Source organism: Marinimicrobium hydrolyticum, from assembly GCF_030848505.1.
Taxonomy (GTDB): domain Bacteria; phylum Pseudomonadota; class Gammaproteobacteria; order Pseudomonadales; family Cellvibrionaceae; genus JAVDDU01.
In genome coordinates this window covers 1-115,343 of the sequence record NZ_JAVDDU010000002.1, presented here as the reverse complement: position 1 = coordinate 115,343, position 115,343 = coordinate 1, and the positions used below count along the sequence as shown (strand labels likewise).

Here is a 115,343-nt window from a genome sequence, read left to right as displayed (position 1 = left end):
GTCCAAGCCAAAGATAAGGTTATCGATGGAAAGCCCGGACAGGTACTCGGCCGGCTCGTTCAGAGGCGGAAGCTCGGGCGCGGGCGATAACTGGCTGTTGGCTTTCGTTCTTGGCACGGGCGAATCCATCGGGCTGCTAGCGTTATAAGAATGAGCAATACGAATAGGCCGGCGGCCCTTAAGCCGATACGGCGCGTCATCTTCCAACTAATGGTACCGATGACAAAGCTTGGCGCGATTATATAGGCGCTTCCTACTCAGGTCGAGCTTCTGCCTAGTTTTCGGGCGGCTTGCTAGGAACGCTTGAACCTTAGTTGGCGCTGGATGGTGGCTATGTCCCGTCCAGTGCAGAAGGTATGGTGCAAGCCGGCACGAGGGTGTAACCGGTTTCAATCTCGGGAAGTATACGGATGGTGGGCGCCTGAATCAACCACCCTGGTGGGGCGAACCGACTGGGGTTAAGGGGCGCCGACCAACCGCCAGCCATGCTGGCATATCAATGAGCACTGGCCCAGCAAACTCGTCTTTCATCCGATTTTCTATACTGCGTGCCACAGGGGCAAAAGCCTCGGATCCCAGGTTGTTCTCCAGCAGTACCAGCGGCGCAAAGGAGCGGCGCATGCCCTGCCAAAGTGTCGTGCCTTGGTCCGCGGCCACGCGGTGAGTAAAAGGGTGCAGAACGACTTCGAAACCCGCTGCAGACAATTCCCGCTGGAATACATCTGGATTGGAAAGGGGAGGCCCTTCACCACCACCCAACGGGAGGTTTGGAAGCTCGTGGGCTAAAGTATCGAAGATAGCGCTGAAAAAAGGCTGCTCAAAGTTGGCTTGCCAGCTAGATACCACCGCGCGACCGCCTGGCTTGAGAGTTCGGAATAGTTCAGAAAAGCCTTTGGCCCGATCCGGGAAAAACATCAACCCGAACATGGAGAAAGCCGCATCAAACTGCTGATCAGGATAAGGAAGGGCCTGGCCATCGCCTTCGAGTACGTCGATGTTGCTTAGGTTTAGCGCTTTAGCCCGGGCGCGCAAATGGGTGAGCATTTCGGGGGAAAAGTCCAAAGCACAGATCTTCTCAGCCCGCTCCGCCGCTTGCAGGCTCAAGGAGCCGGGCCCGGCGGCGACGTCCAAAAGGTGATCTTTAGGCCGAATTTCCGCCAACTTCAGCGCTTCGGCGGAGTAAACCTCGAAAAACTCGGTATTAAACTCCACATAGCCCGGGGCTACCAGATCCCAGGCAAGAGGAGTTCCCAGGGGAGAGGGGGCGGTGGGTTCAGGCACGGCGGCAGTCCTTTTGGTGCAATGTCTCGGCGGGTTGGAGGGTAGGGCTTGCCGGGCAGGGCAACCGCAGGGGCGCCCTAGTCCTCTCCGTCGTCGTAAAAGTCCAAATCTTCCAGTTGCCCGAGTACGGCCGTGGCGATGTTGGCCAAATGCCCGCCAACGCGTTTGTAATGACGCGCCAGTAGAGAGTAGGCCACGGCTTCGTGAAACTCGATCTGGCCTTCGTCCCGAAACAGCTGCTCAATCATGTCGTCACACGTACGACGAATCTCAATAGCGTTTTCAATCGCTTTTTGAGCTTGGCTCTCGTCAGACTTGCGGGTGGCCTTGATAACCATGTTGAACATCTTGTTCATTTGCTCGGACATCCGGTCCAGAGGCTCATGGTACTTGGCTACGTGGAAGCCTTCGGTATAGAAGTGCCCCACTTCAAATACGTTTTTGCAGTAATCGCCAATGCGTTCGGCGTCCTTGGCGACGCTCATGAGCGCCAGGCAAATGGCGACATCATGGCCGGGGTTGACGGTCAGATAGCGCAACATCTTACGGCGGATAGAGCGCTCCAGCTCATTGATGGCCTGGTCTCGCTCATAAATAGATTCACGAATCTCTTCCGCCGACGCGGTACTGTGCAGAACCTCGTTGGCCCGCTCGAACATCCAGGCGCCGTGCTTAAGCATTTGGGTCAGGTCGGAAAACGCCTTGTCGATGGTGCTTTCCGAGGTCAGTGCGCTGTAAATCTGACGAAACATCTTGGTCCCTCCGGAGCGTCCTTAGCGGACGCCGATAATGAATTCGGTAATACCGATTCCGACCAGCGGAATGACTAAAAATATCATAATTAAAAACGCGAACGCGTAGCGGGGCTGTCGGCCGGCCAGGCGTCCATACCAATTGGCGGTCTTTAGCGGTAGGCGTCGCAAGGGATACCAGATCACGCTGCCTATTAGGTTAAACAATACGTGAAACAATGCCACGGTCATGGCAGCCGCAACCGGATTGGCAGAGGCCGCCAAAACGCTGGTAACGGTGGTGCCCAAGTTCGCCCCAACCATAAACGGAAATACCCGGCGCATGCGCACCACGCCTGCGCCGGCCAGTGGCACCATCAGGCTGGATGTAATGGTGCTGGATTGTACCAGTACCGTGGAAATCACCCCGACAGCGTAAGAGCGCAAGTCGGTACGGAAAAAGTAGGTTCTAAACAGCCCGTCCATGTGGCGCAGCAGCGCGCCGCGCAAGTTCTTGACCATAAAGACCAGTGCGACGAACATCAACAACAGCCCAAGTGCCGCCATAAACAGGCTTTGGGATAGGGTGGTGGGCATCATAACACTGCCCAGCCAATCGGCTCCCCTTACCATCGGTGCGGTAATCACTTTTATGGGGCTATCGGGCCGTGCGACTTCCTCTAATCCGACGGCATCCGCCAACCAGCCCGCCAGACGCGTAAATATGCCCCGCCCGCTTTCGTGCATGGCGCCGGTCAGCCATTCGAGCGGGAACAGAATCGCCACTGTAAATATGTTGAACAGGTCGTGCATCAGCGCTGCGGTAAAGGAGCGCCGGAAGTTGCGCTTAATCCGCAAGTTCGCCAGGGCCACAATAACACCGGTGACCGCGGTGCCAATATTGGCTCCCATTATGGCGAACACCGCCGTACCCAGCGTCATCTCCCCGGTTGCCACCAAAGTGACGATCAGCGCCGAGGTAAAAGATGAGCTTTGCACGATCATGGTCACCAGGACCGCGCCGAGCAGGGCTATAAAGGGGTTTTCGCCGTAGGCGAAGAGGCGGATCAGGGCGTCGCTTTCGCGGCCAAAACTACCCAGGCCAGCGCCCATGATATTCAGTGCAGAGAGAAACAGGTACAGACATAGCCCGGCATATATGCCACGCATCCAACCGGGAGTTTCCCGGGGGGCGGGATTGCGCATGAGCGCTTTAGGGGGCGTGGGCCTGGATTCTAATTGTGGCATAGGAAATACTTTTTCAGCCGAGCAAATAGTGTGTTAAGCAGCCTCACTGCACCGCTAAACGCGGGCAAGGTTAACGGTAGTCTTGGGGTTTTGCAATCACCAATAACAACAGCCGCTCAAGTCGCCTAAAATGCCTCGTAGCTGACGAAGCGTTCAGCTGGATTCCACCCATGGAGCTTTGTTTTAGCGCTGTGAGCGAGGCGGTTACTTCCGGACACCCCGTGGACCCTTCCAAGGGGCTTGACGTCGACTTCCTATCGGCGACAGCCCGGGAGCAACTACCCCGCTCTCCGCAGTACCATTCCGGAAACCTCGGACATGAGTCAATTCGGTCGTCGCAAGCCTAGAAACAGTGTCGGTTCTTGAGTGGGCAGACATAAAAAAAGCCGAGCGTTTGCTCGGCTTCCTAAATATGGGCCCAGGACCAGGCGCATGGAAGCGCCAGGATGCTCGGGAGCGCATGGATGCGCGGAGAGCTACCAGCGCACGGACGCGCCAGGATCCGCGAGAGCGCATGGATGCGCGAAGCGGTAGAGGACCTCGGTCCTCGAGTGGGCAGACATAAAAAAAGCCGAGCGTTTGCTCGGCTTCCTAAATATGGTGCCCAGGAGAGGACTTGAACCTCCACGGCCTTGCGGCCACTAGCACCTGAAGCTAGCGTGTCTACCAATTTCACCACCTGGGCAGGGGAGAAACTCGACAGTAAATGCCAAGGCCGCGCACTATAAATTCCGCGGCTAACCTTGTCAACGGCACAAATGTGCCTTTTTGGGGTTTTTTTGCCGCCTTTGCCTGCCTCGCATGGGCTTGTCAAGCCAATTGCCCTATAATCCGGGCTGATCAACGACGAAACCAAGAGAACTTACGCTGTTTGAAGGACAGGCAGCGACCTATTTCCCAGTGACAGGTGTCCAATTTTGAGTAAAAGCAAGCATGTAAAAAACGATCCCTTTGCCCAGCGCGAAGCGGAAAAGTACGACAACCCTATCCCCAGCCGGGAATTCCTTCTGGACCTGCTGGGCGACGCTGATGGGCCAGTTACCCACCCTGAGTTGTGCGAGCAACTCAAACTGAACGACGATGAAAGCATTGAAGCCTTGCGCCGCCGGCTCATCGCCATGGCCCGAGACGGGCAACTGATCAGCAACCGCCGTGGTGCTTTCGCACGGTTGGACAAAATCGATGTTATTCGTGGCCGTGTTCAAGGCCACCGTGATGGTTACGGATTCGTAATCCGCGCCGATGGCGGCGCCGACATCTATTTGCACAACCGGCAGATGCGCCGTGTATTTGATGGCGATGAAGTGCTGGTACGCCAAACCGGCGAAAACCACCGCGGCAAGGATGAAGGGGCCATTGTTGAGGTGCTGTCCCACAACACCAAACAATTGGCAGGGCGCTTCGTTACAGAAGAGGGTATACAGTTTGTCCGCCCGGAAAACGCCCGCATTACCCACGACATTATGATTCCGCCAGGTTCGGAAGGTGAGGCCAAAGCCGGCCAAATCGTCGTGGCGGAAATCGCTCAGCAGCCGGACAAAAATCGTATTCCCACCGGTCGTATCGTACAAGTTTTAGGCGATCACATGGCGCCGGGTATGGAAATCGACCTGGCCATTGAAGCTCACAGTATTCCTCATACTTGGCCCAGCGCTGTAACGGCCGAGGCAAGTCAACTTTCCGAAGAAGTCCGCGAAGCGGATATGGAAGGTCGTGTCGATCTGCGGGACATGCCTTTTCTCACCATCGATGGTGAAGACGCCCGAGACTTTGATGATGCTTTGTTGTGTGAGCGTCGCAAAGGCGGGGGCTGGCGCTTGTCCGTGGCCATTGCGGAAGTGTCTCACTACGTGCCCGTAGGTAGTGCGCTGGACGAGGAGGCGAAGCGACGCGGTACTTCTGTTTACTTCCCCGACTTTGTCGTACCTATGCTGCCGGAAGCGCTTTCCAACGGTCTTTGCTCGCTGAATCCAAATGTCGACCGCTTGTGTCTGGTGTGTGAGATGACCCTGAGCCCGGCAGGCAAAGTCACCAGCTACAAGTTTTTCGAGGCGGTGATTCACTCCCAGGCGCGACTGACTTACACCAAGGTGTGGGAAATTTTGCAGAACGATGGCGACAACTCCCACCCGCTGCGCCAAGAGTTTAAACACGTAGTGCCACAGCTGCACCAATTGCATGGGCTCTACAAAGTGTTGCGCAAAGCGCGTGAAGAGCGTGGCGCGATTGACTTTGAAACTACCGAAACGCGCATCGAGTTTAATGAAGAACGCAAAATTCAGCGCATTGTGCCGGTACACCGCAACGACGCTCACAAAATCGTTGAAGAGTGCATGCTATCCGCCAACGTCTGCGCGGCACGCTTTTTGGAAAAGCATCGCATTGAGAGCTTGTACCGGGTACACCGAGGTCCAGCGGAAGAAAAACTAGCAAACTTACGCGAGTTTCTGGGCGAGTTGGGTCTCGGACTCGGCGGTGGCGACGCGCCCACGTCAGCGGATTTTCAGGCGTTGATGCAAGCTATCCAAGGGCGCTCCGATAGCCACCTTATCCAAACCGTAATGCTGCGTAGCTTGCGCCAAGCCGTATACCAGGTGGAAAACGAAGGGCACTTTGGTTTGGGCTATGACGCCTATGCTCACTTTACTTCACCTATTCGTCGCTACCCCGATCTGTTGGTACACCGGGCATTGCGCTCGGTCATTCGCGGCGATCAGGCATCGTCTCATGTCGTGAAAGTCGATGGCGCCAAGCCATTACCGAAGCAAAAACTCTACCCTTACGGTACGGCGGATATGCTGGCCCTGGGCGAGCATTGCTCCTTGACCGAACGGCGCGCCGACGAAGCGACGCGCGATGTGACCAGTTGGCTCAAGTGTGAGTATCTACAGGATCATGTAGGCTCGGTATTTGAAGGCGTGGTCAGTGGCGTTACCGGCTTTGGTTTGTTCGTCGAGCTGAAAGACCTGTACGTGGATGGTCTGGTGCATATCACCGCGCTGCCAAAAGACTACTATCGCTTTGAGCCGGCTAAACACCGGCTAGTGGGCGAGCGCACCCGCAAAGTCTTTGGCTTGGGCGACGAGCTTAAAGTACGCGTGGTTAGCGTTGATTTGGATAGCCGAAAAATCGATTTCGAGATGGAAGAAGTCACTTCCACCCGACGCGGCAAAGGCAAGACCAACGCACGCTCGCCCAAGGCTGAGGGTGAGCGCAAGGCTTCAAGCCCGGCTGCTCAGGACAAGAAACGGTCGCGGGGCAAAACCGACGACCGCCGTAGCGACAAGCCGGGTCGCTCCGGTCGTCGAGGCACTGGAAGTGCTCGATCGACGGATGCAAGTAAAACAGGTAGAGGGTCACGGACTCATGGTAATCAGAGCAAGAAGAAGGCTCAGCAGCCGGCGCAAACTGCAGCAGTTCGACCGACTAAAGAGGCTGCGCCAGCTAAGAGCGAGTCTTTCCTGGCGGCGGCAGCGTCTGGCTTCAAAAAAGCGCTGGCTAAATTTAAGAAGAAGGGATAACCACTGGTTTGAAAACCTGGGTTTGGCCCGAAACGGTCCACCGCCTACGCCCGGCGGTGACTCTGAGGAATAAGCTGTGAGTGATTCGCAAACCGTATACGGTTTGCACGCGGTGCAGGCGCTGCTACAAAGCGCCCCGCAACGTGTGCGCCACCTTTATATACTGCAGGGGCGGAATGACCCGCGTCTGCAAAAAATTCTTTCGCTGGCCCAGGCGAACGATATTCAACTGCAACATAAGCCGCGTGCTCAGTTGGACACGATGGTGGACAATGAAAACCATCAGGGTGTCGTCGCGCAATGTCAGGCTGGCGAAAGCCATGATGAAGCGTTTTTGTTCAGCATGCTTGAAGAGTTGGACCGGCCGGCTTTACTGCTCGTGTTGGATGGCGTGACGGACCCACACAATCTGGGCGCTTGCCTACGCAGTGCTGAAGCGGCCGGCGTTAACGCCGTGATTGCACCCAAGGATAAATCCGCGAGTTTAACCTCTGTGGCCCGCAAGGTTGCTTGCGGCGCTGCCGAGGTTTTGCCTTTCGTACCCGTAACTAATTTGGCGCGCACTCTCAAAAAACTTCAGGACGCCGGGGTGTGGCTGGTAGGTGCAGCCGGCGAAGCGGAGCAAACGGTGTATCAAGCTGACTTAACCGGCTCCATTGCGTTGGTGATGGGCGCTGAAGGTCAGGGGTTGCGCCGCTTGACTCGGGAGACGTGCGACTATCTAGTTAAGATTCCCATGGCCGGTTCTGTGAGCAGCCTGAACGTTTCTGTTGCTACGGGTGTGTGTTTGTTTGAAGCGGTTCGTCAACGAGCAGCTAATACATAAGCTTGCGCTGATTCGGCGCATCCTTCATTCGTCATTCCCGCGAATGCGGGGATCCATTTTTTAATTGCAGCTCTGTTAAAGTGCTGCGAGTGAAGCAGGCACACCCGGACACGCTGTAAATACATCCTTGTAAGCTCGGATGCGGCATCCCTGCCGCATACGGTCCGGGAATGCCTGCCCCACTCTCCGCTGTGCCATACTGCAAGTTTCGGGAAATAAGGGAATTGGGCATTCGGAGCCAGGAGGTTCCGTAAAGCCCAGCGTCGAGTACCGCAGAACAACGCTATAAGCACCAGGTGGGGGTTGGGGAAGCTATTCCGGAACCCTCGCGTCATGGATGACGCGCGGGAGCCACAGGGAAGTGTTTACCGCGCTTCCGGAATAGCTTCCCCAGCCGCCACCCTCTCAGGTCATCACAATTCTATGCTGGAGAACTTCCGCCTAACCTATGCGGGTGTCCCAGAGGTAGATCGCCAAACCCAACCCCCGCTCTCGAATAGAATGCCTAAATCAGGCGAGCTTACTCAGGCTCAATGCTCGTCTTCCCCCAAATAAGACGTCAGTACGTTTTGCCACTGCGGATCTGCAATGGTTTCCAGTATCACCAAGTTGAGTGGCCGGCGCAGAGGGCTGCCTTCCGGTAACGCAATGGCATAATCCTGGCGTTCGAACGTGGTGGAAAGCACCCGTACACTGTCCGAGTACTCCTGGTACGCCAGATACTGCAAAATCGGTCGGTCGTACACTACAGCATCGAGTTCGTCATCAGCTAGCGCACCCATTGCTTCGGTTAAATCGTCTATCGACGTGAAAGGTATGCCCCGGTAGCGAAGCAGTTCCGCGCTGGATGAATCCCTTACTGTAGCCACGCGAGCGCGACCCAGATCCCCCAAGCCTCGAATGTCCGTTTCCAGTCGGCTAACGGTCAACGTGGTGGCGATGGTTGCGGTAAAACCGGAAATGAGAATAATCGCGGCGAACATCCATATCAAAGCGATCACACGCCCAAAGAATGTGATGGGGGCTTTGTCTCCATAGCCCACCGTCGTCATGGTGACAGCCGCCCACCAAAAACTGGCGCCTATGCCTTCAGCGGGCGAGCCACCAAACATGGCTTCGTTCTTGCGTCGTTCTGCCACCCAAAAGATAAAGCCGACCACAAACAAAAGCGCAGCCAGCGCACTGAGTGCCGCGAGAAACTCCCATGAAAAAAGCTGCCTCAACGTGCTCCACACCAGCCCGCTCTGGCGCTGAATGGCAATGGTCAGTCCAGTGGTATGGAAGGGGTGGGTGAAATCAATTATTTCTTCACGACTGGCGGTAACGGTCAGGGCCGCCACGGAGACATCAAGCGAGCCGTCTTGTAGTCCATCGATCAGCTCCGCCAGGCTGGCTTCACGAAACTCATAGTCGAGCTCCAGCTCCGTCGCGACCCGCTGCCACAGTTCAATGCTGATGCCGGAAAAATTTCCGTCCGCGTCTTTGATGACAAAGGGGGGCGCCTCCCTTGTGCCCACGACTAAGGGTGTCGGCTGCTGAGAGGCCGCTGGTTCCTGGGCGTACGTGGTATGGGTTAAGCACACCAGCAGGGCAAACAAAGTTGTGAAAAAGGTAGTCCGTAGCATGGGTCCTTTCCTAGCGAGACGTGGATAGTATGGCAAGAATATCCCCCCGGCCTGCACCTTAGCAAAACAATCGGAGTCGGGATTCTATAAAACTGAGTGCGGAGGTCCATTGGGCGAACTGTTGGGCCATTCATCCATGATCGACTCTGGGGAGATTGATGGGCATCCTGCAATTAATGTTATATTATAGTATATATAAAGCGGGAGGGCGGACTGCTCATCACCTATAGTAAGAAGATCAAGTCTACTTTGCGCACCGCTCAGTGATCCGAAAGTCACTGGAGGCGGGTGGCGTACTCTTCAAATTTGCAGTATTTTCAACTTTTCATTTTTGATGGGACACAGCGTCCCACCGCCCGCCCATAACTCCTAATAAACGAGGCTGTTTCATGAAGTTGACCAATCAGTATCCAAGTTTGCAAGACAAGGTGGTGCTGATTACGGGCGGTGCCTCGGGTATAGGTGCAAACCTGGTCGAGGCGTTCTGCTGTCAAATGGCTCGGGTGGCGTTCATTGATATTCGTCGCGCTGAGGCAGAGGCCCTGGTTGCCAGATTGGAACAGTTAGAGCATTGCTCCACACCACATTTTTACCATTGTGACTTGGTGAATGTGCCAGCGCTTCAGACCGCGATTGAGAGCGTGAGGCGGGATCTGGGCAATGTAACGGTGTTGATCAACAATGCCGCTGATGACACCCGTCACGACTTTCGGGAGGTGACGGTGGATTATTGGGATGATCGCATTGCGGTTAATCTGCGCCATCACTTTTTTGCGTCCCAGGCTGTGTATGGCCATATGTGTAAAGCGGGTGGTGGGGCCATTATAAATCTGGGCTCCATGAGCTGGTATGCGACTCAGGGAGGTATGCCGGGTTACACCAGCTCAAAAGCCGCTATTGAGGGGTTGACCCGCGGCCTAGCCCGGGACATGGGCCCGGACAACATTCGTGTGAATACCCTGGTGCCCGGCTGGGTAATGACCGAACGTCAGCGTCGCTTATGTGCCGCGCCGGAAGCCAGTCAAACGATTCTTGACAGTCAGTGTTTGAAGGCATCGGTAATGCCGCAAGACATCAGCGCTATGGCGTTGTTTCTGGCTTCAGACGATAGTCGTATGTGTACCGCGCAACATTACATTGTCGACGGTGGCTGGGTGTAGCTCGTCGGGTCCAACCCCGCTCCCGAGCGGCGTGAACCAGGCGTACCTCAACAACTCTTTTGTACCTATTTTTTACTCCAGCACCTAACCCCAGCACTGCCAGACCTTTCCGTAGTCACCATCACTGCACCCCGACGCCTGATCGTTAACCCTGGAGCCTTTTTGCTCGAAGGGCATTGACAGCCATTACGCCGGTTGCATATTATAATACAATATAATGATCGGGCAATTTGCCTTAAAGGTTGTGCGACAAGGGTGGTGATATGACGTTTTACGCACTGGGGCTGGACTATGGCTCCGACTCGGTTCGAGCGCTATTGGTGGATACCGCCAATGGTGAAGAGGTGGCCACCAAGGTTGTGCCATACAAACGTTGGAATCAGGGGTTGTACTCTGATCCTGCAAAGAGCCGCTTCCGCCAGCATCCTTTGGATTATCTGGAAGGCCTGGAGCAAGCCGTCCAAGGCCTCTGGGCCGGCGCACCGGAAGGCGCGGCGCAGCGGGTTGTGGGCATTAGTGTTGATACCACCGGCTCCACGCCTGTTCCTGTCAATAGCGACGGTGTAGCTCTGGCGCTCACGCCGGAATTTGCCGATAACCCCAACGCCATGTTTGTACTTTGGAAGGATCACACGGCCATTAAGGAAGCCCAGCAGATCACCGCTGCCGCTGCGGCGGCACCCGAAAATTACCTGAAGTACGAAGGGGGTATCTACTCATCGGAGTGGTTCTGGGCCAAAGCCTTGCATGTGCTTCGGGAAGATCCCGCAGTGCGCGATGCGGCTTACAGCTGGGTGGAGCACTGTGACTGGATGCCCGCTGTACTGACCGGCACCACACACCCCGACAAATTCCGGGCCGGCCGCTGTGCAGCGGGCCACAAAGTCATGTGGCATGCCAGTTGGGGCGGTTACCCCCCAAACACATTCTTTGCCGGTCTGGATCCGGTGCTGGACGGACTCCGCGACCGTTTGCCGGCCGAAACTTACACCTCGGCCGAAGTCGTCGGGCTTCTGAATTCCGATTGGGCCGATAAGCTGGGCCTACCCGTTGAAACGCCCGTAGGTTTCGGGGCCTTTGACGCGCACATGGGCGCGGTAGGTGCAAATGTGAAGCCCGGTGTGCTCACCAAGGTGATGGGTACTTCGACCTGCGACATTACCGTGGCTCAGTACGAAGACATTGGTGAAAAGTGTATCCGTGGTATCTGCGGCCAAGTGGATGGCTCGGTGATTCCGGGGCTGGTCGGGCTCGAAGCGGGCCAGTCTGCGTTTGGTGATCTCTATGCTTGGTTCCGTGATTTGCTCACCTGGCCGCTACACAGCTTGTTGCCGAAAAGCGACACGGTAAACGAATCGACGTACAAGGCGTTGCAGGAAGAGCTTGAAGACAAAATCCTCGCTGCGCTGGGGGAGGCTGCCAGTCGAATTCCTGTTGGGGAAACTGGCATCACCGCACTCGATTGGGTCAATGGTCGGCGCACGCCGGATGCCGATCAAACACTTTCCATGGCCATCAGCGGCTTGACCATGGGTAGCCAAGCCCCGCACATTTTTCGGGCTCTGGTCGAAGCAACCGCCTTTGGTGCCCGGGCCATTATCGAGCGCTTTAAAGAAGAGGGCGTTGCCATCGATTCAGTGGTGGTCATTGGCGGCATTTCCAAAAAATCCGATTTCGTGATGCAAACGTGTGCCGACGTTTGGAACTGCCCCATCGATGTTTTGGAGAGCGAGCAGAGCTGCGCGCTCGGGGCCGCCATTTTCGCCGCAACGGTTGCGGGCATTTACCCCAACGTGGAAGCGGCACAGAGGGCCATGGCGTCGCCCGTGTGCAAAACTTATCAGCCCAACCCTGAAGCGGCGGCTCAATACAACCAATTGTATAAGCAGTACCAGAATTTGGGTGCCTTTGTTGAAGGAGCCCTCACATGAGCTACCGCGAATTACAGGAACAGGTTTATGAAGCCAACATGGAGCTTCAGCGCCGCAACCTTGTGGTGTACACCTTTGGCAATGTTTCGCAAATTGACCGCGACCTTGGCGTGATTGCCATTAAACCCAGCGGCGTGTCCTACGAGGATATGAAGCCGGAAGATATGGTGGTTGTGGATCTGGAGAATGAGATCGTGGCGGGCACGTTGCGACCTTCCTCCGATACCCGAACCCACACCCACCTGTACCGGCACTTTGAAACCATTGGGGGCATCACCCACACCCATTCTACCTACGCCACCGCTTGGGCTCAGGCTCAGCAGAGTATCCCCTGCTTGGGTACGACCCACGCCGATTTTGCTTATGGCGGCATTCCCTGCACGGCGGTCATGAGCGATTCCCAAATTCAGCGCGACTACGAAGAGGAGACTGGCGTACAGATCACCGACTGCTACAAAGACCGCAGCCCGGATGAAGTGCCTATGGTTATTGTTGCCGGGCACGCGCCTTTTACCTGGGGCAAAGACGCCGCCAAGTCTGTTTACCACGCTGTGATTTTGGAAGAGATCGCCAAAATGGCCTACCTGAGCCGAACCTTGAACCAGGGCGTAGAGCCCTTGAAACAGGCCATTGTCGATAAGCATTACCTGCGTAAACACGGCAAAACCGCCTACTACGGACAAAACAACTAATTCACCTGAACATAGCTAGCGAGATACCCTCATGAAAATTTATGGTCAAAAAGAAGTTTGGCTGGTAACCGGTTCACAGCACCTGTACGGCCCTGGTGTACTCAAACAGGTGGCGGAAAACAGCCAGAAAATTGCGGCGAGCCTAACTGATTCGGATAACCTTTCTTGTACGATCGTTGCGCAAGATACGGTAAAAACCCCCGAAGAAATTCTGGCAGTTTGTTTGCGTGCCAACAGTGATGAGAATTGTGCGGGTTTAATCTTGTGGATGCACACCTTCTCACCCGCGAAGATGTGGATTGCCGGTCTCAAGGCGCTGAACAAGCCGTATATGCACCTGCACACCCAGTTTAAAGCTGAGCTGCCTTGGTCCGAAATAGACATGAATTACATGAACCTCAACCAGAGTGCTCATGGTGATCGCGAGTTTGGCTATATCGGTACCCGCATGGGGCAACAGCGCCGCGTGGTTGTGGGTCATTGGGAGACTGATCGGGTGCAGACCGAAATTGACGACTGGGTTCGCGTAGCGATGGGTTGGCAGGAGTCGCAGAACTTAAAAGTGGCCCGCTTTGCGGACAACATGCGTCAAGTTGCCGTAACGGAAGGGGACAAGGTCACCGCCCAGCTACAGTTCGGCTATGAAGTTCACGCCTTTGGATTGGGGGACCTGGCTGAGGCGGTCAACTCCATCAGTGATGATGACATTGACTCGCTCACCGATGAGTACACTAAGCTCTATACGGTATCAGAAGCGCTGCTGAAAGATTCCCACCAGATGGAAATGCTGAGAAACGAAGCCCGCCTGGAGCTGGGTATTCAGAAGTTCCTCGACGACGGCGGCTTCAAGGCTTTTACCAACTGCTTTGAAAACCTCACCGGCCTCACGGGCCTGCCCGGTCTGGCCACACAGCGGCTGATGGCGAAAGGCTATGGTTATGGCGCTGAGGGTGATTGGAAAACCGCCGCCATGACCCGCATCGTGAAAGTGATGAGCTTGGGTCGTGAGGGCGGTACGTCCTTTATGGAGGACTACACCTACAACTTCGGCGCGCGTGACCAAGTGCTCGGTGCTCACATGCTGGAGGTTTGCCCCAGTATCGCCGCTGAGGAAAAGCCCCGCTTGGAAGTGCACAAGCACACCATCGGCATCAAGAAAGACATCGCCCGCTTAATCTTCACCGGCAAGCCCGGCCCGGCCCTGAATATCTCCACCATCGACTTGGGGACTCGCTTCCGTATTCTGGTGAATGAAGTGGATACTGTGACACCACCAGAGCCACTGCCGCACCTGCCGGTCGGCACCGCATTGTGGGAACCCCGGCCCAGCCTAGCCGTCGCAGGCGCCGCCTGGATTCACGCTGGCGGCGCTCACCACAGCGTCTACACTCAAGCTATAAGCATAGAGCAAGTGATTGATTTCTGTGAAATGGCCGGCGTGGAAGCAACTATCATTGATGAGGACACCAAAGTGCGGAGCTTTAAGAATGAGCTGCGTCAAAATTCTGCGTATTATTTCTTAAAGCAAGGTGTTTAGCGTGAATACCCCGGTGAGCCCTGTCTCACCGGGGACGGGTCCAAGGGGAATTTTCGCTTGGCCCTCTTCCTTTTAACGCCCTTGGATCACCCTACCCCAAAATAAGATAAGGCTTCCCAAGATGACGTCCGAAAAAACGGTTCATAAGCTGTCCACTCTGGAAAAAGTCGGCTTCGGTGCTGGCGATATGTCGGTCAACGTAATGATCGCCGCCATGTTTTTCTTTATGCAGTACTTTTATACGGATATTTTTGGACTAAAGCCGGTTCATGTGGGGTTGCTGTTTCTGGCGGCGCGCTTCATTGATGCCTTCAGTGATCCATTGATGGGCCTTATTACGGACAAATACAAGTCGCGCTTTGGGCGCTTCCGTCAGTATTTCCTGTATCTCTCAATCCCCTACGGGTTTGCGATATTTTTGTTGTTCACGACACCGGATGTCAGCTACAACATGAAACTGGTATGGGCCTACGTGACCTACCTGTTTGCCACTTTGATGTTTACCGGTATTGCCATTCCGTACATCTCCTACATTGGGGTGCTCACTGCTGATCCTAAAGAGAGATTGTCCGCTAATGGCTACCGGATGTTCTTTGCCAAAATTGCCAACTGGATCATTATTTCTTCCGTGCCAACACTGGCCGTTATGTGGGGCGGTGGTGATTCAGCCAAAGGATACCAGTTGGCGATGGGACTGATGTCTTTTGTGGGTGTGTTGTTACTGCTGTTCTGCTTTTTCACGACCAAAGAGCGCGTGGAGCATGTGGTCGACAAAAAACCGCTTAAGGAGCAACTGGGACTGCTGTTAAAAAATGATCAGTGGCTGATTCTCGCCGCCTGCTGCGTGCTCGGCACACTGGGCTATGCGCTGCGCGGTGGCGTGGCTTTTTACTACGCCATTCATTACCTGGGCGGGACCGAAATCATGGCCGGCCAGTTTGTGAGCGCCGGTATTGCCGCCTCTATCGCCTCGATGGTTGCCTCCACCTGGATTACCAAGCGTTACTGCAAAGTGCAGTTATTCCGTTGGTCTCAGATCCTGGTGCTTTTGTTGAGCATTCTGATGTTCTTCGCCGTCTCCCCTGGGGATGTCTGGTTGGCGTTCGTACTTTACATTTTGTTGTGTTTTGTCGTGGATCTGCACGCGCCAGTCTTTTGGTCAGCCATTGCTGAAGTAGTGGATTACGGGGAGTTTAAAAACGGTAAGCGAGTATCCGGGCTGGCGTTTGGGGGAATCTCCTTTTGCCAGAAAGCGGGTATGGGGCTGGCGGGTTTTGTGACCGGCCTTCTGCTGACGTACTTTGGTTACCAAGCCGGTGAGGTCCAATCGGCGTTTACCGTGACGGGCATCGCGCTCATGTTGACGGTCTTCCCGGGCATCTTCCATGCGTTGATGGGCCTGGTGATGTTCAAATACAAAATCACCAACCGATACTATGTCGATATGCAGGTGAATGCGGGCAAGCAAGACATAACACCGCCAAAAACCGGTCTGTCTGAAGATTACGCAAACGAACAACCTTTGTAGGTACTAGGAGTGAAACAGTGACCTTGCTTAAGACTTTGATCGAACAACGTGCCGATCCTTTCATCCACAAACACAGCGATGGTTTTTACTACTTTACTGCCTCGGTGCCAGCCTATGATCGGCTCGAGCTACGCCGGGCGAAAACCATCGACGGATTGGCCTCAGCGGAGCCCGTTGCGGTGTGGCATAAGCCGGACACAGGTCCGCTCTGCGAGCTGATCTGGGCTCCCGAAATTCACTTTAATCAAGGCGCTTGGTACATCTATTTCGCAGCGGCGCCGTCTAGAGAAATTAAAGACGATCTGTTCCAGCACCGCATGTACTGCATCAGCACCCGGGCAGACAATCCGCTGGAAGGCAACTGGAGCGAACCCAAACAAATAGACACGGGCATCGACAGCTTTTGTCTGGATGCCACCACCTTCACCCACAAAGGCGTGCTCTACTACGTGTGGGCCCAGAAAGAACCCGGTATCGCTGGCAACTCAAATCTCTATATAGCCCCCATGGACACGCCGGACGCCATTGAGGGTAAACCGGTTCGGTTAAGTATTCCTGAGCTGGAATGGGAAACTCGTGGCTTTATGGTCAACGAAGGCCCCGCCGTGCTTATTCGCAATGGTCGCGTGCTGCTGACATATTCCGGCAGTGCCACCGATGAAAACTACTGCATGGGCCTGCTGTACGCTGACGAAAACGCCGACCTACTGGACCTGGCCAGTTGGACCAAAGTGCAGCAACCGGTATTCCAGAGCGATTTTGATAACCGTATCTACGGCCCTGGCCATAACAGCTTTACCATCGCCGAAGATGGTAAAACCGACATGCTGGTCTACCACGCCCGTACTTATACCGAAATCGAAGGTGATCCCTTATGGGATCCAAACCGCCATACGTTCGTTAAGCCCATCAAGTGGGATAACGAAGGGCTGCCTGTATTCGGCAAGCCATCGGTAAATGACTGAAGCAGCCAGACGCCTACAGAACAAAGAGACCTCAACAAATGAAGATCAGAACACGACTCGCCCTGATAAGTACCCTAATGTTTTCTTTATTCACTCTGTCGGCACAAGCCGAACAAGTCAGCATCCACGACCCCGTCATGGCTAAAGAAGACGGCACCTACTACCTGTTCAGTACCGGCCCTGGCATTACCATCTACAACTCCACCGACATGATCAACTGGAGACTGCAAGGCCGCGCCTTTGAAACTGAACCCGATTGGGCGCGCGACGTCGCCCCCGGCTTCAATGGTCATCTGTGGGCACCCGATATCATCTATAACGACGAACAAGAAAAATATTACCTCTATTACTCCGTCTCCGCCTTCGGCCAAAACACCTCGGGCATAGGCGTTACCACTTCCAAAACCCTGAACCCGGAGTCCGATGACTACGGTTGGGAAGACCAAGGCATCGTTGTGCAATCCATACCCAATCGCGATATGTGGAACGCGATTGATCCCCACGTCATCGTCGACGATGAAGGCACGGCCTGGATGAACTTCGGTTCCTTCTGGGGCGGCATGAAGATGTTCAAATTGAACGACACCTGGACCAAACCGGCAGAGCCCCAGGAATGGCACACCGTTGCAAAGCTCGACCGCTCGCTGTTGCTAGACGACGCCCTAGCCGGCCCAGGGGAAATCGAAGCGCCTTTTATCTTTAAAAAGGACGATTACTACTACTTATTTATTTCCCTCGGGAAATGTTGCCGGGGAGCGGAGAGCACCTACCACCTTGCTGTGGGACGTTCAGAGAATGTTACCGGCCCCTATTTGGATAAGGACGGTGTAGACATGAACCATGAAGGCGGCACCGTCATTCTGGAAGGCAACGAGGATTGGTATGGCGTGGGCCATAACAGTGCCTACACCTTCAACGGCACAGACTACCTGGTCTTCCACGCCTACGAGGCGGCCGATGACGGCCTGCAAAAACTCAAAATTGCGGAAATTACCTGGAAGGATGGCTGGCCCGTCATCGACGAAAGCGCGCTGGATACTTACCAAAGCCGGCTTATTGACTAGCGCAATGAATGCCGTAGGGCCGTCCACAACAGCCCGGAGTCTTCTTGCTTCCACTTATCGATGGATGCACAGGGCTTCCGGGCTGAGTTGTACACAAGTGGCCATAAATTAAGTGCGTTCCCAAATGGGTTAAAAGCCTCGGTTTTCCGACTAGTTCATGATCAACGAATCAAAAATATCGCCTCCAAAGTGCAAAATAACCTCTTATTTGTAATACAAAATAAAAAGTGTTTTGGTCCTTTTTGAGGCTAGTTGGCGACCGCTAACCTTGAGATGGGCGAAAATACACGTTGAAAAGCCGAGTTGCCCAAAAATCACGACCAAAACGCACGTGAATAAAATACTTGATGGTAATGTTATAATACAATAGTATTGTTTGGGTTCCAGGCGGAATAATAATGAAACCACCTCGTTCAGAAGGCGTTACCAAAAACAAAAACGCCACGAGGTGTATACGCAACCCTCAGGAGAGCTAGAGTTATGTTTAATCGTTCCCTCATAAGCAGCAGCATCGCTGTTGCCATCGCCCTCGCAGGACAACCCCTTATGGCCCAAACCCAAGATGCCGAAGCCGGCATGTTGGAAGAAGTGGTGGTTACCGGTCTTCGTGCCAGCGTTACCCGCGCAATTGACATTAAGCGTGATTCCTTATCGGTAGTTGACTCCATCGTGGCCGAGGATATCGGTAAGCTGCCTGATAATAACGTGGTCGAATCGCTCCAGCGCGTCGCGGGCGTGCAAGTGACCGACCGTGGCACGGGCGAAGTCAACGCGGTACATATTCGTGGTCTGCCCGATGTCAGTACCACCGTCAACGGCCGCACCATGTTTACCAGCACGGGCCGCGCCCTAGAATTGGCGGACATTCCGTCGACGCTGGTATCGCGGATAGATGTGAGCAAAAGCCGCTCGGCGGACCAGTATGAAAACGGTATCGCCGGTACCATCGATGTGCGGACATCCCGCCCATTTGATTTTGAAGGCTCGCGTGTGTCTCTGGCTGGCCGTGCCGTTCACCAAGAGCGCGCGGAAACCACCGATCCCGTTGTCAGCGGGCTGTTCAGCAACCGTTGGGAAACCAATGCCGGTGAATTCGGCGCTCTGGTTAACTTCTCCTATGCGAAAACCCGCTACCGCGATCAAACCATGAACGCTGGTGCAGCAATGCCGTTTGCGACTGAGGATCCCGCGGGCGGGTTTGCCCCAATGGAGCTTATTCGCTCTGAGAGAGGTTGGATGCCGGGTTTGGATCGGGGCCTGCCGACCGCACCGGGCTCGACGTTGAATATTGATGGTGAGGAGGTCCCTTACTACCTTGCTCGCGATGCCTTGATCATTAACGATTTCACAGGAGAACGTGAGCGTCCAGGGGCCAACCTGTCGTTACAGTTTGCACCCAACGATCGTTCTGAATACACGCTTGAAGCTTTCTACAACGGCTATCGCAACGAAAGTTTCAACAATATGTACTTCTCGTTTGTTGATTGGTGGGGAAGCCTCGGCGGCCTAGTGGCTGATCGTGACGAGTTTGACTCAATCTCCGACACCTTTAACTTGTATCCGGGCACCAATATTATCCGCGACCGAACCATTCGTGACGGCTTCAACTTTACAAGTGGCGACTACACGCGCTCCAGCACGGATAGCTATCTCTATGCTGTGGGCGGTAAATGGGAATTGACCGATAATCTGAGTATCGAGTCCGAGTTGGTTTACCAGGAAAGCGAATACGAGACTGAATTTTTCGCCATGCGTGGTACAGCTGTGCGTCCGGAAATTCGTTCGAACTTCGATGGTCGCCCGGGTATCGAGTTCTTCGAGTACGACGGTACGCCGAAAGATCTCACCGATCCCAGTGAGTATGGGATGGCGGAAATCTGGAACAACGCGGGTCAAGACTCGGGTGATGCCATTACCTTTACCGTAGATGGTGAGTACCGGACTGATTTCGATTTTCTGACGCGGATTGGTTTCGGTTTCCGGTGGGATGACCGGAACACCGCCACCAAGGTTCGTGAGCAGGCTTCCAATCAGAGCTGCGAAGCCGCTGTGACCCACCCAGATCGGCAGAATCCCCCAGATATAGCCCTCTGCGATTTTGCGTCCTATACCGATGGCTTGCATCACGTCAACAGCGACTTCATGAGAGGTCGTGCCACAGCGCCCCGCAGTTGGGTCGTCGCCAGTGGTCCATACCTGCGGGATAACCGCGATCACTTCATGAATTTGTACGGCATGCCTACCGATTTGGGAATGATTCCGAGCTTTGAAGTGGAAGAGCGCAACGCGGCACTTTACGCTACCGCCGATTTCGAAACTATGTTGGCAGGCCGTCTTCTGGATGGTCAGGTTGGCCTGCGCTATGTGGATGTCGAGACCGATAACACTTTCTATGATCAGGCGGGCAATCCTACCGTTGAATCCACTACTACCAACAGCGAGTTGTTGCCGAGTGCGATGCTGCGCTACGAGCTGAGCGATGAGTTGTTACTGCGTTTGGCTTACAGCGAAACCCTGCGTATGCCGGGCTTTAATGACTTGAACCCCAACATTACTTACAACGATGACTTAAGTAATGTTGGTTATGGTACGGCGAACAGTGGTAACGCGGATTTGCGTCCAACCACTTCGAAGAATTTGGATTTGTCACTTGAATGGTACTTTGGCGATGCCAGCTATACTTACCTGACTTTGTTTCAGCGTAAGGTTGATGGCTTGGTCATTCCGTTCCGTGAGCGGATTCGGCCGGATGCCTCTGAAATCCCGGATGGCTTCCTGGTGGACACCTTTATCTGGTCTCGTCCGGACAACGCCTCCGACGGCACCTTGCGGGGTGTCGAGCTGGGCTTCACCTATTTCCCGGAGAACCTGCCTGAGCAGCTGGACGGCCTGGGTGTGATCACCAGTGCGACCTTTTTGGATTCAGAGCAGACCATTCCGGTGTTTGATGAAACCGGCCAGCCCGATGGCGAAGAAACAATGCCTTTCTTTGGGGTTTCTGACTTCTCATACAGTGTAGCCCTGGCGTATGAGCGTCCGAGCTTCGACGTACGGATGTCCTATGTCTGGCGCGACACCGCACTCAATCGAAACGAGGCTGCGCTGTTTGCCAACCCATTGGGAATCTATCGTCAGCCGGAAGAGAGTCTGGACTTCCAGTTTAGCTATCGGGTCACCGACGAGTTGACGTTAACCTTTGACGCCACAAATCTGACAGAGCAGTTCACTCAGGAGCGCTACGGCGACAGCCCGTACTTCTCCCACGTCAACACTCTGTTTAGCCGAACCTTTGCGCTGGGAGCTCGTTTCTCCTTCTAGTCCAGTTCGCTGGACCCTTGATAGGGCAGCCTTCGGGCTGCCCTTTTTTATGTCGCCATTTTTTGCACGTTTGAATCTTCGCTTTCAGAGGGAGACTTGATGTAAAGTCCCTGTCATAGTTTTACTTAAAATTTTTATGTTGCTGTAGCGGGGGTCCCATGGACAAGTGGCTGTTATTCTTTGGATTGATAATTTTCAGTGTCAACGGCTTTGCCCGGGAAATAAACTGCGACAGCGACGGTGATTCACAAGCCTATAAAGATCTATTGGACGGGCTTGGCATCAACCCTTTATGCGCCCTTAGCACTGAATACGAAGCGGCCTTTCGAGTAGTCGTGGCCCCGCCAGCCGGGGATCCGACAGGGGTGACGGTCTATCAATCGCCTATCGGGGAGCTGAACGCTGTAACGCACTCCCAAAACGGAGAGCGTCAATCGTTATCCGAAGCTCAGTACATAGGCATACTCACCAGCTTCCAGTCCCTTTCGTTATTCGAGCTCAAATCCCATGAGGAGCTGATGGCGAAAGAGTGCGACCTGATGCCCGAGGGCTGCCCCATGGGCTTTGACGGAACCCGAATGTTTATTGAAGCCAGCTACGGTGCCAGCAAGCGTACCGTCGAGCGGTGGGGCAGCTTAGTGGACGAGGGTGCCTCCTATGTGGAGGTTGAATATCTAAACGCCCTCAACCAGCTTTACGGCCTCATGGACTGAGCAAGCTCTCTTGCTATGGGCGGGGCAAAACGCTTCAGGCGTAAGGCATTGCCCAGCACACACACGCTGGAAGCGGCCATCGCCGCTGCGGCGAACATCGGCGAGAGCAACAACCCGAGGGCGGGGTAGAGAACGCCGGCTGCCACGGGAATCAACAGGGTGTTATACCCAAAGGCCCAAAAGAGATTTTGTTTGATGTTGTTCATGGTGGCTCGCGATAAGGCTAGAGCCGTGGGCACATTGCGCAGATCGCCCGACATTAAAACGATCTCGGCGGCTTCAATGGCGATGTCCGTACCCGTGCCTATGGCGATACCAACGTCTGCCTGAGCCAGTGCCGGCGCATCGTTAATGCCATCGCCTACAAACGCCACCCGCTGCTTGATTTGAAGTTGTTGTATGGCCGATTTTTTGTCCCCAGGCTTTAACTCGGCCACCACGTCATCAATCCCAATTTGCTTGGCAATGGCTTCCGCGGTGTGCCGATTGTCTCCGGTGAGCATGACGACCCGTTTGCCCTCGGCGTGCAGCGCGGCCACAGCGGCCCGGCTGCCCGCCTTTAACGGGTCGGCGATGGCGAGAATGGCCACCAGTTGACCGTCAATCGCCGCATATAAAGGTGACTTTCCCTGATCGCCGAGCTCTTGGGCAATCTCCGCCAGCGGCTGAACATCAATTTTCAGTTTGGTCATATAGCGGTCCGCGCCCACGTGGACGCGTCTTCCATCCACTGTCGCCTCCAGCCCCCAGCCCGCTTCAATGGAGAAGGTTTCGGTCGTGGGAATATCCAGCCCCTGATCGCGGGCGGCCTTGAGAATGGCCGATGCAATGGGGTGCTCAGAATGTTGTTCTGCACCCGCCACCCAGGACAGAATTTGGTGTCGCTCGTAGGCCTCCGTGGGAATCAGATCCGTCAGTACTGGCCGACCTTCGGTCAGGGTGCCGGTTTTATCCAGGGCAACAACCGAGGCGTCTCGCAAGCTCTGCAGCGCCTCTCCCTGACGAAATAAAATGCCCAGCTCTGCCGCCCGGCCAGTGCCCACCATGATGGATGTGGGGGTGGCCAGACCCATGGCGCACGGGCAGGCGATGATCAGCACCGCTACGGCGTTCACCAGCGCCATCGTCAATGCGGGTTCGGGGCCAAATTGCCACCACACCCAGAGTGTCAGTGTGGCCACCAGTATGACCACAGGCACAAAAACCGTGGTGACTTTATTCACCAGCGCTTGAATGGGCAAGCGGGCGTTCTGAGCGTCTTCCACCATTTTGGTGATGCGCGCCAAGACGGTATCGGCCCCCACGTGCGTGACGCGAATTCTGAGCCGACCATTGGTGTTGATCGTCCCGCCTACCACTTCGGCGCCCGTCTCTTTTTGTAGGGGTATTGGCTCACCAGTGATCATGGATTCATCCACCCAGGAAGCGCCCTCAGTCACTACACCATCGAGTGGAATTTTCTCGCCAGGGCGCACTTCCAAATGGTCACCCGTGCGAATCTCTTCGATAGCCACATCCTGGATTTCACCGTCCCGAACCCGCCGCGCACTTTTTGCCTGCAAGTGCAGCAAGCGGCGAATGGCATCACTGGTGCGCCCCTTGGCGATCGCTTCCAAATAGCGACCCACTAGAATCAAAGTGATGATCACGGCAGAGGCTTCAAAATAAACGTGCACGGTACCTGGGGGCAGAACCTGAGGTAAGAACGTCGCCACCACCGAATAGCCCCAGGCGGCCGACGTGCCCAGCATTACTAACGAATTCATATCTGGGGCTCCGCGCAGCAGGGCGGGCAGTCCGTGTTGATAGAACCGCAAACCCGGCCCAAATTGCACCGCTGAGGCGAGCACAAATAACAGGAAGAACAGCTGTTGTTGTCCGAGGCTGGCCATCAACCAGTGGTGAAACGGCGGAATAAAATGACTGCCCATATCCAGAATGAACACCGGCAGCGTGAACGCCGCAGCCCACAACAGCGCCGTGCGTAAACGCCGAGCTTCGCGCTCTTGAGAGTCGTCTTCCTGTTTGGACGTGTGGCCGTCAATGTGGGCTTGGTATCCGGCTTTCGCAACGGCTTGCAGCAAAGCGGTCGGTAAGTCTGCACGCGCCGCGGTTACGCTTACGGTCGCTTTACCCGTTGCCAGATTGACGTTGGCGCTGGCCACCTCTGGTACGGCGGCGAGCGCTTTTTCTACGCGTCCGATGCAGGAAGCGCAGCTCATCCCCTCGATGGAAAGGGTGTGCACGTCGTTTTGTGGAACATGGTGGAGGGAAGTGGTCATGGCCGGCTCCTGCTGTTAGTGCTGTAACAACGGAGCCTAATCCTTCCCGTCAGAGGAAGGTCAACAAAAAAGCGGGCACCGGGCCCGCTTTTTCGGCACGGGGCAATCGGCCTTACACGATAAGCAGGGCACTTAGGAACACTGTGCTCAAGCCCAAGTAAACCGTCACGCCACTGATGTCGGTAATGGTAGTCAGCACGGGCCCGGTCATCATGGCCGGGTCATAACCCAGGCGCTTAATCAGGAAGGGGATGGTGCCACCCACGGCCCCGGCGATGACTACGTTGGCACTCAGCGCCAGGGAGGCAACCACTGCCAGGGTTAGGTTTTGCTGCATCACCATGACAATGACGCCAAAGAGCAGCCCCAGGGCCAGTCCGTTGACCATACCGATCATTAATTCTTTGCGCAGCGCCCGCCAGACGTCTCGCACTCGCGCCTCGCCCAGAGCCATGCTGCGAATAGACACCGACAGAGCTTGGATGCCCACATTGCCGCCCATATCGGTAATCATGGGCAGGAAGGCGGCCAGGATGGCGACTTGTTCAATGGTCGCTTCAAAACCGGTAATGACCCATACGGCACCCAGGTTCAGAAACACATTGGCGGCCATCCAGGGCAGGCGCATCCCCACGGCGCGTTTGGGGGAGGTAAAAAAGGATTCCTCGGTAGCACCACCGATGCCGAGAAAGCTGCCCGCCAATTCACTGGACAGCAAATCCATGGCGCGCTCAATACTGATAACACCCACCAACCGGTCATTGGCATCCACCACGGGCAGCATGCGCAGACCCCGGGTACGGATGCGTTTGGCCGCTTCCAGGGCTGAGTCGTCGTCCCGGACTGCAAAAATGTCGGGGATCATAACCCTGTCCACCGAGTCGCCAGGGTTGGCGAGCATTAACTCACGTAGGGAAATCACCCCTTTGAGGCGGGAGTGTTCATCCACCACATACACGTAGGCACTGCGATGGTGTTCCGGGGGCATGGCCTGGACGGCCGCCTGCGTGGCGCTGATCGTGGCGCCGGCGCGCACCGAAAGAAACAGCGGGCTCATTTCCGCGCCAGCGGTGTCGCTTTCGTAGGCCTCCAGGCGCTCGACCGAGCTGCGCATCTCTTGGGGCAGGCGCTCGAGAACGGCCGAGCGCAGTGATTCGGAAAGTGAAGGCAGTACATCGGCGATGCGCGCGGCGGGCAGGTGGCGGCTGAGTGTTGCGGCTTCTTCTGCGTCCAGAACCTTTAAAAATTGCGCCAGAATTTCCGATGGAAAATAAGCCACCAGATTGCCGCCTCGCACCCAACCGATCAGGCGCACAAACTCGGCCACATCTTCCGGGTGCATCTCCTTTAGCGTCTGGCTGATGCGCATGGGTGAAACGTTATCCTGCTCTCGGGCAGCTTCCTCCAGCGCTCCAGAAGTGAGCAGGTTGGCCAGGTGGGCTGCTCGGGCTTCTAGCGCTTCCGAGTCTAACAGCATAGGCAAATCGTCCTTAGCGGCGCCCGCACTCGCGAGCATTTTTTAATGGTTCTGATGTTAAGCGTTGCTTACCCAACTCTTTCGGTTACCTATAAAGGTAACTCGATGGCGCGGTTTATTCCAATAATGAATACGAATTGGGTGTGACTGGCAGGATAGGATGGCAAACGCGGCGATGGGGTTATACCATGCTTTCTTTTCTGGGCCCGACCCGCAAAGGGCCGTTCACTTTCGCTGATTATGGATACGGATGATGACAAACTCCTCAGTTTCGCAAGCTACGTTCGGCCACCTGCCCGATGGGCGAGAAGTGACGCAATTTACCCTTTGTAATGCGCATGGCATGGAGGTTCGGCTGATTAACTATGGCGGCATAGTGACACACCTGTGGGCGCCGGATCGTGACGGCAAGCTGGCCGATGTGGTGCTGGGTTATGACGACCTTGAGCCTTACCTGAAAGACTCCCCTTATTTCGGCGCGCTCATCGGGCGCGTGGGGAACCGCATTGCGGGAGGCCGCTTCGAGCTGGACGGCGAAAGCTTCAAGCTCGAGTGCAATGACGGCGCGAACCATTTGCACGGTGGCCTGGAAGGTTTCGATAAAAAATTATGGGACGCACGCTCTTTCAACGACGCGCGCGGTGTAGGTGTGGAATTAACCTTGATCAGTCCTGATGGTGATCAGGGTTATCCTGGTCGCCTAGACGTCCAAGTCACCTACACGCTTACCGAGAGTAACGAGCTGCTGACGGAATACCGCGCCGAAACCGATAAGGCCACGCCCGTCAATCTGACCCAGCACAGCTACTTCAATCTCGCGGGCACCGGCAATGTACTCGATCACCAGCTGGTTTTGAACGCCGAGCGCTACACCCCAGCCGGCGAGGGCCTGATTCCTTTGGGGCGAATCGAGCCAGTGGAGGATACACCCTTCGACTTCCGCAAAGCTCGCCCCATTGGTGAGCTTATTCACCAAGCGGATACCCAACTGCAACTGGCCAATGGTGGCTACGATCACAACTACGTGGTTGCCCGGGGCGAGGAAAAAGGCATGGTGCAAGCGGCTCGAGTTTGGGATCCCGAATCGGGACGGGTGCTGGAAGTGTTCACTGAAGAGCCCGGTTTTCAGTTCTACTCAGGCAATTTCCTCGACGGCAGCTTGGAAGGTAAGGGCCGCCGCTTTGAGCGCCACAGCGGTTTTTGCATAGAGCCTCAGCACTTTCCCGACGCGCCCAATCAGCCGGAGTTTCCCAGCACTACCCTGCGCCCGGGAGAAATCTACCGCACGCTCATGAGCTTCCGGTTTAGTGCCGAATAGGCCAGCACTAGCGCCCCGCCCATAAGGCACCTTTTGGGATCCGGGTTGCATTTAGCTTAATATGTACTATAATATCACTTATCAGCTTTGGTGGAGCGGGTGCTGCGTATTGGGACGCCCCCGCTTGCTCACTGCAAGGTTGAGCTTCAAGTGATGCTTCGACAGTTAAGCGAGTCTTGATGATATGCCGAGGTCTCTTTCGCCCTTTGCTCCCGGCAAAGGGCTTTTTTCTATTCAGCTCCAAAGCTAACCGCTAACACTTGGTTTCCCCTCATCTCTGCCCAAAATCGGCTGACTCTACCCCTATATGTGTCGTATAATACTATAAAGTGCTTATTGAGTTTTGTTGATGAAAGCGCTACCTTGAGCACTTAGTGGGCGCTCTACTCATACACGGAAAAAGACTATGGCCGTTTTGGAACGAAACTTTAATCTCTCCCAGCGCATGACCCAGGAGCTGGGAAAGGCGATTGTTTGCGGTGTATACCCCAGGGATGAAAGTCTGCCCAGTGAGGCGGAGTTGTGCGAACACTTTGGTGTCAGCCGCACCGCCGTGCGGGAAGCGGTGAAAATGCTGTCGGCCAAGGGGCTGATTTCCAGTCGTCCGCGCCAGGGTATTCGCATACAGCCCGAGCAGGAGTGGAACATTTTCGACTCCGACCTGCTGCGTTGGTCATTGGAGGGCAACCCGTCCCTGCGGGTATTGCGGGAATTTTTGCAGTTGCGAATTGCCATCGAGCCAGAGGCTGCTTCCCTGGCGGCGCGCTATGCCAGTGATGAGCGAATTCAGGCCATTGGCGATTCCCTGGAGCGAATGAAGCAGTCAGAGAACAAGCCGGAAGAGGCTCTGAAGAATGACATTGCGTTCCATGTCAGCATTCTATTTGCCAGCCAAAATCGCTTCTACATACGGCTGAGAGATTTTATTCAGGCCGCGCTCAATGTCAGCATCCGTCACACCAACGTCATTAAGGCCAATCACGAAGCGGTTATTGAAGATCACGCCAAGGTGTACAACGCCATCAAAAGCCGCAATCCAGAACGTGCTCGCACCGCCATGTTGTTGCTGATCGACGAGGCGCTCACCTTTATCGAGCAGGAGCTGGAGGCTGCCGGCGAGCTCTGAACCACCCTTGAAAGGCCTCAATCGGTTGCGCTCTTAAAATGTGCTAAGATGCGCACGTTTTGTACACCATGAGGCCTGGTTATGCATTGCCCCTTTTGCGGCGCTGATGATACTAAAGTCGTTGATTCCCGGCTGGTCGCCGAAGGTGACCAGGTGCGTCGTCGTCGCCAGTGCCTTTCCTGCCATGAACGCTTCACCACTTATGAAGTGGCTGAGCTGGTTATGCCTCGCATCATCAAGCAAGACGGCACCCGCGAGCCTTTCGACGAGCGCAAACTGCGCGCCGGGCTTTTGCGCGCGCTGGAAAAGCGGCCGGTAAGCATTGAAGATATCGAGTCCGCCATCAACCACATCAAACATTTTTTGCAGGCCACCGGCGAGCGTGAAATTAAAGCCTTTACGGTGGGTGAAAAGGTGATGGAGCAACTGCAAAAGCTCGACGAAGTGGCCTACGTGCGCTTTGCCTCAGTGTATCGCCGGTTTAAGGATCTGACCGAATTCCGCCGTGAGATTGATCGGCTGGAAAAACAGCCTGAGTCAGAGCAGGCCGAACCCAAGCAGTCCGAGCAGGACTGAAGCCATGACCAATCCCGTCAGTGACAGCGCCCACATGGCGCGCGCCCTGCGTCTCGCCGAGCGTGGCCTGTATACCACTATGCCTAACCCGCGCGTGGGTTGTGTATTGGTGGACGACGCTGAATGCGTAGCCGAAGGCTGGCACAGGCGCGCTGGCGAAGCCCATGCGGAAGCCGATGCGTTGGCCCGAGCGGGCGAGCGCGCTCGCGGTACTACCGCTTACGTCACGCTTGAGCCCTGCAGTCACACCGGCCGCACCGGTCCCTGCTGCGACGCTCTGATCGCCGCCGGCGTGAGTCGAGTGGTGTATGGCATGGAAGACCCGAACCCAAAAGTCGCCGGGCGTGGATTGGACAAACTGCGCGCCGCCGGTATTGAAGTCAGCGGGCCAGTGTTGGAAGACGAGGCGCGCGCGCTGAACCCCGGTTTTATCAAACGCATGGAACACGGGCGGCCATTGGTGCGCTGCAAGCTGGCCATGAGTTTGGACGGACGTACCGCCATGGCCAGCGGTGAAAGCAAGTGGGTAACCAGTCGCCGCGCGCGCGAGGATGTTCAGCGTTTGCGGGCGCGCAGCTGCGCCATTATCACCGGCATAGAAACCGTGCTACTGGATCGCGCTTCACTCACGGTGCGAGCCCAGGAGTTGCAACTGGAAAACGCCGAATTCATCGCTGAGCGTCAGCCCTTGCGGGTCATTTTGGATTCACGCTTGCGCCTGCCTTTGGATGCGCCATTGTTGGAGCAGGGCGGACCGATATTGCTGGTGCACGCGGGCGCGCCCGATCCGGGTGGCTGGCCGGCTCATGTGGAAACCCTGGCATTGCCCAGCGTGGATGAGCGCATTGACTTGAGTGCTCTGCTGGTGGAGCTGGCCCGACGTGAATGCAATGAAGTGCTGGTGGAAACAGGGGCCGTATTGGCGGGTGGCTTTTTGGCTCGCGGCCTGCTGGATGAACTGATTATCTACATGGCGCCAAAACTGCTGGGCAGCAGCGCCAGACCGCTGTTCAATTTGCCCCTGGAGAAAATGTCCGGGCACCTGCCGCTGAAGATTCAGGATATTCGCGCCTTGGGCCAAGACTGGCGCATTACCGCCAGCCCGGACCCGGAAGGTTAAGCCGCCGACAAAGAATCTCGGCGCGGTAAGGTGTTACACTTTGTCCCTATCTGTACGGTTCAAACCTTCGCTGTGCGCGGCACAGCGTCCACTTGACGAGAAAAATCCATGTTTACAGGCATTATTGAGGCCATGGGTAAGGTGTCTCAGGTGCAACCCCACAGCGGAGACTTGCGCCTGTGTATCGAAACCGGTGGCTTGGGTCTGGACGACGTTGCCCTTGGGGATTCCATCGCGACTAATGGCGTGTGCCTGACGGTAGTGGAACTGACCGGCCGCGGCTACTGGGCTGATGTATCCGGAGAAACCCTGATGCACACCACGGCCGGCCAATGGCAACCGGGGCACACCGTCAACCTGGAAAAAGCACTAACGCCGCAGACGCGTCTCGGCGGGCATATCGTCAGCGGCCACGTGGACGGTATTGGCGAAGTGGTTAAGCGCTGGGGCGATGCCCGCTCCGAGCGTTTTCGTTTGCGCGCCCCGGATGAGCTGGCCAAATACATCGCTCACAAAGGCTCCATCACCGTGGACGGCATTAGCCTGACCGTGAACAAAGTCGATGGCGCCGAATTTGAATTGAATATTGTGCCGCACACGCTAAAGTGCACCACCATGGACGGCTACAAAGCCGGTACCCAGGTTAACCTGGAGGTGGATCTTCTGGCACGCTACCTGGAAAGGTTGCTGCTCGGGGAGCGCGCCGCCGAACCCAGCGAAGATTCCGGCATCAGTCTGGACTTTCTCACCCGGCACGGATTCAATCGGGCTTAGCGTCAGCGCTACCACAACGTTCCCAACAGGACATTTATGGAACTGAATAGTATTGAAGAACTGATTGATGATCTCCGTCAGGGCAAGATGATCATCCTGATGGACGATGAAAACCGCGAGAATGAAGGCGACCTGATTATGGTGGCCGAACAGGTGCGGGCGGAAGACATTAATTTTATGTCCACCCACGCGCGCGGTTTGGTGTGCCTGACGTTAACGCCCGAGCGTTGCCAGCAGTTGGGCTTGCCCCTGATGGTCACCGACAATAAAGCGCGCTACTCCACCAACTTTACCGTGTCCATTGAAGCGGCTGAAGGTGTGACCACTGGTATCTCCGCCGCCGACCGAGCACGGACCGTGCGCGCGGCGGTAAACGCCGAAGCGGAGCCGGGCGATATTGTGCAGCCAGGTCATATTTTCCCCATTATGGCCCAGCCCGGCGGCGTGATGAGCCGCGCCGGTCACACCGAAGCCGGTTGCGATCTGGCCCGCTTGGCAGGTTTTGAGCCGGCCGCGGTTATCGTGGAGATAATGAACCCCGACGGTTCAATGGCACGGCGCGCGGACCTGGAGGCCTTTGCCCAGGAGCACGACCTGAAGATCGGCACCATCGCCGATTTGATTCACTACCGGGCTATCAAAGAAAAAACGGTCGAATGCATCAACCAGCGCCAAGTGGATACCCGCTACGGCGAATTTGAGTTACGCACCTACCGGGACAAAGCCCGTGGTGATTTGCACTTTGCCATGCTTAAGGGCCAAGTGGACCCTGAAGCGCCTTTTCTGGTGCGCGTGCATGTGATGGATATCGCTCGCGATTTGCTCAGCATCAAGCGGCCAGGCGAAGACCAACACCCGTCGTGGACCTATCAAGCGGCGCTGAAAAAAATCTCGGAGGAAGGCGCGGGCGTAGTGATGTTGATTTGCCACGACGAAAGCACCGAGGAAGTGGAGGAAAGCGTCGACTGGTTGCTCTCCGGTAAACAGCCCGTGCGCAGTCCCGATCTGGTCTACAAACAAGTGGGCACCGGCTCGCAGATACTTCGCGATCTGGAAGTGCGTAAAATGCGCCTGATGTCTGCACCCATGCGTTTTACCGCTCTGTCCGGGTTTGACCTGGAAATTGTCGAACACCTGACGCCGGGCGATGCTTAGCCCGGCCATTATTTTTACCCATTATTAAGTGGCAACAACGAGAAACTGCTATGAGCCAAATAAAAGTGATCGAAGGAGATTTTTCCGCAGCCAAAGGGCGCTACGCGCTGTTGGTCAGCCGTTGGAACAGCTTTGTGGTTGAGAGCCTGAAGGATGGCGCCCTGGACACGCTGCGTCGGCAGGGTATCAAAGATGATCAAATCACCATCTACTACGCGCCTGGCGCGTTCGAAATGCCGCTGGTCGCCCAGCGCATCGCGGCTAAAGGCGGCGTGGATGCCATTATCGCCTTGGGCGCGGTCATTCGTGGTGGCACTCCACACTTTGAATACGTGGCGGGCGAATGCACCAAGGGGTTGTCCCAGGTTTCCCTGAATGCCGGCATCCCCGTCGCTTTTGGTGTGCTTACTGTGGATTCCATTGAGCAGGCCATTGAGCGCGCCGGCACCAAAGCGGGCAACAAAGGCGCCGAAGCGGCCAGTACCGCCCTGGAAATGGTTTCACTGTTGGGTAAAGTGTAATGGCCGACGCACCTTCCCCATCTTTATCGCCAGCCGGCCGCCGCCGCGCGCGCCATTACGCTATGCAGGGTCTGTATCAGTGGCAAATGGCCGGTGCCAATCTCAATGCGATCGAAGCCGAGCTGCGCACCGACAACGACATGTCCAAAGTGGACGTGGAGTACTTTCACGAAGTGCTGCACGGCGTACCTCATTGCCTGTACGAAGTGGAAGAGGCCTTTCGGCCCCACTTGCAGGATCGCGGCCCCCATGAGCTGGACCCAGTGACGCAGGCGTTATTGCGGCTGGGCAGCTACGAGCTGAAATACCGCATCGACGTGCCTTACAAAGTGGTCATCAATGAAGCTGTGGCTCTGGCAAAAAAGTTTGGCGCCGCAGATAGCCATAAATTTGTTAATGGTGTTTTAGACCGAGTCGCCGAAACCGAGCGCGCTGTGGAAAAAAAAGCGCAAAAGTAAAACCCAATCCCACAGGACGTTATGGGCGAATTCGAACTTATCCGCCGATTTTTCCAGCAGGAGCAGGCCGAGCACCCGCCCGAAGGGGTATTCATGGGCGTGGGCGATGACGCCGCGCTCTTGGAAGTGCCTCCCTATCAACAACTGGCGGTCAGTGTTGATACCCTGGTCAGCGGGGTTCATTTTCCTGCCGATGCTGACGCCGAGGACATCGCCCAGCGGGCCTTGCGAGTCAATTTAAGTGATCTCGCCGCCATGGGTGCTCAGCCCCTGTGGTTCACCCTCGCGTTAACCTTGCCGAACGTGGACGAATCCTGGTTGCGGGATTTCAGTCGAGGCCTGTTCGCCGTTGCCAATCAATACGGCTGCGCGCTGGTGGGGGGAGATACCACGTCCGGCCCCTTGAGCATCACCGTCCAGGTGATGGGAGTAGTGGAGGCGGGCCACGCCTTACGCCGGGACGGCGCCAGTGTCGGTGACTATATTCTGGTCACTCACCACCTAGGTGATGGTGCAGCCGGTCTGGCTGCTGTAGAAGGGCGCCTGAAGCTGGATGCCGAGCAGGATGAATATCTGCGCCAGCGCTTTTATCGCCCCGAGCCGCGCGTGGCAGAAGCCCGGAAGATCCGTGACCTGGCCAGCGCAGCCCTGGATATTTCCGATGGCCTGGTGGCGGATCTGGGGCATATCTGTGCCGCCAGCGATCTAGGTGCGGAGGTGTATGTAGAAGACTTGCCACTGTCCCCGGTGCTGGCTGGCCTGGAAGATCGCGACCAAGCACTGAATTGGGCGCTTAGTGGTGGTGACGATTACGAACTCTGTTTTACCGTGCCCGAAGAGCATATGGCCGAAGTGGGCCTGCTGATCGCCCAAGGTGAGTTGCAGGCCACGGTGATTGGGCACATGGTGGCCGGTGCGAGCGTACAGTGTCTGCACCATGGCCAAACCTTCGAACTTGATCAACCGGGCTATAATCATTTCCATGACTAACCCTACCTTCAAAGAGCTTTTGCGCAACCCCAACCACCTGTTTGCCTTCGGGTTTGGCAGCGGCTTGGCCCCGAAAGCGCCGGGCACCTTCGGCACCTTGGCCGCCATACCCATTTTTTGGTTGATTCAGGACCTGGCGCTGCCCATTTATCTTTTGTGGCTGGTGGTGACCTTTGCCCTTGGCGTCTACTGGTGTGAGCGCAGCTCCAAAGCCTTGGGGGTGCATGATCACGGCGGCATCGTGTGGGACGAAATGGTGGGCTACTGGATCACCATGCTACTGGCCCCCGCTGGGTGGCTATGGATGCTGGTGGGCTTCGTGCTGTTCCGCTTCTTTGATATTGTCAAACCCTGGCCCATCGGTTGGTTGGATCGCCGCGTCGGTGGCGGTATGGGCATTATGATTGACGACGTGTTGGCGGGGGTCTACGCCTTGATTGTGTTGCAGCTTCTGGCGCTGTGGTGGTAACAAGCGCGCCGGGCCAGTGGAGGAAAGCAAATGATAAATCGATTGGCCCGTTCCCTGGCACTTGGCGCACTGTTGTTTCTCACTTACCCGGCGATCGCCGTGGACCTGGAAGTGCGTTTGCTGGCCCAGGGCAGCGCAATTCTAACCATTAACGGTAAACAGGTTCGACTAAAAGACGGCGAGCGCAGCCCTGAAGGCGTGAAGTTGGTGTCCTCCACCACTCAAGCGGCTATTGTCGAATACGAGGGCGCGCAACAGACACTAACACTGTCCCGACGCATCGCCTCGCGCTTTGTGGAAACCGAGCCGGTGCAGGTGCGTATTTCCCAAAGCCAGGGCGGACACTATGTGGCGGATGGCAGCATCAACGGCCACAACATCCGCATGATGGTGGATACCGGAGCCACCAGCGTGGCAATGAATCGTCGCACCGCGGAACGGCTTGGCATAAACTACCGCACCGGAGAGGTTATTCAGGTGAGCACCGCCAACGGTATTGCCGACGCTTATCGTATTACCTTGGACCGGGTTGCCGTGGGTAACCTGGAACAGCGATATGTGGAAGCGCTGGTCACCGACAGCGACTATCCGGATATTGTACTTCTGGGCAACAGCTACCTAGGTGCGGTGGAAATGCGCGTGGACCGGGGTGTGTTGCTGCTGGAGTCCAAGTATTAAGTGTTAAACGGGGCCATTCCCAAATTTGTGATTCGTAGCGCTGGCGAGGCTCGATTCCCGCATTCGCACTACCTTGGACCCCCTGCCTTCGCTGGAAATTACAGCGAGGATCGGAAAAGAATGTAATAGCCTAATGCTGCGGGGGCCGGGCGGGGTGAGTGTTCTGCAAGCCTCACAAGAGGGATCTTGTGGGGCAGTCCCCACGGATGGGTTTACGACGTTTGCTGAACACTCACCCCGCCCGGCCCGAGGGCTCGCTTAAGAAGCAGTTCATTAAATCTTTAAGTCCGAACAGCAATAGGTGTATACGGGGCTCAAAGAATATAAAGACCCGCACGTTGGGTTCTATTAAAGAGGTTATGCGTGGCCATTCGTTTTATCGAAGCATCCAAATTGCCCACACCGTGGGGCATGTTCAAAATGTACGGCTTTGCCGATGACGCGGCCGACAAGGAACATGTGGTGTTAACCATGGGCGACATCAGCGGCGATCAGCCGCTGCTGGCGCGCGTGCACTCCGAATGTCTGACCGGTGATGCCCTGTTCAGCCTGCGCTGCGATTGCGGGCCGCAACTACAAGCGGCCATGCACAAAATCGCCCTGGAAGGCCGGGGCGCCATTTTTTATCTGCGCCAGGAAGGCCGAGGCATAGGACTGCTCAACAAAATCCGCGCCTACCACTTGCAAGACTGCGGTGCCGACACCGTGGAAGCCAATGAGCGCTTGGGCTTTGGCGCAGACATGCGCGACTACAGCATCCTCAAACCGATGCTGGAACACCTGCAAGTAAAATCCCTGAAACTGATGACCAACAATCCGCGCAAAGTAAAAGCGCTGGAAGAAATGGGTGTAGTCGTGGCCGAGCGTATCTCCCATCAAACAGGTCGCAACCCCCACAACGCCCGCTACCTGGAAACCAAGCGCGGCAAACTGGGGCACTTGTTTGCCGAGCACGATGAGCCGGATAACGACTAACAGCCTGCTAAGTTCGTCGGCCTAAAACACCCACCTAATCGAAAACACAGAAAAACAAGGAATCGCAATGACCACCAGAATCGCCATTGCCGGAGCCTCTGGCCGTATGGGCAAGGCCCTCATTGAAATACTTGCCGCTCATTCTGATGCCCGCCTTACAGTCGCCGTGGGTAATCCCGGCAGCAGCCTCTTGGGTGCAGACGTGGGCGAGCTGGCCGGCGTCGGCAAACTGGGCGTTACACTCACAGCTGAACTGGCTGCGAACTCGAACGACTTCGACGTATTGATTGATTTCAGTACGCCCGCAGCGACACTGAAACACGCCGCTTTGTGCGCCGAAAAAGGCCTGGGATTGGTGGTGGGCACCACCGGTTTCAGCGCGGAAGAAAAAGCGGCTTTGGAAGGGCAGGGACAAAATACCCCCTTGTGCGTAGCCGCCAATTACAGCACCGGCGTCAACTTGTGTTTGAAACTGCTGGATACCGCCGCTCGGGTGATGGGCGATGACGCCGACATTGAAATTTACGAAGCGCACCACCGCCACAAAGTGGACGCACCGTCCGGCACGGCGCTGCGTATGGGTGAAGTTGTGGCCGCCGCTTTGGGCCGCGACCTGGCCAGTGAAGCCATTTACGGTCGTGAAGGTCAAACCGGTGCCCGCGAGCGCAGCAACATCGGTTTTGCAACCGTGCGCGGTGGCGACGTGGTAGGCGATCATACGGTGATGTTTTTGGCCGACGGCGAGCGCGTGGAAATTACTCACAAAGCGTCCAGTCGCCTGTCCTTTGCGCGCGGAGCTGTACGTGCCGCCCTCTGGCTTGCACGGCAAGAGCCCGGTCTCTACGATATGCAGGATGTACTGGATTTACGCTAGCCCGCGGCTGAAAGTCAGCGCGGCGTTGAAACTCATTTCACAAAAGAGCAGGCCACGAAAACAGGGTTTGGGCGGTCACTGGATTCCCACAGGGCCGGCAGCCGCCCAGTGGCTCGGGAGTGTTGAGTGAGCCGGACTGTTCGTATATTGACGGTGAATACCCACAAAGGTTTTACCCTGTTTAACCGCCGTTTTATTCTGCATGAATTGCGCGAAGCCGTGCGTGCGGTGTCGGCGGACGTGGTTTTTCTGCAGGAGGTTATGGGTGAACACAAAAGTTGGTCCTCCCGCCACAAAGGTTTGTGGCCCATTGAACCTCACTACGAATTTCTCGCCGACAGTATTTGGCAGGATTTTGCCTACGGGCGCAACGCCGTTTACCCCCAGGGTCATCACGGCAACGCCCTGCTGAGCAAATTCCCCATCGTCTCCTGGGACAACCACGATATCTCTTTGAATCGATTCGAGCAGCGCGGCTTACTGCATTGCAAACTGGATATGGTGGATGCGTCCATTCAGCTGCACGCCATCTGTGTGCACTTAAATCTGCGTGAAGGAGATCGGCAGCGGCAATTGTTAAAGTTGTGCGAATTGGTCAACAGCATTCCGGAATCGGAACCGGTGGTGGTGGCGGGAGACTTTAATGACTGGCGCTGCAAATCCCAGGCAGTGTTGTTGCGCCAAGCTGGGTTGCATGAAGTGTTCACGGATATTTACGGTCAACCACCCCGTTCCTTCCCCGCCGTATTGCCCATGCTGCGGCTGGATCGAATCTATGTGCGCTCGGCCCAGTTTCATACGCCGTTGGTGTTACCCAATAAGCCTTGGTCGCACTTATCCGATCACAAACCCTTAATGGCCGAAGTGGAATTTTAAGGGTTTTAACCGGCGGGGTTTTTCCCCAGCATTGCCCGGCCCATTTGCCGCCAACTGGGTTCCTGGCCATAGGTGCGCACACCCAAAGCGAACAATCGGCCGCCCGCGCGACGCGCCCAGTACAAAGTGGCCAACAGCAGAGCCAGAGACAGCAACCATTCACCCACGCCCACGTCGTCAACGGCCATGCGCACCGGCATCACGGCGAATGATGTAAAAGGAAACAGGCTGGAAAAAACCGTGAGTGTTGAGTCCGGGTGATCCCGCAAGGTGTAAGCGATAAAAATGGGGATGCTTGGCACCAGCATGACGACACTGCGGGACGAATGGTTGGGGTCGTCGATGGTGGCGGTGAAGGCACCCATCAGGGTGTTCACCAGCAAAATCCCCAACAGCATAAATAGCAGGGCGTTGAGCGTTTCCAGCAGTGGCAGCTCAGGGACAAAAACACCTGCCCCCGCGTACAAACTGAAACCGAGCCCACCCAAATACATAAGCATCAAAATGGTGGCCACGGTTTTTAGGCAGAACAGGGTGATACCCACAATCTTTCCGTCCAGCCAGCGCTGAGGCGTCATCAGCGTCAGCAGTTGCTCGGTGACGCGCTGCTGTTTCTCGGCCGTCACGGCGGAAAAGAAACACGCAAAACCAGAAAACAGGCTCACGCCTAGCAACAGCAGCACTAAAAACACCACCGCGCTGTTCTGCTCCCGCTCTTCAGGTGATGTGGGCGCCGGGGCAATGTTTTGTACTTGCCATTGGGGTGGATTGGTAACCCAATGCATGACCTCTGGTTCTAACTGCGCGTTCGCCAGTGTGTGTTGTTGCAGCCATCGGCGCAGCGTTTCACCCAACTCGTCCACCCAGGGTGCCGAGTTAACGGTGGTTAGTGACAGGGCATAATTCTCGTGTTGCACCACGCCGTGCCAGCCCTCGGCAATGCTCTGAGCGCCGATCAGACGGTTGGCTTCATCAGCGCTGATGCGCTCGAAATAAAAGCCCGGGGCTTGGGGCAGTTCCAGCTCCGTCACCACGGCAATTCTCTGCTCAGTGGCGAAATGGTTTACCAGCGCGGGCCAAAGTGCCACGCCCAACACAATGGTCAGCATTAAAAAGATGGTGATCAGTTCCTGCTTCCATTTGAAGAAGCGGGAAAACTCCCAGGCGGCAATGGTTAGGATTTGCTTCACTGGTCGGCCTCCACGGTGTCCGGTGATCTGCGCTTGCGGATGGACTGAAGGTAGAGTTGGTGCAGGCTGGTGGTTTGCCGGTCCAGCTTCAGTACGGGCACTTCCGCGCTCAGGCGTTGCAGTGCGGCGCTCAGTTGCGTGGCGTCGGACAGCACAAACTCCAGGCTAGAGGTGCCGTCGGGGTTGGTGTCCGGCGGGCTGATGGTCACCCCGGGCACACCGGTCAGTGCCGTGCGGGCTTGCTCGCCGTCCTCTCGGGCCAAAGTCACTTGGTAGGCGTGTTGCTCGCCCAGTTGGGCTTTCACATCGTGCAACCCGCCCTGAGCGATACATTCACCCAAATCCAGCAGCAGCATTTGATCCGCCACTCGTTCCACCAGCGCCATTTGGTGAGCGCTGAGTAGAATCAACCGGCCCTGGCTCTTAAGCTCCGCCAGTAGTGTCAGCACCTGTTCCTGGTTGACCGGGTCCAGGCCAGAGAAGGGTTCGTCCAGAATCACCACCTCCGGGTCGTGCAAAAGTGTGGCCATTAGCTGGACTTTTTGCTGATTGCCCTTGGAGAGGCGGCTCAAGGGTTCGTCAGCCCGATCCGTTAGTTCGAAATAATCCAGCCAATGCTCTATGCGCTCCTGGCGACTCGCTTTACTTATGCCCCGCAGGGCAGCGATGTAGTTCAGGTTCTTGCGCAGGGATTTTTCCAGGTACAGCCCCCGGTCTTCCGGTAGGTAACCCAGCAACTGTTCAGGCACGTGGCTGTACTCACGTTCGCCATCGGAGACGATCAGGCGGCCATCGTCCGGGGATGTCAGGCCAGTGAGAATACGAATCAGGGAAGACTTGCCCGCGCCATTGGGGCCGAGGAGCGCTAGAATTTGTCCCGATTGGGCCGACAAACTGACAGATTTTACCGCCGTGACGCTTCGGTAATGCTTGGTAATCCCTTCCGCCTGAATGATCATTACTGCCTGGCCCCTGAATTTGTCGTCGTTATTCATTCCCAGCGCCGTGGCCGGGGAGAGCAAGACTAGCCTATAGATCCTGATGGCACAATTCCCGGATCCGCACTCGAACGTCCGGTTATCGTGCGTTGGCCTGGAAGTGAGTTGCTGCCAATGACTGGTCAACGTAGGATAAGGCGGTTAAACGGGCAATATTCGTTGGACAGGGCGGCGGTGCTCGCGTAAAATTTGCCCTCAGAAAACGGTTTGCCAAAGCCGAGCCACTGGCCATAGGCCCAACGAAAGCGAGATGAGGCGGCAGTTTCATCTCGCTTTTTTACAGCCCGGGACCGGGTTTTTCACTCACGCAGCTCGCTGTTAATGATGTCGCCTCGCGCACCCCTGGTGGTGCGGCTGTCTCTCTGAGCCTGCGGAAAGTGACCAAGTCGGTCCTGTTGCTAAAGCTGTGACATGATTGAGGAGGTTGATTTGACTACTGGGGCCCACACACCCGCATTACTGGTACTGGAAGACGGCAGTATTTTTCGTGGCACCTCCATCGGTGCCCAGGGTCTGTCGGTGGGGGAGGTGGTGTTCAATACCTCCATGACCGGCTACCAGGAAATTCTCACCGACCCCTCCTACGCCCGCCAGATCGTTACCCTGACTTACCCCCACATCGGCAATACCGGCACCAATGACGAAGATGACGAATGCGGTCAAAGCTGGGCTGCTGGTCTGGTAATTCGCGATCTGCCGCTGGTGGCCAGCAACTTCCGCAATCAGCGTAACCTGTCCGAATATCTGGTGGCTCAGAACATTATTGGCATCGCCGACATCGACACCCGTCGGCTGACCCGCCTGCTGCGGGACAAAGGCGCCCAGAACGGCTGCATCATGGCTGGTGATCTGGACGAGGAAAAAGCCCTGGCGGCGGCCAAGGCCTTCCCCGGTCTCAAGGGAATGGACCTGGCGAAGGAAGTGTCTTGTAAAGAAAGCTACCGCTGGGAAGACAGCACCTGGCAATTGGGCAAAGGCCACCTCAAGCCACCCGCGAAGCAACCCTACAAAGTGGTTGCCTTCGATTACGGCGTGAAGCGCAACATTTTGCGCATGCTCACCGACCGGGGTTGCGACGTGACCGTGGTGCCTGCGGAGACACTGGCCAGCGACGTTATGGCCATGAAACCCGACGGTGTGTTCCTGGCCAACGGCCCGGGCGATCCGGAGCCCTGCACCTACGCCATCGAAGCCATTAAGTACATTCTGGAAACCGACACACCCATTTTCGGTATTTGCCTGGGGCACCAATTGCTGGCGTTAGCGTCCGGTGCGAAAACCGTAAAGATGAAGTTTGGCCACCACGGCGCCAATCACCCGGTACTGGATATGGAAACCGGCCGAGTCATGATCACCGCTCAGAATCACGGTTTTGCGGTGGACGAGACCACGCTGCCGGCCAACCTCAAGGCCACCCATAAATCTCTGTTTGACGGCTCTCTGCAAGGTTTGCATCGCACTGACAAGCCGGCCTTTTGCTTCCAGGGCCATCCGGAAGCCAGCCCCGGTCCGCACGATGCCGATGGGTTGTTCGACCACTTTATTGAATTGATGGAGAAAGCGAAACGGTGAATGGCATCCGCTGAGCACCGACCACCCCATTTAACCGATTTCGCAAAGTGAGAAGATCATGCCAAAACGTACCGACATCAACAGCGTTCTGATTCTTGGAGCCGGCCCCATTGTGATTGGCCAGGCCTGCGAATTTGACTACTCCGGCGCCCAGGCTTGTAAGGCGCTGCGGGAAGAGGGTTACCGGGTCATCCTGGTGAACTCCAACCCCGCCACCATCATGACCGACCCCGCCATGGCGGACGCCACCTACATCGAACCCATTGAATGGCAAACCGTGGCGCGCATCATTGAAAAAGAGCGCCCCGACGTGGTGCTGCCCACTATGGGCGGACAGACCGCGCTGAACTGTGCTCTGGCTCTGGCCAAGAACGGGGTGTTGGAAAAGTACAACGTAGAGCTGATCGGCGCCAACGAAGCCGCCATCAACATGGCGGAAGATCGCGATCAATTCGATAAAGCCATGAAACGCATTGGCCTGGAATGCGCCCGAGCGGAAATCGTGCATTCCATGGAAGAAGCCAAGGAAGTGCCCAAGAAGTTCGGCTTCCCCTGCATTATCCGCCCCTCTTTTACCATGGGTGGTTCCGGCGGCGGTATCGCTTACAACTGGGAAGAGTTTGAGGAGATCTGTACACGTGGTTTAGATCTTTCCCCCACTCACGAACTGTTGATTGACGAATCTCTGTTGGGTTGGAAAGAGTTCGAGATGGAAGTGGTGCGGGATAAAAACGATAACTGCATTATCGTGTGCGCCATTGAAAACTTCGACCCCATGGGTGTGCACACCGGTGACTCCATTACCGTGGCGCCGGCTCAGACGCTCACCGACAAGGAATACCAAATCATGCGCAACGCGTCTATTGCGGTGTTGCGTGAGATCGGTGTGGAAACTGGCGGTTCCAATGTTCAGTTTGCGGTGAACCCGGAAGACGGCCGCTTGGTGGTGATTGAAATGAACCCCCGTGTGTCTCGCTCCTCGGCGTTGGCTTCAAAAGCCACCGGTTTTCCCATTGCCAAAATTGCCGCCAAGTTGGCGATTGGCTACACCCTGGATGAACTGCAGAACGAAATCACTGGTGGCGCCACACCGGCTTCGTTCGAGCCCAGCATCGACTACGTGGTCACTAAAGTGCCCCGTTTTACTTTCGAAAAATTCGGCGAGGCGGATGCACGCCTGACCACGCAAATGAAATCCGTGGGCGAAGTCATGGCCATCGGCCGGACTTTCCAGGAATCACTGCAAAAAGCCTTGCGCGGTCTGGAAACGGGTTCAAGCGGCTTCGAGCCCAAAGTGAACTTGGCCGATGACGAAACACCGGCGCGTTTGCGTCGCGAATTGGCGACCCCCGGTGCCGAGCGCATTTGGTATGTGGGCGATGCTTTCCGCTCGGGCATGAGCCTGGAAGAAGTGCACGAAGCCAGCAAAATTGATCCCTGGTTCCTGGTGCAGATCGAAGAGCTGATTTCGATTGAAAAGTCGCTGGCTGGCAAGCAGCTCAGTGATCTGGATTACGACACCATGTGGCGGCTTAAGCGCAAAGGCTTCTCCGATCGCCGCCTGTCGAACTTGCTGGGTGGCACCGAAAAGGCCGTGCGCGATCATCGCCACACACTCAACATACGCCCCAGTTACAAGCGGGTGGATACCTGTGCGGCGGAATTCGCGACCTCCACGGCCTACATGTACTCCACCTATGAGGAAGAGTGCGAGGCTAACCCCAGTGAGCGGGATAAAATTCTGGTGATTGGCGGCGGCCCCAACCGTATCGGTCAGGGTATCGAGTTTGACTACTGCTGCGTGCATGCCGCTCTGGCCATGCGTGAGGACGGTTACGAAACCATTATGGTGAACTGTAACCCCGAGACCGTCTCCACCGATTACGACACGTCTGACCGTCTGTTTTTCGAGCCAGTGACTTTGGAAGATGTGCTGGAAATTGTGCACAAAGAAAACCCCAAAGGCGTTATCGTTCAGTTTGGCGGTCAAACACCCTTGAAGCTGGCCCGCGCTCTTGAAGCGGAAGGTGTACCCATTATTGGCACCTCCCCGGATGCCATTGACCGCGCCGAAGACCGGGAGCGCTTCCAGCAAATGATTCAAAAGTTGGGCTTGCGCCAGCCACCCAACGCCATCGTTCGCTCCTTGGAAGAAGCGTTGAAAGTCGCTGAGCAAGTGGGATACCCGCTGGTGGTTCGCCCCTCTTACGTTCTGGGCGGCCGGGCCATGGAAATTGTTTATAAAGAAGATGAGTTGCGCACTTATATGCGCACCGCCGTGGAAGTGTCTGAAGACGCTCCGGTTCTGTTGGATCACTTCCTCAGCGCCGCCATTGAGGTGGACGTTGATGCCGTTAGTGACGGCAAGCAAGTGGTTATCGGCGGTATTATGCAGCACATTGAACAGTGCGGCGTACACTCTGGCGACTCCGCCTGCTCACTGCCTCCATACTCCTTGCCCGCCAAGGTGCAGGATGAAATGCGCGAGCAAATTCGTGCCATGGCATTGGAGTTGGGAGTAGTGGGATTGATGAATACCCAGCTCGCTTACCAGGACGGACAAATCTACGTTATCGAGGTTAACCCTCGTGCGTCGCGTACCGTTCCTTTTGTATCCAAATGCGTGGGTGTTTCCCTGGCGAAAGTGGCCGCCCGTTGTCAGGCCGGCACCAGCCTGGCGGACCAGGGTTTCACTCAGGAAATCGTGCCCGATTACTACAGTGTTAAAGAAGCGGTCTTCCCCTTTAACAAATTCCCCGCGGTTGATCCCATCTTGGGGCCGGAAATGAAATCCACGGGCGAAGTGATGGGCATAGGCGATACGTTTGGCGAAGCTTACGCCAAGTCACAGTTGGGCGCCGGCAGCGAATTGCCTACCGGCGGCACCGTGTTTATTAGTGTGCGTGACATGGATAAACCCGGCGTTGTCGTTGTCGGTAAAGAGCTGAGCAGCCTGGGCTTTAAGCTGGTGGCCACTCGCGGTACCGCCGCCGTACTGAAAAAAGCGGGGCTCGAAGTCGCAGTCGTGAATAAAGTGCAGGAAGGTCGCCCGCATATCGTTGACATGATTAAGAACGATCAGATCGATTTGATTGTCAATACCACCGAAGGGCGGCAGGCAACGCGTGACTCAGCATCCATTCGGCGCAGCGCGGAAAATCACAACGTCTATTACACCACGACTCTCGCTGCCGGTGAGGCGGTGTGCATGGCGTTGCGTTTTGGAAAACAAACGGAAGTGCGGCGCTTGCAAGAGCTGCACGGGAGAATAGGCGCATGAGTAAATTCCCCATGACCGTAGAAGGCGCGGAAAGACTGCGCCTCGAACTGCAGGACTTAAAAAAAGTACAACGGCCGCGCATCGTGCAGGCCATTGCTGACGCCCGTGAACACGGTGATTTGAAAGAAAACGCCGAGTACCACGCCGCGCGCGAACAGCAGAGTTTCTGCGAAGGCCGGATTCAGGAAATTGAGGGCAAGCTGAGCAACGCCCAGGTTATCGATGTGAAAAGCATTGAGCCCACCGGTAAAGTGTTCTTCGGCACCACCGTGACCATCGTCAATACCGAAACAGACAAAGAAGTGCGCTACCAGATCGTGGGCGATGACGAGGCGGACGTTAAAGTCGGCAAGATTTCTGTTAGCTCACCCATTGCTCGGGCACTGGTAGGTAAAGAAGAGGGTGACGTAGTGGTGGTCAATACTCCTGGCGGTGAAGTGGAGTATGAAATTGAAAAGGTGGAGCATATCTGAAAAGGCTCTAGCGTCACCCCCACCGTCATCCCCGCGAAAGCGGGGATCCAGAGCCCCTGGAGAAGAGTGGCTAGCGCAATAAGTTGGACAACTTCGGATTGGGCTTTTTATTGGCCCGGTACAGCAGCGCAACCTTGCCTACCTGCTGAATGATCTCCACCCGTGGCAGGGCTTTCAGTAGCTCGACCACCTCATGGCGGTCTTCCCGCTCGGAAACCGCCAGTTTGACCTTAATCAGCTCGTGGTCGTCCAGGGCGCGGTTCAGTTCCGCGCGCACACCGTCGGTCAACCCACGGTCAGCAATGGTGACAATCGGGTTGAGCTTGTGGCCTAGGGCGCGAAAATGCTTTTTCCGCTCGGAACTCAGGGGCATGGTTTACCTCGAATCTGGGGCTGCAAAGGGCGGCATTGTAACCCATCTACCGACGCAATTTCGGATTTTTCATGGCCAGATCTAAAAGCAGTAACCGCTGGCTCGAAGAGCACTTCAGCGACGCCTACGTCAAACAGTCCCAGAAGGACGGTTACCGTTCACGAGCCAGCTACAAACTGTTGGAGCTCAATAAAAAGGACAAGCTAATACGCCCGGGCATGACCGTGGTCGACTTGGGTGCGGCGCCCGGCGGCTGGTCCCAGGTGGCGGCGCGGCTGGTGGGCGACAAAGGCGCGGTGCTCGCGTCGGACATTTTGCCCATGGACGGCCTGGCCGGAGTAGAGTTTATTCAGGGGGATTTTACCGAGTCGGAAGTGTTAGATCAGCTTTTGAGCGCCTTGGGTGAGCGGCGCGCAGATCTTGTAATCTCCGATATGGCCCCCAACATGAGTGGAGTGGACGCTGTTGATCAGCCTCAAGCCGTGTACCTGGTGGAGCTCGCCCTGGACATGGCTCGGGAGGTTTTGAAACCCGGAGGCGGTTTCGTTGCCAAAGTGTTCCATGGCGAAGGCTTCGACCCTCTGTTAAAGGATGTGCGAGGCGCCTTCTCCCAAGTGGCTGTGCGCAAGCCAGATGCCTCCCGAGCCCGTTCGCGGGAAGTTTATCTGGTAGCCAAAGGCTATAAGGGCGATAGAGGCTAATACTCGCCAAGCATGGTACTTTTGCATTTTAGGGCACTATACTGGCGCCTGAGCTAATCCGACGTGACACGAGGGTATACTTTTTGAACGACATGACCAAAAACCTCATTCTGTGGCTGATCATTGCCGCAGTGCTCTTCACCGTGTTCCAGGGCTTCCAGCAGCCTACACCCGGTGAAACCCTCAGCTATTCGGAATTTATCGAAGCGGTTCAGAATGAGCGTGTCCAGGAAGTTACCATTGAAGGCCTGGAGATCGAGGGCGTGTTGCGCGACGGCAGCTCGTTTACCACTGTTCGCCCCCAGGTCAATGACGACCGCCTGATGGCTGACCTGCTAAATCACCGGGTAGACGTGGTGGGCAAAATGCCCGAAACCGCTAGCCTGTGGCAGCAACTGCTGGTGGCCAGCTTCCCAATTCTGATCATCATCGCCGTACTGTTGTTCTTTATGCGCCAAATGCAAGGTGGCGGCATGGGCGGCAAAGGCGGCCCCATGAGCTTTGGCAAAAGCAAGGCGCGCCTGTTGGGTGAAGACCAAATCAAAACCACTTTCGCCGATGTAGCGGGCGTGGATGAAGCCAAAGAAGAAGTGCAGGAGCTGGTGGAATTCCTGCGCGACCCCACCAAATTCCAAAAACTGGGCGGCAATATCCCGCGCGGTGTCCTGATGGCGGGCGCACCCGGTACCGGTAAAACCCTGCTGGCCAAGGCCATTGCCGGTGAAGCCAAGGTACCGTTCTTCTCAATCTCCGGTTCCGACTTCGTGGAAATGTTTGTGGGTGTGGGCGCTTCCCGCGTCCGGGACATGTTCGATCAGGCCAAGAAACAGGCGCCGTGCATCATCTTTATTGATGAGATTGACGCCGTGGGTCGGCATCGTGGCGGCGGTCACGGTGGTGGTCACGACGAGCGCGAGCAGACTCTCAACCAGTTGCTGGTGGAGATGGATGGTTTTGAAGGTAGTGAAGGCGTTATCGTTATCGCCGCCACCAACCGCCCCGATGTACTGGATAAGGCGCTGCTCCGTCCGGGCCGCTTCGACCGCCAAGTAGTGGTCGGTCTTCCGGATATTCGTGGACGGGAACAGATCCTCAAAGTACACATGCGTAAAGTGCCCATCGACGAGCGCGTTGAGGCGATGGTTATTGCCCGCGGCACTCCGGGTTTCTCCGGTGCTGACCTGGCCAACTTGGTGAACGAGGCGGCGCTGTTTGCGGCCCGTGGCAACAAGCGTCTGGTTACCATGGAAGAGTTCGAGAAGGCTCGTGACAAAATTATGATGGGCGCCGAGCGCCGCTCCATGGTGATGAGTGAGAAGGAAAAGGAAAACACCGCCTACCACGAGGCTGGCCACGCCATCGTGGGCAAGATCGTGCCCGAGCACGACCCGATCCACAAAGTCACCATTATTCCCCGTGGTCGGGCCTTGGGCGTCACCCAATTTCTACCCGAGGGCGACAAGTACAGCATGAGCCGGCGCGCCATTGAGTCCAGCATTTGTACTCTGTTCGGCGGCCGCTTGGCTGAGGAAATGACTCTGGGAGCCGATGGCATTACCACCGGCGCCTCCAACGACATTGAGCGGGCCACCGAGCTGGCGCGTAACATGGTCACCAAGTGGGGCCTGTCGGAGAAGCTGGGTCCTCTGCACTATGGCGAGGACGAAACCGGCATGCCCGGCATGTCCGCCGCGAATTATTCCGGCGAAACGTCCAAGATGATTGACCAGGAAGTGCGCAGTATCATCGACAAGTGCTACCAGCGCGCCAAGCAGATATTGGAAGAAAACCGTGACATTCTGGAAGCCATGAAAGACGCGCTTATGGAGTACGAAACTATCGACTCCGAGCAAGTGGACGACCTGATGGCCCGGCGCAAAGTTCGCCCGCCCAAGGATTGGCACGACGATGATTTCAATAGCCACCTGAAGCCCAAAGGCGGTGAGGGCGAAGAGCCCAAACCTGCGGACGACAAAAAGTCCGGTCCCATAGGCGGCCCCGCCGAAGAGCGCTGACCCGAAGAGTGTTATATAATCCCCGGCCTCCGCCGGGGATGCCCCTTCAGAAACAACCGCAACACACGGATTCAGTATGCCACTGCAACTTGGCGACCCAGCGCTGGATTTATCTCGACCCCGTGTGATGGGGGTGCTCAACACCACGCCCGACTCCTTTTCTGATGGCGGCCAGTACTACCGCAGCGGCTCACTGTCCCTTGATCTTGTCTTGACCCGCGCCCGCAAAATGCTGAGCGAAGGGGCCGATATTATCGATGTGGGTGGTGAATCTACTCGCCCCGGCGCCACGCCAGTCAGTGAGGCGGAGGAGTTGGACCGAGTGGTGCCGGTGGTGGAGGTTCTGGCGCGTGAACTGGGAGCCCTAATCTCAGTCGATACCAGCACCCCAGCGGTTATGCGTGAGGCCGCTTCGGTAGGTGCGGGCATGCTCAATGACGTGCGCGCCCTGCAGCGGGATGGCGCCTTGAAGGCAGCCGCCGAGACGGGGCTACCCGTGTGCTTGATGCATATGCAGGGCCAGCCGGCGACCATGCAGATAAACCCGGAATACCAAGATCCGGTAGCCGAGGTCAGGCGCTTTTTGCAGGAACGCATGACCGCTTGTGAGCAAGCGGGTATTGCGCGGGAGCGGTTATTGCTGGATCCGGGGTTTGGATTTGGGAAAACCCTCGATCACAACTTGGAACTGTTGCGCCGGCTAGGCGAACTAACGGACCTGGGTTGCCCGTTATTAGTGGGCTTGTCGCGCAAGTCCATGTTGGCCAAACTACTGGATCGGGAGGTGTCCGAGCGCTTGCCCGGTAGCCTCGCTCTGGCCATGGCCGCCGCTGAGCGCGGCGCCAACATCATTCGAGTCCATGACGTGGCTGCCACGGTGGACGTTCTCAAGGTTCTGGCGGCAGTGACGTCCCCAGGCCTCGCCACATCTGAATAGTAGACTCTGGAGCAAGGATTATTATGGCGCGCAAATACTTTGGTACCGACGGTATTCGTGGGGAGGTCGGCGAAGGCCCAATCACACCGGATTTTATGCTCAAGCTGGGCTGGGCGGCAGGCCGAGTCCTGGTGGACCGCTTCTCCGGCCCCAACCTCATTCTGATTGGCAAAGACACCCGTATCTCCGGCTACATGTTTGAATCCGCGCTCCAGGCGGGCCTAATTAACGCTGGCGTGGACGTGGGCTTACTGGGCCCCATGCCCACTCCGGGTATTGCCTATCTCACGCGTACCTTCCAGGCTCAAGCAGGCATTGTTATTAGTGCGTCCCATAACAGCTATGTGGATAACGGCATTAAGTTTTTCAGCAGCAACGGCAGCAAGCTCCCCGATGACATTGAGGAGATGATTGAAGCGCAACTGGATCAACCCATGGTCACCGCCGAGCGCCTGGGTAAAGCCCGCCGCATCGACGACGCCGCCGGCCGCTACGTGGAGTTTTGCAAAGGCACCATGCCCTGGGGCTTTAGCCTCCAGGGTGTACAGATCGTTGTGGACTGCGCCAATGGTGCGACTTACCACATCGCCCCCAGCGTGTTCAGCGAGTTAGGGGCTAAAGTGATTCCTCTGGCCGCTGAGCCCAACGGCACCAATATTAACCGCAGTTGCGGCTCCACCAAGCCCGAAGCGCTTAAAGAGCGCGTGCAGGAATTGGGTGCTGACTTAGGTATAGCGTTTGATGGAGACGGTGACCGCTTGGTTATGGTGGATCATCGCGGTGAAATCGTCGATGGTGACGAGCTTCTTTACGTCATTGCCTCCTACCAGCAACAATACGGCGGAGGTTGTGACGGGGTGGTAGGCACCCTGATGAGCAATCTGGGGCTGGAGCTGGGGCTCAAAGACTTGGGCGTGCCCTTTGCTCGCGCTAACGTGGGCGATCGCTATGTGATCGAAACCATGCGCCAGAAGGGCTGGGCGTTGGGGGGCGAGTCCTCCGGCCATATCATTTGCAGCAACGTCACCACCACTGGGGACGGCATCGTTTCCGCCCTCCAGGTATTGATGGCATTGAGCACCTTCGGCGCCTCCCTGCACGACGTCAAAAAAGGTATGCGCAAAACGCCGCAGACCATGATCAACGTCCGTATGGGACGCAAAGTCGACTTTACCCAAGACGAGGCCATCCAGTCAGCCGTGGCCAGCGTGGAAGATCGGTTGGGGAATACTGGGCGAGTTCTTTTGCGCCCCTCCGGGACAGAACCGCTGGTTCGAGTCATGGTGGAAGGGCAGGACAAACAGCAGGTTAAGGAACTGGCCCAGGAGCTGGCTGCCGTAGTGGAAGCAGCCCTGAACTAGCGATTGGCGCTTAACCGTCAGTCCATTCGCAATCGGTACCAAAAACAACCAAAAAACGACAAAAGACGGGCGTTGATGCCGAAATAGGATTGTATGTTAATCCTATCTTCGCTAACATTGGCGCCCGCTTTAAGGGGGACCTTTGAGCAGAGCAGAGAACACGCGGCGCCGGCTGGTAGTAGGGAATTGGAAGATGTATGGCAGCCGGGCGTTCAACGCTGAGCTTCTGTCGGCCATCCAAGCCCGTTGGCAGGGGGTGCATCAGGCGGAAGTGGCTGTTTGCCCACCGTTCGCCTACCTTCAGCAAGCGGCTGAATTGCTCGCCAAGTCCAATATTGTGCTGGGCGCTCAGTCCCTTAGTGAATACGAAGAGGGAGCCTTCACCGGGGAAGTATCGGCCCGGATGTTGGCCGATTGGCAGTGCCGGTACGTGATCGTCGGGCACAACGAGCGGCGGCGTCTGCAAGGTGAGACGGATCAGCGAGTCGCCAAGAAGTTTATCGCCGCACGCGACGCCGACTTGATACCCGTGTTGTGTGTCGGAGAATCCGAACAAGATCGGGACTCGGGCAAGGCTTTGGATACCATTGGTCGGCAGCTCAGTACCGTAATTGACGCGGCGGGTCTGGAAAGTTTTCGGCGCGCTGTAGTGGCTTACGAGCCCGTATGGGCCGTGGGTACCGGTAAAACCGCTACCCCCGAGCAGGCCCAGGAAGTGCACAGTTTTATCCGCGCCCAACTCGGCGCACTGGGGCAGAGCACCCGGGTGTTGTACGGCGGCAGCGTCAAGCCCGACAACGCCGAACAGCTCTTTGCCAAGGCCGACATTGATGGCGCCCTTTTGGGTGGCGCATCTCTGAAAGCCGAAGATTTTATCGCCATATGCCAGGCGGCTGATTAACCGCCCGGTATTGAGAGTCGCTCACTAAGAGAGCAAAAACGCAATGGAAAATATCATTCTTCTGGTTCACGTACTGACCGCTCTGGCCATTATCGGCCTGATCCTGCTACAGCAGGGCAAGGGCGCAGTAGCCGGCGCCTCCTTCGGTGGCGGCGCCTCCCAGACCGTATTCGGCAGTCAGGGCAGTGGCGGCTTTTTTACCCGCGCTACCGCAGTCCTCGCGGTTCTCTTTTTCGCCACCAGCTTCGGCCTGGCCATTATCGCCAAGCAGGACGCGGGTATCGGTGATCGCGCCATACCGACAGGTTTTCACGCCACGGAAATCCCCATCACTGACGATGATGTTGAAGATACCGAAGTGCCCCAGGTAGATACCCCGGATGACGATGCTGCAGTACCGGAAGTTCCTGAAGTGCCTGAGGCATCCGACGTTCCCGAGGGGACTGACCAGTAAGTTAAGAAAGTTAAATAGAAGTAACCCCTGTTTAATGCCCAAGTGGTGGAATTGGTAGACACGCTATCTTGAGGGGGTAGTGGCGCAAGCCGTGCCGGTTCAAGTCCGGCCTTGGGCACCATTTGAAAAACCGATATGATCCAGTATCGTCCTAGAAGCCCCGTCATTCGGGGCTTTTTTGTATCTGTTAGTCTTGCAGCGTCCAGGCTAATCCGTTGTCATCCGCCAAAAATGACGGTATTGTTGACGGTATCACGGGTTCAATTTTGGCTGATACCGTCATGGCAGGACAAAAACTAACCGATGCGGCTGTTAAACAAGCCCAGCCCAAGGACAAAGCCTACAAGCTGCCCGATGGGGCGGGGCTTTATCTACTGGTGCAGATCAACGGCACCAAATGCTGGCGCTATGACTACCGCTTTGCTGGCAAGCGCAAGACTCTGGCCATTGGCACCTATCCCCTGATAGGACTAAAGGCCGCGCGGGCTGCTTTGGCTAAAGCTAAAAACCAACTTGCGGCCAACATTGACCCAGCTCAGGAAAAGCAGCGCCAGCGCCGGGAAGAGGTAATAGCCAAGGGCACCTTATTTTCTGCTATGGCTCTGGAATGGTGGGAGCACCAGAAGGGCACCTGGACGGAAGACCACGCCAAGCGCATCTGGACGCGCATTGAAAGCGACGCCTTGCCATTCCTGGGCCACCGCCCAATAGCCGAGATTCAGCCCCAAGACGTGATTGCCGTTGTTCGCAGAATCGAGCACCGGGACGCTCTGGATGTAGCCGCGCGAGTATTGCAGGACATACGCCGCATTTGCCGCTATGCCGTCCAGACGGGCCGACTTACTCACAACCCCGCCTCTGACCTTTCCGATGTGCTTAAAGGCCGAAAAACCAGCCACCGCGCCTCCCTGCCTCGGGAACAGTTGCCCGGCTTTTTAGGCGAGCTGGAGCAGTACGAAGGCCGGGGGCGACTGCTGACCAAGCTGGCTATCAAGCTGCTGGTGCTGACTTTTGTGCGCTCTGGTGAGTTGCGCGGGGCTACGTGGGAAGAGTTTGATCTACAGGAAAAGGTTTGGCGTATTCCTGCCAGCCGCATGAAGATGGGCACTGACCACATTGTGCCCTTGTCAGCACAGGCCGTGGAAGTTATCGAGCAGATCAAGCCGATAACTGGCCAATATGACCTAGTGTTCCCGTCTGAAAAAAACCGCCACGACTGCATGAGTGACAACACCATGCGCCGCGCCATTTTCAAAATGGGCTATGACGGCAACACCGAGGGCAAAAGCAAAGCAGTCCCCCACGGCTTCCGCGCCACTGCCTCTTCCATCCTGAACGAAACCGGCTTTAACCCCGATGCTATCGAGCGCCAGCTATCCCATATGGAGCGCAACGGGGTAAGGGCTGCTTATACCCACCATGCCCGCTATCTGGAAGAGCGAAGCAAGATGATGCAGTGGTGGGCAGACTATTTGGATACCCTTCGGGTTGGGGGTGAAAATGTGGTGCCCTTTAGTAAAGTGCGGAGGGCGTAATGGCACAGGATAAGAAGGGCGAGTACATAAAAACTGTTGGCTCCGGGATAACAGCCAGAGAATATAAGGTGAGCGAGGAAGATGGATCATTTCGTGAGGTTTACGATAGCGAGTGGCCGCAGCTCTTCATGTTCGACATTCCGCCAGGACTGGAGGGTGGGACGGCCAGGATATGGTCTGTACCGCACCCTGATGATATTTATCAGTTTTTATGGTCGGTTGTTGAAGAGGCAGGACTTCCCACTCATGAAGAACCAGTAATTTGGTTTGAAGATGGGAATTGGGAGGAGGTGCCTGAAGAAATACGAGACACTTGCCATGCAGCTCTAAGCTACAAGAGTACAGATCAGCAGTGGATTGAATGGGGGGCGTGGTGGGCTGCATATACGGAGAATGCTCAGGGAATTGACGGGGTAGGCGATATATTTTCCGCTGTTGGTAATCTCATACTTTGTGACTCTCCGGCGGGCTATGCACTCAGACTATTGGGAAAACTGCCTGGAGACGTAGAGCTTGATCGTATAATCAGCGGGCATTGGCGGATTGGGCCGGGAGATGACCTTTGGAGATTGTATTTGAAGGGCGTTGAGTTTGGAATGCTTTATTCCGAAGCTATAAACAAATTTAAGTGGGAGAGTCATTCGTTAACAGGAAAGAAGATTCGCGATAAAGGAAGAGAAGGGCATGAGCGTGCGCATGGAACACAAGAGGAAAAGGCGCGAAAGTGGGGCGCCTACCAACAAAAACTCAACGACATTCTGAGTAATAATCCTAGTTTGTCGTATGAACGCGCGGCATCTTTGACGGCCAAACACTTCAACGTAAGTACCAGAACAATTAAGCGACGTACAAAGAACCCCCAAAAATAAAGTAGGACAGTCCCTCTACTGTCCTAAAAGTAAACCGCAATAATCCTGCCAGCACTTAGTCAATCGAGGTAGGACTTTTATGTACCAACTCCCAGAAACCGGTTTTTGCCGTCTCAAGCAAATTATTGGCGACCCCAAAGCAAACCCACCAGTACCAGCCCTTATCCCTGTATCTAAATCCAGCTTCTGGCTGGGGGTGAAGGAAGGCCATTATCCACAACCTGTAAAACTAGGCGCGCGCTGTACCGCCTGGAGAGTTGAGGATATACGGGATTTTATCGAGCGAACAGGCAGGGAGGGCTAGGCAATGAATAAAAAAACAAGCCGCCTCCAGAAGAAAGCGGCCAGCAAATCGCACTTGAATAATACCAGCACCCGCGCCCAACGCAAGCGGTTACTTGATGCCCTGATAGACCTGGGGGCGGTCAATACGCTGTACGCACGGGATCGGCTTAATATCTTGATGCCAGCCGCCAGAATCAAGGAATTGAAGAACGCGGGCCACGACATATTCACAGATCGGATTACCATTACTGATAGAGACGGAAGGCCCCATAGCCGGGTTGCACGTTATGTGCTGATTAAGCTGGCGAGCAATGGGGGCTCTGCATGATGACCTATAACCTGGAGGTAGTTGAAACCCGGCGCTTTGCCGTTACCCTGGAGGCCGAGAGTCAAAAACACGCGCGGGAGCTTGTCCTGGAGGGCGATGCCGCCGGGGCAGTACGGTTTCTGGAGGTCGTCCGGCTGGAGGTTGCGCGAGTGTCCGAGGCTGAAACGACGCGAGGGGGCGACAATGGCTGACAAGCGCCAGCGTCTCAAAGGGCGAAGGGGCAAAGGTGGCTTTGTTGGTGTTCCGCACGTTGTCCTAGACTCCGAAGATTACCGGGAGCTGTCAGGGACAACGGCTAAAGTGTTGATGATGCTTTGCCGCCAGTACAACGGCCATAATAACGGGGATCTAAGCGCCCCGTTTAGCTTTGCCAAGCAATGGGGTATCAAGAGCCAGTCCACCCTTGCAAAAGCGCTCAGAGAGCTACAGGCGGCCGACTTGATCTTGCGATCGAGAGACCCGCGCCGAGATAGAGACAACCCCCACGGGCAATGCTCGCTGTATGCTGTGACCTGGGAAAATATCGACGAGTGCAATGGCAAGATGGATATTAGCCCGACCGTGACCGCTCCGCGAAAATTTGGGAATGCTGACAGGCTATGACTTTTCGATTTTTTCACCCCCAAAAATTGGAGCGATTCACTCCAGAATCTGTACTGACTCACTCCACAAAGTGGAGCGATGCCGCTTTAGTCACTCCATTTTCTGGAGCTGTTGGGCGGTTTTTCGGTTGGGTATCACTCCATTTTTTGGAGACCTTTATATATTACCAAGGGTATCTACTGTTTTACCGGCTCCAGTCACAAGCTAACCGCAAGAAACCAACGCCATGAAGCACCGGAAATCGAGAGCGTTAAACCATTCCATTGTCCAGCGAGTAACTGCCCTAATCGAAAGCACCCCTAGACCCTGGCAGATTCCAAGCTACAAAGCCGTTGTGGGGGTGCTGAATGCTGAGGGGTATGCAACTAGCCGGGGGAGCCCCTGGACGCCTCACCGGCTTTACAGGATGCTACAGCGCAATGGCTACTCAGGCTTGTATGGGATCAAAAACCGATGCGGGGCAGCCCATTCCCTGAAGGCTGAAAAAGGGCATTTCGAGAGTCCCTAAAAAGGGCGTTTTGCTACCAGTACGCGCGAGGTATTTCCCGACTATAAAAAGGGCATTCCCGACACTTGTACACGCGCGAATCTTGCCGTGATCTTGTCCCTATACGCTACATGCGCGTAGGTGGCTGTTAGTTGGTAAGAAATCCTAAGGCTATACGCGCGTGCGCCGCGCCTGAATGTCAACATTTGTTAACATCAAGCCAACTGAAAAACCGCTTTTGCTCAAATGCCCGGCCAAAAATTAGCCTGGCACAGTGGTCTGGTAGGAGGTACTTAAAGAGATTCTGCATGCCCCCCCATGGTGGCCTCAATAGGGGGTATCAGCAAAGATTGACGGTATCAGTGACGGTATTGAAAATGTTCTGTTTTATAAACCTTATATATATCAATTGGTTGGTGCGCCTATTCAAGTCCGGCCTTGGCACCATAAAGACGAAGGCTCTCCGCGATGCGGAGGGCCTTTTTTTATTCCTGCCCAAGCCGGACCAAGGTCCGGCGTTGACTCGCCCCATCCCTGGGGCTCGGCCCTTCGGGCCAGCATCCGCTGTCCTATTTCGCTCCCGGCGAAATGGTGGGCACCATGTTAAGGAAAGCCCTTCACGAAAGCGTAGGGCCTTTTCTTTATGTGTGCCAGTCCGGACCAGGGTCCGGCGTGCACTCGCCCCATCCCTGGGGCTCGGCCAGCGGCCAGCTGCGCTGTGCCAATTTGCTCCGGGCAAATTGGTGGGCACCATATCAAAGAAGGCTCTCCGCTTTGCGGAGGGCCTTTTTTTTATTCTTGCCCAGGCCGGACCGAGGTCCGGCGTTGACTCGGCGCTTCCATGCGCCTCGGTCCTTCGGACCAGCTTTGCTGTTCTAATTTGTTCCAGGCATATTAGCGGGCATCATCAATAGGTGGGCTCTCCGCGATGTGTAGGGGACCACTACTTCGAGGAATTTATGCTGGAGTGTTAAGCGAATCTATATCGTCGAGATGCAGTGTGCAGTGAGCCCTCGTGCCGGTATGTGCGGAATCAAACGAAACGTATTTCCCTGTTCTGTCCCAGCGCGGATGAAAGTCGCACCGGACCGTGTTTCGATATCTTAACGGTATCTTTAGGCTCAGTAGTAAATGCGATACTTGAGTAGTTAAATCAAAGCAATAGAGTTTTTGCATTCGATATCGGTCAGGATATGTGTCGGTTAGAATCATGGGTACATCATGACGTGCTTGTGGATGACCATCACTGGAAAACGCATTCTCTCCTATCTGTGAGACGTTACCCGATTCAGGATTAACGACAAAGTACCCTCGTTTTCCATTGAGGTTCTGTGCATACAGCACTACCTCATGTTGCGTAAGCCAGCTGGCATGTGAAATGTATTCACCAAGAGGCAAGATCGAAACGCTGTTGCTTTCAAAGCTGTACACGAGAGCTTGGGTTTTAACATCGTCCGAAGTATCAATCCACCTGTGAAACACCAAAGCCTTATCGCCTTTGGGCGAATATAAGCAGTGGGAGAAATAGTGGTACGCTCCGGTAGAGAACTCTCTTTTACTTATGCCAATTATATCTTCAAGGGTGAAGAGGACAGATGCTCGTCCAGTCTCACAATCTACAGACACTAACGAGTGTTCAAATGCGACACCGTCAATCATGAAGGAACCGCTCTTACGAAAGTATCCATAGCCTTTTAGTCCTTGGGAGAGCCGATCGAAGCTATAGCTGAGAAAACTGGAGCCATCTGGAGAAGTGGCGGCGACCGGGACGTCAAAGGTAGCTAATTTTTGGCTAGATGTGTCGAAAACGTGGGCACGATGTGCGCCATCAAGCCAGTCGTTAAAAATGACGACATCTTTGTTTCCGAGCCATTGAAGCATCGACCCTTGCTGCCAGTTCCAGAGTTTTGTCTCGGAAATCGGCCGATATTCGTTCCAATTATCACCGTAAAATATCCCGACTTCCATGCATCCTCCTTTCGGAGAATCGGGTGGGTGTTGTGTGCTAAAGCGATGTGTCAAAAGATATCGATTGTCTCTTGACCAGGGACAGGTCGTGTGGAATCCATAGAACGCCTTGGGTCTAAGCTGTATCAAATCTTCATTTATATTCTGTGCGGGTAAGGAAGATAGTGCGGCTTGGTAGAAAACCTTAAGGCTATTTCGAAAACGTGGTTGACCTTCCAGTGATTGATGTAACCTCCGTTCCAGTACGTTCATCAATAATCCTCCTTAAATGTTTTCAATCATATCCAGGATTTCTGTACTTTCGTTTGTGTACGTATATGTGCTGGCGGGCAACCTTATTATATTTCTGTACCATTTTTTGATGTCGCGATCAGTAATAGATTTAATTTGTTCTGACGCGATATCCTGTTGCTGAAGGTCTATTCCCACTCCTATGTCCAGTCCACTTACAGTTTCGCATTCATAGGTTCCTTGTTGAGCTATCAGTGGTCGGCCATAGCAACAGGCTTGATAGAATCTGCAAGTCCTAGACCACTTGTAACTGTCTTTTTGTTGATATCCAGCTACCCACACCATGCTTACGGCCCGGCACATATCAAAAACATCCTTGGGATTGTTATATGGACCCCCGTATTCAATCCACGGAACATCTTCAATATCTCGTTCAAAACTCGTGATCGAACGCTGTGCAACTCCCCTGACCTTTAGTAAGATACTACCCCTTGAAGACTTAACTAAATTCACCAAAAAGTTCCAGGTAACATTGCATCGTATGAGCCCAAAATAGCCGATAACCAGAGGTGATATTGGTGGATGACCGATATCATCCGTGCAAACATCTTGAGGCCATAGCTTATTTTCCAGCTTGTAACTTCGTTTTACCGAAGCATTGAGAAGCTTGTAATAGTAATTCTCCAGGTAAGATTCAGAAGTAACTATCAACAGATCAGTTCTATTGACCAGGTATTTTTCGAAAAGCCGAAAGAGTGATCCAATAACGTTTTTATTAAGCATCTGCTGTCGAATATCATGAATTTCATAGACAAGCTTTTTCCTTAATCCAATTGTTGCTATTAACATCAATGCTGCGGCATCAAACCCTGATGCGTATACGACATCTGACTTCTTGGCATGCTTCCTGAACGAGATTATGTTTTTAAACAGAAGGCAGGCCCTATTCATATAGTTTCCGGGTTCAATTTGTCCCAGAACAGTAACGTTGTCTGTCGCTCCGGAATGTTCTGAAGAAATTATTTCGAAGGTCTTCTGATCAAAGCCAATGGCATGAAAGTCACCTCCTTCCAGAATAAAGCTAGCCAAGCGCTTACGATGGATCGGGTAGTTTAGGGACGTGGTGACATACATCACTGAGGTTTTGGTGCGCATAGGGCAATCCCTTTGATTATGAATTATCAAATTCTAAAAGTCGATCTTGATATTTCAGGAGGATGTCTGCATTCCAATTGCTGTCTAGGACTAGTTCTTAATTACTATCTGCCTGCACCTCTATTGGTTTTAATGGTCTAAGGTAGATGGGAAAATCTCAATGTAACCTATAAAGTCGGTTTAATGCGAAGCATTTGCGTAGTCTATATGGTCATCGCTTGAGTAAATCGGCTAACATTTCATTGATCAAAATATTCTTCATAGAAGCAATGTAAATTATAGTTCTTCGTGTGTCTACCTTCGCTCGGAAAGGCTGGGATTTCGAGCATCTGAATGAAAAGTATGTGTATTTTATGCGTGCATAGCATATCGGTTTTGAGGTTAGTGGTAGAAGTCCGAAAACAGAAAAGTTGTGTCACTCTTCGCAAATATGAGGGCCGAAATTTTACCTCTGGATAAACCATTGATAATTCAGGGGCGGGAGTTGGGAATACAAAATACTTGATTGAGAAAAAATCTGCCCAAAAAGTGTTTTTGGTGTCAGTAAACTGTGGAGTTAGCGGTTGGCTAGAAAAAATTGATCGCAATGGCTTTCTGTAAAACTAAGTGGATCTGAGACGGTTTATTACCAGCGGTGCTTGCCCCACCTCTCCGGGTTCGCCCAAAAGCGTGGGTTGTTCCAGGTTCGTTTGTGGTTATAGCTTTCTATGTTGTAGGTGTACAACAAAAACTTGCGATCGGTTTGCTGCAGAACTGCTTCGCGGCGAAAACCGAGAGCGATAAAGTCGGTGAGCGTCCAGGCACTGTTTTCTGGTAGCACTACGGCTATCTGGCGAGTGCCGTAGTTGCGTAGTTGGCCGAGCAGGCGTTGACCTTGGGTGACACTGAGGTGCTCCAGAGTATCGGTAATGAGCGCCAAGTCTTGGGGGTGGGTCAGGGTTAACTCATTCTTGGCTTCAGTTGGAGTTAGCGTGGTGATGACGCATTGGTGTTGCTCGCTCCAGCGCTCGGCCACAGTATGGCCGAGGCGACCGAAACTAAGTAGTGTCACCGGTGCGCAGTTTTCTGTAATGGCGGCTAGAGCTTGATAGGGTTCATTCATAAGCGGCCACTTGGAATTGCTGGCTTCGAGCCAGAGAGATCGCCGGTCGGCCAGGAGGCGGCGCGGCGAATAAAGGTTACGTGAATCGATCTACCCTTGCTTAAAGTAGATACATCCTGATGGGCATCCACAGCCCCATAAGAATCATAATCAAGTTTTCGGTCAACGATACGAAGCCGAGTGGCACTTTGGAATCGCCACCAGCGCAGGCACATTTGAGTTCGCGCTTGTCGATATAAACCGCTTTGAACACTGATGCTGCCCCGATGGTGCCGATAAAAAGTGCCATGGGTGCTGCCAGCCAAATCAGTACGCCGGCCAGCATTAGGATACCCGCCAGTGTTTCGGCGAATGGGTAGACGTAACTATAGCGTACCTGCTTCTGTGCCAGCAGGTCGTAATTTAGAAACATGGTGCTGAAGCTTTCCAGGTCCTTCAGTTTCTGCAAGCCTAGCAGGCACATGGAAATGGCAACAAACCACTCCAGCGTGCGTATTGACCAAAGCGTCTCCAGCGCCACCCAACCTACAGCCAGGGCCATCAGAAATGCGGTAGAGAAAATGGCAATGATTGGCTGATAACTGACTTCTTTTTCCCCCGGTACATCCAGCCCGAAGTACTTCCGCAAATCCTCATACCCACCGATGCGTTCGCCGTCGATAAAAGCTTGCGGCGTAGTATCAACTTGGTGTTCGTGTTTAAACGCGTCGGCTTGTTCACGCGTCTTCAGGTGGTGATCTTCGATCTCGAAGCCTTGTCGCTCTAATAAATCCTTACTCTTGAGGCCAAAAGGGCAGATATGCTCATCAGTCACCATCCGATAGAGCTCAGCGGTTTTCGCGTGTTGTCGATTATCGCTATGCGCCATTTCAAGTTCTCCTGTGCCAGATGTCTCACGAGAGCCTTAGGCTATCCTACGTTGTGTTTCCACGTATGAAAACACTGTGCGCGCTGGAAAGCTGCGTATTGAACGATGATGCTTTGGGCGTGTTGTCTGGGTTTGACGGCAGGAAGTGAATTGGAGGTGGCGGCCAATAGTGCATTAGGTGGGAAAGTGAGAGGAAAAGCCCTCGCCTTAAGCGGCGAGAGCTTTCTGCGATTTACATATCACCAAAACCGAGGATGCCTTCGCAGTGCATCCACATGGTGTATGAGCCACCGCCGCATTCACCGTCCCAGGCGCTGGTGTTATAGCTCTGGTCGGCGCCGTAGCGTGTGTCGCCATTGATGATTACGTATTCAACACGGGCTTCGTAGCCTTGGCCCTGATCGTTGATCAGTTCTACATTTACATCCCCTGAAGCGTTAGTGCTGACGGAGTAGTCTTGCCAGTTCGTGGAGAGGCTCAGGGTTTCAACGGTGCTGCCACCCACGTTGACTCGCAACTGCTCGCTACCAGAGGTGCCGACCGCGCGCACTACTAAAGTGTTGGAGCCGCCAGCGCTTCCACCGCCGTTGCTGCTGCCACCACCGCCACTGCTGGAGCCTGCATCCCAAACAGTTACGTTGCTGCTGCCGCTACTTTCATAGCCTTCAGTCGCCATAACCTGGTAGTTGTGAGCGCCCAGTTGCCAGCCTTGGTTAGCCCAGGCGTTGACGTGATTTTGGAAGGTGATGGTGTTGTTTTGTCCCTGAGGGCGCTGTGAGGTACGCACACTCCAGTATTGATAAAACGTGGTGTTGCCTTCAATGGAGGGCTGGTTAACACGCTGAGTACGGTACAAATCGTAGGTGCCGCCATCACTTTGAACGGTACCCACAGAAGTGCCACCCGGTGGACGCCAGCTTCCCCAGCTATCGACCACATAGTACTCAATCAGCGGATTGGTGCTCCACCCGTACAGAGCCAGGTATGAGTTGCCTGAGGGCGAGTAGTCACCAGCATTATAGCCAATCACTCGGTTGCTGGTGCCGGTGCTCCAGCCCTTGCCGCCAACAAAGTTGCCGGTGTTGGACCAGGTATAGCTATAGTTGCCACCGTCCCCTAGCGTCATACAAGCCGTGCCGCCACCATCGGTCCAGTGGGTGAAGTAGTAGCCTCCGTGGGTTCCGGTTTGGTTGGAACAGTGTTGCTGTGCGCTGACAGCGGTGGATAACAACAGGCCGGCTAATGCCACGAGTAGTGACCAAGCCTTTGGTAAGGTTGATTTGTTTTTCATTTTTTTCTCCGGTTATACAGGCTAAGCGCCTGTCGGATAAGAGTTGTGGTTTACTCGGAGAGCAAACCTCTCGTACACCGTTGCCCGGCCAACCGCGTAATAGCCGGGCAGGAGAACCCTAGAGGGGTAACATCTTATTGTCAATGTGATCATAAGGATATAGTCAAAAGAAATATAAGGTTGCGCTTATCATATAGCGTTGACTTGTTAAACGCGGAATTACGTCAGGTTTTAGTGAGGGGCCGAATCAGTCGAAGGGGCAAGTCGTTACTCAAAAGTACCCGCACTCTGACTCGAGTGTTTCTTGCGGTAAGCCAAAGGAGTGACCCCCAGCATCCGTTTGAAGTGACGAATAAAACTGCTGTGGTCGTAAAAGCCGCAATCCAGGGCGAGCTCGGAAATGGGAAGGAGGGAGTTACGAAGATGTTCGCAGGCAATCAGAATACGCAGGCGAGTGATGTACTCCCGGGGGCTGGCCCGAAAGGTCTCCACAAATCGGCGTTCCAACTGACGCTGGGAAAAACCGAATCGTTCAGCGATCTCAGGGATGCTCAAACGCTCGGCGTAGTGGGCGCGGATGTATTCCACTACCTGAAAGACTGGCCGTTGAGGGTGGTCGTGCATGCGCTCATAGCTTTGCACAATGCCGCACAGCCCTACGACTTCACCTTGGAGGTTGAACAAGGGCACTTTGTGAGTGACGCACCACTCTGGAAGCCCTTCACGGGTGGGAAACAGCTCGATCAAATCCCGCAGCGGTTCGCCGGTGTGAAAAACGGTGGCGTCGTCACTGCGAAATTTCTCCACCATGTAAAGTGGAAAGAGAGAGTCATCCCGGCGGCCATATAGTTCTTTTGGGGAGGGGCAGCTACAGCGTTCCGCAAACGCCTGATTGCCGGTGATGATGCGCCCCTGGCGGTCTTTGACGAAATAAAGCACATTGGGCATATACTCGAAGAGCAGGCCCGCGGATTGCTTAGGGTCGAGTTGATCAAGCCAGGTGTTCAGGGTGGTCATGTCGAAATAATACAATTTTTATGCGACAAGGTACAAGCGCCACTTGCCCAAGGCGGATAGTATGAGGCGACTATAAGAACTGTTCCTGGGAGACTATCGATGCAATTTGGTGCGAGTACCTGGCTGTGGACATCCCCGTTCACCAGTGATCAAGTTAAGCTACTGCAAACTATCGCCGATCTGGGCTTCGATTTCGTGGAGCTGCCGGTCGAAGACCCCGAGCACATTGTGGTGGACAAGCTGAAGCCCGTCCTGCGGGACCTGGGGCTAGAGGCCGTAGTCTGTACCGCGGTAGTGGGTGAGCGCGATTTGAGCGCCGAAGACCCGAAAATTCGGCAAATCGCCCTCAATTATTTCGAATCCTGCCTGAAGTTGGCCGAAGGCCTGGGGTCAGGCTGCCTGGTCGGCCCTCTCTACGCCCCTGTGGCCAAGCCCAGACTTTCCACTGAAGCACTGCGTCGCGCCGAGTGGGAGCGATCGGTGGCTAGCCTGGCTCAGCTCTCGCAGACGGCGGGGGAACGGGGCGTTCGGCTGGGGCTGGAGCCGCTGAACCGCTTTGAAACCGATATGGTCTGCACCGTAGAGGATGCCAAACGTATGCTGGCGGACGTCAACAGTCCCCACCTGGGCATCGCCGTGGACAGCTTTCATATGAATATCGAGGAGACCGACCTTTGCGAAGCGATCAAGCAAGCCGGTGATCAGCTGGTGCACGTGCAGGTATCCGACAGCCACCGCGGCGTTCCGGGCGACGGCAATAGCGACTGGGCTGGTCTGCGCAAGGGCCTGCAAGCGATAGGCTACGACGGCAAATTGTCGATCGAGAGTTTTTCGCCAGATGCCTCCAGCTTGGCCGAAGCGGTGTGTATTTGGCGCCGTTTTGCACCTAATCAAGATGAATTTGCCCGTCGGGGGCTGGAATTTTTGCGCCACTGGTGGGGATAACCGGCGCACATGCGAGTGCGTGTGCGTCTGGAAGCTATTTAAACTAAATGATTTAAGCGATTAAAAAGGGGAGCGAAATTATGAAGACATTAAAGGTTGGACTGGTTGGACTGGGTTTTGGCGCGGAATTTATCCCTATTTATAAGGCGCACCCGAACGCGGAAGTGGTCGCCCTGTGCCAGCGCAACGAAGAAAGTTTGAACGAGCTGGCGGATAAGTTTGGTCTCAAAGGCGGGCGTTATACCTCGTATGAAGACATGCTGGCCGACCCCAACGTGGATGCCGTGCACATCAATACCCCCATTGGCGACCACGCCAAGCACAGCATCATGGCTCTGGAAGCCGGCAAGCACGTGGCCTGCACCGTGCCCATGGCTACCACCGTGGAAGATTGTGAGCGCATTGTTAATGCCGCCAAAAAAAGCGGCAAGGTCTATATGATGATGGAAACCGTCGTCTACAGCCGTGAATACCTGTTCGTTAAAGAGATGTATGAGCGCGGTGACCTGGGCCGGATTCAATTCCTCCAGGCCAGTCACCAGCAGGATATGGACGGTTGGCCCAGTTACTGGGAAGGCATGCCGCCCATGCACTACGCCACTCACTGCGTCGGCCCCGTACTGGGCCTGCAGCGCAAGCTGGCCAGTCAGGTGCAGTGCATCGGCTCGGGCAAGATTCGCGACGAGTTTGCCGGAATTTACGGTTCCCCCTTTGCCATCGAATCCTGCCACATTCAAATGCAGGACTCCGACGTGGGCGCGCGCATTTATCGCTCCCTATACGACACCGCCCGTCAGTACCGCGAGAGCTTTGATGTGTACGGCTCTGAGAAATCTTACGAGTGGCCGCTGGTCGAAGGCGAGGACCCAGTGATACACACCCGCGGCAAGCCCGAGCCGGAAGTGCCCGAGCATGTGAAAGTGCCGGATTACGCTCATCTGCTGCCGGAAGAAATCCGCTCCTTTACCGGTCAAGGCGTGTACGATGAGGAGCATGAGCACCTGAGCTTCACCCAGGGTGGCGGCCACGGCGGCTCGCATCCACATCTGGTGCACAACTTCATTCGCGCGGTGTTGGAAAACTATAACGCTTACCCGAATGTAGTGGAGTCCGCCAATATCACCTGTGTGGGTATTCTCGCGCACGAGTCGGCTATGGCCGGTGGTGAGCTGAAAGCCATGCCGGCGTTTACATTAGAGCAATGATCATTCATTCTCATGGGCAAAACTTAGAATAGCGAAATAATTATGAACACACTCAAAATAAAATGGACCGCCTGGCGGTCACGGCTCGGTACTTTGGTATTGGCCGCGTTACTGTTGCCGGTTATCGGCTGCTCTAGCGCGGAAGATGAAACCACACTGACGGCCGCAAGTGGCGCGGACAAGGACGGCGTCATCAACATGCTGTTCATTGGCCACGGTCACCGCCAGGGCGAGGGTGGGTACCACCTGTCCTATGCGAACGCCCCGCTCTTTAACCAGGCTCTTGGCGCCGAAAAGATCTTTCTGGAATACGTGGAAGATCTGGACAAGCTCACCGACGAGGGTTTGGCTAACTACGATGCCGTCATGATGTACGCCAATTACAACGAGCTGGGCGAGGGCGAACGCGTCCTGGAACGCTACGTTGAGAACGGCGGCGCCTTCCTGCCAATCCACAGTGCCAGTGCCTGTTTTGGCTGCACTGAGCGATACACCAAACTGGTGGGTGCGCGCTTCGTCAGTCACGGTGAAGGGGTGTTCAACGCCAGAGTTGCACCAGGTCAGGAATCTCACCCCATCATGGATGGCTTTGAGATGTTTGAAACCTGGGATGAAACCTATGTGCATGCCGACCATAACGAGGAAGGCCGCACTGTGCTTATGTACCGCGAAGATGAGCCCTGGACCTGGGTGCGCGAGCAAGGCCAGGGCCGGGTTTTTTACACCGCCTACGGGCACGACCACAGAACCTGGGAACAGCCCCAGTTTCACGACCTGCTGATTCGCGGCATTCTCTGGTCCGTGGGTGACGATAAGCGCAAGGCCAACCGGGCGCTGGTGAAAACCTTGCCCGAAGGTGTCTATCGTGAATCCGCCACCATCCCCAACTATCGTCGGGTTGAGCCAGAGCCGAAGTTTCAGGAAGCCTTTAGCGTTGAAGATTCCATGGCGCTAACCATGGTGCAGGACGGCTTCGAGTTGCAGTTGTTTGTCAGTGAGCCGGACATCGTCAACCCAGTGGCTTTTACCTGGGACGAGAAAGGTCGCTTATTCGTAGTGGAATCCGTGGACTACCCCCACGATCTGGTGGAAGACGGCGAGGGCAATGACCGTATCACCATGTGTGAAGACACCAATCGCGACGGCCGCGCCGATCGCTGTGAAGTGTTTGCTGATGGGCTGAGTATTCCCACCGGCATCATGCGCCTGAACGGCGGGTTTGTGGTGGCGCAAGCGCCGGACTTCCTGTTCCTGAAAGACACCACTGGCGATGGCAAAGCCGACGTGCGTGAAGTACTTAATACCGGTTGGGGGACGTTCGACACTCATGCCGGCCCTTCCAACTTGTTGTATGGTCACGACAACCGCCTTTGGGGTGTGGTGGGCTACTCGGCCACGCCGGAAACCGAGCACGGTGAGTCCTTCCAGAACGGCCCTTATCGCATGAACCTGGATGGCAGCAACATTGAGCCCGTGGGTCAGTTCAACAACAATACCTGGGGTCTGGCGTTCAGTGAGGACTTCGAAGTATTTGGCTCCACCGCCAACAATGCCCCAATCTTCCATGTGCCCCTGTGGCGCAACTACGTTTATGGACGCCACGAGGAAGTGCCGCCGCGTATGTCGGCCCAAATTGAAGATTTCCCGCATATCTTCCCGGCTACCTACAACTACCTGCAAGTGGATGCCCACGGCCGCTACACCGCCGGTTCCGGGTTGGATATCTACACCGCGCGGACCTTCCCGGAAGCTTACTGGAACCGCGGTGCGTTTATGGGTGAGCCCACAGCGCACCTAATGGGTCAATTTTTTATCGACGCATTGGATAACAGCGTTGGCTATGTAGCCAAAAACCGCGGCTCAATTCTAACCAGCACCGACGAATGGCTATCGCCCGTGCATATGGAAGTCGGTCCTGACGGACACGTTTGGATCGCCGATTGGTACAACTTTATTATCCAGCACAATCCTATTCCCACTGAGGAGTCTGCTGGCTTTAACGCGGATGCCGGTCACGGCAATGCGCACGTAAACCCTCTGCGTGATCGCCAACATGGGCGAATCTACCGGCTGGTTGCCAAAAATGCGCCCGAGTACCAACCCTTGGATCTGAGTAATGCCGAAACATCGGAATTGGTCGAAACCCTGTCCAATGACAACATGTTCTGGCGTCTAACCGCTCAGCGTTTGCTGGTCACCGAGGAGCGCGCTGATGCGATTCCGGCCCTGCAAGCTATCCTGACTGGCAGCCCACAAAGCGATGCGTTGGGTCTGGACGTGGCCTCGATTCATGCCATCTGGACGCTGCAAGGTTTGGGTGTGTTCACCGCGACATCCGATGAAGCGGCTAAAGTGGTACGCAGTGCCTTAAATCATCCGTCTGGCGCTACCCGCAAAAACGCGGTACAGGCGCTGGTGGAAAACGCCACGCCCGTCGACTTGGCCTTGGCGGCGCAGTCCCTGGAAGATGAAGACCCGCGCGCGCGGCTATGGGCATTGTTGGCCCTGGCTGAGCAAGAGCCATCGGCCAAAGCGGGGGAGCAGCTTATGCGCCTGCGCACCCAACTGCCCATAGACGAGTGGACGGCCCAGGCTTTTGCGCTCGCGGCGCTGAGCCATGATAAGTTCTATTGGCAGGTGCTGAATGACGCGGATTTCACCGTGGACGGCAGTTTCCAGGAGAACTACGAAACTTTGGAGCAAACACCAGAGTACTCCCTGGCTATGCGTTTTCTCGCCGCTGACGCGAAAGATTTAACGCAGACTCTGCAGGGCTGGCGCGGGCTTCCAATGGAGCGGCTGGCGTTGATGAGTGCAGCGGTATTGGATGTATGGCGTGATCGTGGCCAAGAGCCGAGTGCATCGGAGTTGACCGCCTTCCAGGCCGTCATCAACGAACTGGATGGTGATGCGCAAATGCCGATCAAGCTGCGCTCTTCGGGTCTGGAACTTAGCTTTGACCGTGTTGAAGAAGAAGCTTACGCCGAATACCACGCCAAGCATGTATTCGAGCCCCATGTTTGGGGGTGGGGTGTAGCCGTTCCCGATGGCCAGACCATTTACCGGCAAAGCTGCGCGGGCTGTCACGGCGGCGACGCCGGGGGCGACCGTGGTCAAGCAGCGCCGCCACTGGCAGGCATGGAAAACTGGTACGTGCAGACGCAATTACAGAAGTTCTATGCCGGTGTGCGTGGTACCCACTTCCGCGATCCGGATGGCATTTCCATGCGCGCGGCCCTGGATTTCCTGGACGTCAATCCTGAGCCGAACCGTCCCATTTCGCACTTGGGTCATTACCTGGTCACCCTGGACCCGATCGAGCAGCCCGCCACTGTGGAAGGCAATGCCGAGCTGGGTGCGCAGCACTACGCCACCTGTGCCTCTTGCCACGGTGCCCAGGGGCAAGGTAACCGGGAGTTGGAAGCGCCGGGTCTCGCCGGTCAGGCGGACTGGTACTTGTTGACGCAACTAAGGAACTATCGCTCCGGTGCTCGCGGCTCGGATCCTCGAGATCCGCGCGGCCAGGAAATGGCGATCTTTGCCAATATGCTGCCGGACGATCAAGCACTGCGCGATGTAGTGGCCTACATTCGAACCCTGGAGGGCGAGCAGTAAATCCTCAGTAAAATAAGGCAGGGTCGGCGTGGCGTCGACCCTGTCTTTTTCTTCCCCCCCTCGTTTATTCCCTTCGCTAGATCACATAATTTAAAGGTAACCCCTATGAACGTATGGCGAGCAATACTGTTTGTTGCTGGTTGGTTGCTTGTGCTTGCGAGTCCGCCAGCGTTGGCCGAGCACTCAATTGTGCACCACAAGGATATTGTGTGGGCAAGCCCCAAAGACTTGGACCTCACATTGGATATCGCGGTGCCAGAGTCGGATGTTAAGAGCAAACCCGTACTGGTGATCATTCATGGCGGTGGTTGGTTGCTCAACGACAATTCCATTATGTCGGATCTGGCTAATAGCATAGCCAAACGCACAGATATCATAACGGTGAATGTTAACTACCGTTCCTTGGGCGATCTTGATAACACAACCACCCTCAACGAAATGGTTGAAGATGTGATGGGGGCGATGCTGTGGGTAAAGCAGCATATTCATCGCTACGGGGGAGACGCTGATAAAATTGCTATAACCGGGGACAGTGCTGGCGGGCACCTTGCCGCCATGGTCGCCCTTGCGGGGCGCAACTTGAACAGCAAAGGCTTTGAGAAGGGGGCGCTAGGTTTTAAGCCCACTTACTTGCCCGAAGGGCTAAGCGCCGAACAAGTCGCCAAGGAAGATCGTATGCGCGTGCAGGCGGTGATACTAAGCTACGCGGCATTTAACTTCCATGACGCAGCCAAGGGTGGTTTTGAACAGCAGAGTAACCCATTTTGGGGGTGGGCAGGTGTTGAAGCGCGCGGTGTGTTCGGCGATAAAGTGAATGTCGAAGATCACCCTGAATACTATCAAGCTGTATCACCTGATCAGTATCTGGTGAGTTCTGAAACCTACGCTCTGCCGCCGCAATTTGTATTGGTTGGATCGCTGGATCGTTTGACTACGCCGGAAAGCGCAAAAGACTACGTTGAGCAGCTCAAAAAGCTGGGCCAACCCGTGCAGTTTACCATTTACGATGGCAAGGACCACGGCTTTCTCGATAGCGGCTGTAATGAACACAACAACGGCTGCTTTGACGAACTTTCGGAGCCAACGGTGAGTGATATGGTTGAATTCTTAAACCAAGTGTTTGAGCTTTAAAGCAAGAGACGAGAGTCCCCAAGGCTAAACTCTGGCCTTGGGTAGGCTCAGCCTGACTTACCCCATTTCTCGATCCACACTCAAAGGTCCCCATGCCTGACATACGGGCATGACTTCTAGTGCGTTGATATTGATATGCGGCGGGACGCTAGTAACCCAGAACACGATCTCGGCAATGTCCTTGGCGGTAAGGGGTTGGGTGCCTTTGTACACACCAGTGGCCTGTTCCCGATCGTTCTTAAAGCGCACCTGAGAAAACTCCGTTTCCGCCAGGCCGGGGTCTATGTTGCTGACGCGGATGTGTTTGCCCAGTAAGTCGGCACGGAGCTGACGGGAGAAGGTTTGCACAAAGGATTTTGTGGCGCCGTAAACGTTGCCACCGGGATAAGGCCAGCTACCGGCGGTAGAGCCTATGTTGACGATGTGGCCGGAATCTTTGGCCACCATGCCCGGCAGTATTTGGTGGGTGACGCGCAGCAGGCCCAGGATGTTGGTATTCACCATGGTTTCCCAGTCTTCCAAGCTGGCACTGTGGGCCGGGTCGAGACCTAGTGCCAGGCCTGCGTTATTGATCAGAATATCGATATTTTTAAACGCGCTCGGCAAGCGATTCAGTACATCGCTTACCGCCGATGAATCAGTAACATCCAGGCGATCAATGTGAACCTGACAGCGATCCTGCAATGTGTGCTGCAGAGTCTCCAAACGATCCAGGCGGCGCGCGAGTAGAATGAGATTGTGTCCTGCCTCGGCAAATTTCTCCGCGCAGGCGGCGCCGAACCCAGATGAGGCGCCAGTAATGAGAACCGTTTTGGCCATGATGCGCGTCCGTTGCTATCTAAAAAATATTAATTTTCTTTGCCTTCGAAGTCTTCGTCTGCGCCGTCTTCACTATCGTCGCTCTCGCCCTTCGGTGGGCGCTTAAGCTGACCGCTAATCAACAGCATAATGCCCAGAATGGCCAAAGGCATGAGCGTCGAAATGCTCAGAGATTCTTCCGCCTGGAGCACATTTCTGGCGCCATACACCGCGGTACAGTACACGGCCCACTTACTGGTCAGACCGAGGATGGCGGCGAGGATAAACGTCGGCAACGGCAAGCGCAAAAAACCGCTGGTGAAATTCACCAGCACGTGCGGAAAACCCGGCAATACCCGCAGGGAGGTTTGGGTAAACAAATCACTGCGCTCCGTGAGCAGTTTGGTAATGCGCTTGCTCAGACGGGATTTGGGCGCGGCGTAACTTAGTCTCGAGCTCAGTTGGTAACCACCAATAGCACCCGCCAAGCTGCCGGTCAGCAGCAGTAGTGTGGCTACCAATGGTGGGTGAAACGGTGCAATCAACCAAAAGCAAATACTGCCCGGCAAGCCCACCGTCATCATGGCGGCCATAACAACCAAGATTAAGGCAATGGCAAATGGGTTGTGAGCCACCTCCGCTCCCCAAGTAATAATGGTGCTGAAGGGCAGTGGAATGAACATGAAGGCGATAAATAACACCGCCAGCGTGACCAAAATAATAATGGTCTTGCGCTGACTGCCTCTTGGGGCTGTGGTGTCAGCTTGGGATTCTGGGGTACGGGTCATAGGTCTGTAGCTAGTTAGTGGCTGTGGGCACATTGTACCAGTCGGCGCCGAGATTTCAGAAACTGCCCGACTATTCGCTGCTAAGCGCTCCAGGCAGGGCTCGAGTGAACTCGCGAATGCGCTCGGCGTTTGTGCCGATATCGCTGCCACCGACACGAGATTTGCTGCGCATGTCCAGGCGCGTACCCTCGTCTACCTGTATGAGTCGAATGACCACATCGTCCTTGAAACCGAACCAGCGCGTGGTGTCCGTAGCTTCGATGCGGGCCCTATTGTCATCAAGCACGCTGGCCACCAGGTCCCAACCTAGCTGTTCCACCAATTGCTCAGCGGCTTCGTGGACCCGTTCAAGGGGATACTTCAAAATGAGGGGGGCCAAATCAGGGTAGGCCTCACGCTGCTGTTCGGCAGTTTCTTCGCCGGGGTATTCGGGGGGATTGGGGGCATCCTGACGCAGGGGAAGGGTCTCGACAAATTCCGGCGGATTTTCCAAGTCCGTGGAAATGTCGTGAATGGGCGGGACGGAGCGGGCCGCCTGCAACTGACTGAGCGGTATATAGGCGGCGACAAGCCCGGCCAAGGCTGAAAACGCCAGCACCGAGCCAAAGCGCCCGCCGGGGCGGCGCCACAGGCTGTAGCCGATAATAAGCACCACGCTGGCGACGCCAATAAAAAAGGCCCAGCGCATCATGCCAAAGGCCATTCCCAGGCCCAACCACTCCAGTCGGTACAGGGGGCCTGCCAGGGCCAGGAGCAGTAGCGCCACAAAACCGCTGGCGGCGATAAGGGTACTCAATAATTTGTTCATGACGCGTCCTTGATGCATGGGGCAGAGACGGACCGAAGGCGTTTCGCTATTGGGGTTTGTCCGCAAACGTCATAGACTAGCGCTTTTATCCCCGAGAGCAAAGGTCCCTTTTCATGCAAGCCAAGCAAGACATCGCGCAGGTGCAGTTTGAGCGCCACAAAGATTTTGCCGTGAGGGTGGAGCAGTTCGGTAACGAGAGTCAGACGGTGGTTGTGATTGACAACTTTCTGGCCGATGCTGAGCAGCTGGTGGATTACATTGCCGAGCGGCCGGATTTTGGTGAGCAGGACAGCCTGTACCCGGGGGTCCGCGCGGCCGCGCCCAAATCTTATCTTATGGCGCTGTATACCTATTTGCCGCCGATTCTGGAGCGTGTGTTTGGCGTAGATTCTCAAGCGATCACGGGTGTGGAGTCAGCGTATTCGCTGGTGACTACGCCGCCGGATCAACTGCGCATTCCGCAGCGAATTCCTCATTTTGATTCCACCGTGCCCACCGAGTTTGCCATGATCCATTTTCTGTGTGGCGCGGAGCATGGTGGTACCTCCGTGTACCGCCATCGGGACACCGGCTTTGAGCACGTGGACGACGCGCGCTACCCTGCGTATATGGCCAGTCTGGAAGCGGCCATTCGCGAGGGGCGGGAGCCCCCCCCGGCTTACATTAATGGCGATACCGAGTTGTTTGAGCGCACAGGATCCTTTGATGCCGCGTTCAATCGCCTGCTGTTGTACCGTTGCCCGATTTTGCATTCGGGCAATATCGCCGAAGACTTTAACTTCGATCCCAATCCGCGTACCGGGCGCTTATCCCTAAACACCTTTTTGCTGAACGGGTAACCTACTGTTAGCCGGTTTTTGGCGGCCGGTTCAAGGCCGGCTCTTCCAGCAAGGCATCGTCCAACTCGTTGGCGCGCCGGGCTGCGGGCCGTGATTCCACTCGCTGCACATAGTCCTTAAATACCGGCCGTTCTTCCAGATTCTTCTGCATCATTTCCCAACCGATATAACTGCCCGCCAACAGGTCGGCAGTAGTAAAGGTGTCGCCACACAAATAAGGGCTTTGTTTCAGAGCGGATTCCAACGTGTTCACGGTATCGGCGTGATAACCGCAACCCACAGCGGTGACGTTGTCTGCGTCAATGCGCCAGTCGTACGCCTTGGCTGTAGTGGCCATTTCCAACGGACCCGCGACAAAAAACAGCCATCGGTAATAGGAACCGCGTTCGGGACTGCCGGGAGCGGGCGCCAAACCTTTCTCGGGGAATTGATCCGCCAAATAAGCGCAAATGGCGGCCACCTCGGTTACGATCAAATTGCCATGGGTGAGGGCGGGTACCTTACCCATTGGGTTTATGGCCAAGTATTCCGGCGCTTTCATGGCGGCCCACTCTTTCACCTCCACGGTGTAAGGCACACCGACTTCTTCGAGCATCCAGCGCGCAATACGGCCACGGGAGTAAGGGTGGGTGTAAAGGGTAATGTCAGACATGGTTCTCTCCTTAGTGCTATTGAAGTGTGCAGATTGCGAGTAAAGAGTAATGGCGATATAGGCTATATCCCGTCCTATATATTCGGCATACTGCAAATTCTTTTTCGCACCCAGGAGAGGCGGCCATGTCAGCTCCCACTACCCGCGTACTGGCGGCACTTGAGTTACTGCAGAATCATCGTTTGATGGGCGGTGCCGAGCTGGCCGAGCGATTGGGTGTGGATAGGCGCACGGTACGCCGTTACATCGCCATGTTGGAGGAGTTGGGCGTGCCCGTGACCACCGAACAAGGCCGCTATGGTGGTTACCGGTTGGTGCCGGGCTATAAGTTGCCGCCCATGATGTTTACCGACGAAGAGGCTCAGGCCATTGTTCTGGGTCTGCTGGCCGCGCGGGAGTTAGGTGTGGCTCAGGCTACGCCGGCTATCGATAGCGTTGAGGCAAAGCTCGAAAGGGTCATGCCGGAAAATCTTAAACGCCGCGCCCAAAGTCTGCGTGACACCACCAAGTTTATGCTGCCTCGCACCGATGCGCCTCAAGACGATCGCGCCCTGGTTACCCTTACTCGTGCCATAGAGGCGGAACAAACGGTGGGCTTCGTGTATCAGCCCCCAGAGCAAAAAGCGATTGAGCGGCACGTGGATCCATACGGACTAACGTTCTGGAACGGACGCTGGTATCTGAGCGGTTTTTGCCACCTGCGCCAAGCCATGCGCTCTTTCCGCCTGGATCGCATCGACAAAGTCCTGCCACGACCATCGCGCTTCCAACGCCCGCCTGAGTTCAACCCCGCTGAACACCTGATGCAAAGCCTCAATTCGTTTCCGCGGAATCATTTGGTGTCGATACTGCTGCATACAGACGTGACGACCGCTACCGAGGCGTTCAGCTTTTGCTCGGACGTAAGCGGACTTTTTCAGCAGCGACCGGAAGGATTATTTCTGGAAACACACACCGACAGCATTGATTGGTTCGGCGCTTGGCTGGCGCGCTTACCTTTTCCATTTACCGTGGTGGGACCGCCAGAGCTAAAACAGGTTGTGCGGGACTATGCGCAGAGACTGGCACAAGCGTGCGATTAGAACGCGGCGAAAGCGTTTAATGAAGGAGTATGCGGTGCGCCTGGGTGTGCAGACGCTCTTCCAGCGCCAGGGGAATAACTTTATAGAAACAGGGGCAGGCGTCCTGGGCGCGGGGTTGGTTCACCGCCAAGGATAGGCTGTATTCTTCACCCAGATGATAATGATGAAATTGCCATTGCTGACTGTCATCGTCCAGTTCCGGTGCCATGGTGGCGATGATCCAGCCGTTGTTATCAATGTGAAAGCGAATTTTTTCCAAACCGGTAACGATGCCCGTACCCCGGGCTTTTAAGTAGGCTTCTTTCAACGTCCAGAACCGAAAAAACAACTCCAGTCTCGCCGCCTCGCTTGGGCAAGCTTCCAGTTCCTCAACTTCGTCCGGATGAAAGTAACGCTGGGCCAGTTCCAGGTGCGCGGGGCGGGTGGTCTTATGTTGTACGTCCACGCCTAAGGGCGTCTCCACAGTTACGGCAATGGCCAGCCAATCGCCGCTGTGGCTCAGGTTGAAAGACAAAGGCATGGGTGCCGGTTGTACTAACTGAGGTTTGCCGTCTTCGTTGCGCTCGAACCGCCAGCTTTTTGGGGGAATGCTGTCCGAGTATTGGGACAGGCAAACGCGCACCGCCGCGCGGGTAATTAACTGCGTGCGCTGAACCTTGGGGTTTTTGTAGTTTTCCAGCCGCGCGAGCTCGTCCTCGCTCAGCAACTTGCGATAGTCTTCCAGCCGTGCATCCGGCACGGTACGCAAGTCAACCAGCCAGATGTGGGCAATGTTTTGCGGTAGCAACATCATGATTGCAATACTCGGTTAAAAAATCCGTATTCTATGGTCCGTACCCTAATCCAGCTGGTAGCGTCCTTCAACCCGGTAAATGGGGCCGGCCGAATGGGTTTCGCTGCTAAAGAGGCAGAAGTCAGCGGGATAAAAAGAACGCTCGGCGCGCACGCGCTGGTGCATAAACCGTTCCCGCTCCGCGGTTGTGGCGCTGCCACGGCTCCGTGCCAGGGTAATGTGCGGAACAAAAGACCTATCATCGGATTGAAGCCCGGCATTTTGCAACGCTGTTCGCAAAGTATGGTGCAGACTTAGTAACTCTGGCGTGGGTTCTATGCCCACCCAGTAGGAGAGGCGCCGACCGGCGCCAAAGTAGCCGGGCTTGGTGAGCGTTATCTTGGGTGCAAAGTGGTTGACGCTCGAGAGTGCTTGGCGGGCAGTGTACAGCTCCGCCTGACCAATAAACACTAACGTCAAATGCCATTGATCCGGCGTGCTTAAGCGACTTGAGGAAGGCGCACACTGTTGCAGGCGCATTAACTCCTCTCTGATAAGTGGGGGTATCTCCAGCCCTACGAAAAGTCGTTCCATAACACTCCGTTATCAGTCAGAACCCAGTGCGCAAACTGAGCCGAACGTTCGGCCTAATATGCCTGCTGAAGGGGTTCTGTTGCAATCGGATAGGAAGACAAAAAAGGCCGCGATACTATTGGGGGGGCGTATCGCGGCCTGGAAAAGGCAGTAGAGCTGTCGCACTCTGCCCAGGCTAAGTGTGATTCGACGCCGTTGCGCGGTAAAAAGCTGCTTTGGTTGCACACTCGGATCGTCGCTCGTCAAAAGGAAGACGCCTCAAAAACGAGTAATTGACATTATAGTCCCAAATTTAATTAATTAAAAGAGTGTGTATATTTTGCACAAGAAATTGACGGTATACTCAACACCATGACGGATACGACTCAAACTGTTTTTACGAGAGCCCTTTATAGAACTCTCAGGCCTATGGTGCGCCTTCTTTTGCGCCACGGAGTGTCGTATCGATTTTTTGCGGATATCGCGCGTCATGTATACGTGGACGTGGCGCGTTCGGATTTTTCTCTACCGGGTCGCAAGCAGAGTTTGTCGCGCATGGCCGTGCTCACCGGCATCAACCGCAAAGACATCGCCAAATTGCAGGATCGGCCGCACCCGCTCTCCGGTGCCGCGCCGGAGAAGCCCACGCCTGCCGCTCGGGTCATTACCGGTTGGATTAACGATGTGCGTTTTCACAGCGCCGATGGCAGCCCGGCCTCCTTGCCGGTGGAAGCGGCCGACGGCGCGCCGAGCTTCAGCGAACTGGTGCGCCAATACAGTCGGGACGTACCTGTGCGCGCCTTGCTGGATGAGCTGGAACGTGTCGCAGCGGTGAATAAGGATGGCGACCAAGTAACCTTGGCGGCGCGAGGTTATATCCCCGTGGAGGATATGCAGGAAAATATTCGCATTTTCGGAACGGCGGCCGCAGATTTGATGGCGACTATGGATCATAATATTGCTAAAGAGCAGCCCGGCCCTTTTATTCAGCGTACGGTCGCTTATCGCAACATTCCCCCCGAGCTACTGGACACCATTCGCAGGCGCAGCGCCGCCGAAGGACAGGAATTTCTACTGAAAGTGAACGAGTGGTTGGCGGAATGCGAGGCACCGGAAACGGATTCCGCCGCAGGCTATCGGGCGGGCATCGGGCTTTACTATTTTGAACATGCGGACGATACGCACGAGGTTCAGTCATGAGTTTATTCGCGCCCAGAAATTCTTTGCCGCTTATGTTGGCGCTGGCAATGGCGCTGAGCGGTTGCTTGACGGAAAGCGATACCTATGTGGCGGGAATCGAAGGCACAGGTGCGCCCGCCACCAGTGAAAACACCCAGGGAACGGTCACTGCTTACGGTAGTGTGATTGTGAATGGGCAGCGCGTAGAGATCGGTGGCGCGGCGATTCAGGTTAATGACGAGTCGGCGACGGAGGATGCCATTAAACTGGGCATGAATGTATACATTGAGGCGGAGCGGGATAGACGTGGTTCAGTCAACGTGCTCAACGTCCGCTATAACCGGAATTTGCAGGGTCCGGTCAGCGAGGTCATTCATGTCGGCAGTACCCATAAAGAATTGAAGGTCCTCGGGCAAACCTTAATCGTGCACGATGACACGCACTTTGCGGGGATTGCTTTCGAAGAATTGGATAAGGGCGTGACTCTGGACGTCAGTGGCTTCGTTGACGCCGAAGGCCGCGTTACGGCCACCAGGGTGGCCCAGGCCGCGACGAATGCCATGGGTGAAGTCAATGCGGACGTGCAGGGGCTTAACGCCAGCGCCGCGACTTTCCAGCTGGGTAGCCTGAGTGTGGACTACGCGCAGGCTGTCTTCGTTGGTGTGAGCGCGGATACCTTGGCTGAGGGTCAAAGGGTGTCGGTGCGCGGTGCCAAGAATGGGGATTCGTTCGTGGCCGAGCGCGTCACCCTCCGTGATCAGGATGCCGCATCCATGCCCGATGGTACACGCGTTTCTCTGGAAGGAGTGGTTCGGGGTTATCAATCCGCCGCCAACTTCCGCTTGAACGGTGTGTCCGTGAATGCAGAGGACGCCAGCATCTCCGGCGGCGAGCTAGATCAATTGGCGAATGGCATCCGGGTTATGGTCAAGGGTCGGATTGAAGGCAGTGAGCTGAAGGCTGAAGAATTGCGATTGGTGTTGCCCGGTGTTGAGCGGGTGGTCGGCACGGTGGAAGATATCAATCCCGCCACGGGTGAAGTTGTGGTCATGGGGCTTACCTACGTAGCAACTTCCTTAACGGCTTTTGAGGATCGAACGCCCTCTCCCAATCGTTTGATTGGCATGACCGAAATCCGCGTCGGCGACCAAGTGGAATTGTTCGCGCGAGACTTGGGCGAGCAGGTTTTGGCCACACGCATCAAACGTATTGATGGTGATTCCGGCGTCGTCACTCTTCGTGGTCCAGTAACGGAGATCAACCAGGCGGATAATCAAATTATGGTGAAAAACGTGTGGGTGAACCTGGGTGAAGATCTTGGGGCTGAAATGATTCCGAACCTGAGTTTGGGAGATATGGTCACGGTAGAGGGCACCTTGACGGGCTCCCGTGAGATCAGTGCCGAGGTCCTGAATATCTTGGATGTTCCCGGTTTGTCTGGATGTTTCCCGCCGGGACTGGGCTGTGCGCCACCGAGGGAACTGACCTCCAGCCGTCTTGAGTGGGATGGTATGGAGCCGCCCACCTTCCGCTTCTAAAACCTTTTACACCCATAAAAAAAGCCGCGATGAAATCACCGCGGCTTTTTTTATGGCTTACCGGCGGAGCCGGTGCGTTGTGTTTTACTCTTCAGAAGACTCGTCACCTTCTTCGGTTTCTTCGTCTTCTTCAGTCTCCTCACTTTCTACCGTAAAGTTCAGTTCCGTTTCTGCGCCCGCTTCTACCGAAGCGTTGGCGGTGCCTACGAAGGTTAAGTCATCTTCCGCTTCCGGGTCGTCCAGACGGGCGTCACAGGTGTAGGACAGGGTGTAATCGCCTTCAGCCAAAAAGCCTACTTCGTACCGATACTCGTTCCCGTCATGATTAACCAGCGCGGTTATCAACGGATCATTGTCCGAGCCGCTGACATCACTGACGCTCGCATCGGCGCCGCTGAATACGTACACCGCGCCGGATTCGTTGGCGGGATCTTCACACCGGGCGGTGATTAATTCGGCGTCTACGGAGCCGGCAATGCTGCCGGATACCGTGTTATCAACCAAGCGTAACGCGGGTTTGAGCATGGCACCGCTAAGCCCCGGCGGCAGGACGATGGACTTGCGCAAGTCAAAATCGATGGTGAAATCCGCACTAGCGCCCGCATTGACGGCGAACCCGCTGACTAGCTTCAGACCGCTTTGGCTGCCACTGGGTACTCGAAGCTCCAACTGGTTACCCGTTTCCAACTCAATATAGGAATCCAAAACGCCGTCGTGCTCGGCATTCACGTGCAGCCGAATCCAGTTGTACTGGCCAGCGGGGACCTCTTCATTGGTCAGAAGGCTTTCGGAGGCCGAGCCCTGAAGGGCCAGCAGGTCAATGCTTTTGGGCTCATCAAACTCAAAAACAATGGCCTCGCCGTCCGCGGGCTTGATGGACACCCCGGTAAACTCCACCACGACGTGGGTGGCTGAATCGATGGGGGCATCGGTGACGGCCAGACTGAAATGGCCGGTTTCGCCGCTGGCGTTTCCGCTGGTAGAGCCACCACAGGCGACTAGGGTTCCGATGGAGGCCGCCAGTAACAATTTGGTGGTGTGTTTAGGAATAATTTTCATAATGCCGTACCTCTGTATTGATGATTCGTCGACCGTGAGTGTGTCGCCTGCACCGGACGTGGAAGACCGTTTTTCACTTGTATTTGACACTATAGTCCCAAATTAACCCTTGTAAAGCAAAAACGGGGTAAGGGATTGTTTAATGGCACGCTGTGACTCAAGTGAGCCACAGCGTGCAGTCAGCGATTATTGCAAGCCGATATTCAGTTCCAGCTCAATGTGTGCCTCCAGGCTCACGTTGGCGCTGTGTTCGAAGACGATGCCATCGTTACCGTACTCCGGGTCATCCAGGTCTGCCTGGCAGGTGAGGGCCAGGGTGTAGTCACCGGGTGCCAGGAAGCCCACCTCGTACTCAAAACCGCCATTGGCGGTGGCCTGTACCAGGGCAGACGTCAGGGGCTCGTTGTCGCTACCCAGTTCATCGGGTTGGGCGTCACTGCCCTCGAACACGTACACGGCGGCGTGGGTGCTGCAATGAGCGCCCGTGATTCGGCTCTCTTCCACTTCGCCGCGAATGTGTGTGGCGGAGGCTTTATCTACAATTCGCAACGCGGGGCGCAGGATGGCGGAGTGCATGCTGTGGTGATAATGCACGGATTTGCGCAGATCAAAGTCCACCACAAATTCATGACTCTCCCCGGCTTCCACGTGGAAGGGACCGTGCAGTTTCAACCCCGAAGCCCCGCCGCTGGGGATAAAGAGCTCAGCCTGAGTGCCGTCTTCATACTCAATGTAGGAGGTCAGTTCACCGTTGGCTTCGGCGGTGATCATCAACTGAATGTACTCATAAACGCCAGCGGCGAGGGTTTCGTGAGTAAAGAGCGATGCGCTGTTTTGACCCTGCAACGTCAGCAGATCCAAGCTTACAGGTTCATCAAACTCGATGATTTTGCGGCCAGAGTCGGAGCTACTGCCGACCACCACGCCGTCAAATTGAACAACCACCTTGTTGGCGCTGTCGACCGGCGCGTCGGTGATGTCCATGCTCATGGTGCCGCTGGAAGCTTCACTCTCGCTGGTGAAATTAAGCTCAGTCTCAGCATCGGCTTGTACAGAAACGTTGGTTTCGCCCACAAAGGTCAGGCTGTCGGCGTGTTCCGGGTCGTCCTTGTACGCGTCACAAGTGTACGCCAGGGTGTACTCGCCCTCAGCCAGAAAACCCACTTCGTAGCGGTACTCGCCGTCTTCATAATTTACCAGGGCTGTAGTGAGGGGGTCAGAGTCGCTACCGCGTACGTCGGATACACTGGCATCGGCTCCGCTAAACACATAGACCGCGCCGGCCTGATTGGCTGGATCTTCACAGTAAGCCGTGAGTAGCTCGCTCTCCACCTCGCCAGTCACAGTCCCGGACGTCGTGTTGTCTATCAACCGTAAGGCGGGTCTGAATAGCGCACCGTCCAAAATGTTAGTGGGGGGCAGGATTATGGACTTACGCAAGTCCACATCAACCGTGAAGTCGGCGTGGCCCCCAGCGTTGACGGTAAAGCCACTGACCAGTCTCAACCCACTCTGGGCCCCGCTGGGAATGCTCAGTTCCAAAACATTCCCGGTTTTAAGCTCCACGTAGGAATCCAAAACGCCGTCGTTTTCAGCGTTTACGTGCAGCTCAATCCACTCATAGTCCCCGGCGGGCACTTCCGCATTGGCCACCAGGTTCTGCGACGCCGAACCCTGCAGGGCGAGTAAATCAATGCTCATGGCCTGATCAAACTCGAACGTCACGACATCGCCGGCAGCAGGCTTAATGGATACGCCGGAAAACTCCACCACTACTTGGCTGGCGAGATCCACGGCGGCGTCGGTCACGTCAAGAGTAAAACTCCCTGTGTCGTTGCTGCTGTCTGTGTCGCTTCCCCGGTTCTCTTCGGCGGGATCGCTGCCACCACAGGCCACCAACGCTGCGCAGAATGCCGCCAGGACTAGTTGGGTCAGATACTTTCGGTATGTGGTCATGATTCACCTCACTGTGTTGCGTGTGTCTAAAGGCGCTGATTACGCCTACCTGAGCAAAGAGAATTCGAGTTAATCTCCTTTTTTGACACTATAGTCCCAAATATGGAGCGCAAAGAGTGAGGTGGTTCACATTTACAAAAGCCAATTTGACACTATAATCCCAATATGAGCGATGAAACCCAAAAAGCCCTCTTTCGGGCCCTATACAAAGTGCTGAGGCCGATGGTGCGCCTGTTGATGCGCCACGGCGTGTCCTACCGGCTGTTCGCGGACATTGCCCGGCATGCCTATGTGGACGTGGCGCGAGAGGACTTTTCACTGCCGGGGCGTAAACAGAGCCTTTCGCGCATGGCCGTGCTGACTGGGATCAATCGCAAAGATATCGCCAAGCTGTTGGAGCGCCCCCACCCGCTATCGGACGGGGCAAGCGAGCGACCGACAGCGGCAGCCCGGGTGATTACCGGCTGGTTGAATGATGTGCGCTTTCACAATGCACAAGGTGAGCCAGCGGAGCTGATCATTGATGATCAGGGCAATGGGGCGAGCTTTGGGCAACTGGTACGCGACTACAGCACCGACGTGCCTGTGCGCGCACTGCTGGATGAACTGGAGCGCATCCAGGCGGTAAGCAAGTCTGGCGATCGCGTCGCCTTAAAAGCACGCGGCTACATTCCCATGGAGGACATGCAAGAGAACGTGCGAATTTTTGGTACAGCAGCCGAGGATCTGCTGAGCACCATGGACCACAACATCTCCAAATCGGCACCCGGCCCCTTCATTCAACGCACAGTGTCTTACAGCCATATTCCCGTTGAATTGCTGGACCGTATTCGTCAGCGCAGCGCAGAAGAAGGGCAAACGTTTTTGTTAAAGGTCAACGATTGGTTGGCCGAGTACGACCGTGAATCCATGCCCGAACGCGAGGGCGCTGGTAAGGCTCGCGCCGGGATCGGCCTCTACTACTTTCAATATCCGGACACGGATGACTCTCAAGAGGACAACTCATGAAACTGATCAACTGCTGGCGCAAGGTTTGCGTCCTGACAATGGGTCTGACGCTCATTGGCTGCCTGGCGAATGAGGACGATCAGACGGCCGGCATCGAAGGCACGGGCAGCCCGGTAGCCTCGCGCGGAAGTGTCACGTCCTACGGCAGCATCTTGGTCAATGGTGAGCGCATTGATATCAGTAGCGCGCAGATCCACGCCAACGGCGAAACCGTCGTGGAAGAGGCTATCGAGCTGGGCATGGTGGTGCAGGTGGAAGCGGAGCGCGATGAACACGGCACAGTAGTGGCTCAGCGAGTGCTCTACAGCCGTGCGTTGCTGGGTACGGTGTCGGAAGTCGTGGATACTACGGCGACCCGCAAAGTATTGGCCGTCATGGGGCAAACTTTGGTCGTTCACGATGACACTCATTTCGCAGGCCTGACCTTCGAAGAGCTGGGTGAAGGAATCAGACTTGATGTCAGCGGTTTTGTGGACTCGGAAGGCCGTTTGGTCGCATCGCGCGTAGCGGCCGCCGCCGAAAACGCTGACGACGAAGTGAGTGGCGAAATTCAAAACCTGAACCGCGATAGCACACACTTCCAGTTGCGAGACGTGCAGGTTCAATACTCTGATGCCGTTTTTGAAGACGGCAGTTTGGACGACTTAAGTAATGGAGCAGTGGTACGCGTTCAGGGCGAAAGGAGTGGAGACGTTCTAAGCGCGATGCGGGTGCGCTTTGTCGCTGCCGAGTCAGCTCTGGAGGAAGGCACATGGATCTCCCTCGAGGGTATGGCGAAGAACGTGCAAGCGACCGGGCAGTTTGAACTGGACGGGCAAACCGTCGATGCCTCGGAGGCCGAACTCTCCGGCGGTACGGCGGAGCAACTGACCTCCGGTGTTCGGGTGGCCGTGTCTGGCGCTCTGGAAAATGGAATGCTCCAGGCTCAGCAAGTGCGCTTGCTGCTGCCGGGCCTATACCGAGCTCGTGCGTTGGTGGATGACGTGGACCCACAATCCAATACGGTGGTGATTATGGGCACCACTTACACCAGTACCGGACTTACCGCGTTTGAGGACTTAGGGCCGAACCCCAACCGCCTGATCAATATGAACGAACTGCGAGTGGGCGATTACGTGGAGGTGTTCGCCCGCTACGCCGGTGATCAACTGATCATCACTCGCGTCAAACGTTTGGATGCTGAGACTGGCGTGAATCTGCGAGGACCTGTGAGCCAAATCGACTTGGCTCAGAATCAGATCGTGGTTATGGGCGTGTCTGTGGATTTGCAGGGTGCGGTAGGGGCGGCGCTCATTGGTCAACTGACTGAAGGTGACATCGTTAAAGTGGCAGGCAGCGCCTCTGGCCAACGCCGTATTACCGCCAACCACCTTAACCTGCCCAACATACCCGACCTACCGGACTTGGGGGAGTGCCCCATTCTTGTCCCCGAATGTGAGGAGCTTCTTGATGCGGGGCGGCCTGGCGGGGTTGGGCACGGTGCCACGACTCGCCACTAAGACCCGGAACGAAGCAAAGCAATAAGCCCCGGAGCTGGCCACACCAACACGGGGCGAATCCGCTACAGCGGTCCTACTTCTCTTAGGTATCCGACTCGTCTTTCACCAGTCGGGACAAACGCTCCAGCTCGTCCGCCAGCGTATTGTTCGGCATATCCGCACCCGCTCGCCCATACCAATAACGGGCGTTTCCTATATCGCCTTCTTCACGGTGCAGGTACCCATGAATCAGACAGGACAGTTCATCGGAATGATCCTGCACCAATTCGTGCGCCCCGTCCCAATCGCCGCTACGGGCGAAATCCAGTGCTTGTATGTGTTTGTTGACCATAGATCCTCATTACGAAGTAAAAGGGAAATTTTAACAGAGAGGGAAATTTTAACAGAGAGTGACGTGGCCCGGCCCTGAGGGCTTGGAACCGATGGGTGTTTTCCAACTCCACTTTTACATGACACACTGGCTATGAATCCTAGCTTGGCCAGCAATCAACGCCAACAGTTCAAACGAGATCATTCCATGATTCCACTTTCCATTCTTGAGCTCGGCCGCGTGCGGGAAGGGGCGGACCGCCGCACAGCTCTGAATGAAGCCCGAACCTTGGCGCAACTTGCTGAGCGGTTGGGCTACCGTCGTGTGTGGGTGGCTGAGCACCATAATTTACCGGGCGTCACCACGGCGGCTACCGCTGTTGTTATCGCCCATATCGCGGCTGGCACCGAGCGTATCCGCGTAGGCGCTGGTGGAATTATGCTGCCAAACCATGCGCCCTATGTCATTGCAGAGCAGTTCGGCACCTTGGAGACACTCTTCCCCGGGCGTATTGATCTGGGGCTTGGCCGCGCACCGGGAACCGACCCTATAACGTTGCGAGCCTTGCGCCGGGATCCTGCTAATGCGGACAAGTTTCCTCAAGATGTACAGGAGTTACAGGCATACCTAGCACCCAAGAGCGCTAGCCAGCGTATAGAAGCCGTACCCGGCTCGGGCACTGAGGTGCCTCTTTGGATACTGGGCTCCAGCCTGTTTGGCGCACAACTGGCGGCAAACTTGGGGTTGCCGTATGGCTTTGCCTCCCATTTCGCCCCGCAAGCGCTTTACGATGCGCTTGAAATCTATCGAACAACGTTCCAGCCTTCGGTGCAGCAGGAAAGGCCTTATGCGTTAGTGGGGGTCAATGTAATTGCCGCCGAAACGGACGAAGAAGCGCACTATCTGGCAACCTCCCAGCAAATGTCCTTTGCCGATATCTTTCGCGGCGCGCGCGGCCTGATGCAGCCGCCTATTGACGATATCGAGTCCTATTGGACGCCCATGGAAAAGCTTCAAGCCGAGCAAATGTTGCGCTGCAGTGTCATCGGCAGCCGCGACACTGTGCGCAATGGATTGCACGAGCTCATCGAGCAAACGGGAGCCGATGAGTTAATGATCGTGTCCGACGTATTTGACCCCGCAAAACGGCTGCGCTCGGTGGAAATCATCGCCCAGGCCATGGCTGGAGACGGCTGAACCTGGACGTTCGCCATCGCTGCGGCGCCAACTTATGGTGTCAAAAACAGAGTGTTCATGACGCCATAGTCTTGATGTAGCGCACAGCAATGTCGTCTGCGTCGGTGGAATAGGCCCAATCAAGCTCCTTAAAGACCTCCAGTGTCCAGTCCATCTCGTAGGAGTACTTCTTTGGGATGGTGGCGGCAATGGCCTCCTTATTGGTGGAGGTTAGGGTAATGTGCTGGCTGATCAATCTATGCAAAAACCGGTCATTCGACGAAGTGGCCTCAATGTAGACTTGATCATGCCGCCAATAGCAATATTGTCGGCCACGCTTAGTGGCCCCGCCCAGACATCCGCAAGTGCACCATCCGCCGACTTGTCAACGCTGCAGCTGAGTCTAAAGCACACACTAAAGGAATGGTTAGCCTGGAGGAATCTGTGCTGCCGGGGACAAATTGATACGCGACCCGGGAGAGCCGAGCCACGGCTCGTCAAGCGCAGCTCGAAGCCAATTAGTGAGATTCAAAAGGGATCGGCAAAAAGCGCGCGATAAAATCAGCAAACGCGGGTGCCCAAGGCGAGCTGCGGCTTAAGTCAGTGCCATTCGAAACAGGCCCGACTACGCGATTCGCCGATAGTCGCTCGGGCTAAGGCCGGTGACGCGGGCAAACTCCCGGTGGAAGTGGGACTTGGTGCTAAATCCGGCTTCCACATAGACATCGGTCACAGCCATGCTTGGGCTTTCTTTGAGCAGGCTTTGCGCCCGCGCGACCCGCAAGTCATTGAGGTGGCGGGAAAAGTTAGCGCCGTAACAGCTGTTAATGGCCTGCGACAACAAACGCGAGGGCACTCCCAGCATGCGTGCGGCCCGGGCCAGGGTGACACTGTGCTCGCTAAGGTAAAGCTCGCGCTCTGAAATTAAATGCAGCCAGCGTTCAAAAACCGCTTTCAGCTCCGTCTCTGGCGCTTTAGGCTTTGCGGGCCAGGGCTTTAGCTGGTGCATCCACTCAAGCAACGGGGCGCGGGAAAGCACCAACAAGAGGGCAATGCAGTTGAATATGAAAAATAGCGTGACGCCAATCTTCAGTGACAGAGCGTCCCGCAGCGGTGTGCCAAGCGCCAGTTCGGCCGTTACGCCTATCTCAATGAATAAGTTGATTAGCATCATGGAGGCCAGCACCCGGAGCCAGCCTCGGGCGCTGTCAAAGTTGTGGATCCCGGTAAGTTTGGGTTCACTCCCCGTCAAAAGATGCCGCACCAAGGCCAACCAATACCCAGCAAAGCTGGCGATGATCAGCAAGTCCATTATGCGCCATAAACCGCTGGCAAGCGCCACAACCATGCAGGCAGGAGGCAATAGGTGTGGCCAATGGCGACCGTTTCGAAGAGCCACTGGATCAAGCACGCTCATATAGTAGGCGTACCAGGCAGGGCCAAGTGCCATGGCGCCGACTGCCCGAATGGTTCCCGCTTCCGGCCAAACGCTGGAAAGCAGCAGCGTGGCCAGCAGGCTCTGGAATCCATAAAGGAAATAGTTTGCGGCCAAAACCCGGGCACAGAGCGGGCTTTCAGCGCGAGTGGTTAGAAAACTTACGGCTACGAGCAGGCATAGCACGGTGCTCAGTCCGTAGATGGTAGCCAGCAATTTCATGTCCTCAATCGCGTTTTAGGACGCATCATACATCGATACGGGCCAGGATTGCGGGAACCAGATTATCTAAAAGGAGCTCGTACCGTGAAACTGCTACCCCTCTGCCTAATGAGTGTTTTCATATTGCTGCCATCCTGGAGCGCAGCAAATGTTTTAATCAAAGAAGTGCGCGTCGTATCGCCGGGAAAACCTGTCAGTGACGCGGTAGACGTCCTTATCGAGGGCGAAACCATCCGCGCCATCGGCGATCTTACGGCCCGCGGTGATCAGGTGCGAGTTGACCAAGTGATCGAAGGGAAGGGGCGCTTCCTGACGCCCGGGCTGATCGACAGTCACGTACACCTGCAAGGCGTGCCCGGGGAGTCACCGGCGATGCCGCAAGCAGTACGGGAAGAAGCGCTTAGCCAAATTCCTAGCAGCTACCTCTACTTTGGGTTCACCACGGTCCTAGATCTATTCAGCGGGGATTCGCTAATTGATGACTGGAACAAACAACCTTTAGCGCCCACGGCGTATCATTGCGCTGGCGCGCCGGTTCCAGGGGGCTATCCTCTGGCATGGATACCCCCGGAAGATCAACTACACACTCCCGCTGCCCACTATTATCTCTACGATCCGAATCAGCCGGAGCTGATGAAGGCCACCCCAGGTAGCGACGATCACAGACCACGGCCGTTGGTTGAGCGAATCGTGCGCACCGATGCCCGCTGCATCAAGATCTTTTACGAGACCGGTTTTGGTCGTCTCAAAAACCTACCGGTGCCGTCGCGAGATACTGTCCGTCAACTCGTGACGGCCGCCCATGCTCACCAGTTGCCCGTCTATCTCCACGGCAACAGCGAAGACGCCTACAAATTTGCCCTGCAAACCGGGATCGACATGGTAGTACACGGTCTTTGGCACGGCGAGCCGGACCAGGCCGCTCTTCTTGCCGAACAAGTCGCTGGCGCGAACCTTAAGGTGCAGCCCACCATGCAAGTCATTCGAGGCGAGCGGGACTTATTCGATCCAACGTTCTTCGAAAAACCTGAATTGGCCCAAGCCATGCCTCCCGCATTGATAGGCTGGTATCGCTCGAACGCAGGGCAGTGGTTCGCAAAAGAGGTGTCTCAGGGGCTGCCAGCGAAGGACGGGCACCATAGTCACGGCGCCGTTGAGGCCGCCTTCGCCAGGCCGTTTGAAGTGCTGGATCGGTTTACGGCTGAGCTCTTTAGGAAGGGCGGTGAAGTGGTATTCGGCTCGGACACCCCCAGTGGTCCCATTTATACGCAATTCCCCGGCCTAAACGGCTGGCGGGAGATGCAACTTTGGGTCGAAGCGGGAGCAACATCGGAGCAGCTGTTCAACGCACTGACCATCGGCAATGCGCGAGTGCTGAGGCTGGAAGAGGTTTTGGGGACCGTTGACGTCGGCAAACGTGCCGACTTGCTCCTGCTCGAGCGCAACCCCCGGGAAAGCGCATCAAACTGGGATTCCATTGAGTGGGTGATCGTGAAAGGTCGGCCGGTAAAGCGGGAGAGTCTTTCTGCGAAGCGGCTTGTCGACTAAAGCCACCGCCTGACTCTACAGCGCTAGTTTCGATAACTTGTGCCAAACTCGCGTTGCATTACGCGGTGTATCACCTGCCGGTTTTCAGGATGTATTACCCGACTACGTGTGATTACTGCTCGCCTCGCAGTGGCCAAAGTTGGTGTACCAATACACCTTAGTTTGGCCTAAACGGCCAATGTATAGTGTCACGAACACGCTGGCATGAAGACTTTTGATAATGGTGGGCCCGGACAGACTTGAACTGTCGACCTGCCGATTATGAGTCGGATGCTCTAACCAACTGAGCTACGGGCCCGCAGTGGCGGTGAACGCCAAATGGGAGAGAATTCTGCCAGACACTGGTCCGACGGAACGCAGGGCATTATAAAGATACGTCTCCACGATGGCTAGTGCGTCGAGTGGTCTAGAGTCAGCGTTCAGTCTGTGCTACAAATAGCAGAGCGAGTGGAAACCGGCGTTGTTTGCGCTGGTCCAACCTGTGCCGCACGAATTAAGGAGCGAGTCCGCCTGCTATTGTAGGTGTCATCCGTGTTTCGAACTAATAAGGGTGTAAGTATGGAAAATGAAGACCGGCAAGCCCCCAAACGCTCTCGGCCTCCCGTGGCCACCATTATCACTGTTGCGATTGTGGCGATTCTGTTAATAGGATTGGTCGTGTTTTTAGTCGGGCGCGGCGAAGTTCCTGAACCCGCGCCCTCGCCAGATCCTGCGTATCCTACCGTTCCCGACGAGCCTCCACCCACCCCTGAGCCTGAACCAGAGCCTGAACCGGCGCCCGAGCCAGCGCCTGAACCGGAGGAGCCTTTGCCGCCTCTGGATCAGAGTGATGATGCCGTGCGAGACAGTGCCAGCGAGATTGTGGACGACGAGGAGTTGGTTGGCTTACTGGTGGAGGATGAGATCATCCGCAAGTTCGTTCGCGCGGTGAACTCTGTGGACGAGGGTCGAATCGTGCACGAATACCGGCCCGTGGTTTCCCCGCGTCCGCCTTTGGCCGTTGAACGCGTAGGTGAAGCCACTACGGAAGCTGAGCAGCAATATCGACTGACGCGAGAAAACTACCGCCGTTACGACCCCTATGTGGCTCTGTTGACCAGTGCCGATCCGGCCACTTTGGCCCGTTGGTATCAGCGCTTTTTACCGCTAATGGAAACCGCCTATGCCGAGCATGGGGCGGAGAAAGCAAACTTTCACGAAGTGGTTCTGAACGCCATAGATGATGTCCTCGAAGCGCCAGATGCCAATCCTAATGCGATTTTGATTAGGCCGAAAGTTTTCTACGAATTCCGCGACGAAGACATGGAGGCTATGCCGGATTCCCATAAGCTTATGCAACGTATAGGTCCAGAGCACAGCCAGCGCGTTAAAGAAGTATTAGAAGGGTTGCGCGGAGAATTGCAGCGTATAACCCCTTAAACGTTTTAAGTATTTAGGAGATGTAAAAGCGGCCCACGCGGCCGCTTTTTTGTGTCTGGTCAGTCTTGATTGGAGCGTATTCAGCTTTCCACTTAAGGGCGTCAGCTAAGGGTGCGACGGGTGATTTTGGATAGCTTATTGATTGTCAATTAAACGTACCAACAGCGACTGTCCCGTCGATTGTTTTTGTTGTCTTGGTTCAGCCTTTCGGTCAGTACCTTTGCGGAAAGGGGGGGGGAAGTCTAAATGAGGGTTTTGCGAGGCACCCAAAATGGAGGGGGAGGCGGCTCTTAGCCAACGCTAGGGCCGCCCCTCTGTAGGACAGGTTACGCTTCTTCGGTAGTTTCGTCACCGGTAGTTTCTTCTTCACCCCCTTCTTCGCCGTCACCATTAAACAGCGAACTGCCGGAGCCGAAGTGGAACAAGGTTTCCTGACCGGCGGTTACTTCAGCGTTACCAACACCGTAAAAATCCAGCTCATCAGCGGCTTCTGGATCGTCGTTTACAGCATCGCAGGTGTAAGCAACCGTGTACTCACCTGCAGGCAGAAAGCCGGCTTCATAGTAGTAAACGTCGTCCTCGAAAACCACAAGGGCCGTGGTGAGCGGATCGGTATCTTCGTTGCGAACATCCATCGGCGTCACATCGGCTCCTTCGTAAATGTACACCGCCCCCAGGCTGACATCTGGGTTTTCGCACACAGTACTGATTAGAAGATCGTCAACGGTACAAGCGATACTGCCTGCTTGCTGTGTGTGCACCAAGCGTAGGCTGGGCCGCAGGAGGGCGTCAGTTTCTCCTTCTGGAAGTATCAGTGACCGGCGCAAGTCCAAATCGACGGTGAAGTCCGTGTGCTCATCGGCAACCACAGTAAACGCTTGCGTAATGTTTAGCTGGTTTTCTTCCTCCAGGCCGAGTTCGAGCTGAGTACCGTCATTCATCTCAACGTAGGAGTCCAGCACGCCATCGTGACTGGCGTTTACATGGATGTGTATGGATTCATAGTCGCCGGGGGGCACGTTCTCTTCGTTGAGCAAGTGTTCGGATTGGGTGCCCTGCAAAGCCAAAAGGTCGATGGTTCGGTTTTCTTCGAACATGAACTCTACCGGATCACCTTCGGCCGGATGCAGAGTGACACCGCTAAAAGCGACATATACGTGAGAGGCGTGGTCGATAGGCGCATCGGTGATGGCCAGGCTAAAGGTACCGCTCGGCTGGGCATCGTCACCGTTGCCGTCATCATCCCCATTGCTATCGTCGTTGCCGTTGTCACCCGTATCACCGGTATCACCAGTGTCGTCGGTATCACCGGTATCGCCATTGTTGTCGCCGGTATTGTCGACGCCGGGATTGGTGCCGCCAGTGAAGGGTGTACCGTTGCTGCTTCCACCACAAGCAGCTAGGCTCACCACGGAGAAGGTAAAGAACAATTGAAACAGAAGTCTTTTTAGAGAACGCATATGACACCTCGCTGAGTCCGTTTAGCTCCGCCCTCCAGGCGGTGCACTGTATCCATAGTCGGGTCTATACATGGCTGCATCATGCAGGCCCTAAGGTTTCAGACCGACGGGCTTTTTGAATGGTTCCGCCGCGCGAATTTAATAGGCGAGATTGCGACACGAGGTGAAGCGTAGAATGAATTGCAGGCAAGCAAGCGGAGTAAAGCGTCTTAAACGGAAGAATAAAATGCGGGCTTAAGTCATTTATTGAGGGGGTTGGGCCACCAAATTACGAAGAGGGCGCCTCCAGGAGCGGAATTTTCCACATGCGCTTCGCCTTTGTGCCACAGGGCAACTTGGCGAACAATGGCCAAGCCAAGACCAAAGCCTGCGGTGTGTTTTTCCGGTTCCTGACGCAGGCGCACAAATGATTCGAAAACTCGGTCCCGCTCTGTCTCTGGTACCCCTGGGCCGTCGTCCTCCACTTCGATCCGAAATTGCTCAGCGTCGCTGAACAGGCGAATGTGAACACAACCGCGGCTGTAGTGCAGGGCGTTCTGAACTAGGTTCAGAAAGGCGCGTTCCATAAGCGGCCAATCGCATACGAAGTCCTGTTGCAGATTCGCTTGAATATCAATGTGCATTGAATTCCCATCCAGATGGGCGGTAAGGCGGCGAACGATCTCTTCCGCCAAGCTGGGCATGTCTCCCGCCTTGTAATTCAATTCCGGACGTTGCTGTTCAAAGCGTGCGTAATTTAGCAGCTGATTAATAAGCTGATCCATTTCAGCTACGTCATTGCGCATGCCTTCCAGCTTGCTGTGAATATCATCCGGGTTGCGGGATTCGCCGGCCATTTCCAGCGCGAATTTCATGCGCGCAAGGGGTGTTCGCAATTCGTGAGAAACCGCGTGGGTCATTTCCTTTTGTGTTTGCAGCAGCTCGCGAATTCGTGTGGTCATTCGGTTGAATGCTTTGGCCAGGCTGTGAGCGGTTGAGCTGTGGGGTACGGTCACAGCAGGGTAGTTTTGGTCGGTGCCGAGGTTTTGAGCGTGCCTCTCCAGTTTGTCTAAGTCTCGGGTGAGTGGCCAAAGCCAGAAGAAAACGGCAATGGCCAGCGCCGTGTAAAACAGGGCGGCCAAAAAAGTTTCCAGCCAGCGACCCTCGGGCTCGCCCTCCTCGGCTACGAGTACCCAGGGTTGGCCGGAAAGTTTCTGGTACAGGTACCGCTTGCCCTCGCGGCTCTCAAAGCTGACATTCTCACCGGCGTGAAGCCGCTCCAAAACGGTGGAGCCCGTGAGGTTGTCCAAGGGTAAGAGGCGCAACTCAGCCAAGCCGGCCGCGTTGATGTTGTTGACGAACACTTGAGTTTGTTCAAGCTCGCGCTCTTGCGCGGCCAACTGCATGAGCTCCAACAACGGTTGGCCGGGAAGGGACGCTTGTTGTGCCGGTTTATACGCATTCCAGAGCTGGTCCAATCCCCAGCCCATACCCAGAATCGAGAGCACCAACAGCAGATAGAGGGAAAGAAAGGCGCGTTTCAAAAGTCGCCCCAGGCATCGGCGATGAACAGGTAACCTCTGCCCCACACGGTTTTAATTCGTTGCGGGTTGTCGGTGTTGTCGCCAAGTTTTTTTCTCAGCTGGGACACGCGCACGTCAATGGTGCGATCCAGTCCGTCATAGGGGCGACCGTGTAGCTCTTGAAACAGTACGTCGCGCTTGACCACTTCGCCCGCGCGTTGGGCGAGTAGCCACAGAAGATCAAATTCATGGCTGGAAAGGTTGATGGGTGTTTCGCCTAGATGCACGCTGCGGGACGCATCGTCGATGCGCAGTCGACCAAACTCCAGTGTCTGGCGCGGTTGTGCCGTGCGCGGTTCGACCCGGCGCAGCAAGGCACGGATACGTGCCAGCAAGATCCTGGGCTCAACCGGTTTGATGACATAGTCATCAGCACCGAACTCCAACCCGAGAATCTGATCCGCGTCCTCGTTGCGCGCCGTGAGCATTAAAATGGGGCCTTTGAACTCAGGACGCAACTCTTGGCAAAGTGTTAGGCCGTCTTTCCCAGGCAGCATAATGTCCAGAATGAGCATATCGGGTTTCTGGTTGCGTACCTGCTCGGCTACCCGGTTGCCGTTATCCTCAACGTCTACCTGAAAGTCATTGGCTTCCAGGTAAGACTTCACCAATTTGGCTAGGCGGCTGTCATCTTCGGCAAGTAGTATCTGGGGCATAGGGGCTCGGCGTATGTGTTAGAAAAAGTTCCAGGGCTTGCGGCGTCGTTGTCGGTATTCGGTTTGTTCCCGTATCACGTCAAAAATTTCGCTCGCCAGCAGTTGGTTGTTGGATTCCTGGCGCAATTGAAACACCAAGCTGTCACGAGTATCGGCCTGGTATTGGTAAACACCTGAGTCTTTTTCACGCCAACAGGCCAGGGGCGGGATCTCCGTATCCACAAACAGGCACAAGTGCATGGGTTGGCCGGATTGCCAGTGGATGTTGATCTGTTCCCGACATAGGGTTTCGTTTTCGGCGAGTGCGCATACCTGGGGTTTAACCGCCAGCACGGGGTTCTCGGCCAGCGTCGGAGGGACAAAAGCGGCCAAGCTTAGCAGGGCACAGGCTCCGGCTAACGAGGGTAAACTTATTATTATTGGATTGCGGCCCAGCTCAAAAATGGTAAACGCCCCCGATAAATACTTGCACCACCTCACTGTCCTCGATTAAAGGGCTATTGCGCACGGAACGACTCAGATAATCGTACTGAAGGCTGCCCTGCCAACGCCAATGCCGATTCACGGCTTTGCCCCAGCTTAGGCGCACAAAGGGTGTTACGCCACTGTTAGGCTCATAGGCCGGCAACCGTTCGGTTGCTTCGTCAGCCCTGACGCCATAATAGTATTCCAACAGGTCAGCGCTTTTCCAGCTAAAGCCGCCAGCAACACCAAAGCGATGCTCGCCATAGTATTGGCTGCTACTCAGGGCGAAGCGAAGCTCTTCGCCCCGGTGTACACCGGTCACATCGGTAAGTAACTGCAACTGCCAATCCACGGGTCCTAGGGCCGCTGAGGCCTCTAGCCCGGCCATACCCGCGACGCGCCTGCGGCGTGTCCGCTCTGGGTCGAGGGGTTCCTCGACTAAGGGGGTAGGGGTCTCTGAGCTGCGTTCGTCCTGGTCCGCTACAGGCATGGGGCCAAAGTACTCTTGGGGGCCGGGAGATGCGGGCGCCGCTAAACTGTTTCGGCCACTCAGGCCACCATCCATGACAAAGTTTCGCCACCCGCGCCGGAAAAAGTACAACCCATCTCCACCTGGAGTCACCAAAACGTTGAGCATGAGGTTGGGTTGATCTACCAGAGTGTAGCCAATGTCCAGGTTCTCGATGAAAAAGCGCTGTCCGTAGTAGCTGATCTGTGGAATCAATACCAGGGGAATATCATCGCCATTATGTAGGGGGTTGCTTCGCACTCCCAGGCCGATGCCCAGGCTCAATTCCCATTCTCCTACCGCCGCACAGTGACTCTGTCCGTGGCCACAGGGCTCGGCGCTTGCGCCAGCCGTGTAGAAGCTCAGGGCCATGGTTAGGATAAGAATTCGAAAGGCACTCATGATGTAGTCACTGCGTTGCGGGTATTTTCCCGATTGTGCCGGGTATTTCTTATTAATGCTGCCCACCAATTGTGAGAATCTGTAAAAAGTTGTAACGGCTCCGGGAGCCAGCCCCGCTTGCCTTAGTTTGGTTGCCGTTACAGAAACTTACATTCTTTCGCATTTCCGCTACAGAACCACCCGGTGGGGAAGCTTAGACTGACACTTTGAGTCTGAAGCCCTGACTGGTGTTCTACAGGGCAGTCACTTAAGCAAATAAAAAGGATGGAGTCCATGTTTCCACGTACGGGTTATGCGATTTTTGGGGCCTTGGCGGCTGTGCTGGTTGGTTGTGGCTCGGGCTCAGAGAGGGGCGCTGAGGTGGATTACAGCCACCTTGAACAAGCGTCTCCAGTGGCCGAGCCCCTCAGCAATCAGCATGATCTGGATTCGTTCGCAAATTACCTGAAAAACGGTCTGCGCTTGCAGGTAGCCGGGGGGCAATCGCGCCCGAGCGCTGACGTGGCAATGATGGCTGAGGCCGCGTCTGATACAACCAGTCGAGCCAGCGGTAATTTTTCCGATACCAATGTACATGTGCAGGGGGTGGACGAGGCGGATCTGGTTAAGTATGACGGCGAATACCTCTATGTGCTCGGTACCCCCAGGGCTGGCTATAATCACCAAACCCAACCTCAAACGGATGTGGCATCGACGTCAACATTCGCGCCCAGCTATGGTTCGTTAGCACAGAGCATCCGGATTCTACGTACTAACCCTGAACAGGCGCAGGCGACGGCCGTGGCCGAAATTCCCGCGCCTGAGGACGACGACAACCAGTGGCGTTCTCAGCTCTATCTCCATGAAACTGAACAAGGTAAAACCCAGAGTTTGATCGCCATCAGCGAGATCTATGAGCCAGTGGTCTGGCTTGAGCAGTCCGATGAAGATGTGACTCTGGCCCGCCCCATGTTGTATCAGCCCGCAAGAACTACCGCCCGCTTGGATGTGTTTGACGTCGCGACGCCCGAAGATCCCCGTGTATCCTGGACTCTGGATATTGATGGACACCTGATCAATAGCCGAAAAGTGGGCTCTATCCTGTACCTGGTTACCCGCCACCGTCCTCAGGTGGAAGGTATGATACACAACCCTTCAGACTCCGCGGCACGCCAGAGCAATGAGCAGCGGATTGCTCAGGCGCCAATCAGTGAGCTCTTGCCCTCATTTCAGATCGATGCGGGCGAGCCCAGCGCTCTGGTGCGCGAGAACGACTGCTTTTTGCCCAAGTCTCTTAAGCCAAACCAGGGTTATGCGGAAATTGTCACCATCAGCGCCTTCGATATGGATACTCGGGCGCTGGTCTCTTCTGTTTGCCTGAACACCCAGGTCAGTGGCCTTTATGCGTCGCCGACCAGCCTGTATTTGGGGGCTACTGTCGGCGATTGGGAGCAGCGGGAAACCGGCGTACATAAATTCCAGCTCGATGAAGGCCAAATTGCCTACCGCGGCACCGGTAAGGTTAGGGGTTCCCTCAATTGGGCCGCGCCCTCGTTCAGCATGGATGAGCAGGATGGTTATTTGCGCATCGTGACCACCGACCGCTCTCGGGGGTGGAACGATCCGCATCACGAATTGAATGTGCTTCGTTCCCAGGAGGGCAGCGATGTACTGGAGGTGGTGGTCACTCTGCCCAACGCAGAGGAGCCCGCCGCCATTGGCAAGCCGGGGGAGGATATTTACGCGGTGCGCTTTTTGGGTGACCGGGGCTACATTGTGACCTTCGAGCGCATCGACCCTCTCTATGTGCTGGATTTGAGTGACCATCACAGCCCGAGCATTGCCGGCGAGCTGGAAGTGCCCGGCTTCGCCACCTATCTGCATCCTGTTGGCGACGGTTATCTAGCTTCTGTGGGGCAAGACGCGGACGAGAATGGCATGCCTACAGAAGTGAAAATCGAGTTGTTCGACGTGCGCGATATCAGTAACCCCCAAAGTGTAGGACGGCACTTGGTGGGCGGTCGAGGCAGCTGGAGCCAGGCCCTGAATGACTTGCAGTCTTTCAATTTTCTGCAAGTGGGGGACGATCAGTTCCGCTTTACCGTTCCGGTGAGTAACTGGAGTTTCGATATCTGGCGGGAGAATCGCCTGTATCTTTACGAAATCAATGGTGTGCGCGGAGAAGCGGAGCTGCAAATGGTGGGATCCCTGCTGGCGGAAGGGGGCGATCACTGGCGTGGCTCGGCGCGCGCGCGGCTGCACGATGACACCCTGTTCTATATCCACGACGGCAAAGTGTGGTCCAGCTTTTGGGAGAGTCCCGAACTGGTGAACGGGCCATTTTGACCTCTCACTAATCTTGGACTATTGATCTCGTAACTGTTGATATCGAACACCGGAGTTGTGCCATGTATACCCTAATGATCGCCATGAATATCTGTTCAGATGGCAAGCCCGTGTCGTCGTCAATTTTGGCCGATTTGCAACATCGTTACCTGCGGGACCCCGCCAATCCGCTGAGTCAATTGCAGTACCACCGGGCACTGTGGCGCTTGCGGGACTACGACCGTTATCAGTACATCTTGAGGCGGCGTTGTTTCGCGCTTCCGGAGCCAGATCTGAAGGTGCGCGTCGAGGCGGGGCAGGTGCAGGCCGTATTCTGTTTGCCCGAGGGGAGTGAGCTGTCGCCACAGCCCTCGGAAGCGCTGTGTATCGAGGAGCATTTTGAGCAGATTGCCCGGGCCTTGCGGACTGATCCAGCGTCAGTACGGGTGGAATACGACTCGGTCAGTGGCTATCCCCTGAGTATCGCCGTAGTGGCCGAGGAATCGAGCCTGGAATTGGCCTACCTCACCGCCTGATCTTGCTGCCCACTTTTTGACCAATCCACCTGCGCAGCGGCAACTTCCATGCCCAAATTCGGTCAAATGCGCTAGAGCCTGTGTAAGGGCCCCCACTTTGGGGTTCGTGCATCGCTCTTACCGAAGCGGGTAGGTGTTGCACCCATCGTGGGTTGCCCCGCTCCGGTGGAGGCATGTCCCATGAAAATCTGTGTGTGGGTGGTGACGGTACTATTACTTTCCGCCTGTAGTCGCTTCGAACCTCATCCCGACTGGGTTCAAGCCCCTTCTCAGGAGGCGCTGGCAGCGACTCTCTCCGGCGAAGCCTTGCTCGGACGGCCCGTCCAGGTAGATGAACTGCCGGAGGTGGATCTGTTTGAGCTGACTCCCGCGATGAAAGCCATGGCCGAAGAGTTGGCCTCCATCCATCACTCCCCCCACGCCCGCGCCCAAGCTCTGCATCGGGCGCTGTTGGGTTCCCCTATGCAGGGTGGGATGGGTATTCAGTACAGCGCATACGTGACCGGTACCGCCGCCGAAGCCTTCATGGATCGCGAAGTCAATTGCCTGAGTTTTACCGCACTGTATGTGGCCATGGCTCGCCACATGGGGCTCAATGCCCGGGTCAATGACGTGAAGTTGCCTCCCAACTGGGATTTGCGCGATGACGGTTCTGTGACCGTCTTCCGGCATGTGAATGCCAAGGTCATGGTGCGGGGTCGGGATACGCTGGTGGTGGATCTTGAAATGGGTCAGTACAGCCCGGCCTACCAACAAGAGCTGATTTCCGACCAGAGGGCGGAAGCCCAGTTCTACAACAACCGCGCCATGGAGCTGCTCAGCGCCGGCGAGTTGGAGCCGAGCTTTTTGCACTTGCGTAAGGCGGTACAACTGGACCCGGCGGCCAGCTACGCCTGGAACAACCTGGGCAACCTCTACCACCGCCAGCAGCTATACCCAGAGGCGGAAGCGGCGTTCCTGGAGGGCTTGAGGCTTGAGCCCGATAATTTAAGCCTGATCAGCAACTTGAACCACTTGTACCAACGTATGGGGGAGGTGGCCAAGGCAGACTACTTTGAACAGCGGGCGCGGGAATACCGGGAGGGCAATCCCTATTACCTTTACGCGCTGGCGCGAGAGGCCCTGGAGAAGGGGGACGCGAATGGTGCCTACGAATTCATTCAGCGATCACTGAAAAAAGAGGGTGAGGAACCGCGCTTTTACCGCCTTGCGGAACGGATCTATCAGTCCCAGGGGCACGGAGATAAGGCCGCCGCGATGGCTGAGAGAGCCAGAGCGTCGGAGCAGCAGATGTTTCTCTAGATTAGTAAGACTTTTTAAAGAGGCTCGGCTGAACATCCGGGTAAATCCTCGATGGCCGCGCAGGCGACACGAGTGGCGATACCCACATCAGTTACGTAGTACAGGGAGGCAAAACCAAATTGGTTCCGGCCTAGGTTGTGAAACACCATGCCCAGCGCAATATCACCCGCGCTGAAGCGCTCGTGATGGCGAGCGAAATAGCTGGCGGCCGCTTCCGTAGTAGGATCATTCATCAGTCCCGCGACTCGGCCTACACCACCGTGATAGGCCTGAATCAACAGTAGGGCATAAAGTTCGTTGGCCTTGTCCGTGGGTAGGTGACCGAAACGGGCCTTAAAAGCAGGCTCAAGGTTGCGGTGGTTCTGTTCCAACAAGCGCAAAGAACAATCGATCTGGGCCATACGGTGAAAGTGAAACCGTTCGTCCAGCTCGCAGTCGTTTAAAGCTGACACAGACAACTGAAGCACACCTCGGGCATCCGCTGCTGAGTGGGCTTGTTTACGGCCACCGCTTTCTATCAGGATTTTCCCCGCCAGCGTGCTTAAAACTTCTTCCGGTAGGCTGACGCGGTTTTGTGTTACGCGATCCTGATAGACTTGCACTATCGCTTCGTGCAGAGATACCTGATCCTGCTCACTGCCAATGCGCATGCCGTCCCACGTTCCCCATAAACGCGCTGACTCATCGGTACCTTTGTAGCGGGCCAGGGATTGATCCAGGCGAGCCTCCGGCTGATTGCAGCTGAGTGCGAAAGGATAACCGATGCGACCCTGGGCGCCGGGGGCCCAGCCATCCACTCGACCGGCTTTGGCGAGTGCGGCACGTTCCCGATTCAACCGCTCCTGAGTCGCTTCAATGTTCTCGCCATCGTCGATGTAGCCGAGAAACGTCGCGCGATTATCAAACAGAATGTGGCGCTCCTTGCGGGCGCAATAGGACTCGCCAGTCAGCACCCAGCGACGCAGCGTGACCAAGTTGTTGAAGACCCCTTGGCTAATCCAATACGGGCTGGCTCGTACCACCTGCTGCCAACTTTCCAATGCCTCGTGTCGTGCCTGGTCTTCCTCAGGCGCGTTTTGGGCGAAAGCAGAGCTGGCCATGGCGAAAAGTAGTGCGAATAGCCTGAATTTACCCATGATTAACCTCGACTTGTTACCGGCTTTAACCATGATACGTGGGCAAGGCTGAAATGTGCAGAGTGTAAATCGTGCCCAAAAAAAAGCCGCCATCCGGGGATGGCGGCCTCATTACCCTGAGAGTTAGTCAGTGGTATTTACTGAACGTTCAGTTCCGCGCGGCGGTTCTGAGCCCAAGCGGACTCATTACTACCCATGGCAACTGGACGCTCTTCACCGTAGCTAACCACTTCGATTCTGTTGGCGCTAACGCCTTGCAGTACGAGGAAATCGCGAACGGCTTTGGCCCGACGCTCGCCCAGACCCATGTTGTACTCACGGCTGCCGCGCTCATCGGTGTGGCCTTCAATGCGTACACGTTGGCCGCTGTCTTTCAGGCGCTCGGCGTGGGCGGTCAAGGCTGCACGAGCTGCAGGTTTGAGGGTAGAGCGGTCAAAGTCGAAGTAGAACACGGTATCGATTTGAGTGGTGGTCTCCGGAGCAGGTTGAGTTTCCTCCTCGGTTTCAGCCATTTCGGGCGCGGGCTCTTGCTCTTCAGTGGTGGCAGTGGCGCAGCCAGCCAGCAAACCGATGGTTGCAAGGGCGAGCAGGAACGCTTTAAAAGTGTTGATCATTGTTTTCTCCAAAAAAATAAAAGTGTAACCAGTACAAAAGCCGCTTGCGTTATATAGCTGCAAGTTTGCTATTAAGGGAGACCCGGCTAACCCCAATAGCCTCCTTGCAGGCATTTAAGCGCTGTTGTCGTCATTTGGCAAGTCCCGCACATAAAAAGTGTGCTTTATTCCAAGTTTTCTGCTGTTTCCAGTCTAACAGCCACGGATTTGAAGGCGGGAGTCTGACTTCTAGGGTCTCTGGCCGTGCCGATGAGCACGTTAGCTTCCGGGTAATAAGCCAGCAGATTGCCTTTGGGAAGATTGAAGGGTTGAGCTTTAAGGTTCCGCATTTCCCCGACGGGTGAGCGCACGGTAACCTCATCGCCAGCCGAAAGCTGTAGCTCATTCATATCCTCTGGACTCATGAGTAGGGTCCAGCGGCTGGTGGTGCCTCGGTAGCTGTCTTTTTCTTCGTAGATGATGGAGTTGAATTGACCTTCGCTCCGAATGCTAGCCAAAGTAAATGGGTACTCCCGCGTGGCTGGGAGAGGTGACAGGGGCGTTAGCTGAAAAGCCGCTTTACCATCTGGAGTTTTAAAGTCGGGCTTGTGCAGTAGGCGCCCATCAATGGTGAACTCTTCTTTGTTAGCTCCAATTCCAGCGAGTTTAGTCATCCCGGGCACTGTATCAGCTATGAGTGTACGGATGCGCTCGTGGTGCTTTAACTCGCCGAAGTCCAAGGGCGCGTCGGGCAACAACCGCTGCCCCAACTCACACAGCACTTGAACTTCAGGCCGCACATTGCTCAGCCGTTTGATGCCGCCGTCGCTGAGTCGGATATAGTTGAACATGGATTCTTGGGTGGTAGCTTGCCACTCTTCGTCCCGAGCGCTGACCGGGAGTATTAACGCTTCACTGTTCTCCATGCCTTGAAAATGGCCACGGTTTAACGTGGTGGTTAGGTAGAGCTTGAAACCAATACGATCCATGGCCGCCCGTGCCCATTCGGCGTTGGGAGTAGCGGCATAAAGATTTCCACCCAACAACAGGGCGCTATCCATTTCGCCTCGGTGTGCTGCTTCCAGGCAAGCAAGAGTATCCAGGCCTTTTGCCTTTGGTAACTGAATGCCCAGCTGATTCTGCAGCTGCCGCAATGTGTCCTCGGCCAGCTCCGGTTTCACGCCGATAGTACCGATCCCCTGCACATTACTGTGGCCTCTCAGCGGCAAAAGGCCCGCGCCGGGTTTACCCAGCATGCCTCGCACTAACGCCAGGTTCGCGATGGCTTCCACGTTGCTCACGCCATTTAGGTGATGGGTGATGCCCATACCCCAGGCGAACACGGCGTGTTTGGCACGGGCGTAGCACTCGGCCAGGTGTTCAATTTTTTCCTGCTCAATACCCGATCCGGCAACGATCTGTTCCCATGAAGTGCTTTCCACTTCCGCTTTGAAAGCCTCGAAGCCGGTGGTGTACTGGTCAATAAAGGACTTATCGGTGTGGCCGCGTTCGAGCAGTACTTTGGACACGCCCTTAAACAGAGCCAGGTCGCCGTTGATGCGCGGCTGTACATATTCCGAGGCGATGTATGTTCCACCACTGAGCATGGATTTTGCACTTTTGGGCACGGCGAAACGCACCAGTCCCGGCTCCTTCGCCGGATTGATCACAATCACCTGACCGCCGCGTTCTCGGCAGCGTTGGAGTTGGTGCAATAGACGTGGATGATTGGACGCGGGATTCGCGCCGATTACAAAAATTAAATCCGCATGCCCAAGGTCTTCCAGGCCCACGGTGGCCGTGCCCGTGCCCAGCACCTGATTTAGGCCGACTCCAGTGGCCTGGTGGCAGTAGTAGGAGCAGTTATTGACGTTGTTGGTGCCGAAGAGTCGCGCCAGCAATTGCAGCACAAACCCGGCCTCGTTGGAGGAACGGCCCGAGCTGTAAAAAAACGAGCGCTCGGGGCTGGTCGCGCCAAATCGACTCGCCGCTAATTCTAATGAGGCATCCCAGCTGATGGGTTGGTAACGGTCGCTCCCCGCGGGCTTATAAAGGGGAGTGTTCAGGCGGCCCAATTGCTCTAGTTCGCGGGCGGAAAGCTCATTGAACTCACCCAGTGTGTGCGAAAACACCTCGTCTGGAATAGGCGGTTGGATGTCTGTGGACTGAGCCTGAATGCTTTTGTTGCACACCGAGGGGAACTCATCCAGCTCATTGGTCATGCCGCCGCGCTGGCCGCCCATACCCAAGCCGCACGCCTTACAGGCGTTGTGGCTGTTCAGGGCCTTGCCGGAATTCAGCAGGCCGATTCGGGCAACGGTTCTCAGTGTGTAGAGAACCTTTTTCGGGCCGCCGCCGACAATGGTAATGGGCGATTCAGGGTGATCTGACATGGAGGCACCTCGTAGGTGAACCAGTGTAGGCGTTGTGCACTTGTCTTGCTGTCTGGCTAAGGTATCCGGCCGTATGAGCTATTGCCCATACGACCATGATGCTATGACAAGTGGGCAAATACGGTTTGCGCTGCCGCTAGGGTCTGATCAATATCATCGGCAGTGTGGGCGGTGGACATAAAGCCGGCTTCATAAGAGGCCGGTGCAAAGTACACGCCTTGCTCCAACATACCATGGAAGAACCGGTTGAAGCGCTCTATATCGCAGGCCATGACCTGTTTGAAATTGGTGACCTGCGACTCCTCGGTGAAGAAGAAGCCAAACATACTACCCACATGGTTGGTGGTCAGCGGAATGCCCGCTTCATCGGCGAGCTGTTGCAGGCCTTCCATTAGCTGATTGGTACGCGCGTACAGCGTGGGATAGGCGGTTTCGTCCTCCAGCAATTCCAAAGTTGCCAGACCAGCCGCCATAGCCACCGGGTTGCCCGATAAAGTACCCGCCTGATAAACGGGCCCGGAGGGTGCAATCATCTCCATGACGGCGCGTCGGCCCCCGAAAGCGCCCACCGGCATACCACCGCCGATGACCTTACCCAAAGTGGTCAGATCAGCCTTAACGCCGTATTGGCCCAAGGCGCCGGTGGGGCTAACTCGGAAACCGGTCATGACCTCATCAAAAATCAGCAGCGCGCCGGATTGATCGCACACCTCCCGGAGGCATTCCAGAAACCCGTCTACTGGGGGGACGCAGTTCATATTTCCCGCTACCGGCTCGACGATGATGGCGGCAATCTGATCGCCCAGTTCAGCAAAGGCATCACGCACCTGCTGAGCGTTGTTGTATTCGAGTGTGATGGTGTGATCGGCCAGCGCTTTGGGCACACCGGGAGAGCTGGGTACGCCCAGCGTCAGAGCGCCGGAGCCGGCTTTGACTAACAGCGAGTCCGAGTGGCCGTGGTAGCAGCCCTCAAATTTAACGATTTTATCCCGGCTCGTGAACGCTCGCGCTAAGCGGATGGCGCTCATGGTGGCCTCGGTACCGGAATTCACGAAGCGAATCATGTCCATACCGGGCAGTAAGTCGCACACCTTATCGGCAAGTTGAGTTTCGCGCTCGGTCGGTGCGCCGAAACTCAACCCTAACTGAGCCGCTTCGGTAACCGCCTGAATGACTTTCGGGTGCGTGTGACCGGCCACCATGGGACCCCAGGACAGTACGTAATCAATGTAACGCTGACCATCGGCATCCCAAAGATAGGCGCCCTGCGCCCGCTCAAAGAAGCGCGGGGTGCCACCGACGGCCTTGAAGGCGCGCACCGGGGAGTTCACGCCACCGGGTATGTGGCGCTGGGCTTGAGTAAATAAGGTTTCGGAACGGCTCATGATCAATCCTTATTGGGTTGCGAAATTCGGTTGTCGGCGAGGGCAAAAAAAGCCCGGGCGCGGGCTTCTATATCCGGGGCGGAAAACAAGCTGTGGCTCACCGCCAGCCAGTCCGCGCCACTCGCCAGTACGGAGTGCGCATTATCCAGAGTTATACCGCCAATGGCCACGATGGGCAGGCCGAGAGTCTGGTGCGCGTCAGTGAGCAGGCTGAGCGGAGCGGGGGGAGCGTCCGGTTTAGTGCTGGAAGGAAAAAACCGGCCAAAGGCGACATAGTCGGCGCTGGCCTGCACGGCCAAACGGGCCAAATCCAGGGAGGCGTGGCAGGTAACACCGATGATGGCGTCTGCCCCCAGAAGCGATCTCGCCTGGGCGAGTGGCATGTCCTCCTGCCCCAGGTGCACGCCATGAGCGCCTACGTTGAGCGCCAAACGCACGTCATCGTTGATGATCAGCTCGGCCCCGTGCTCGCAGCAAAGAGTCAGGAGTGTTGCGGCTTGATGGGTCCGAACGCTTGAGACACTCGACTTGTCCCGATACTGGACACGTCGGCAGCCCCCGCGCAAGGCGGCGGCGACTGCGGCATAGAGGTGTTCGCCAGGCAACAACTGGCTGTCAGTGATGGCGTAGAGCATGCTCAACCTACGGGCGCGAAAAGCGCCCAGTGTACCCTCTTTGAGCGTTGGGCGCGCTCAGGTCGCGAAAGGGTTGGGGGGTGGGGCGTCGTTAATTTACGTCGAATGGGGCGGGGCTCAGCAGCCGCCACCCGAGCCGCGGCTGCGGCCGCCGTCGGTATTCCGGTCGGCCCAAAACAAACGGTTGGGTACGCCGTGGCCCATGCCCAGGCGCCGGCTGGCGGCCAGGCTGTGCCAAGCAAAATTTTGACCCTGTTGAACTGCGTCTCTGAGCAACAATCCGTGACCCAAGTAACACGCGATGCTGGCGGATAAAGTGGCACCACCGCCATGGCTAAAGACACTTAATCGCTCCCAGGTGTAGCGACGCACCAGCCCTTGTGAGTTATAGAGGCTGTTTTCATAGCTTTTTTGGCAGCGATGAGTACCACTGATCAGTAAGTGGTCACCACCCGCCTCAAGGATTTCCTGAGCGCAGGCATCAATGGTGTCTCCTTGCTGGGCTATCTGATGAGCTTCCACTATATCTGGGCAGAGTAAGGTAGTTGCGGGAAACAGTAGATGTTTGGCGGCTTCGAGGACCGCACTGCCCTCGCGACTCGCCATATTAGCGATGGAGCGGGCTGGGTTGAGGACGACGGGAATATTCGGGTAGTCTCTCAGGATGGTGTGTACCGCTTCCACCTGGCGCACATTGGCCAGATAATCCAGTTTTATGGCCTTGACGGGCATGTCTTCTAGAATGGCGCGGCTTTGCTCAATCAAAAAGCCAGTATCGACCGCAATAACATCTTTGATGTCGCGCGTGTCGCGAGCACACAGGGCCGTCACAATGGGGGTGCAGTGGCAGCCCAGGCTGATACTGGTTTCGATGTCGGCCTGAATACCGACGCAGCCAGAAGGATCGTGGCTGGATAAAGTCATAACTACCGGTGTTGGGGCGTTGCGTTGCATTCTTGCTTCCCTCGCATCCGACGACCAATGAGCTTTTGCATTTACCTTGCAGAGAGCCGAGTCTAGCACAGCTTATGGATCAAAATGGCTTTACCACCGCCAATATCACGATCGCTACTAGTGGCAGTACCGGAACCTCGTTGAACCAGCGAAAGTACACATGGCTCTTGTGACACCTGTCGTTACTAAATTGCTTCACGTAATAGCCGCACATAAAATGGTAGATCACCAGGGCAGCTACCAGCACCATCTTAGCCCAGAACCAACCGCTGGCTTGATAGTAGGCCCAATAGCCGCCCGCCAGCCAGAAACCCAGAATCAGCGTAGCAAGCATGCTGGGTGTGCCGATACCCCGGTATAGCTTGCGTTCCATGGTTTTGAAGCGGTCCCGGCTTGTCTGATCCTCACTCATAGCGTGGTAGACGAACAGCCTTGGTAGATAGAAAAGCGCGGCAAACCAGCACACCATGGCGATGAGATGAAAGGCTTTGATCCAGAGCATAGTGGAATCCTAAATCATTCTGTTGCCGATTGGCAGGGCTGGGTGGAGATAGGTGCCGTGGAAACTTTCGGTTTGCACCCAAGGCCCGTATTATAGGCGTTTTGATGTTACGTGACGGCGTGGATCGTGGTCGCCGCCGCTGCGAACTTATTTTTAAACCAATTTGCGAGCCAGCATAGAGGAAGAGTTGTGATTAAAGTAGGCATTGTGGGCGGTACCGGATACACGGGCGTAGAGTTGTTGCGGCTTTTGGTGCGCCACCCGGGTGCTCAGGTAACCGTGATCACCTCTCGAGCCGAGGCGGGCATTGCTGTGGCGGATATGTTTCCGAGTCTGCGGGGCCATTTGGATTTGTGTTTTAGCGAGCCAGACGTTGATGCTCTTGGTGAATGCGACGTGGTTTTCTTTGCTACCCCTCATGGGGTAGCCCAAAACCTTGTACCCTCTCTGATGCAGCGCAAGGCACGGATTATCGACCTGTCCGCCGATTTCCGGCTTCGGGACACAGACCTTTGGGGCTTGTGGTACGGACAGGCTCATGGGTGCCCAGAACTGGTGAGCGACGCTGTCTACGGCTTGCCGGAGACTAATCGAGAGCAAATTCGTTCGGCTAAATTGGTTGCCTGCCCCGGATGCTACCCTACAGCGGCGCAGTTGGGGCTTTTGCCACTACTTGAGCACAACTTGGTGGATACCAGCAGCTTGATTATAAACGCCGCCAGTGGCGCGACTGGCGCGGGGCGTCAAGCCAAGGTGGACAACTTGCTGACCGAGATTAGCGACAGTTTTAAAGCCTATGCCGCGAACGGTCACAGGCATTTGCCTGAAATTGAGCAGGGATTGCGGGATATACAGCCAGCCAAGGCTGAGCCTGCGCGAGTCACCTTTGTGCCTCATTTGCTGCCCATGATTCGAGGCATTCATGCCACGGCTTATGCGCGCGCGTTAAATCCTAAAGATCTGCCGGATCTGCATGCGTTGTACGCGGACCGGTACGCCAACGAGCCCTTCGTGGATGTACTACCTGAGGGGGAGCACCCGCAAACGCGTACGGTTAAAGGTTCCAATATCTGCCGTATTTCCGTTTTCCGGCCCCAGGACCGTGATACCCTGGTGGTTCTGTCAGTGATCGACAATCTAACCAAAGGCGCCTCGGGACAGGCAGTGCAAAACATGAACATTATGTTCGGTTTTGAGGAGACCGCGGGGCTGAATGTTGTGCCAATATTGCCCTGATTCTCTGCTAAGCTTGGGAAGTAATAATAAGTAGAGGCGTCGGAATGGCAGTAAAAGGCAGTAAACAGCCGCTTCTGGTGGTGGTTCCCTACCGTCCCGTTCGAACGATTGTCCTGTGGCTCAGTGTGATAATCCTGGGTGCCGCTCTGGTGGCAGCGAGCTTTTATTGGGGTTTTCACCAGGGTAGCTCTATACAGGCAGGAGCTGTGACCGAGCGCAATGAATTGCGTAAACAGGTTGCCGCTCTTACGGCGGAGTCGGAGGCGCTGCAGCAGCAGGTAGTGAATCTGAGGCTGGGGTCTCAGGTCGATCACAAGGCCAGCGAGCAGGTCCGAAGCCAGGTTATCGCCCTTAAGGAAGAAATCACGGCGTTACAGGAGGATATCAGCTTCTATCGCGGCATTATGGCGCCGGAGAAGAGTCGTAGTGGCTTGGTTATCGGCTCCTTGAATGTGATCGGCACTGGCGTACCACGGCAATATGAATACAAGGTGGTGGTGCAGCAGTTAGCGACTAACCACCAAGTGTTGGCGGGTCATTTGAACTTTAACATCATTGGTTGGCGCAATGGCGAGCAAGAGACCATTCCGCTGCACCAGCTGTCAGAGCAGGTAGATGGAGCGAATATTCGCTTGCGTTTCAGGTATTTTCAGAACATTGAGGGGCGCTTGATGTTGCCCGATGACTTTGAGCCTGAACGTATTGAACTAACGGCCCGCTCTAGCGGAAACAACCCGCAAACCGCTGAGAAGAAGTTCGGTTGGCTGGTGCAAGAAATCTGAATCGAGAGTTTATCCTATGTGGGGCAAAAAGAACGCTATGGCATTTTCAAATAATCATACGCTGATTTCTCGTGGAACCAAGGTAGTGGGTGATCTGCATTTCACTGGCGACTTACAGATTGAGGGTCACGTTTGCGGCAATATCATGGCCGAGAGCGGCAATGATGCCAAGCTGGTGGTGGCTGAAAAAGGCGTGGTTGAAGGAGAAATTCGGGTGCCGATGGTGATTATCAACGGCAATGTCCACGGCAATGTCCATTCAAGTAAGCATGTAGAGCTCGCCAGTAAAGCCGTGGTAGAGGGCAATGTTCACTACCAGTTAATCGAGATGGTAAAAGGCGCTCAGGTCAATGGGAGCCTGGTGTACAGTGGTCCTTCCTCAGCTCAAAAGGGTGCCGAAACCCCCAAAGCTTCTGAGCGACTCAAGACCTCCGAAGATGCCGACGATAAGGGCTCCAAGTCCTTCTCTGTGAATACTTGACTGCTTTACTCGGGTAAGACCATAATGCACCGGTGCCGGCTGTTTTGGCCGGCATTTTTCATTGGTTTGAGCGGAGAAGTTAATGTCAGCGCCTGAAGTGTTTACCCCTGAAGCTGCGTTACAAGTGAGCGCTAGTGCGGTAAATAAGGTTAAGAGCTTGATTGAGGAAGAGGGCAACGCCGACCTCATGTTGAGGGTGTATGTTACCGGTGGTGGCTGCTCTGGCTTTCAATACGGCTTTGCGTTTGATGAAGTCATGGCTGAAGATGACTCCGTGGTGGAAAAAGACGGCGTTCGAGTTTTGGTGGATCCTATGAGTTTTCCCTATCTGGCAGGTTCGGAAGTGGACTACCAAGAAGGCTTGCAGGGCGCCAGGTTTGTGGTGCAAAACCCCAATGCGGCTTCCACCTGCGGCTGTGGTTCCTCCTTCTCAGTTTGACGTTCGGCCAGCGTTAGGCCGGATAGATTCCCCCCAAAACCAAGGCTTCCCGGGCTCCGGTCACTTCCGGAAGGTTTCCGGCCTTGCGCTCATTGGTCTGTCGCGCCAGCCACGCAAAGGCGGTGGCTTCCACCCATTCCGGGGCGATCCCCAGTTCGGTAGTGTCGGTGACCCTCTGCTTGGGTAGGAGAGTTTCCAGCGCTCTGCGAAGCTGCAAATTGTAAGCCCCGCCGCCACACAAATAGGTCGTTGTGAATTCTCCGTTTTGCAGTGCGCTGACACTTGCGGCAATAGTTTGGGCGGTAAGCACCAGTAGCGTGGCCTGTACGTCCTCAGGCGCCAATTCGCCTTCCACGCGAGCCAGTTCTGAGCTCAGCCAATCGAGATTGAACGCTTCGGGTCCAGTGCTTTTGGGGGGGCGTTGGGTAAAATAGGGGTGTGCCAGCAACTGCTCTAGAAGCGTGTTATCCACACGGCCACTGGCCGCCCATTCGCCCTGCTGGTCATAAGGTGCGCCGCGGGTTTTCATAATCCAGGCGTCGAGCAGAACATTGCCTGGGCCAGTATCGAAACCTAAGGGTTGCCCCTGAGTTGGGAGCCACGTCAGGTTGGCGATGCCGCCAACATTGACGATGGCCCGGCTTTGTTCGGCGCTGTGAAAGAAGGCGCTGTGAAACGCTGGCACCAGCGGTGCGCCGTGCCCCCCGGCCGCCATGTCTCGGCGCCGGAAGTCGGCAATGGTGGTGATGCCCGTGCGCTGGGCGATAATGTTGGGGTCGCCAATTTGCAGGCTGAAAGGGTTGTCATTGAGGCCCGGTGGGCGGTGCCGAACAGTTTGACCGTGGCTGCCGATCGCGGCAATTTGGGAAGCTTCGCAACCCCCTTTCTCCAATAGCTCAATGACCACGCGGGCAAACGTTTCACCCAGCTCGCGATCTAGACCGCCCATACGATCGATTTCATTGGTGCCAGGAAGTGCCAAATTGTGAATAGAGGCGCGTGTGCTCCGGTCAAACGGTTGTGAATGGCTGGCGACCAGCCGGGGCTGGTCTGCGCTAAAGTCCACAATCACGGCGTCTACCGCATCGGCACTGGTTCCGGACATTAAGCCGATGTAGAGGTTCGAGTCAGCCATAACTCAGTTTATCCCGCGGTTGTCCTCTCCACTCATGGCCACCGTGGTGGACTCGAGGTGCTGTTCCAGCTGGGCCATGATCGGCTGGGTTTGTGCTTTAAAGCGTGCCAGCTCGGCCTGCGGGATCGGATCCGCTTGGGGCAGCGCTACGGTAACGGGGTTCTTAACGACACCGTTGACGTGAAATTCATAGTGTAAGTGCGGTCCAGTGGCTAAGCCGGTAGAGCCCACGTAGCCGATAATTTGCCCTTGCCGCACGTTAACTCCGGAGCGAATACTGCGGTGAAAGTTGTGCAAGTGGGCATACAGGGTTTTGTAGGTTTGCCCGTGCTGAATAATGACGGTATTGCCGTAGCCGCCTTTGCGTCCTGCTAGGGTTACTCGGCCATCGCCAGCCGCCTTGATGGGGGTGCCGCGTGGGGCTGCGTAATCCGTTCCCTGGTGGGCGCGAATGGTATTCAGAACTGGGTGGCGCCGATTCGGGTTGAAGGGCGAGCTAATACGGGTAAATTCCACGGGCGTACGCAGGAAGGCGCGACGCATGCTTTTACCGTCGGGCGTGTAATAGTCGGCTCTGCCGTCACTATTTACATAGCGTACAGCTTGAAAACTGCGGCCGCGATTATTGAATTCCGCGGCTAATATGGGGCCGTTGCCAATTTTTTCCCCGTCAAGAAAGCGTTCTTCAAAAAGGACGCTGAAGGTATCTCCGCGGCGTATATCTAAAATGAAGTCGATATCCCAGCCGAAGATGTTCGCCAGCTCCATAATAATGCTGTCGCTCATCCCGGCGCGCGCGCCCGCGAGGAACAGCGAGCTGTCGATGGTGGCCTGGCGGTAAGCGGTCTGCACATCGGGCTCGCGCACGACTTCGGAAGCGACAAAACTGCCGTCATCGCGGGTAAAGACCAGACTGCTCAGGCGGCTGCGATCATAAATCAGTTGATTCAGCTTGCCTTCGGTGTCAATTTCGAAGGTGACTTCATGGCCGGGCATAATCCGGTGCAATGCTCGGGCTTCGGGGCTTTCATTCATCAGCTCATAGAGCGCTCGGTCGTTCAAACCGGCTCGATTAAACAGCCTCGACAGGCTGTCTCCCGATTGAATGGTGAATGTTTCCCGAGCAAAAACCGGTTCATCTTCCCAGGATTCGGTAAAGAAAGGCTCCTCTGGCTCGGTTACTTCCAGGGCAGACTGTTCTTCCTCCTGTTCAGTCGTTAACGGAGATGTCGCCAGAGGTAGCTCCACGTCGAGACTTTGCCGACTGGCGGAGGCCTCATTGGACGGCAGTCCGATCACGGCAAGGCAGAGACCGCCCAGCAATATACCCGCGGCCATCGCGTGGCCCCGAGGGTATTGCTTCAGTAAATTCAGCGCCAGATTTTTATCTTGTTTTTCAGAGGGTTCCATGCGGTTCCTAAACCCGTTGTTAGCTAGTGACAGATATCCGCAGTTATAGCAGAAAATATTAGCAATAGCACCCGGAATGCTGGAGATAGTTGAAAAATGTGCATTAAACACGTAACTGATGCCAAGGCGCGGGCATTTGTCCTCTTTGGGTAAAGGGCGTCAGATGGGCGGGCAGGCTGGCTTTGGCGTCATTTTTATTGTGAAGAATTGCCCCCAGGCCAGCGGAGAACCCTTGTTTTTGTATCCGGATGGGGTATCTTGCTCACCTTTTTTGGGCGACGGTGCCCAGGCGCTCATGTTGGCGTATTCTGAACGGATTGAATGGTGCTTTATATGACTTCAGTTGACCCTCAGTTACTCAAAGAACTCCAAGGCCGAGGCCTGGTGGCTCAAACCACGGGAGGGGATGCTCTGCAGGAGTATTTGAGCGGGGCCAGTCGGACCTTATACAGTGGGTTCGACCCCACGGCTGATAGTCTGCATATAGGTCATTTGGTGCCATTGCTGGCGCTCAAGCGTTTCCAGCTCGCGGGCCACAAGCCGATCGCTCTGGTGGGCGGTGCGACAGGTCTGGTGGGCGACCCCAGTTTCAAGGCCCAAGAGCGTAAACTCAATACACCCGAGGTTGTCGCCGAGTGGACCGACAGGCTCAAACAGCAGGTGAGTCGGTTCATCGATTTCGAGTGCGGAAGCATCTCGGCGGAAGTGGTCAACAATCTTGACTGGGTAGGCGGGATGAGCGTGCTCGACTTTCTGCGCGATGTAGGTAAACACTTTTCGATCAACAACATGATCAACAAAGAGTCCGTTAAACAGCGTATTGACCGTGAGGGGGAGGGGTTATCCTTCACGGAGTTCACTTACATGCTGTTGCAATCTCTGGACTTTGCTGAGCTGTACCAGCGTCACGGATGTACCCTGCAGATTGGCGGTAGCGATCAGTGGGGAAATATTACTTCCGGCATTGATTTAACTCGGCGCCTTCATGGCGGCCAGACTTTTGGGTTGACCATGCCACTGGTCACTAAGGCTGACGGAACCAAGTTTGGCAAAACTGAGAGCGGGACAGTGTGGTTGGACCCAGCGAAAACCTCACCCTATGCCTTCTATCAATTCTGGCTCAATACGGCCGATGCGGATGTGTACCGTTTTCTTCGTTACTTTACCTTTATGTCGCTGGCTGAAATCGAGCAAGTGGAAGCCGAGGACCGAGAGCGCGAAGGTCGTCCAGAAGCACAGCGCCGATTGGCCGAGGAGATGACCCGGCTAGTCCACGGAGAGTCCGGCCTAACGGGTGCGGAGCGTATCACCGCTGCTCTATTTGAGGGCGACTTTCTGGCGTTGGATGAGGGTGATCTCGAACAGCTTAAGCTGGACGGCTTGCCCTTCTCGTTGTTGGAGCGTTCGGCGCTCGCCGGTGAACCGCTGACCCAGCTGCTGGTGGATGCGGGCATGGCGGCGGCGGGCAAACAAGTTAAAGATGCGCTGGGTCGGGAGGCGGTGTTTATTAATGGCAGTCCCAAATCAGCCGAGGACAATATGCGAGTACCAGAATGTTTTGCTCCTGAGCAGGCGCTGCATGGGCGGTTCTACATCTGTCGCCTGGGCAAGAAGAAGTACCACCTTTTTGAGGTCCGGTAACACCTTTGATGGCCCCGAAATCGAGGATGGGCACTCGCCAGCAAAAAAACTGTCAAAATTGTCTAT

Annotated in this window: 103 protein-coding genes and 3 tRNA genes (1 of these 106 running past the window's edge); 63 read left to right on the top strand and 43 right to left on the bottom strand. The window is 55.5% G+C overall.

The genetic code is table 11. The features are described from left to right. From RBH33_RS03870 to RBH33_RS03850, 5 genes are all read right to left on the bottom strand, one after another. Positions 1-117: the beginning of an NUDIX hydrolase gene (locus RBH33_RS03870; RefSeq protein ID WP_373568224.1), read on the bottom strand. Its footprint begins 624 nt before the window's first position; the window shows 117 of its 741 coding nt (coding positions 1-117); its start codon is at positions 115-117; the stop codon falls past the left edge of the window. A 309-nt stretch (positions 118-426) separates the two neighbouring features. Beyond that, entirely contained in the window at positions 427-1,281 is an 855-nt protein-coding gene (locus RBH33_RS03865; RefSeq protein WP_306730817.1) for a class I SAM-dependent methyltransferase, read from the bottom strand. Between the two features lie 77 nt (positions 1,282-1,358). Then, positions 1,359-2,033, bottom strand: a complete 675-nt coding sequence (locus RBH33_RS03860; protein WP_306730816.1) for a phosphate signaling complex PhoU family protein — start codon at positions 2,031-2,033, stop codon at positions 1,359-1,361. Between the two features lie 21 nt (positions 2,034-2,054). Continuing rightward, the gene (locus tag RBH33_RS03855; RefSeq protein WP_306730815.1) at positions 2,055-3,260 is read right to left on the bottom strand and encodes a Na/Pi symporter; all 1,206 of its coding nucleotides are present in this window, start codon (positions 3,258-3,260) and stop codon (positions 2,055-2,057) included. A 598-nt stretch (positions 3,261-3,858) separates the two neighbouring features. Further along, a tRNA-Leu gene (locus RBH33_RS03850) sits at positions 3,859-3,945 on the bottom strand. 232 nt (positions 3,946-4,177) lie between these two features. Here RBH33_RS03850 and rnr point away from each other — a divergent pair. Together rnr and rlmB are read left to right on the top strand one after the other, a co-directional pair. Further along, a complete protein-coding gene (gene rnr / locus RBH33_RS03845) occupies positions 4,178-6,781 on the top strand; it encodes a ribonuclease R (RefSeq protein WP_306730814.1) in 2,604 nt (867 codons plus the stop codon). A 76-nt stretch (positions 6,782-6,857) separates the two neighbouring features. Then, positions 6,858-7,607: a 23S rRNA (guanosine(2251)-2'-O)-methyltransferase RlmB gene (gene rlmB / locus RBH33_RS03840; RefSeq protein WP_306730813.1), complete on the top strand. Its 750-nt coding sequence runs from the start codon at positions 6,858-6,860 to the stop codon at positions 7,605-7,607. 530 nt (positions 7,608-8,137) lie between these two features. On the opposite strand, the gene RBH33_RS03835 is transcribed toward rlmB, so the two are convergent. Beyond that, positions 8,138-9,232, bottom strand: a complete 1,095-nt coding sequence (locus tag RBH33_RS03835; protein WP_306730812.1) for a transporter substrate-binding domain-containing protein — start codon at positions 9,230-9,232, stop codon at positions 8,138-8,140. Positions 9,233-9,621: 389 nt separating this feature from the next. Here RBH33_RS03835 and RBH33_RS03830 point away from each other — a divergent pair, with 389 nt between their 5' ends. From RBH33_RS03830 to RBH33_RS03790, 9 genes are all read left to right on the top strand, one after another. Further along, positions 9,622-10,392 carry an SDR family NAD(P)-dependent oxidoreductase gene (locus RBH33_RS03830; protein WP_306730811.1) on the top strand — a complete coding sequence of 257 codons (771 nt, stop codon included), beginning with the start codon at positions 9,622-9,624 and terminating at the stop codon, positions 10,390-10,392. Positions 10,393-10,655: 263 nt separating this feature from the next. Then, a complete protein-coding gene (locus RBH33_RS03825) occupies positions 10,656-12,323 on the top strand; it encodes a ribulokinase (protein ID WP_306730810.1) in 1,668 nt (555 codons plus the stop codon). Beyond that, on the top strand, positions 12,320-13,015 hold the full coding sequence (locus RBH33_RS03820; protein WP_306730809.1) for an L-ribulose-5-phosphate 4-epimerase: 696 nt from the start codon (positions 12,320-12,322) through the stop codon (positions 13,013-13,015). Before RBH33_RS03825 ends, RBH33_RS03820 begins: the two co-directional genes overlap by 4 nt. A gap of 31 nt (positions 13,016-13,046) precedes the next feature. Then, positions 13,047-14,552 (top strand): L-arabinose isomerase, encoded by a 1,506-nt coding sequence (gene araA, locus RBH33_RS03815; protein WP_306730808.1) that lies wholly within the window; start codon positions 13,047-13,049, stop codon positions 14,550-14,552. Positions 14,553-14,673: 121 nt separating this feature from the next. Next, positions 14,674-16,080 carry an MFS transporter gene (locus tag RBH33_RS03810; RefSeq protein ID WP_306730807.1) on the top strand — a complete coding sequence of 469 codons (1,407 nt, stop codon included), beginning with the start codon at positions 14,674-14,676 and terminating at the stop codon, positions 16,078-16,080. A gap of 17 nt (positions 16,081-16,097) precedes the next feature. Next, complete coding sequence (locus RBH33_RS03805; RefSeq protein ID WP_306730806.1) at positions 16,098-17,045, top strand: glycoside hydrolase family 43 protein; 948 nt, start codon at positions 16,098-16,100, stop codon at positions 17,043-17,045. Positions 17,046-17,083: 38 nt separating this feature from the next. Next, positions 17,084-18,109 (top strand): arabinan endo-1,5-alpha-L-arabinosidase, encoded by a 1,026-nt coding sequence (locus tag RBH33_RS03800; RefSeq protein ID WP_306730805.1) that lies wholly within the window; start codon positions 17,084-17,086, stop codon positions 18,107-18,109. Positions 18,110-18,589: 480 nt separating this feature from the next. Then, positions 18,590-21,427 (top strand): TonB-dependent receptor, encoded by a 2,838-nt coding sequence (locus RBH33_RS03795; protein ID WP_306730804.1) that lies wholly within the window; start codon positions 18,590-18,592, stop codon positions 21,425-21,427. A 158-nt stretch (positions 21,428-21,585) separates the two neighbouring features. Continuing rightward, on the top strand, positions 21,586-22,140 hold the full coding sequence (locus RBH33_RS03790) for a hypothetical protein (protein ID WP_306730803.1): 555 nt from the start codon (positions 21,586-21,588) through the stop codon (positions 22,138-22,140). Here the strand turns inward: RBH33_RS03790 and RBH33_RS03785 are convergent. Further along, a complete protein-coding gene (locus RBH33_RS03785; RefSeq protein ID WP_306730802.1) occupies positions 22,122-24,422 on the bottom strand; it encodes a heavy metal translocating P-type ATPase in 2,301 nt (766 codons plus the stop codon). The two genes, RBH33_RS03790 and RBH33_RS03785, sit on opposite strands and share 19 nt — an antisense overlap. 112 nt (positions 24,423-24,534) lie before the next feature. Then, a complete protein-coding gene (gene mgtE / locus RBH33_RS03780; RefSeq protein ID WP_306730801.1) occupies positions 24,535-25,899 on the bottom strand; it encodes a magnesium transporter in 1,365 nt (454 codons plus the stop codon). Between the two features lie 253 nt (positions 25,900-26,152). On the opposite strand from mgtE, the gene RBH33_RS03775 reads away from it, so the two are divergent. The 14 genes from RBH33_RS03775 (at position 26,153) to RBH33_RS03710 (ending at position 37,809) form a co-directional block, all read left to right on the top strand. Next, a complete protein-coding gene (locus RBH33_RS03775; protein WP_306730800.1) occupies positions 26,153-27,217 on the top strand; it encodes an aldose epimerase family protein in 1,065 nt (354 codons plus the stop codon). 406 nt (positions 27,218-27,623) lie between these two features. Then, positions 27,624-28,343, top strand: a complete 720-nt coding sequence (locus tag RBH33_RS03770) for a FadR/GntR family transcriptional regulator (protein ID WP_306730799.1) — start codon at positions 27,624-27,626, stop codon at positions 28,341-28,343. Between the two features lie 81 nt (positions 28,344-28,424). Further along, positions 28,425-28,919 carry a transcriptional regulator NrdR gene (nrdR, locus tag RBH33_RS03765; protein ID WP_306730798.1) on the top strand — a complete coding sequence of 165 codons (495 nt, stop codon included), beginning with the start codon at positions 28,425-28,427 and terminating at the stop codon, positions 28,917-28,919. Positions 28,920-28,923: 4 nt separating this feature from the next. Then, on the top strand, positions 28,924-30,039 hold the full coding sequence (ribD, locus tag RBH33_RS03760; RefSeq protein WP_306730797.1) for a bifunctional diaminohydroxyphosphoribosylaminopyrimidine deaminase/5-amino-6-(5-phosphoribosylamino)uracil reductase RibD: 1,116 nt from the start codon (positions 28,924-28,926) through the stop codon (positions 30,037-30,039). 108 nt (positions 30,040-30,147) lie between these two features. After that, complete coding sequence (locus RBH33_RS03755) at positions 30,148-30,813, top strand: riboflavin synthase (RefSeq protein ID WP_306730796.1); 666 nt, start codon at positions 30,148-30,150, stop codon at positions 30,811-30,813. 36 nt (positions 30,814-30,849) lie between these two features. Then, positions 30,850-31,968, top strand: a complete 1,119-nt coding sequence (gene ribBA, locus RBH33_RS03750) for a bifunctional 3,4-dihydroxy-2-butanone-4-phosphate synthase/GTP cyclohydrolase II (protein WP_306730795.1) — start codon at positions 30,850-30,852, stop codon at positions 31,966-31,968. A gap of 50 nt (positions 31,969-32,018) precedes the next feature. Then, a complete protein-coding gene (ribH, locus tag RBH33_RS03745) occupies positions 32,019-32,489 on the top strand; it encodes a 6,7-dimethyl-8-ribityllumazine synthase (RefSeq protein ID WP_306730794.1) in 471 nt (156 codons plus the stop codon). After that, positions 32,489-32,947: a transcription antitermination factor NusB gene (gene nusB / locus RBH33_RS03740; protein ID WP_306730793.1), complete on the top strand. Its 459-nt coding sequence runs from the start codon at positions 32,489-32,491 to the stop codon at positions 32,945-32,947. Before ribH ends, nusB begins: the two co-directional genes overlap by 1 nt. 21 nt (positions 32,948-32,968) lie before the next feature. Then, the gene (gene thiL, locus RBH33_RS03735; RefSeq protein ID WP_306730792.1) at positions 32,969-33,937 is read left to right on the top strand and encodes a thiamine-phosphate kinase; all 969 of its coding nucleotides are present in this window, start codon (positions 32,969-32,971) and stop codon (positions 33,935-33,937) included. Further along, positions 33,930-34,406, top strand: a complete 477-nt coding sequence (locus RBH33_RS03730; protein ID WP_306730791.1) for a phosphatidylglycerophosphatase A family protein — start codon at positions 33,930-33,932, stop codon at positions 34,404-34,406. The genes thiL and RBH33_RS03730 overlap by 8 nt, the downstream gene beginning before the upstream one ends. 30 nt (positions 34,407-34,436) lie before the next feature. Continuing rightward, complete coding sequence (locus tag RBH33_RS03725; protein ID WP_306730790.1) at positions 34,437-35,084, top strand: retropepsin-like aspartic protease family protein; 648 nt, start codon at positions 34,437-34,439, stop codon at positions 35,082-35,084. Between the two features lie 363 nt (positions 35,085-35,447). Next, on the top strand, positions 35,448-36,059 hold the full coding sequence (ribA, locus tag RBH33_RS03720; protein WP_306730789.1) for a GTP cyclohydrolase II: 612 nt from the start codon (positions 35,448-35,450) through the stop codon (positions 36,057-36,059). Between the two features lie 67 nt (positions 36,060-36,126). Next, entirely contained in the window at positions 36,127-36,933 is an 807-nt protein-coding gene (dapB, locus tag RBH33_RS03715; protein ID WP_306730788.1) for a 4-hydroxy-tetrahydrodipicolinate reductase, read from the top strand. A gap of 126 nt (positions 36,934-37,059) precedes the next feature. Then, complete coding sequence (locus RBH33_RS03710; protein ID WP_306730787.1) at positions 37,060-37,809, top strand: endonuclease/exonuclease/phosphatase family protein; 750 nt, start codon at positions 37,060-37,062, stop codon at positions 37,807-37,809. A 5-nt stretch (positions 37,810-37,814) separates the two neighbouring features. Here RBH33_RS03710 and RBH33_RS03705 read toward each other — a convergent pair whose 3' ends face one another. After that, complete coding sequence (locus RBH33_RS03705; protein ID WP_306730786.1) at positions 37,815-38,999, bottom strand: ABC transporter permease; 1,185 nt, start codon at positions 38,997-38,999, stop codon at positions 37,815-37,817. Further along, positions 38,996-39,994, bottom strand: coding sequence for an ABC transporter ATP-binding protein (locus tag RBH33_RS03700; RefSeq protein ID WP_306730785.1), 999 nt, complete (start codon positions 39,992-39,994; stop codon positions 38,996-38,998). The genes RBH33_RS03705 and RBH33_RS03700 overlap by 4 nt, the downstream gene beginning before the upstream one ends. 414 nt (positions 39,995-40,408) lie before the next feature. On the opposite strand from RBH33_RS03700, the gene carA reads away from it, so the two are divergent. Genes carA through greA form a run of 3 tightly spaced genes read left to right on the top strand, consistent with a single transcriptional unit; the run spans position 40,409 to position 45,322 of the window. Further along, the gene (carA, locus tag RBH33_RS03695; protein ID WP_373568223.1) at positions 40,409-41,569 is read left to right on the top strand and encodes a glutamine-hydrolyzing carbamoyl-phosphate synthase small subunit; all 1,161 of its coding nucleotides are present in this window, start codon (positions 40,409-40,411) and stop codon (positions 41,567-41,569) included. Positions 41,570-41,627: 58 nt separating this feature from the next. Then, complete coding sequence (gene carB, locus RBH33_RS03690; protein WP_306730783.1) at positions 41,628-44,849, top strand: carbamoyl-phosphate synthase large subunit; 3,222 nt, start codon at positions 41,628-41,630, stop codon at positions 44,847-44,849. Continuing rightward, on the top strand, positions 44,846-45,322 hold the full coding sequence (gene greA, locus RBH33_RS03685) for a transcription elongation factor GreA (RefSeq protein WP_306730782.1): 477 nt from the start codon (positions 44,846-44,848) through the stop codon (positions 45,320-45,322). The genes carB and greA overlap by 4 nt, the downstream gene beginning before the upstream one ends. Before the next feature lie 70 nt (positions 45,323-45,392). On the opposite strand, the gene RBH33_RS03680 is transcribed toward greA, so the two are convergent. Next, complete coding sequence (locus RBH33_RS03680; protein ID WP_306730781.1) at positions 45,393-45,695, bottom strand: YhbY family RNA-binding protein; 303 nt, start codon at positions 45,693-45,695, stop codon at positions 45,393-45,395. Between the two features lie 71 nt (positions 45,696-45,766). On the opposite strand from RBH33_RS03680, the gene rlmE reads away from it, so the two are divergent. From rlmE to RBH33_RS17725, 14 genes are all read left to right on the top strand, one after another. Further along, positions 45,767-46,396, top strand: coding sequence for a 23S rRNA (uridine(2552)-2'-O)-methyltransferase RlmE (rlmE, locus tag RBH33_RS03675; RefSeq protein WP_306730780.1), 630 nt, complete (start codon positions 45,767-45,769; stop codon positions 46,394-46,396). Between the two features lie 92 nt (positions 46,397-46,488). Further along, positions 46,489-48,411: an ATP-dependent zinc metalloprotease FtsH gene (gene ftsH / locus RBH33_RS03670; protein WP_306731267.1), complete on the top strand. Its 1,923-nt coding sequence runs from the start codon at positions 46,489-46,491 to the stop codon at positions 48,409-48,411. Positions 48,412-48,487: 76 nt separating this feature from the next. Beyond that, entirely contained in the window at positions 48,488-49,348 is an 861-nt protein-coding gene (gene folP / locus RBH33_RS03665) for a dihydropteroate synthase (RefSeq protein WP_306730779.1), read from the top strand. Between the two features lie 23 nt (positions 49,349-49,371). Further along, the gene (glmM, locus tag RBH33_RS03660) at positions 49,372-50,709 is read left to right on the top strand and encodes a phosphoglucosamine mutase (protein ID WP_306730778.1); all 1,338 of its coding nucleotides are present in this window, start codon (positions 49,372-49,374) and stop codon (positions 50,707-50,709) included. 142 nt (positions 50,710-50,851) lie between these two features. Beyond that, positions 50,852-51,610: a triose-phosphate isomerase gene (gene tpiA, locus RBH33_RS03655; RefSeq protein WP_306730777.1), complete on the top strand. Its 759-nt coding sequence runs from the start codon at positions 50,852-50,854 to the stop codon at positions 51,608-51,610. Positions 51,611-51,653: 43 nt separating this feature from the next. Then, entirely contained in the window at positions 51,654-52,064 is a 411-nt protein-coding gene (gene secG, locus RBH33_RS03650; RefSeq protein ID WP_306730776.1) for a preprotein translocase subunit SecG, read from the top strand. A gap of 36 nt (positions 52,065-52,100) precedes the next feature. Then, positions 52,101-52,185, top strand: a tRNA-Leu gene (locus RBH33_RS03645). A 94-nt stretch (positions 52,186-52,279) separates the two neighbouring features. Next, positions 52,280-53,599 (top strand): tyrosine-type recombinase/integrase, encoded by a 1,320-nt coding sequence (locus RBH33_RS03640; protein ID WP_306730775.1) that lies wholly within the window; start codon positions 52,280-52,282, stop codon positions 53,597-53,599. Further along, positions 53,599-54,468, top strand: coding sequence for a hypothetical protein (locus RBH33_RS03635; protein WP_306730774.1), 870 nt, complete (start codon positions 53,599-53,601; stop codon positions 54,466-54,468). Before RBH33_RS03640 ends, RBH33_RS03635 begins: the two co-directional genes overlap by 1 nt. Before the next feature lie 79 nt (positions 54,469-54,547). Next, complete coding sequence (locus tag RBH33_RS17730) at positions 54,548-54,772, top strand: helix-turn-helix transcriptional regulator (RefSeq protein ID WP_373568222.1); 225 nt, start codon at positions 54,548-54,550, stop codon at positions 54,770-54,772. A gap of 3 nt (positions 54,773-54,775) precedes the next feature. After that, on the top strand, positions 54,776-55,081 hold the full coding sequence (locus RBH33_RS03630; protein WP_306730773.1) for a helix-turn-helix domain-containing protein: 306 nt from the start codon (positions 54,776-54,778) through the stop codon (positions 55,079-55,081). Next, positions 55,078-55,272 (top strand): hypothetical protein, encoded by a 195-nt coding sequence (locus tag RBH33_RS03625; protein ID WP_306730772.1) that lies wholly within the window; start codon positions 55,078-55,080, stop codon positions 55,270-55,272. The genes RBH33_RS03630 and RBH33_RS03625 overlap by 4 nt, the downstream gene beginning before the upstream one ends. Continuing rightward, entirely contained in the window at positions 55,265-55,684 is a 420-nt protein-coding gene (locus RBH33_RS03620; RefSeq protein ID WP_306730771.1) for a hypothetical protein, read from the top strand. Before RBH33_RS03625 ends, RBH33_RS03620 begins: the two co-directional genes overlap by 8 nt. A gap of 226 nt (positions 55,685-55,910) precedes the next feature. Next, the gene (locus RBH33_RS17725; protein WP_373568221.1) at positions 55,911-56,192 is read left to right on the top strand and encodes a recombinase family protein; all 282 of its coding nucleotides are present in this window, start codon (positions 55,911-55,913) and stop codon (positions 56,190-56,192) included. Between the two features lie 936 nt (positions 56,193-57,128). On the opposite strand, the gene RBH33_RS03615 is transcribed toward RBH33_RS17725, so the two are convergent. The 6 genes from RBH33_RS03615 to RBH33_RS03590 form a co-directional block, all read right to left on the bottom strand. Then, positions 57,129-58,139 carry a hypothetical protein gene (locus RBH33_RS03615; RefSeq protein WP_306730770.1) on the bottom strand — a complete coding sequence of 337 codons (1,011 nt, stop codon included), beginning with the start codon at positions 58,137-58,139 and terminating at the stop codon, positions 57,129-57,131. A gap of 264 nt (positions 58,140-58,403) precedes the next feature. Beyond that, positions 58,404-59,525, bottom strand: a complete 1,122-nt coding sequence (locus tag RBH33_RS03610; protein ID WP_306730769.1) for a glycosyltransferase family protein — start codon at positions 59,523-59,525, stop codon at positions 58,404-58,406. 625 nt (positions 59,526-60,150) lie between these two features. Continuing rightward, on the bottom strand, positions 60,151-60,627 hold the full coding sequence (locus RBH33_RS03605; protein ID WP_306730768.1) for a DUF6231 family protein: 477 nt from the start codon (positions 60,625-60,627) through the stop codon (positions 60,151-60,153). Positions 60,628-60,727: 100 nt separating this feature from the next. Continuing rightward, positions 60,728-61,495, bottom strand: coding sequence for a MauE/DoxX family redox-associated membrane protein (locus tag RBH33_RS03600; protein ID WP_306730767.1), 768 nt, complete (start codon positions 61,493-61,495; stop codon positions 60,728-60,730). Positions 61,496-61,727: 232 nt separating this feature from the next. Further along, positions 61,728-62,786 carry a glycoside hydrolase family 11 protein gene (locus tag RBH33_RS03595; RefSeq protein WP_306730766.1) on the bottom strand — a complete coding sequence of 353 codons (1,059 nt, stop codon included), beginning with the start codon at positions 62,784-62,786 and terminating at the stop codon, positions 61,728-61,730. Between the two features lie 267 nt (positions 62,787-63,053). Continuing rightward, a complete protein-coding gene (locus tag RBH33_RS03590) occupies positions 63,054-63,803 on the bottom strand; it encodes an AraC family transcriptional regulator (protein ID WP_306730765.1) in 750 nt (249 codons plus the stop codon). A 99-nt stretch (positions 63,804-63,902) separates the two neighbouring features. Between RBH33_RS03590 and RBH33_RS03585 the strand changes: the two genes are divergently transcribed. The 4 genes from RBH33_RS03585 to RBH33_RS03570 all read left to right on the top strand — a co-directional run bounded on the left by RBH33_RS03585 (position 63,903) and on the right by RBH33_RS03570 (position 70,699). Next, complete coding sequence (locus RBH33_RS03585; RefSeq protein WP_306730764.1) at positions 63,903-64,748, top strand: sugar phosphate isomerase/epimerase family protein; 846 nt, start codon at positions 63,903-63,905, stop codon at positions 64,746-64,748. A gap of 80 nt (positions 64,749-64,828) precedes the next feature. Next, a complete protein-coding gene (locus tag RBH33_RS03580; RefSeq protein ID WP_306730763.1) occupies positions 64,829-65,953 on the top strand; it encodes a Gfo/Idh/MocA family protein in 1,125 nt (374 codons plus the stop codon). Positions 65,954-65,995: 42 nt separating this feature from the next. Beyond that, positions 65,996-69,568: a PVC-type heme-binding CxxCH protein gene (locus tag RBH33_RS03575; RefSeq protein ID WP_306730762.1), complete on the top strand. Its 3,573-nt coding sequence runs from the start codon at positions 65,996-65,998 to the stop codon at positions 69,566-69,568. Positions 69,569-69,673: 105 nt separating this feature from the next. Further along, positions 69,674-70,699: an alpha/beta hydrolase gene (locus RBH33_RS03570; protein WP_306730761.1), complete on the top strand. Its 1,026-nt coding sequence runs from the start codon at positions 69,674-69,676 to the stop codon at positions 70,697-70,699. 57 nt (positions 70,700-70,756) lie between these two features. On the opposite strand, the gene RBH33_RS03565 is transcribed toward RBH33_RS03570, so the two are convergent. The 3 genes from RBH33_RS03565 to RBH33_RS03555 all read right to left on the bottom strand — a co-directional run bounded on the left by RBH33_RS03565 (position 70,757) and on the right by RBH33_RS03555 (position 73,093). After that, entirely contained in the window at positions 70,757-71,518 is a 762-nt protein-coding gene (locus RBH33_RS03565) for an SDR family oxidoreductase (RefSeq protein WP_306730760.1), read from the bottom strand. Positions 71,519-71,547: 29 nt separating this feature from the next. Continuing rightward, positions 71,548-72,285, bottom strand: coding sequence for a TVP38/TMEM64 family protein (locus RBH33_RS03560; RefSeq protein ID WP_306730759.1), 738 nt, complete (start codon positions 72,283-72,285; stop codon positions 71,548-71,550). A 70-nt stretch (positions 72,286-72,355) separates the two neighbouring features. Next, positions 72,356-73,093, bottom strand: coding sequence for a DUF1499 domain-containing protein (locus tag RBH33_RS03555; protein ID WP_306730758.1), 738 nt, complete (start codon positions 73,091-73,093; stop codon positions 72,356-72,358). A 113-nt stretch (positions 73,094-73,206) separates the two neighbouring features. Here RBH33_RS03555 and RBH33_RS03550 point away from each other — a divergent pair, with 113 nt between their 5' ends. Then, complete coding sequence (locus RBH33_RS03550; RefSeq protein ID WP_306730757.1) at positions 73,207-73,932, top strand: DUF6445 family protein; 726 nt, start codon at positions 73,207-73,209, stop codon at positions 73,930-73,932. A 7-nt stretch (positions 73,933-73,939) separates the two neighbouring features. On the opposite strand, the gene RBH33_RS03545 is transcribed toward RBH33_RS03550, so the two are convergent. Further along, on the bottom strand, positions 73,940-74,584 hold the full coding sequence (locus RBH33_RS03545) for a glutathione S-transferase family protein (RefSeq protein ID WP_306730756.1): 645 nt from the start codon (positions 74,582-74,584) through the stop codon (positions 73,940-73,942). A 125-nt stretch (positions 74,585-74,709) separates the two neighbouring features. Here RBH33_RS03545 and RBH33_RS03540 point away from each other — a divergent pair, with 125 nt between their 5' ends. Continuing rightward, entirely contained in the window at positions 74,710-75,666 is a 957-nt protein-coding gene (locus RBH33_RS03540) for a helix-turn-helix transcriptional regulator (RefSeq protein WP_306730755.1), read from the top strand. A gap of 16 nt (positions 75,667-75,682) precedes the next feature. On the opposite strand, the gene RBH33_RS03535 is transcribed toward RBH33_RS03540, so the two are convergent. Both RBH33_RS03535 and thpR read right to left on the bottom strand, forming a co-directional pair. Further along, the gene (locus RBH33_RS03535; protein WP_306730754.1) at positions 75,683-76,459 is read right to left on the bottom strand and encodes a 4'-phosphopantetheinyl transferase family protein; all 777 of its coding nucleotides are present in this window, start codon (positions 76,457-76,459) and stop codon (positions 75,683-75,685) included. Positions 76,460-76,504: 45 nt separating this feature from the next. After that, positions 76,505-77,032, bottom strand: coding sequence for an RNA 2',3'-cyclic phosphodiesterase (gene thpR, locus RBH33_RS03530; RefSeq protein ID WP_306730753.1), 528 nt, complete (start codon positions 77,030-77,032; stop codon positions 76,505-76,507). A 351-nt stretch (positions 77,033-77,383) separates the two neighbouring features. Here thpR and RBH33_RS03525 point away from each other — a divergent pair, with 351 nt between their 5' ends. Both RBH33_RS03525 and RBH33_RS03520 read left to right on the top strand, forming a co-directional pair. After that, on the top strand, positions 77,384-78,211 hold the full coding sequence (locus RBH33_RS03525) for a DUF6502 family protein (protein ID WP_306730752.1): 828 nt from the start codon (positions 77,384-77,386) through the stop codon (positions 78,209-78,211). Beyond that, positions 78,208-79,728, top strand: coding sequence for a DUF5666 domain-containing protein (locus RBH33_RS03520; RefSeq protein WP_306730751.1), 1,521 nt, complete (start codon positions 78,208-78,210; stop codon positions 79,726-79,728). Before RBH33_RS03525 ends, RBH33_RS03520 begins: the two co-directional genes overlap by 4 nt. 84 nt (positions 79,729-79,812) lie before the next feature. Here RBH33_RS03520 and RBH33_RS03515 read toward each other — a convergent pair whose 3' ends face one another. Beyond that, entirely contained in the window at positions 79,813-80,787 is a 975-nt protein-coding gene (locus RBH33_RS03515) for a DUF4382 domain-containing protein (RefSeq protein ID WP_306730750.1), read from the bottom strand. A 186-nt stretch (positions 80,788-80,973) separates the two neighbouring features. Beyond that, the gene (locus RBH33_RS03510) at positions 80,974-82,743 is read right to left on the bottom strand and encodes a DUF4382 domain-containing protein (protein ID WP_306730749.1); all 1,770 of its coding nucleotides are present in this window, start codon (positions 82,741-82,743) and stop codon (positions 80,974-80,976) included. 165 nt (positions 82,744-82,908) lie between these two features. On the opposite strand from RBH33_RS03510, the gene RBH33_RS03505 reads away from it, so the two are divergent. Then, positions 82,909-83,751 (top strand): DUF6502 family protein, encoded by an 843-nt coding sequence (locus tag RBH33_RS03505; RefSeq protein WP_306730748.1) that lies wholly within the window; start codon positions 82,909-82,911, stop codon positions 83,749-83,751. Further along, positions 83,748-85,250 carry a DUF5666 domain-containing protein gene (locus RBH33_RS03500; protein ID WP_306730747.1) on the top strand — a complete coding sequence of 501 codons (1,503 nt, stop codon included), beginning with the start codon at positions 83,748-83,750 and terminating at the stop codon, positions 85,248-85,250. The genes RBH33_RS03505 and RBH33_RS03500 overlap by 4 nt, the downstream gene beginning before the upstream one ends. Positions 85,251-85,332: 82 nt before the next feature. Here RBH33_RS03500 and RBH33_RS03495 read toward each other — a convergent pair whose 3' ends face one another. After that, positions 85,333-85,581, bottom strand: coding sequence for a hypothetical protein (locus tag RBH33_RS03495; RefSeq protein ID WP_306730746.1), 249 nt, complete (start codon positions 85,579-85,581; stop codon positions 85,333-85,335). A 186-nt stretch (positions 85,582-85,767) separates the two neighbouring features. Between RBH33_RS03495 and RBH33_RS03490 the strand changes: the two genes are divergently transcribed. Continuing rightward, positions 85,768-86,757 carry an LLM class flavin-dependent oxidoreductase gene (locus RBH33_RS03490; protein WP_306730745.1) on the top strand — a complete coding sequence of 330 codons (990 nt, stop codon included), beginning with the start codon at positions 85,768-85,770 and terminating at the stop codon, positions 86,755-86,757. Between the two features lie 55 nt (positions 86,758-86,812). On the opposite strand, the gene RBH33_RS03485 is transcribed toward RBH33_RS03490, so the two are convergent. Continuing rightward, positions 86,813-87,001: a hypothetical protein gene (locus RBH33_RS03485; protein WP_306730744.1), complete on the bottom strand. Its 189-nt coding sequence runs from the start codon at positions 86,999-87,001 to the stop codon at positions 86,813-86,815. A 360-nt stretch (positions 87,002-87,361) separates the two neighbouring features. After that, a complete protein-coding gene (locus tag RBH33_RS03480; protein WP_306730743.1) occupies positions 87,362-88,393 on the bottom strand; it encodes an AraC family transcriptional regulator in 1,032 nt (343 codons plus the stop codon). 84 nt (positions 88,394-88,477) lie between these two features. Between RBH33_RS03480 and RBH33_RS03475 the strand changes: the two genes are divergently transcribed. After that, on the top strand, positions 88,478-89,941 hold the full coding sequence (locus RBH33_RS03475) for an amidohydrolase family protein (protein WP_306730742.1): 1,464 nt from the start codon (positions 88,478-88,480) through the stop codon (positions 89,939-89,941). A gap of 221 nt (positions 89,942-90,162) precedes the next feature. On the opposite strand, the gene RBH33_RS03470 is transcribed toward RBH33_RS03475, so the two are convergent. After that, a tRNA-Ile gene (locus RBH33_RS03470) sits at positions 90,163-90,239 on the bottom strand. A gap of 260 nt (positions 90,240-90,499) precedes the next feature. Here RBH33_RS03470 and RBH33_RS03465 point away from each other — a divergent pair. Next, positions 90,500-91,360: a DUF3014 domain-containing protein gene (locus tag RBH33_RS03465; protein ID WP_306730741.1), complete on the top strand. Its 861-nt coding sequence runs from the start codon at positions 90,500-90,502 to the stop codon at positions 91,358-91,360. A gap of 326 nt (positions 91,361-91,686) precedes the next feature. Here the strand turns inward: RBH33_RS03465 and RBH33_RS03460 are convergent, their stop codons facing one another. The 5 genes from RBH33_RS03460 to RBH33_RS03440 all read right to left on the bottom strand — a co-directional run bounded on the left by RBH33_RS03460 (position 91,687) and on the right by RBH33_RS03440 (position 96,413). Beyond that, positions 91,687-92,820: a DUF4382 domain-containing protein gene (locus RBH33_RS03460; RefSeq protein ID WP_306730740.1), complete on the bottom strand. Its 1,134-nt coding sequence runs from the start codon at positions 92,818-92,820 to the stop codon at positions 91,687-91,689. Positions 92,821-93,059: 239 nt separating this feature from the next. After that, a complete protein-coding gene (locus RBH33_RS03455; RefSeq protein WP_306730739.1) occupies positions 93,060-94,343 on the bottom strand; it encodes an ATP-binding protein in 1,284 nt (427 codons plus the stop codon). Next, positions 94,340-95,038 carry a response regulator gene (locus RBH33_RS03450; RefSeq protein WP_306730738.1) on the bottom strand — a complete coding sequence of 233 codons (699 nt, stop codon included), beginning with the start codon at positions 95,036-95,038 and terminating at the stop codon, positions 94,340-94,342. The genes RBH33_RS03455 and RBH33_RS03450 overlap by 4 nt, the downstream gene beginning before the upstream one ends. Positions 95,039-95,056: 18 nt before the next feature. Further along, a complete protein-coding gene (locus RBH33_RS03445; protein WP_306730737.1) occupies positions 95,057-95,371 on the bottom strand; it encodes a DUF3019 domain-containing protein in 315 nt (104 codons plus the stop codon). 103 nt (positions 95,372-95,474) lie between these two features. Next, positions 95,475-96,413 (bottom strand): MipA/OmpV family protein, encoded by a 939-nt coding sequence (locus tag RBH33_RS03440; protein WP_306730736.1) that lies wholly within the window; start codon positions 96,411-96,413, stop codon positions 95,475-95,477. Between the two features lie 273 nt (positions 96,414-96,686). On the opposite strand from RBH33_RS03440, the gene RBH33_RS03435 reads away from it, so the two are divergent. The 3 genes from RBH33_RS03435 to RBH33_RS03425 all read left to right on the top strand — a co-directional run bounded on the left by RBH33_RS03435 (position 96,687) and on the right by RBH33_RS03425 (position 100,555). Beyond that, complete coding sequence (locus tag RBH33_RS03435; RefSeq protein WP_306730735.1) at positions 96,687-98,738, top strand: beta-propeller domain-containing protein; 2,052 nt, start codon at positions 96,687-96,689, stop codon at positions 98,736-98,738. 62 nt (positions 98,739-98,800) lie between these two features. Beyond that, complete coding sequence (locus RBH33_RS03430) at positions 98,801-99,253, top strand: DUF6174 domain-containing protein (RefSeq protein WP_306730734.1); 453 nt, start codon at positions 98,801-98,803, stop codon at positions 99,251-99,253. A gap of 180 nt (positions 99,254-99,433) precedes the next feature. After that, positions 99,434-100,555, top strand: coding sequence for a tetratricopeptide repeat protein (locus RBH33_RS03425; protein WP_306730733.1), 1,122 nt, complete (start codon positions 99,434-99,436; stop codon positions 100,553-100,555). 14 nt (positions 100,556-100,569) lie between these two features. Here RBH33_RS03425 and RBH33_RS03420 read toward each other — a convergent pair whose 3' ends face one another. The 7 genes from RBH33_RS03420 to hemJ all read right to left on the bottom strand — a co-directional run bounded on the left by RBH33_RS03420 (position 100,570) and on the right by hemJ (position 108,153). Further along, positions 100,570-101,691 carry a hypothetical protein gene (locus RBH33_RS03420; protein ID WP_306730732.1) on the bottom strand — a complete coding sequence of 374 codons (1,122 nt, stop codon included), beginning with the start codon at positions 101,689-101,691 and terminating at the stop codon, positions 100,570-100,572. 137 nt (positions 101,692-101,828) lie between these two features. Then, entirely contained in the window at positions 101,829-102,305 is a 477-nt protein-coding gene (gene pal / locus RBH33_RS03415; protein ID WP_306730731.1) for a peptidoglycan-associated lipoprotein Pal, read from the bottom strand. A 164-nt stretch (positions 102,306-102,469) separates the two neighbouring features. Further along, positions 102,470-104,677 (bottom strand): FdhF/YdeP family oxidoreductase, encoded by a 2,208-nt coding sequence (locus RBH33_RS03410; protein ID WP_306730730.1) that lies wholly within the window; start codon positions 104,675-104,677, stop codon positions 102,470-102,472. Between the two features lie 101 nt (positions 104,678-104,778). Then, positions 104,779-106,062 carry a glutamate-1-semialdehyde 2,1-aminomutase gene (hemL, locus tag RBH33_RS03405; protein ID WP_306730729.1) on the bottom strand — a complete coding sequence of 428 codons (1,284 nt, stop codon included), beginning with the start codon at positions 106,060-106,062 and terminating at the stop codon, positions 104,779-104,781. A gap of 2 nt (positions 106,063-106,064) precedes the next feature. Next, on the bottom strand, positions 106,065-106,697 hold the full coding sequence (thiE, locus tag RBH33_RS03400) for a thiamine phosphate synthase (protein WP_306730728.1): 633 nt from the start codon (positions 106,695-106,697) through the stop codon (positions 106,065-106,067). A 117-nt stretch (positions 106,698-106,814) separates the two neighbouring features. Further along, the gene (gene thiD, locus RBH33_RS03395) at positions 106,815-107,651 is read right to left on the bottom strand and encodes a bifunctional hydroxymethylpyrimidine kinase/phosphomethylpyrimidine kinase (RefSeq protein WP_306730727.1); all 837 of its coding nucleotides are present in this window, start codon (positions 107,649-107,651) and stop codon (positions 106,815-106,817) included. A 79-nt stretch (positions 107,652-107,730) separates the two neighbouring features. Beyond that, positions 107,731-108,153 carry a protoporphyrinogen oxidase HemJ gene (hemJ, locus tag RBH33_RS03390; RefSeq protein ID WP_306730726.1) on the bottom strand — a complete coding sequence of 141 codons (423 nt, stop codon included), beginning with the start codon at positions 108,151-108,153 and terminating at the stop codon, positions 107,731-107,733. Between the two features lie 189 nt (positions 108,154-108,342). On the opposite strand from hemJ, the gene argC reads away from it, so the two are divergent. From argC to erpA, 4 genes are all read left to right on the top strand, one after another. After that, complete coding sequence (gene argC, locus RBH33_RS03385) at positions 108,343-109,389, top strand: N-acetyl-gamma-glutamyl-phosphate reductase (protein WP_306730725.1); 1,047 nt, start codon at positions 108,343-108,345, stop codon at positions 109,387-109,389. Between the two features lie 44 nt (positions 109,390-109,433). Then, complete coding sequence (locus RBH33_RS03380; RefSeq protein WP_306730724.1) at positions 109,434-110,171, top strand: DUF6776 family protein; 738 nt, start codon at positions 109,434-109,436, stop codon at positions 110,169-110,171. A gap of 37 nt (positions 110,172-110,208) precedes the next feature. Beyond that, positions 110,209-110,652: a bactofilin family protein gene (locus RBH33_RS03375; protein WP_306730723.1), complete on the top strand. Its 444-nt coding sequence runs from the start codon at positions 110,209-110,211 to the stop codon at positions 110,650-110,652. An 82-nt stretch (positions 110,653-110,734) separates the two neighbouring features. Continuing rightward, complete coding sequence (erpA, locus tag RBH33_RS03370) at positions 110,735-111,091, top strand: iron-sulfur cluster insertion protein ErpA (protein WP_306730722.1); 357 nt, start codon at positions 110,735-110,737, stop codon at positions 111,089-111,091. Between the two features lie 13 nt (positions 111,092-111,104). Here erpA and RBH33_RS03365 read toward each other — a convergent pair whose 3' ends face one another. Then, a complete protein-coding gene (locus tag RBH33_RS03365; RefSeq protein ID WP_306730721.1) occupies positions 111,105-112,226 on the bottom strand; it encodes an anhydro-N-acetylmuramic acid kinase in 1,122 nt (373 codons plus the stop codon). Between the two features lie 3 nt (positions 112,227-112,229). After that, a complete protein-coding gene (locus RBH33_RS03360; RefSeq protein ID WP_306730720.1) occupies positions 112,230-113,636 on the bottom strand; it encodes an OapA family protein in 1,407 nt (468 codons plus the stop codon). A gap of 333 nt (positions 113,637-113,969) precedes the next feature. Here RBH33_RS03360 and tyrS point away from each other — a divergent pair, with 333 nt between their 5' ends. Then, positions 113,970-115,277: a tyrosine--tRNA ligase gene (tyrS, locus tag RBH33_RS03355; RefSeq protein ID WP_306730719.1), complete on the top strand. Its 1,308-nt coding sequence runs from the start codon at positions 113,970-113,972 to the stop codon at positions 115,275-115,277. The last annotated feature ends 66 nt before the right edge of the window (positions 115,278-115,343 follow it).

Coding starts and splice junctions, on each gene's coding strand:
- RBH33_RS03410 (WP_306730730.1), bottom strand. CDS start 104,677: ATGTCAGATCACCCTGAATCGCCCATTACCATTGTCGGCGGCGGCCCG.
- RBH33_RS03490 (WP_306730745.1), top strand. CDS start 85,768: ATGATTCCACTTTCCATTCTTGAGCTCGGCCGCGTGCGGGAAGGGGCG.
- RBH33_RS03540 (WP_306730755.1), top strand. CDS start 74,710: ATGTCAGCTCCCACTACCCGCGTACTGGCGGCACTTGAGTTACTGCAG.
- RBH33_RS17725 (WP_373568221.1), top strand. CDS start 55,911: ATGAAGCACCGGAAATCGAGAGCGTTAAACCATTCCATTGTCCAGCGA.
- RBH33_RS03725 (WP_306730790.1), top strand. CDS start 34,437: ATGATAAATCGATTGGCCCGTTCCCTGGCACTTGGCGCACTGTTGTTT.
- RBH33_RS03440 (WP_306730736.1), bottom strand. CDS start 96,413: ATGAGTGCCTTTCGAATTCTTATCCTAACCATGGCCCTGAGCTTCTAC.
- RBH33_RS03700 (WP_306730785.1), bottom strand. CDS start 39,994: ATGAATAACGACGACAAATTCAGGGGCCAGGCAGTAATGATCATTCAG.
- RBH33_RS03800 (WP_306730805.1), top strand. CDS start 17,084: ATGAAGATCAGAACACGACTCGCCCTGATAAGTACCCTAATGTTTTCT.
- RBH33_RS03630 (WP_306730773.1), top strand. CDS start 54,776: ATGAATAAAAAAACAAGCCGCCTCCAGAAGAAAGCGGCCAGCAAATCG.
- RBH33_RS03600 (WP_306730767.1), bottom strand. CDS start 61,495: ATGGCGCATAGCGATAATCGACAACACGCGAAAACCGCTGAGCTCTAT.
- RBH33_RS03605 (WP_306730768.1), bottom strand. CDS start 60,627: ATGAATGAACCCTATCAAGCTCTAGCCGCCATTACAGAAAACTGCGCA.
- RBH33_RS03620 (WP_306730771.1), top strand. CDS start 55,265: ATGGCTGACAAGCGCCAGCGTCTCAAAGGGCGAAGGGGCAAAGGTGGC.
- RBH33_RS17730 (WP_373568222.1), top strand. CDS start 54,548: ATGTACCAACTCCCAGAAACCGGTTTTTGCCGTCTCAAGCAAATTATT.
- greA (WP_306730782.1), top strand. CDS start 44,846: ATGAGTAAATTCCCCATGACCGTAGAAGGCGCGGAAAGACTGCGCCTC.
- RBH33_RS03560 (WP_306730759.1), bottom strand. CDS start 72,285: ATGACCCGTACCCCAGAATCCCAAGCTGACACCACAGCCCCAAGAGGC.
- RBH33_RS03810 (WP_306730807.1), top strand. CDS start 14,674: ATGACGTCCGAAAAAACGGTTCATAAGCTGTCCACTCTGGAAAAAGTC.
- tyrS (WP_306730719.1), top strand. CDS start 113,970: ATGACTTCAGTTGACCCTCAGTTACTCAAAGAACTCCAAGGCCGAGGC.
- rlmE (WP_306730780.1), top strand. CDS start 45,767: ATGGCCAGATCTAAAAGCAGTAACCGCTGGCTCGAAGAGCACTTCAGC.
- thiL (WP_306730792.1), top strand. CDS start 32,969: ATGGGCGAATTCGAACTTATCCGCCGATTTTTCCAGCAGGAGCAGGCC.
- RBH33_RS03515 (WP_306730750.1), bottom strand. CDS start 80,787: ATGAAAATTATTCCTAAACACACCACCAAATTGTTACTGGCGGCCTCC.
- secG (WP_306730776.1), top strand. CDS start 51,654: ATGGAAAATATCATTCTTCTGGTTCACGTACTGACCGCTCTGGCCATT.
- dapB (WP_306730788.1), top strand. CDS start 36,127: ATGACCACCAGAATCGCCATTGCCGGAGCCTCTGGCCGTATGGGCAAG.
- RBH33_RS03615 (WP_306730770.1), bottom strand. CDS start 58,139: ATGGAAGTCGGGATATTTTACGGTGATAATTGGAACGAATATCGGCCG.
- hemL (WP_306730729.1), bottom strand. CDS start 106,062: ATGAGCCGTTCCGAAACCTTATTTACTCAAGCCCAGCGCCACATACCC.
- RBH33_RS03365 (WP_306730721.1), bottom strand. CDS start 112,226: ATGGCTGACTCGAACCTCTACATCGGCTTAATGTCCGGAACCAGTGCC.
- RBH33_RS03550 (WP_306730757.1), top strand. CDS start 73,207: ATGCAAGCCAAGCAAGACATCGCGCAGGTGCAGTTTGAGCGCCACAAA.
- araA (WP_306730808.1), top strand. CDS start 13,047: ATGAAAATTTATGGTCAAAAAGAAGTTTGGCTGGTAACCGGTTCACAG.
- RBH33_RS03520 (WP_306730751.1), top strand. CDS start 78,208: ATGAGTTTATTCGCGCCCAGAAATTCTTTGCCGCTTATGTTGGCGCTG.
- RBH33_RS03480 (WP_306730743.1), bottom strand. CDS start 88,393: ATGAAATTGCTGGCTACCATCTACGGACTGAGCACCGTGCTATGCCTG.
- hemJ (WP_306730726.1), bottom strand. CDS start 108,153: ATGCTCTGGATCAAAGCCTTTCATCTCATCGCCATGGTGTGCTGGTTT.
- RBH33_RS03545 (WP_306730756.1), bottom strand. CDS start 74,584: ATGTCTGACATTACCCTTTACACCCACCCTTACTCCCGTGGCCGTATT.
- ribBA (WP_306730795.1), top strand. CDS start 30,850: ATGGAACTGAATAGTATTGAAGAACTGATTGATGATCTCCGTCAGGGC.
- glmM (WP_306730778.1), top strand. CDS start 49,372: ATGGCGCGCAAATACTTTGGTACCGACGGTATTCGTGGGGAGGTCGGC.
- RBH33_RS03380 (WP_306730724.1), top strand. CDS start 109,434: ATGGCAGTAAAAGGCAGTAAACAGCCGCTTCTGGTGGTGGTTCCCTAC.
- RBH33_RS03460 (WP_306730740.1), bottom strand. CDS start 92,820: ATGCGTTCTCTAAAAAGACTTCTGTTTCAATTGTTCTTTACCTTCTCC.
- thpR (WP_306730753.1), bottom strand. CDS start 77,032: ATGGAACGACTTTTCGTAGGGCTGGAGATACCCCCACTTATCAGAGAG.
- RBH33_RS03425 (WP_306730733.1), top strand. CDS start 99,434: ATGAAAATCTGTGTGTGGGTGGTGACGGTACTATTACTTTCCGCCTGT.
- RBH33_RS03790 (WP_306730803.1), top strand. CDS start 21,586: ATGGACAAGTGGCTGTTATTCTTTGGATTGATAATTTTCAGTGTCAAC.
- RBH33_RS03855 (WP_306730815.1), bottom strand. CDS start 3,260: ATGCCACAATTAGAATCCAGGCCCACGCCCCCTAAAGCGCTCATGCGC.
- thiD (WP_306730727.1), bottom strand. CDS start 107,651: ATGCAACGCAACGCCCCAACACCGGTAGTTATGACTTTATCCAGCCAC.
- nrdR (WP_306730798.1), top strand. CDS start 28,425: ATGCATTGCCCCTTTTGCGGCGCTGATGATACTAAAGTCGTTGATTCC.
- carB (WP_306730783.1), top strand. CDS start 41,628: ATGCCAAAACGTACCGACATCAACAGCGTTCTGATTCTTGGAGCCGGC.
- RBH33_RS03585 (WP_306730764.1), top strand. CDS start 63,903: ATGCAATTTGGTGCGAGTACCTGGCTGTGGACATCCCCGTTCACCAGT.
- RBH33_RS03635 (WP_306730774.1), top strand. CDS start 53,599: ATGGCACAGGATAAGAAGGGCGAGTACATAAAAACTGTTGGCTCCGGG.
- RBH33_RS03420 (WP_306730732.1), bottom strand. CDS start 101,691: ATGGGTAAATTCAGGCTATTCGCACTACTTTTCGCCATGGCCAGCTCT.
- RBH33_RS03830 (WP_306730811.1), top strand. CDS start 9,622: ATGAAGTTGACCAATCAGTATCCAAGTTTGCAAGACAAGGTGGTGCTG.
- RBH33_RS03435 (WP_306730735.1), top strand. CDS start 96,687: ATGTTTCCACGTACGGGTTATGCGATTTTTGGGGCCTTGGCGGCTGTG.
- RBH33_RS03505 (WP_306730748.1), top strand. CDS start 82,909: ATGAGCGATGAAACCCAAAAAGCCCTCTTTCGGGCCCTATACAAAGTG.
- RBH33_RS03525 (WP_306730752.1), top strand. CDS start 77,384: ATGACGGATACGACTCAAACTGTTTTTACGAGAGCCCTTTATAGAACT.
- RBH33_RS03495 (WP_306730746.1), bottom strand. CDS start 85,581: ATGGTCAACAAACACATACAAGCACTGGATTTCGCCCGTAGCGGCGAT.
- RBH33_RS03450 (WP_306730738.1), bottom strand. CDS start 95,038: ATGCCCCAGATACTACTTGCCGAAGATGACAGCCGCCTAGCCAAATTG.
- RBH33_RS03825 (WP_306730810.1), top strand. CDS start 10,656: ATGACGTTTTACGCACTGGGGCTGGACTATGGCTCCGACTCGGTTCGA.
- RBH33_RS03625 (WP_306730772.1), top strand. CDS start 55,078: ATGATGACCTATAACCTGGAGGTAGTTGAAACCCGGCGCTTTGCCGTT.
- carA (WP_373568223.1), top strand. CDS start 40,409: ATGATTGAGGAGGTTGATTTGACTACTGGGGCCCACACACCCGCATTA.
- RBH33_RS03570 (WP_306730761.1), top strand. CDS start 69,674: ATGAACGTATGGCGAGCAATACTGTTTGTTGCTGGTTGGTTGCTTGTG.
- ribH (WP_306730794.1), top strand. CDS start 32,019: ATGAGCCAAATAAAAGTGATCGAAGGAGATTTTTCCGCAGCCAAAGGG.
- RBH33_RS03785 (WP_306730802.1), bottom strand. CDS start 24,422: ATGACCACTTCCCTCCACCATGTTCCACAAAACGACGTGCACACCCTT.
- RBH33_RS03680 (WP_306730781.1), bottom strand. CDS start 45,695: ATGCCCCTGAGTTCCGAGCGGAAAAAGCATTTTCGCGCCCTAGGCCAC.
- RBH33_RS03795 (WP_306730804.1), top strand. CDS start 18,590: ATGTTTAATCGTTCCCTCATAAGCAGCAGCATCGCTGTTGCCATCGCC.
- RBH33_RS03360 (WP_306730720.1), bottom strand. CDS start 113,636: ATGGAACCCTCTGAAAAACAAGATAAAAATCTGGCGCTGAATTTACTG.
- RBH33_RS03375 (WP_306730723.1), top strand. CDS start 110,209: ATGGCATTTTCAAATAATCATACGCTGATTTCTCGTGGAACCAAGGTA.
- RBH33_RS03465 (WP_306730741.1), top strand. CDS start 90,500: ATGGAAAATGAAGACCGGCAAGCCCCCAAACGCTCTCGGCCTCCCGTG.
- RBH33_RS03510 (WP_306730749.1), bottom strand. CDS start 82,743: ATGACCACATACCGAAAGTATCTGACCCAACTAGTCCTGGCGGCATTC.
- RBH33_RS03565 (WP_306730760.1), bottom strand. CDS start 71,518: ATGGCCAAAACGGTTCTCATTACTGGCGCCTCATCTGGGTTCGGCGCC.
- thiE (WP_306730728.1), bottom strand. CDS start 106,697: ATGCTCTACGCCATCACTGACAGCCAGTTGTTGCCTGGCGAACACCTC.
- ribD (WP_306730797.1), top strand. CDS start 28,924: ATGACCAATCCCGTCAGTGACAGCGCCCACATGGCGCGCGCCCTGCGT.
- RBH33_RS03590 (WP_306730765.1), bottom strand. CDS start 63,803: ATGACCACCCTGAACACCTGGCTTGATCAACTCGACCCTAAGCAATCC.
- nusB (WP_306730793.1), top strand. CDS start 32,489: ATGGCCGACGCACCTTCCCCATCTTTATCGCCAGCCGGCCGCCGCCGC.
- RBH33_RS03860 (WP_306730816.1), bottom strand. CDS start 2,033: ATGTTTCGTCAGATTTACAGCGCACTGACCTCGGAAAGCACCATCGAC.
- RBH33_RS03835 (WP_306730812.1), bottom strand. CDS start 9,232: ATGCTACGGACTACCTTTTTCACAACTTTGTTTGCCCTGCTGGTGTGC.
- erpA (WP_306730722.1), top strand. CDS start 110,735: ATGTCAGCGCCTGAAGTGTTTACCCCTGAAGCTGCGTTACAAGTGAGC.
- RBH33_RS03430 (WP_306730734.1), top strand. CDS start 98,801: ATGTATACCCTAATGATCGCCATGAATATCTGTTCAGATGGCAAGCCC.
- RBH33_RS03500 (WP_306730747.1), top strand. CDS start 83,748: ATGAAACTGATCAACTGCTGGCGCAAGGTTTGCGTCCTGACAATGGGT.
- RBH33_RS03610 (WP_306730769.1), bottom strand. CDS start 59,525: ATGCGCACCAAAACCTCAGTGATGTATGTCACCACGTCCCTAAACTAC.
- RBH33_RS03730 (WP_306730791.1), top strand. CDS start 33,930: ATGACTAACCCTACCTTCAAAGAGCTTTTGCGCAACCCCAACCACCTG.
- folP (WP_306730779.1), top strand. CDS start 48,488: ATGCCACTGCAACTTGGCGACCCAGCGCTGGATTTATCTCGACCCCGT.
- RBH33_RS03775 (WP_306730800.1), top strand. CDS start 26,153: ATGACAAACTCCTCAGTTTCGCAAGCTACGTTCGGCCACCTGCCCGAT.
- ftsH (WP_306731267.1), top strand. CDS start 46,489: ATGACCAAAAACCTCATTCTGTGGCTGATCATTGCCGCAGTGCTCTTC.
- mgtE (WP_306730801.1), bottom strand. CDS start 25,899: ATGCTGTTAGACTCGGAAGCGCTAGAAGCCCGAGCAGCCCACCTGGCC.
- RBH33_RS03575 (WP_306730762.1), top strand. CDS start 65,996: ATGAACACACTCAAAATAAAATGGACCGCCTGGCGGTCACGGCTCGGT.
- pal (WP_306730731.1), bottom strand. CDS start 102,305: ATGATCAACACTTTTAAAGCGTTCCTGCTCGCCCTTGCAACCATCGGT.
- RBH33_RS03595 (WP_306730766.1), bottom strand. CDS start 62,786: ATGAAAAACAAATCAACCTTACCAAAGGCTTGGTCACTACTCGTGGCA.
- RBH33_RS03580 (WP_306730763.1), top strand. CDS start 64,829: ATGAAGACATTAAAGGTTGGACTGGTTGGACTGGGTTTTGGCGCGGAA.
- RBH33_RS03535 (WP_306730754.1), bottom strand. CDS start 76,459: ATGATGTTGCTACCGCAAAACATTGCCCACATCTGGCTGGTTGACTTG.
- RBH33_RS03755 (WP_306730796.1), top strand. CDS start 30,148: ATGTTTACAGGCATTATTGAGGCCATGGGTAAGGTGTCTCAGGTGCAA.
- RBH33_RS03820 (WP_306730809.1), top strand. CDS start 12,320: ATGAGCTACCGCGAATTACAGGAACAGGTTTATGAAGCCAACATGGAG.
- RBH33_RS03555 (WP_306730758.1), bottom strand. CDS start 73,093: ATGAACAAATTATTGAGTACCCTTATCGCCGCCAGCGGTTTTGTGGCG.
- RBH33_RS03770 (WP_306730799.1), top strand. CDS start 27,624: ATGGCCGTTTTGGAACGAAACTTTAATCTCTCCCAGCGCATGACCCAG.